General features: G+C 60.6%; 111 protein-coding genes. 42 read left to right on the top strand and 69 right to left on the bottom strand.

Going from position 1 to position 112808, the window contains the following annotated elements; genetic code table 11:
* Positions 1-13: 13 nt before the first annotated feature.
* The 8 genes from ACIQJ2_RS16035 to ACIQJ2_RS16000 form a co-directional block, all read right to left on the bottom strand.
* Positions 14-1960 (bottom strand): DUF2207 domain-containing protein, encoded by a 1947-nt coding sequence (locus ACIQJ2_RS16035; RefSeq protein ID WP_400667577.1) that lies wholly within the window; start codon positions 1958-1960, stop codon positions 14-16.
* Positions 1961-2053: 93 nt separating this feature from the next.
* Entirely contained in the window at positions 2054-3310 is a 1257-nt protein-coding gene (locus ACIQJ2_RS16030; protein ID WP_199145571.1) for a 3-phosphoshikimate 1-carboxyvinyltransferase, read from the bottom strand.
* A gap of 189 nt (positions 3311-3499) precedes the next feature.
* Positions 3500-4051 carry a LemA family protein gene (locus ACIQJ2_RS16025; protein WP_400667579.1) on the bottom strand — a complete coding sequence of 184 codons (552 nt, stop codon included), beginning with the start codon at positions 4049-4051 and terminating at the stop codon, positions 3500-3502.
* A 163-nt stretch (positions 4052-4214) separates the two neighbouring features.
* Positions 4215-5174, bottom strand: a complete 960-nt coding sequence (locus tag ACIQJ2_RS16020) for a glycine--tRNA ligase subunit alpha (RefSeq protein ID WP_106996775.1) — start codon at positions 5172-5174, stop codon at positions 4215-4217.
* A 119-nt stretch (positions 5175-5293) separates the two neighbouring features.
* Positions 5294-5485, bottom strand: coding sequence for a hypothetical protein (locus ACIQJ2_RS16015; RefSeq protein WP_199145529.1), 192 nt, complete (start codon positions 5483-5485; stop codon positions 5294-5296).
* Positions 5486-5501: 16 nt separating this feature from the next.
* A complete protein-coding gene (locus tag ACIQJ2_RS16010; RefSeq protein ID WP_199145530.1) occupies positions 5502-6362 on the bottom strand; it encodes a S49 family peptidase in 861 nt (286 codons plus the stop codon).
* A gap of 107 nt (positions 6363-6469) precedes the next feature.
* Positions 6470-7246: a tRNA1(Val) (adenine(37)-N6)-methyltransferase gene (locus ACIQJ2_RS16005; RefSeq protein ID WP_400667582.1), complete on the bottom strand. Its 777-nt coding sequence runs from the start codon at positions 7244-7246 to the stop codon at positions 6470-6472.
* Between the two features lie 8 nt (positions 7247-7254).
* Complete coding sequence (locus ACIQJ2_RS16000; RefSeq protein WP_199097047.1) at positions 7255-7485, bottom strand: DUF2007 domain-containing protein; 231 nt, start codon at positions 7483-7485, stop codon at positions 7255-7257.
* A gap of 108 nt (positions 7486-7593) precedes the next feature.
* On the opposite strand from ACIQJ2_RS16000, the gene ACIQJ2_RS15995 reads away from it, so the two are divergent.
* From ACIQJ2_RS15995 to moaB, 4 genes are all read left to right on the top strand, one after another.
* A complete protein-coding gene (locus ACIQJ2_RS15995; protein ID WP_199145534.1) occupies positions 7594-8610 on the top strand; it encodes a polyprenyl synthetase family protein in 1017 nt (338 codons plus the stop codon).
* Between the two features lie 123 nt (positions 8611-8733).
* Entirely contained in the window at positions 8734-10587 is a 1854-nt protein-coding gene (locus ACIQJ2_RS15990; protein WP_199145573.1) for a tetratricopeptide repeat protein, read from the top strand.
* An 11-nt stretch (positions 10588-10598) separates the two neighbouring features.
* Positions 10599-11513 carry a 4-(cytidine 5'-diphospho)-2-C-methyl-D-erythritol kinase gene (locus ACIQJ2_RS15985; protein WP_199145536.1) on the top strand — a complete coding sequence of 305 codons (915 nt, stop codon included), beginning with the start codon at positions 10599-10601 and terminating at the stop codon, positions 11511-11513.
* A complete protein-coding gene (gene moaB / locus ACIQJ2_RS15980; protein WP_199145537.1) occupies positions 11513-12067 on the top strand; it encodes a molybdenum cofactor biosynthesis protein B in 555 nt (184 codons plus the stop codon). The genes ACIQJ2_RS15985 and moaB overlap by 1 nt, the downstream gene beginning before the upstream one ends.
* 31 nt (positions 12068-12098) lie before the next feature.
* Here the strand turns inward: moaB and ACIQJ2_RS15975 are convergent, their stop codons facing one another.
* Both ACIQJ2_RS15975 and ACIQJ2_RS15970 read right to left on the bottom strand, forming a co-directional pair.
* Positions 12099-12413: a hypothetical protein gene (locus ACIQJ2_RS15975; protein ID WP_199145538.1), complete on the bottom strand. Its 315-nt coding sequence runs from the start codon at positions 12411-12413 to the stop codon at positions 12099-12101.
* A gap of 175 nt (positions 12414-12588) precedes the next feature.
* The gene (locus ACIQJ2_RS15970; RefSeq protein ID WP_400667586.1) at positions 12589-13107 is read right to left on the bottom strand and encodes a glycosyltransferase family 2 protein; all 519 of its coding nucleotides are present in this window, start codon (positions 13105-13107) and stop codon (positions 12589-12591) included.
* A gap of 241 nt (positions 13108-13348) precedes the next feature.
* On the opposite strand from ACIQJ2_RS15970, the gene ACIQJ2_RS15965 reads away from it, so the two are divergent.
* Together ACIQJ2_RS15965 and ACIQJ2_RS15960 are read left to right on the top strand one after the other, a co-directional pair.
* Complete coding sequence (locus tag ACIQJ2_RS15965) at positions 13349-14506, top strand: PA0069 family radical SAM protein (RefSeq protein WP_400667588.1); 1158 nt, start codon at positions 13349-13351, stop codon at positions 14504-14506.
* A 167-nt stretch (positions 14507-14673) separates the two neighbouring features.
* On the top strand, positions 14674-15333 hold the full coding sequence (locus tag ACIQJ2_RS15960; RefSeq protein ID WP_400667752.1) for a ribonuclease HII: 660 nt from the start codon (positions 14674-14676) through the stop codon (positions 15331-15333).
* 21 nt (positions 15334-15354) lie between these two features.
* On the opposite strand, the gene ACIQJ2_RS15955 is transcribed toward ACIQJ2_RS15960, so the two are convergent.
* From ACIQJ2_RS15955 to ACIQJ2_RS15900, 12 genes are all read right to left on the bottom strand, one after another.
* A complete protein-coding gene (locus tag ACIQJ2_RS15955; RefSeq protein ID WP_400667590.1) occupies positions 15355-16119 on the bottom strand; it encodes an aminoglycoside phosphotransferase family protein in 765 nt (254 codons plus the stop codon).
* Between the two features lie 223 nt (positions 16120-16342).
* A complete protein-coding gene (locus tag ACIQJ2_RS15950; protein ID WP_199145542.1) occupies positions 16343-16831 on the bottom strand; it encodes a F0F1 ATP synthase subunit B in 489 nt (162 codons plus the stop codon).
* 3 nt (positions 16832-16834) lie between these two features.
* Entirely contained in the window at positions 16835-17428 is a 594-nt protein-coding gene (locus tag ACIQJ2_RS15945; protein WP_199095097.1) for a F0F1 ATP synthase subunit B, read from the bottom strand.
* Positions 17429-17506: 78 nt separating this feature from the next.
* Positions 17507-17734, bottom strand: a complete 228-nt coding sequence (locus ACIQJ2_RS15940; RefSeq protein WP_015338972.1) for a F0F1 ATP synthase subunit C — start codon at positions 17732-17734, stop codon at positions 17507-17509.
* Positions 17735-17800: 66 nt separating this feature from the next.
* Positions 17801-18553 (bottom strand): F0F1 ATP synthase subunit A, encoded by a 753-nt coding sequence (locus tag ACIQJ2_RS15935; protein WP_199145544.1) that lies wholly within the window; start codon positions 18551-18553, stop codon positions 17801-17803.
* A 79-nt stretch (positions 18554-18632) separates the two neighbouring features.
* A complete protein-coding gene (locus tag ACIQJ2_RS15930; protein ID WP_199145546.1) occupies positions 18633-18977 on the bottom strand; it encodes an AtpZ/AtpI family protein in 345 nt (114 codons plus the stop codon).
* Positions 18978-19288: 311 nt separating this feature from the next.
* Positions 19289-20437 carry a cell wall hydrolase gene (locus ACIQJ2_RS15925; RefSeq protein WP_400667754.1) on the bottom strand — a complete coding sequence of 383 codons (1149 nt, stop codon included), beginning with the start codon at positions 20435-20437 and terminating at the stop codon, positions 19289-19291.
* 200 nt (positions 20438-20637) lie between these two features.
* Positions 20638-22503 (bottom strand): potassium transporter Kup, encoded by a 1866-nt coding sequence (locus tag ACIQJ2_RS15920; RefSeq protein ID WP_400667756.1) that lies wholly within the window; start codon positions 22501-22503, stop codon positions 20638-20640.
* Positions 22504-22556: 53 nt separating this feature from the next.
* The gene (locus ACIQJ2_RS15915) at positions 22557-23534 is read right to left on the bottom strand and encodes a magnesium transporter CorA family protein (protein ID WP_400667594.1); all 978 of its coding nucleotides are present in this window, start codon (positions 23532-23534) and stop codon (positions 22557-22559) included.
* A 413-nt stretch (positions 23535-23947) separates the two neighbouring features.
* Positions 23948-25105 (bottom strand): Mrp/NBP35 family ATP-binding protein, encoded by a 1158-nt coding sequence (locus ACIQJ2_RS15910; protein ID WP_400667596.1) that lies wholly within the window; start codon positions 25103-25105, stop codon positions 23948-23950.
* A gap of 624 nt (positions 25106-25729) precedes the next feature.
* On the bottom strand, positions 25730-26467 hold the full coding sequence (locus tag ACIQJ2_RS15905; protein ID WP_199145554.1) for a LuxR family transcriptional regulator: 738 nt from the start codon (positions 26465-26467) through the stop codon (positions 25730-25732).
* 326 nt (positions 26468-26793) lie between these two features.
* Positions 26794-27597, bottom strand: a complete 804-nt coding sequence (locus tag ACIQJ2_RS15900) for an IclR family transcriptional regulator (protein ID WP_400667758.1) — start codon at positions 27595-27597, stop codon at positions 26794-26796.
* Between the two features lie 133 nt (positions 27598-27730).
* On the opposite strand from ACIQJ2_RS15900, the gene ACIQJ2_RS15895 reads away from it, so the two are divergent.
* The 5 genes from ACIQJ2_RS15895 to ACIQJ2_RS15875 all read left to right on the top strand — a co-directional run bounded on the left by ACIQJ2_RS15895 (position 27731) and on the right by ACIQJ2_RS15875 (position 31953).
* The gene (locus tag ACIQJ2_RS15895) at positions 27731-28501 is read left to right on the top strand and encodes an SDR family NAD(P)-dependent oxidoreductase (protein ID WP_400667598.1); all 771 of its coding nucleotides are present in this window, start codon (positions 27731-27733) and stop codon (positions 28499-28501) included.
* A 22-nt stretch (positions 28502-28523) separates the two neighbouring features.
* Positions 28524-29456: a 2-dehydro-3-deoxygalactonokinase gene (locus ACIQJ2_RS15890; RefSeq protein ID WP_400667600.1), complete on the top strand. Its 933-nt coding sequence runs from the start codon at positions 28524-28526 to the stop codon at positions 29454-29456.
* Positions 29456-30091, top strand: a complete 636-nt coding sequence (locus ACIQJ2_RS15885; RefSeq protein WP_400667602.1) for a 2-dehydro-3-deoxy-6-phosphogalactonate aldolase — start codon at positions 29456-29458, stop codon at positions 30089-30091. The genes ACIQJ2_RS15890 and ACIQJ2_RS15885 overlap by 1 nt, the downstream gene beginning before the upstream one ends.
* Positions 30092-30094: 3 nt before the next feature.
* A complete protein-coding gene (locus ACIQJ2_RS15880; RefSeq protein WP_199145562.1) occupies positions 30095-30985 on the top strand; it encodes an SMP-30/gluconolactonase/LRE family protein in 891 nt (296 codons plus the stop codon).
* A 350-nt stretch (positions 30986-31335) separates the two neighbouring features.
* Positions 31336-31953 carry a PRC-barrel domain-containing protein gene (locus ACIQJ2_RS15875; protein ID WP_400667604.1) on the top strand — a complete coding sequence of 206 codons (618 nt, stop codon included), beginning with the start codon at positions 31336-31338 and terminating at the stop codon, positions 31951-31953.
* A 70-nt stretch (positions 31954-32023) separates the two neighbouring features.
* Here the strand turns inward: ACIQJ2_RS15875 and ACIQJ2_RS15870 are convergent, their stop codons facing one another.
* On the bottom strand, positions 32024-33379 hold the full coding sequence (locus ACIQJ2_RS15870; protein ID WP_400667606.1) for a putative bifunctional diguanylate cyclase/phosphodiesterase: 1356 nt from the start codon (positions 33377-33379) through the stop codon (positions 32024-32026).
* A 126-nt stretch (positions 33380-33505) separates the two neighbouring features.
* On the bottom strand, positions 33506-35245 hold the full coding sequence (locus tag ACIQJ2_RS15865; RefSeq protein WP_400667608.1) for a response regulator: 1740 nt from the start codon (positions 35243-35245) through the stop codon (positions 33506-33508).
* A gap of 345 nt (positions 35246-35590) precedes the next feature.
* Here ACIQJ2_RS15865 and mutL point away from each other — a divergent pair, with 345 nt between their 5' ends.
* Complete coding sequence (mutL, locus tag ACIQJ2_RS15860; protein WP_400667610.1) at positions 35591-37423, top strand: DNA mismatch repair endonuclease MutL; 1833 nt, start codon at positions 35591-35593, stop codon at positions 37421-37423.
* A gap of 142 nt (positions 37424-37565) precedes the next feature.
* Entirely contained in the window at positions 37566-37796 is a 231-nt protein-coding gene (locus ACIQJ2_RS15855; protein WP_184700792.1) for a DUF2093 domain-containing protein, read from the top strand.
* 44 nt (positions 37797-37840) lie between these two features.
* Here ACIQJ2_RS15855 and lpxK read toward each other — a convergent pair whose 3' ends face one another.
* The 6 genes from lpxK to ACIQJ2_RS15825 all read right to left on the bottom strand — a co-directional run bounded on the left by lpxK (position 37841) and on the right by ACIQJ2_RS15825 (position 43826).
* On the bottom strand, positions 37841-38890 hold the full coding sequence (lpxK, locus tag ACIQJ2_RS15850; RefSeq protein WP_400667612.1) for a tetraacyldisaccharide 4'-kinase: 1050 nt from the start codon (positions 38888-38890) through the stop codon (positions 37841-37843).
* 196 nt (positions 38891-39086) lie between these two features.
* Positions 39087-39818 (bottom strand): HAD family hydrolase, encoded by a 732-nt coding sequence (locus ACIQJ2_RS15845; RefSeq protein ID WP_199151100.1) that lies wholly within the window; start codon positions 39816-39818, stop codon positions 39087-39089.
* A 12-nt stretch (positions 39819-39830) separates the two neighbouring features.
* Entirely contained in the window at positions 39831-41150 is a 1320-nt protein-coding gene (waaA, locus tag ACIQJ2_RS15840) for a lipid IV(A) 3-deoxy-D-manno-octulosonic acid transferase (RefSeq protein WP_400667615.1), read from the bottom strand.
* 179 nt (positions 41151-41329) lie between these two features.
* Positions 41330-41575 (bottom strand): DUF4170 domain-containing protein, encoded by a 246-nt coding sequence (locus ACIQJ2_RS15835; protein WP_034508466.1) that lies wholly within the window; start codon positions 41573-41575, stop codon positions 41330-41332.
* 61 nt (positions 41576-41636) lie between these two features.
* Positions 41637-42446, bottom strand: coding sequence for a 3'(2'),5'-bisphosphate nucleotidase CysQ (locus tag ACIQJ2_RS15830; protein WP_400667617.1), 810 nt, complete (start codon positions 42444-42446; stop codon positions 41637-41639).
* A 27-nt stretch (positions 42447-42473) separates the two neighbouring features.
* The gene (locus tag ACIQJ2_RS15825; protein WP_400667619.1) at positions 42474-43826 is read right to left on the bottom strand and encodes a TldD/PmbA family protein; all 1353 of its coding nucleotides are present in this window, start codon (positions 43824-43826) and stop codon (positions 42474-42476) included.
* 150 nt (positions 43827-43976) lie between these two features.
* On the opposite strand from ACIQJ2_RS15825, the gene ACIQJ2_RS15820 reads away from it, so the two are divergent.
* Positions 43977-45797 carry a monovalent cation:proton antiporter-2 (CPA2) family protein gene (locus ACIQJ2_RS15820; protein ID WP_400667621.1) on the top strand — a complete coding sequence of 607 codons (1821 nt, stop codon included), beginning with the start codon at positions 43977-43979 and terminating at the stop codon, positions 45795-45797.
* On the opposite strand, the gene ACIQJ2_RS15815 is transcribed toward ACIQJ2_RS15820, so the two are convergent.
* From ACIQJ2_RS15815 to ACIQJ2_RS15805, 3 genes are read right to left on the bottom strand one after another with little or no spacing between them, the layout of a single operon-like run.
* A complete protein-coding gene (locus ACIQJ2_RS15815) occupies positions 45794-46660 on the bottom strand; it encodes a patatin-like phospholipase family protein (protein ID WP_400667623.1) in 867 nt (288 codons plus the stop codon). The two genes, ACIQJ2_RS15820 and ACIQJ2_RS15815, sit on opposite strands and share 4 nt — an antisense overlap.
* Positions 46661-46678: 18 nt before the next feature.
* Entirely contained in the window at positions 46679-47245 is a 567-nt protein-coding gene (gene rsmD / locus ACIQJ2_RS15810) for a 16S rRNA (guanine(966)-N(2))-methyltransferase RsmD (protein ID WP_400667625.1), read from the bottom strand.
* 6 nt (positions 47246-47251) lie between these two features.
* Positions 47252-49246 carry a pseudouridine synthase gene (locus ACIQJ2_RS15805; protein WP_400667627.1) on the bottom strand — a complete coding sequence of 665 codons (1995 nt, stop codon included), beginning with the start codon at positions 49244-49246 and terminating at the stop codon, positions 47252-47254.
* Between the two features lie 93 nt (positions 49247-49339).
* Between ACIQJ2_RS15805 and ACIQJ2_RS15800 the strand changes: the two genes are divergently transcribed.
* Positions 49340-49777, top strand: coding sequence for a nucleoside deaminase (locus ACIQJ2_RS15800; RefSeq protein ID WP_199149250.1), 438 nt, complete (start codon positions 49340-49342; stop codon positions 49775-49777).
* Between the two features lie 38 nt (positions 49778-49815).
* Here ACIQJ2_RS15800 and ACIQJ2_RS15795 read toward each other — a convergent pair whose 3' ends face one another.
* The 6 genes from ACIQJ2_RS15795 to ACIQJ2_RS15770 form a co-directional block, all read right to left on the bottom strand.
* Complete coding sequence (locus ACIQJ2_RS15795; protein ID WP_199149243.1) at positions 49816-50445, bottom strand: hypothetical protein; 630 nt, start codon at positions 50443-50445, stop codon at positions 49816-49818.
* A gap of 233 nt (positions 50446-50678) precedes the next feature.
* Positions 50679-53564, bottom strand: coding sequence for an isoleucine--tRNA ligase (ileS, locus tag ACIQJ2_RS15790; RefSeq protein ID WP_400667629.1), 2886 nt, complete (start codon positions 53562-53564; stop codon positions 50679-50681).
* Positions 53565-53860: 296 nt separating this feature from the next.
* Positions 53861-55336, bottom strand: coding sequence for a monocarboxylate uptake permease MctP (gene mctP, locus ACIQJ2_RS15785; protein WP_199149241.1), 1476 nt, complete (start codon positions 55334-55336; stop codon positions 53861-53863).
* Complete coding sequence (locus ACIQJ2_RS15780; protein ID WP_199149240.1) at positions 55326-55523, bottom strand: DUF3311 domain-containing protein; 198 nt, start codon at positions 55521-55523, stop codon at positions 55326-55328. The genes mctP and ACIQJ2_RS15780 overlap by 11 nt, the downstream gene beginning before the upstream one ends.
* A 132-nt stretch (positions 55524-55655) precedes the next feature.
* A complete protein-coding gene (locus ACIQJ2_RS15775) occupies positions 55656-56639 on the bottom strand; it encodes a bifunctional riboflavin kinase/FAD synthetase (protein WP_400667632.1) in 984 nt (327 codons plus the stop codon).
* Positions 56640-56654: 15 nt separating this feature from the next.
* The gene (locus ACIQJ2_RS15770) at positions 56655-57503 is read right to left on the bottom strand and encodes a TIGR01459 family HAD-type hydrolase (RefSeq protein WP_400667633.1); all 849 of its coding nucleotides are present in this window, start codon (positions 57501-57503) and stop codon (positions 56655-56657) included.
* A gap of 424 nt (positions 57504-57927) precedes the next feature.
* Here ACIQJ2_RS15770 and groES point away from each other — a divergent pair, with 424 nt between their 5' ends.
* The 3 genes from groES to ACIQJ2_RS15755 all read left to right on the top strand — a co-directional run bounded on the left by groES (position 57928) and on the right by ACIQJ2_RS15755 (position 60973).
* A complete protein-coding gene (gene groES, locus ACIQJ2_RS15765) occupies positions 57928-58221 on the top strand; it encodes a co-chaperone GroES (protein ID WP_034488329.1) in 294 nt (97 codons plus the stop codon).
* Between the two features lie 76 nt (positions 58222-58297).
* The gene (gene groL / locus ACIQJ2_RS15760) at positions 58298-59938 is read left to right on the top strand and encodes a chaperonin GroEL (RefSeq protein WP_199088024.1); all 1641 of its coding nucleotides are present in this window, start codon (positions 58298-58300) and stop codon (positions 59936-59938) included.
* A gap of 588 nt (positions 59939-60526) precedes the next feature.
* Positions 60527-60973 carry a hypothetical protein gene (locus ACIQJ2_RS15755; protein WP_400667636.1) on the top strand — a complete coding sequence of 149 codons (447 nt, stop codon included), beginning with the start codon at positions 60527-60529 and terminating at the stop codon, positions 60971-60973.
* Between the two features lie 39 nt (positions 60974-61012).
* Here the strand turns inward: ACIQJ2_RS15755 and ACIQJ2_RS15750 are convergent, their stop codons facing one another.
* Positions 61013-61720: a glutathione binding-like protein gene (locus ACIQJ2_RS15750; protein ID WP_199149237.1), complete on the bottom strand. Its 708-nt coding sequence runs from the start codon at positions 61718-61720 to the stop codon at positions 61013-61015.
* A gap of 212 nt (positions 61721-61932) precedes the next feature.
* Between ACIQJ2_RS15750 and ACIQJ2_RS15745 the strand changes: the two genes are divergently transcribed.
* Positions 61933-62376, top strand: coding sequence for a DoxX family protein (locus tag ACIQJ2_RS15745; RefSeq protein ID WP_199149236.1), 444 nt, complete (start codon positions 61933-61935; stop codon positions 62374-62376).
* Between the two features lie 80 nt (positions 62377-62456).
* On the opposite strand, the gene hisG is transcribed toward ACIQJ2_RS15745, so the two are convergent.
* The 3 genes from hisG to hisS are packed head-to-tail and all read right to left on the bottom strand — an operon-like array spanning position 62457 to position 65784.
* Positions 62457-63152, bottom strand: coding sequence for an ATP phosphoribosyltransferase (gene hisG / locus ACIQJ2_RS15740; protein ID WP_400667639.1), 696 nt, complete (start codon positions 63150-63152; stop codon positions 62457-62459).
* Positions 63152-64270, bottom strand: coding sequence for an ATP phosphoribosyltransferase regulatory subunit (locus tag ACIQJ2_RS15735; protein ID WP_400667641.1), 1119 nt, complete (start codon positions 64268-64270; stop codon positions 63152-63154). The genes hisG and ACIQJ2_RS15735 overlap by 1 nt, the downstream gene beginning before the upstream one ends.
* Complete coding sequence (gene hisS, locus ACIQJ2_RS15730) at positions 64270-65784, bottom strand: histidine--tRNA ligase (RefSeq protein ID WP_400667643.1); 1515 nt, start codon at positions 65782-65784, stop codon at positions 64270-64272. The genes ACIQJ2_RS15735 and hisS overlap by 1 nt, the downstream gene beginning before the upstream one ends.
* A 125-nt stretch (positions 65785-65909) precedes the next feature.
* Between hisS and ACIQJ2_RS15725 the strand changes: the two genes are divergently transcribed.
* The 3 genes from ACIQJ2_RS15725 to ACIQJ2_RS15715 all read left to right on the top strand — a co-directional run bounded on the left by ACIQJ2_RS15725 (position 65910) and on the right by ACIQJ2_RS15715 (position 67326).
* Positions 65910-66437, top strand: coding sequence for a 2'-5' RNA ligase family protein (locus tag ACIQJ2_RS15725; protein WP_400667645.1), 528 nt, complete (start codon positions 65910-65912; stop codon positions 66435-66437).
* Positions 66438-66458: 21 nt separating this feature from the next.
* Entirely contained in the window at positions 66459-66884 is a 426-nt protein-coding gene (locus ACIQJ2_RS15720) for a hypothetical protein (RefSeq protein WP_400667647.1), read from the top strand.
* 73 nt (positions 66885-66957) lie between these two features.
* Positions 66958-67326: a DUF305 domain-containing protein gene (locus ACIQJ2_RS15715; RefSeq protein WP_400667649.1), complete on the top strand. Its 369-nt coding sequence runs from the start codon at positions 66958-66960 to the stop codon at positions 67324-67326.
* A 152-nt stretch (positions 67327-67478) separates the two neighbouring features.
* Here ACIQJ2_RS15715 and ACIQJ2_RS15710 read toward each other — a convergent pair whose 3' ends face one another.
* Positions 67479-68378 carry a LysR family transcriptional regulator gene (locus tag ACIQJ2_RS15710; RefSeq protein ID WP_199149230.1) on the bottom strand — a complete coding sequence of 300 codons (900 nt, stop codon included), beginning with the start codon at positions 68376-68378 and terminating at the stop codon, positions 67479-67481.
* Positions 68379-68488: 110 nt separating this feature from the next.
* Here ACIQJ2_RS15710 and ACIQJ2_RS15705 point away from each other — a divergent pair, with 110 nt between their 5' ends.
* Positions 68489-69514 (top strand): NAD(P)-dependent alcohol dehydrogenase, encoded by a 1026-nt coding sequence (locus ACIQJ2_RS15705; RefSeq protein WP_400667651.1) that lies wholly within the window; start codon positions 68489-68491, stop codon positions 69512-69514.
* A gap of 48 nt (positions 69515-69562) precedes the next feature.
* Here ACIQJ2_RS15705 and ACIQJ2_RS15700 read toward each other — a convergent pair whose 3' ends face one another.
* Positions 69563-70612 (bottom strand): aldo/keto reductase, encoded by a 1050-nt coding sequence (locus ACIQJ2_RS15700; RefSeq protein WP_400667653.1) that lies wholly within the window; start codon positions 70610-70612, stop codon positions 69563-69565.
* 306 nt (positions 70613-70918) lie between these two features.
* On the opposite strand from ACIQJ2_RS15700, the gene ACIQJ2_RS15695 reads away from it, so the two are divergent.
* Complete coding sequence (locus tag ACIQJ2_RS15695; protein WP_199149227.1) at positions 70919-71623, top strand: HAD family hydrolase; 705 nt, start codon at positions 70919-70921, stop codon at positions 71621-71623.
* A gap of 65 nt (positions 71624-71688) precedes the next feature.
* Here ACIQJ2_RS15695 and ACIQJ2_RS15690 read toward each other — a convergent pair whose 3' ends face one another.
* Together ACIQJ2_RS15690 and ACIQJ2_RS15685 are read right to left on the bottom strand one after the other, a co-directional pair.
* The gene (locus ACIQJ2_RS15690; protein WP_199149226.1) at positions 71689-72213 is read right to left on the bottom strand and encodes a hypothetical protein; all 525 of its coding nucleotides are present in this window, start codon (positions 72211-72213) and stop codon (positions 71689-71691) included.
* Positions 72210-72839: a DNA-3-methyladenine glycosylase I gene (locus ACIQJ2_RS15685; RefSeq protein ID WP_400667656.1), complete on the bottom strand. Its 630-nt coding sequence runs from the start codon at positions 72837-72839 to the stop codon at positions 72210-72212. Before ACIQJ2_RS15685 ends, ACIQJ2_RS15690 begins: the two co-directional genes overlap by 4 nt.
* 301 nt (positions 72840-73140) lie before the next feature.
* Between ACIQJ2_RS15685 and ACIQJ2_RS15680 the strand changes: the two genes are divergently transcribed.
* The 4 genes from ACIQJ2_RS15680 to ACIQJ2_RS15665 all read left to right on the top strand — a co-directional run bounded on the left by ACIQJ2_RS15680 (position 73141) and on the right by ACIQJ2_RS15665 (position 76249).
* A complete protein-coding gene (locus ACIQJ2_RS15680; RefSeq protein WP_400667658.1) occupies positions 73141-73926 on the top strand; it encodes a L,D-transpeptidase in 786 nt (261 codons plus the stop codon).
* A gap of 223 nt (positions 73927-74149) precedes the next feature.
* Positions 74150-74848, top strand: coding sequence for a L,D-transpeptidase family protein (locus ACIQJ2_RS15675; protein ID WP_400667660.1), 699 nt, complete (start codon positions 74150-74152; stop codon positions 74846-74848).
* 306 nt (positions 74849-75154) lie between these two features.
* Positions 75155-75826, top strand: a complete 672-nt coding sequence (locus tag ACIQJ2_RS15670) for an outer membrane beta-barrel protein (RefSeq protein WP_199149222.1) — start codon at positions 75155-75157, stop codon at positions 75824-75826.
* 75 nt (positions 75827-75901) lie between these two features.
* On the top strand, positions 75902-76249 hold the full coding sequence (locus tag ACIQJ2_RS15665; protein ID WP_400667662.1) for a DUF6881 domain-containing protein: 348 nt from the start codon (positions 75902-75904) through the stop codon (positions 76247-76249).
* A gap of 147 nt (positions 76250-76396) precedes the next feature.
* Here ACIQJ2_RS15665 and glcF read toward each other — a convergent pair whose 3' ends face one another.
* The 3 genes from glcF to ACIQJ2_RS15650 are packed head-to-tail and all read right to left on the bottom strand — an operon-like array spanning position 76397 to position 80368.
* Positions 76397-77716, bottom strand: coding sequence for a glycolate oxidase subunit GlcF (gene glcF / locus ACIQJ2_RS15660; protein WP_400667664.1), 1320 nt, complete (start codon positions 77714-77716; stop codon positions 76397-76399).
* Positions 77717-77732: 16 nt separating this feature from the next.
* The gene (locus tag ACIQJ2_RS15655) at positions 77733-78932 is read right to left on the bottom strand and encodes an FAD-binding protein (protein ID WP_400667666.1); all 1200 of its coding nucleotides are present in this window, start codon (positions 78930-78932) and stop codon (positions 77733-77735) included.
* Positions 78929-80368: an FAD-linked oxidase C-terminal domain-containing protein gene (locus ACIQJ2_RS15650; RefSeq protein WP_400667668.1), complete on the bottom strand. Its 1440-nt coding sequence runs from the start codon at positions 80366-80368 to the stop codon at positions 78929-78931. Before ACIQJ2_RS15650 ends, ACIQJ2_RS15655 begins: the two co-directional genes overlap by 4 nt.
* 121 nt (positions 80369-80489) lie before the next feature.
* On the opposite strand from ACIQJ2_RS15650, the gene ACIQJ2_RS15645 reads away from it, so the two are divergent.
* The 3 genes from ACIQJ2_RS15645 to ACIQJ2_RS15635 all read left to right on the top strand — a co-directional run bounded on the left by ACIQJ2_RS15645 (position 80490) and on the right by ACIQJ2_RS15635 (position 82905).
* Entirely contained in the window at positions 80490-81386 is an 897-nt protein-coding gene (locus ACIQJ2_RS15645; RefSeq protein WP_400667670.1) for a LysR family transcriptional regulator, read from the top strand.
* 169 nt (positions 81387-81555) lie between these two features.
* Positions 81556-82053, top strand: a complete 498-nt coding sequence (locus ACIQJ2_RS15640) for a hypothetical protein (protein WP_400667672.1) — start codon at positions 81556-81558, stop codon at positions 82051-82053.
* Between the two features lie 114 nt (positions 82054-82167).
* Positions 82168-82905: a hypothetical protein gene (locus tag ACIQJ2_RS15635; protein ID WP_400667674.1), complete on the top strand. Its 738-nt coding sequence runs from the start codon at positions 82168-82170 to the stop codon at positions 82903-82905.
* A 69-nt stretch (positions 82906-82974) separates the two neighbouring features.
* Here ACIQJ2_RS15635 and ACIQJ2_RS15630 read toward each other — a convergent pair whose 3' ends face one another.
* The 3 genes from ACIQJ2_RS15630 to ACIQJ2_RS15620 form a co-directional block, all read right to left on the bottom strand.
* Positions 82975-83334 carry a hypothetical protein gene (locus ACIQJ2_RS15630; protein ID WP_400667676.1) on the bottom strand — a complete coding sequence of 120 codons (360 nt, stop codon included), beginning with the start codon at positions 83332-83334 and terminating at the stop codon, positions 82975-82977.
* 257 nt (positions 83335-83591) lie between these two features.
* Entirely contained in the window at positions 83592-84755 is a 1164-nt protein-coding gene (locus ACIQJ2_RS15625; protein ID WP_400667678.1) for an adenosylhomocysteinase, read from the bottom strand.
* 135 nt (positions 84756-84890) lie between these two features.
* On the bottom strand, positions 84891-85799 hold the full coding sequence (locus tag ACIQJ2_RS15620) for a LysR substrate-binding domain-containing protein (protein WP_400667680.1): 909 nt from the start codon (positions 85797-85799) through the stop codon (positions 84891-84893).
* A 302-nt stretch (positions 85800-86101) separates the two neighbouring features.
* Here ACIQJ2_RS15620 and ACIQJ2_RS15615 point away from each other — a divergent pair, with 302 nt between their 5' ends.
* The 3 genes from ACIQJ2_RS15615 (at position 86102) to ACIQJ2_RS15605 (ending at position 89032) form a co-directional block, all read left to right on the top strand.
* The gene (locus tag ACIQJ2_RS15615; protein ID WP_400667682.1) at positions 86102-86560 is read left to right on the top strand and encodes an NUDIX hydrolase; all 459 of its coding nucleotides are present in this window, start codon (positions 86102-86104) and stop codon (positions 86558-86560) included.
* A gap of 96 nt (positions 86561-86656) precedes the next feature.
* Positions 86657-88192: an inorganic phosphate transporter gene (locus tag ACIQJ2_RS15610; protein ID WP_199151409.1), complete on the top strand. Its 1536-nt coding sequence runs from the start codon at positions 86657-86659 to the stop codon at positions 88190-88192.
* A 102-nt stretch (positions 88193-88294) separates the two neighbouring features.
* On the top strand, positions 88295-89032 hold the full coding sequence (locus tag ACIQJ2_RS15605; RefSeq protein ID WP_400667684.1) for a 16S rRNA (uracil(1498)-N(3))-methyltransferase: 738 nt from the start codon (positions 88295-88297) through the stop codon (positions 89030-89032).
* A gap of 4 nt (positions 89033-89036) precedes the next feature.
* On the opposite strand, the gene ACIQJ2_RS15600 is transcribed toward ACIQJ2_RS15605, so the two are convergent.
* A complete protein-coding gene (locus ACIQJ2_RS15600) occupies positions 89037-89651 on the bottom strand; it encodes a LysE family translocator (protein WP_400667686.1) in 615 nt (204 codons plus the stop codon).
* 243 nt (positions 89652-89894) lie between these two features.
* Here ACIQJ2_RS15600 and ACIQJ2_RS15595 point away from each other — a divergent pair, with 243 nt between their 5' ends.
* From ACIQJ2_RS15595 to ACIQJ2_RS15585, 3 genes are all read left to right on the top strand, one after another.
* Entirely contained in the window at positions 89895-91268 is a 1374-nt protein-coding gene (locus tag ACIQJ2_RS15595) for a glutamate--cysteine ligase (protein ID WP_400667688.1), read from the top strand.
* Positions 91269-91607: 339 nt separating this feature from the next.
* Positions 91608-92477: a DUF937 domain-containing protein gene (locus tag ACIQJ2_RS15590; protein ID WP_199148666.1), complete on the top strand. Its 870-nt coding sequence runs from the start codon at positions 91608-91610 to the stop codon at positions 92475-92477.
* 104 nt (positions 92478-92581) lie between these two features.
* On the top strand, positions 92582-93466 hold the full coding sequence (locus ACIQJ2_RS15585) for an aldo/keto reductase family oxidoreductase (RefSeq protein WP_400667690.1): 885 nt from the start codon (positions 92582-92584) through the stop codon (positions 93464-93466).
* A 108-nt stretch (positions 93467-93574) separates the two neighbouring features.
* Here ACIQJ2_RS15585 and ACIQJ2_RS15580 read toward each other — a convergent pair whose 3' ends face one another.
* The 3 genes from ACIQJ2_RS15580 to ACIQJ2_RS15570 all read right to left on the bottom strand — a co-directional run bounded on the left by ACIQJ2_RS15580 (position 93575) and on the right by ACIQJ2_RS15570 (position 96660).
* Positions 93575-95182 (bottom strand): ABC-F family ATP-binding cassette domain-containing protein, encoded by a 1608-nt coding sequence (locus tag ACIQJ2_RS15580; protein ID WP_400667692.1) that lies wholly within the window; start codon positions 95180-95182, stop codon positions 93575-93577.
* Between the two features lie 287 nt (positions 95183-95469).
* Entirely contained in the window at positions 95470-96051 is a 582-nt protein-coding gene (locus ACIQJ2_RS15575) for a dienelactone hydrolase family protein (RefSeq protein ID WP_400667693.1), read from the bottom strand.
* A gap of 315 nt (positions 96052-96366) precedes the next feature.
* Positions 96367-96660, bottom strand: a complete 294-nt coding sequence (locus tag ACIQJ2_RS15570) for a DUF1127 domain-containing protein (RefSeq protein WP_199148662.1) — start codon at positions 96658-96660, stop codon at positions 96367-96369.
* 200 nt (positions 96661-96860) lie between these two features.
* Here ACIQJ2_RS15570 and ACIQJ2_RS15565 point away from each other — a divergent pair, with 200 nt between their 5' ends.
* Complete coding sequence (locus tag ACIQJ2_RS15565) at positions 96861-97811, top strand: LysR substrate-binding domain-containing protein (RefSeq protein ID WP_199148661.1); 951 nt, start codon at positions 96861-96863, stop codon at positions 97809-97811.
* Positions 97812-97948: 137 nt separating this feature from the next.
* Here the strand turns inward: ACIQJ2_RS15565 and ACIQJ2_RS15560 are convergent, their stop codons facing one another.
* The 5 genes from ACIQJ2_RS15560 to guaB all read right to left on the bottom strand — a co-directional run bounded on the left by ACIQJ2_RS15560 (position 97949) and on the right by guaB (position 102361).
* Entirely contained in the window at positions 97949-98581 is a 633-nt protein-coding gene (locus ACIQJ2_RS15560) for a TetR/AcrR family transcriptional regulator (RefSeq protein ID WP_199148660.1), read from the bottom strand.
* Positions 98582-98790: 209 nt separating this feature from the next.
* Positions 98791-99672: a dienelactone hydrolase family protein gene (locus ACIQJ2_RS15555; protein ID WP_400667707.1), complete on the bottom strand. Its 882-nt coding sequence runs from the start codon at positions 99670-99672 to the stop codon at positions 98791-98793.
* Positions 99673-99817: 145 nt separating this feature from the next.
* The gene (locus ACIQJ2_RS15550) at positions 99818-100240 is read right to left on the bottom strand and encodes an MAPEG family protein (RefSeq protein WP_199148658.1); all 423 of its coding nucleotides are present in this window, start codon (positions 100238-100240) and stop codon (positions 99818-99820) included.
* Between the two features lie 42 nt (positions 100241-100282).
* Positions 100283-100873: a hypothetical protein gene (locus ACIQJ2_RS15545; protein WP_400667710.1), complete on the bottom strand. Its 591-nt coding sequence runs from the start codon at positions 100871-100873 to the stop codon at positions 100283-100285.
* 3 nt (positions 100874-100876) lie between these two features.
* A complete protein-coding gene (gene guaB / locus ACIQJ2_RS15540; protein ID WP_400667712.1) occupies positions 100877-102361 on the bottom strand; it encodes an IMP dehydrogenase in 1485 nt (494 codons plus the stop codon).
* 371 nt (positions 102362-102732) lie between these two features.
* Between guaB and nudI the strand changes: the two genes are divergently transcribed.
* A complete protein-coding gene (nudI, locus tag ACIQJ2_RS15535; RefSeq protein WP_400667714.1) occupies positions 102733-103164 on the top strand; it encodes a nucleoside triphosphatase NudI in 432 nt (143 codons plus the stop codon).
* Positions 103165-103250: 86 nt separating this feature from the next.
* Here the strand turns inward: nudI and ACIQJ2_RS15530 are convergent, their stop codons facing one another.
* Positions 103251-104123, bottom strand: coding sequence for an MBL fold metallo-hydrolase (locus ACIQJ2_RS15530; RefSeq protein WP_400667716.1), 873 nt, complete (start codon positions 104121-104123; stop codon positions 103251-103253).
* 346 nt (positions 104124-104469) lie between these two features.
* Here ACIQJ2_RS15530 and ACIQJ2_RS15525 point away from each other — a divergent pair, with 346 nt between their 5' ends.
* Positions 104470-105900 carry an MFS transporter gene (locus ACIQJ2_RS15525; protein ID WP_400667718.1) on the top strand — a complete coding sequence of 477 codons (1431 nt, stop codon included), beginning with the start codon at positions 104470-104472 and terminating at the stop codon, positions 105898-105900.
* A 112-nt stretch (positions 105901-106012) separates the two neighbouring features.
* On the opposite strand, the gene ACIQJ2_RS15520 is transcribed toward ACIQJ2_RS15525, so the two are convergent.
* The 6 genes from ACIQJ2_RS15520 to ACIQJ2_RS15495 form a co-directional block, all read right to left on the bottom strand.
* Positions 106013-106396: a VOC family protein gene (locus ACIQJ2_RS15520; RefSeq protein ID WP_400667720.1), complete on the bottom strand. Its 384-nt coding sequence runs from the start codon at positions 106394-106396 to the stop codon at positions 106013-106015.
* A gap of 65 nt (positions 106397-106461) precedes the next feature.
* Positions 106462-107181, bottom strand: coding sequence for an RlmE family RNA methyltransferase (locus ACIQJ2_RS15515; protein WP_199148652.1), 720 nt, complete (start codon positions 107179-107181; stop codon positions 106462-106464).
* The gene (locus ACIQJ2_RS15510) at positions 107178-108746 is read right to left on the bottom strand and encodes a Ppx/GppA phosphatase family protein (RefSeq protein WP_400667722.1); all 1569 of its coding nucleotides are present in this window, start codon (positions 108744-108746) and stop codon (positions 107178-107180) included. Before ACIQJ2_RS15510 ends, ACIQJ2_RS15515 begins: the two co-directional genes overlap by 4 nt.
* 144 nt (positions 108747-108890) lie before the next feature.
* Positions 108891-109697, bottom strand: coding sequence for an anti-sigma factor family protein (locus ACIQJ2_RS15505; protein ID WP_400667724.1), 807 nt, complete (start codon positions 109695-109697; stop codon positions 108891-108893).
* Entirely contained in the window at positions 109690-110334 is a 645-nt protein-coding gene (locus tag ACIQJ2_RS15500; RefSeq protein WP_400667760.1) for an RNA polymerase sigma factor, read from the bottom strand. The genes ACIQJ2_RS15505 and ACIQJ2_RS15500 overlap by 8 nt, the downstream gene beginning before the upstream one ends.
* 59 nt (positions 110335-110393) lie before the next feature.
* Complete coding sequence (locus ACIQJ2_RS15495) at positions 110394-110936, bottom strand: tetratricopeptide repeat protein (RefSeq protein WP_400667726.1); 543 nt, start codon at positions 110934-110936, stop codon at positions 110394-110396.
* 197 nt (positions 110937-111133) lie between these two features.
* Between ACIQJ2_RS15495 and ACIQJ2_RS15490 the strand changes: the two genes are divergently transcribed.
* Both ACIQJ2_RS15490 and ACIQJ2_RS15485 read left to right on the top strand, forming a co-directional pair.
* Positions 111134-112186, top strand: a complete 1053-nt coding sequence (locus ACIQJ2_RS15490; RefSeq protein WP_400667728.1) for a type III polyketide synthase — start codon at positions 111134-111136, stop codon at positions 112184-112186.
* Complete coding sequence (locus ACIQJ2_RS15485) at positions 112186-112683, top strand: isoprenylcysteine carboxyl methyltransferase family protein (RefSeq protein WP_400667762.1); 498 nt, start codon at positions 112186-112188, stop codon at positions 112681-112683. Before ACIQJ2_RS15490 ends, ACIQJ2_RS15485 begins: the two co-directional genes overlap by 1 nt.
* Positions 112684-112808 lie beyond the last annotated feature (125 nt).

The following is a 112808-nucleotide window of genomic DNA, read 5'->3' as shown; positions in this document are numbered from 1 at the left end:
GCAAACGGCGAATTTACCACCCTCCACCGCCTCCACCGCCGCCACCGCCTCCGGAGAAGCCACCGCTACCGCTGCCGCTTCCTCCATTACCGAAAGCGGAGGAAGAGCTGGAGGCAGGCGCAGGAATGGTCGAGGCGATGGTGGAAGCCATCGAGGAGGAGAAGTCGCCGATCGTTCCGCCAATGTTGCCCGGACGGAAGTCGCCGGAATACCAGAGCGGCGCATAGGCTGCTGCCGCTGTTGCCCCCGCTGCCGTGGCAAGCCATGTCTCGAAGGCGCTGGACCATGGTTTTTCAACGCCGAGTGCTACCGCATAGGGTAGCAGCGTTTCGAAATGCCCTGGCGACATCTGTGGTGCGCCCTGCATGTTCATCCGGTCGCGCTCCGCCAGCGTCAGATATTGTCTGAGACCGGCAATGCCATCCATCATCTTACGCCCGAGCGGCGTCGGCGCGCCCATCAGGAAATAGAAGACGACGTTGAGCGCGAAAATGCCGACGATGCCTGCGACCAGCGGCAACAGACCTGCCTCCCAGAGCGGCACGACCGCGGCGGCAAAACCGCTAACGGCAATCGAGACGAAGACGAAGCCGAAGAAGGCGAAGATCAGAACCGAAACAATGCGCTGGGCGAGGCTCGCATTATGCCTGCGGAACCTGCGGCCGATCGAGCTCGCAAAGATCGTCACGAAAATCGACAGGAAACCGGGCACGACGATCAGCGGCAACGCATTCTCGTGCAGACGGCCGAAGATGACGATCGCAGCCAGAACCAGAACAGAAAGGGCAATACCGGCAATCACATAGAGCGAATTCGCCTTGTAGTATTCGCCGCGATGATCGCGCTCGATGGCGCTGCGGAATTTCGAGCCGAGCCGCTGCACCGCCTCGCCGTTCGCCTTGTCGATGACAAGTGGAGAGAATGGCCCGACGGCCTGCATCAGCACCTTGTCGCCACCGCCCAGATCAGTGCCAGCCTTACCCGTGGGGCGGATGACCACCTTTCCCGAGAGATCGTCGAGAATGACATAGCCGCGCACCGCAAGATCGATCGCCGTTGCCGAGAATGCCGTCCAGCTGGAGCTGGCAAAACCTTTGTTGTCGATATAATTGACCAGCGCCGGTGAAATGCCTCCAGGCGGATCCCAGCGCGGGACCATCACGCCGGCCGGCGGGTCGCGGCCAACCGCAATCCAGCTGCGCATGTAATAGACAAACAGCAGGATCAGGCCGCCGATAGCGATCGTCGTGTCGAGATGATCCCTGAGGAACCAGCCCCATTGCTGGCTGCTGCTTGGCGGCGCAATCGCCCCTTTTGCAAGCTTGATGGCGATTGTCAGACCTTCGGCGCTTGCGAGCGGCCGGGTTGTCGTAAAGGTAGCTACATTGCCGTCCGCGCTGGCGCTGGCACTCTTGCCGTTGGCACCGAGCGGCCCGGTGAAGAAAGCAAGCTGTTGCGGGCGCACGCCGTCAGGCAATGTGACGGTTGCCCTGGCGTTGATGATCGGGAACAGCCAGCCATTGCCGGTCACGTTCCAATAGAGCTCGTCGTGATCGTCGAAATAGCGCATCTGACGATTGGTGTCGTAGGTGATGCGAAAGCTATGCGGGCCGGGTTTCAAGACCCGCTCGGCATTGCCGATATATATGCGCTCGCCGCCCCTGATGCGCTCAGTGCGCCAATCCTCCGGCTGGTCGTCGCGTTCGACGGACACGACCTTGAAATCCACCTGGATCTCCCGGCCGCCGGCATCGGTCATAACAAGCGGAAAATCGCGGAAAATACCGCGTCTGATGTCTTGGCCTTCCGAATTGACAGCAATGGTCTCGACCACCCGCATGGAGCCGTCGCGATGCAGGGTAATCGCCTGATCGAATTTGGTGATGAGTTCGGCCGCGGTGACAGCCGTTGCGCAAAGCAGCAGGCAGAGAGCCAGGAAGAACCCGCAAAGCCGTGTCATCACTCCCCCAAAGAATGGCCGCGGCGCCGTTGCCGGCGCCGCCTTGCATCAACAATGCTTCCGCACCCCACCATCCCTCGGAATGGCGGAGCGTCAATCTTCGTAAGAGACCCCGAGCGAAGCCAGCACGTTCCAATAGGACGGGAAGGTCTTGGCGACGCAATCGGGATCGAGAATGGTGATGCCACCGATCTTCAGGCCGGCGAGCGCAAAGCTCATGGCAATGCGGTGATCGGCGAAACTATCGATCTCCGCAGGCAGCACCTTGCCGGCGAGGCTCGGATCGGATGCGACGATCAGATCGTCGCCCTCTTCCGTGCCGAGGTTCGGAACGATGCGCGACAGGCCGCTCGACAGTGCGCGGATACGGTCGCATTCCTTGACGCGCAGGTTCTCGATGCCGACGAAGCGCACCGGCGTTTCGTTGAAGGCGGCAAGGACGGCAAGCGTCGGGATAGCATCCTGCATCTGCGAGCCGTCGATGACGGCCGGAAGATGCGGGAACTTGGAAATCAGATCATAAGCTTTCGCATCCGGCTGAGAGAACTGTTCGGCCGGGGTGCCAAGATCGATCTTGCCGCCACCAAGCACTTCAGCTGCCCAGAGATAGGTCGCGGCAGAGGCATCCGGCTCGATCAGGAAATCGGCGGCATGATAGCCGGTGGGCTCGACGCGCCAGGCGACGGGGCTCACGCGCTCGACCTTGGCGCCGAAAGCACGCATGGCCGCAACCGTCAGATCGATATAGCCGAGGGCGCCGATATGCTCGCCGAGCAGCTCGACATCGACAGCACGGTCGCCGCCGGCCGCCATCATCAACAGCGCCGAGACATACTGGCTGGAAAGGCCGCCATCGATCTGCACGCGGTTTGCCTCGAAACGACCGGTGCCATTGACGGTCACGGGCGGGCAGCCGGTTTCGGCCGAAGCGTCGATGCCTAGCGAACGCAGCGCGTCGACGAGCGGGCCGATCGGCCGCTTGCGCATATGCTCGTCGCCATCGACGATGACCTTGCCTTCGACCAGGGCGGCAGCAGCCGTCAGGAAGCGTGTCGCCGTTCCGGCATTGCCGAGAAAGAGAGGAGCTGCGGGCGCCTTCAGCTTGCCGCTGCCTGTCACGATGAAGGTGGTATCGTCAGGCTCATCGATCGTCACGCCCATGGCGCGCAGCGCTTCGGCCATATAGCGGGTATCGTCGCTCTTCAGCGCGCCTGTCAGCCGGCTCGTGCCCTTGGCAAGGCCTGCCAGCAGCAGTGCGCGGTTGGTGATCGACTTCGATCCCGGCGGCATGGCGCGCCCGGTCAGAGGCTTGCCCGGCGGGATAATCGTGAGTTTGGCTCTACCCATCATCATTCTCTTTGGTCAGAGCCTTTCCGTGCTTCTTCGAATCGCGAAAAGGCTCAATCTTTTTGTTTTTACGCAATTCCATAGGGAAAACCGCGACGCACTTTTCCTGGAATTGCTCAGGTCGGGAAAACGGCCGATGGCCGTCGGTCGGCATCCTTTACCGCCTCGCATGAAAAACCGATAGCAAAAATCTCAGAACTTTACCGTGGGAACGGCACGATCCGCTTCGTTGGTGATTTCGAAATAGGCTTTCTTCACGAAGCCGAAGGGGCCGGCAATGAGGTTGTTCGGGAAGGTCTCGACCTTGACGTTCAGATCGCGTGCGGCGCCGTTGTAATAGCGACGCGACATCTGGATCTCGTTTTCCGTCTTCTCCAGCGATTGTTGGAGCTCGACGAAGCCCGTATTCGCCTTCAGGTCCGGATAGGCTTCGGAAACGACCATCAGACGGCCGAGCGCCTGGCTGAGAATGCCTTCGGCCGCAGCACGGCCCGCTACATCGCCCGCCGGCACGGCCTGTGCCGCATTGCGCGCCTGGGTGACTTCGACCAGCGTCTTGTTCTCATGGCCGGCATAACCTTTGACCGTCTCGACCAGATTGGGAATGAGATCGGCGCGTCGCTTCAACTGCACGTCGATGCCGGACCATGCCTCCTCAGCAACCTGGCGGGCGCGAACGAGCCCGTTGTAGATGAAGACGACATAGAGCGCGGCCAGCACTATGACTGCGAGAAGAATGAGCATCTGATATCCCCGTGGCGACTGCAACCATGGGGACACTACAGCATCGGCCCGAAAATCGGAATCGATTTTCGGAAGGCCTAATGCGCAGATTCAAAGACATTGAGCGCCGACCGAAATTTGTTCTGGGAGCACGCCTCTCACGCGCTCCAACCCAAATTCAGGCTCAGGCGGCCTGCTGGTTCCAGTTGGCGCCGCCTGCATCGGTCAGCAGGAAGGCCTCGCCACAAGCCTTGGCCAGCGTGCGTACGCGCAGAATATAGCTCTGGCGTTCCGTCACCGAAATGACGCCGCGGGCATCGAGCAGGTTGAAGACATGGCTCGCCTTGATGCACTGGTCGTAGGCCGGGAAGACGCATTTGTGCAGGCGGTGGTTTTCGCTGTCGCCGGGGGCGCCGGCTGCCAGCAATGCCTGGCATTCCTTCTCCGCATCGATGAAGTGACGATGCAGCATCTCGGTATTGGCATATTCGAAATTATGCCGGGAATATTCCTGCTCGGCCTGCAGGAAGACATCGCCATAGGTGATCTTGTCTTCGCCTTCGAGGCCGTTGAAATTCAGGTCATAGACGCTATCGACGCCCTGCACATAGGTCGCAAGACGCTCCAGGCCGTAGGTCAGCTCGCCGGCAACCGGCGCGCATTCAATGCCGCAGACCTGCTGGAAATAAGTGAACTGCGAGACTTCCATGCCGTCGCACCAGCATTCCCAGCCGAGGCCCCATGCGCCGAGCGTCGGGCTTTCCCAGTCGTCCTCGACGAAACGGATATCATGCAGAAGCGGATCGAGGCCGATCGCCTTCAGCGAGCCGAGATATAGCTCCTGCAGGTTCGGAGGATTGGGCTTCAGGATGACCTGGTACTGATAGTAGTGCTGCAAGCGGTTCGGGTTTTCGCCATAGCGGCCGTCGGACGGGCGGCGCGACGGCTGGACATAGGCGGCCCGCCACGGCTTGGGGCCGAGAGAGCGCAGCGTGGTGGCCGGATGGAACGTGCCGGCGCCGACTTCCATGTCGTAGGGCTGCAGAACCGCGCAACCCTTGTCGGCCCAGTAATTGTGCAGCGTCAGGATCAGCGCCTGAAAGGAGCGCTTCGGGTTCATGTGGTCGGGCACGTTGGCAGTCATGGGAGCTGATTTCTTCTGCTGGCGAATTGTTTGGCGGACAGGTGCCACGGCGAGGCGAACGGGTCAAGGCTTTGCAGCGTAAACCGCTATCCGGCTTGCCTCACCGAGACACGCGGATGCTATTCGTCGTCGCGCTTCACCCGGTATTCTCCGGTCTTCGGATCCTTGATCAGCGTTCCCATCGCGCCGGTGCGCCGCTCCGTTTCGGCGCGGCGGGATTTTTCGGCGAGCCGTTGGGCATCGCGAACGAAGCGCCGATACAAGAACCAGATGCCGCCGATGACGACGATGAAGAAGATGATCCGGGACATTACCCAGCGCTCCCGATTACAATCCGTACCGGCCCCACAATGCCTTTTCCTCTGCCGCTTCGGCAAGCCCGGCTGCAAGGCCAGCGCCAAGGCCGTCCATGCTGCCCAGCGAAATGCCCGGAGCCTTGCGACCGAAAAGGCTGCGAGGCGTGGTGACCAGCGCAAGCTTGACCTTGTCGCCGAAGCGTTTCCTCAGCTCCTGGCGCATGTCGCCGAGACCATCGATGAGGCCAAGCTCCAGCCCGCGGCTGCCCGTCCAGAACAGGCCGGAGAACACCGTTCCGTCCGCCGAGAGCTTTCCGGTGCGCCGCTCCAGCACCATATCGATGAAGACCTTGTGGATCTCGAGCTGTAGGCTTTTCAGATACTCGATGTCCTTTTCCTTCTCCGGCTGGAAAGGATCGAGGATCGCCTTGTTCTCGCCGGCGGTATAGACGCGGCGCTCGACCCCGATCTTCTTCAGCAGTTCGGGAAAGCCGAAGCCGCCGGAGACGACGCCGATCGAACCGACGATGGAGGTGGCGTCGGCGATGATCTCATCGCCGGCAAGCGCGATCATGTAGCCGCCTGAGGCAGCAACATCCTCGACGAACACCAGAACTCTCTTGTTTTTCTCGGACGCCAGATCGCGAATGCGATTGTAGATCATGCGCGATTGCACCGGAGAGCCGCCCGGCGAATTGACGACGATGGCGACAGCCGGAGCCGCCTTCATCTCGAAGGCTTTTTCCAAGGCCTGCGCCACACCCGCCAGATTAAGCGATTGCCGCAGCGGGCCGCCGCCGGACGAGATGACGCCGCTCAGCCGGACCACGGGTATGATCACCCGTTCCTTGCGGAAGCGCTTCGGAAGCATGCGTCTCAAGAACTCAACCATTCGTCATCCCTGAATCATGATGTTTGCTGCCCGGTGATGTATGCATGGAAACGGCAAACGCAACATTGCGGGTCTTATTTCCTTGGCCGATCAATACGAACGAGGGTCTATCGACGCGGATATGGGGCGCGGCCATTGTTCATATCGTCGACGAAATCGGTGAATTTATGCGTACCCTCGCCGTGCATGGTCAGGGGCGTTCGCAGCGCCAACCTAGCCCTTGATCCCTTGATTGCCGTTACCAGGATGCGCACGGCATTTTCGCCTTCGCGCGGATGGATCGGCGTGATCTCGATGCCGCCGAAGCGACGGCCGCAGGCAGCAATGATCTCGCCGACGGATTCGGGCCGCGCGATCAGCGACAGCTGGCCACCTGATATCATGATGGCGCCTGCCGTGCGTATCCAACGCTCGAACAGCCCTTCCGTCATGGCATGCGCCTCTGCTTTCAGCGCATCGGGTGTCAGACGGTCGCTGGCATCGTTGAAGGGCGGATTCATGATGACATGATGGAAGCTGTCGTCGGCGAGACCCGCTTCGTTACGGGCCTTGCCGATGAGCGTCACGTCGGCCTCGATCACCGAGACGCGAGCCGCAAAACGTGCATTTTCCGGCAGCAGCAGGCTCTTACGGGCGAATTCGGCCATATCGGGCGAGCGCTCGAACAGCACCACCTCGGCCCGGTCGAGCCGCGAAGCGACGGCCATTCCGGCCGCACCGGCACCAGCGCCGAGATCGGCGACCCGGATCATGCGATCGTCGGCGACGAGCGCGGCCAACAGCATGGCATCCATGCCTGAGCGATGCCCCCTGCCCTTTGGCTGGACAATATGAAATGCGCCGCGATGGAAGGCATCGATGGTTTCGGAAGGACTTTCGGCCATGGCGAACCTCAGCCGCGCGCCGGGCGAAGCTCGTCGCCGAGGCCGGCATCGACGAGGATCCGCCGGGCCTGATCGGCACGCTCCTCCTCCACCAGAAAACGGCGCGGCAGCATGCCGAGCGAGCCTTCCAGGATGCTCATGGCCTGATCCGCAACGAAGCAATGAATCCCGGCGTCCTTCATCAGACTCTGCGCAAACGAGAGCAGGACGGGATCGTTGGTACGGATCAGTTCGTGCATAAGCCCTAGAATTCCTGTCAAATTTACGCGACGAGACAATTCGCCTCTTGCCGCTTGTTTCGCCCCTTCTTATTGTGCTTTGCAGAAAATGAACAGGAGTCCGGATCGTTGGGCGTCGTGATACCGCTGGAAGAAAGCAAGAATAAACTGGCATCCATCAAGCCTTTGGTGGATCTGACCAAGGCGGATATGGAACGCGTCAATCAGCTCATCCTGTCCAAGGCCGGCTCGGATGTGCAGATGATCCCCGAGGTTGCGGAGCATCTCATCTCCTCCGGCGGCAAGCGCTTGCGGCCGATGCTGACGATCGCATCGGCAGCGCTCTACAACTATCAGGGCGACAATCACATCAAGCTCGCGACCTCGGTCGAATTCCTGCATACGGCCACCTTGCTGCATGACGATGTGGTGGACGAAAGCGACCTGCGTCGCGGCAGATCCACCGCCCGCATGATCTGGGGCAACCAGGCAAGCGTGCTCGTCGGCGACTTCCTGCTTGGCCAGGCCTTCCGCATGATGGTGGAAGTCGGCTCGCTCGAAGCACTCGACGTCTTGTCGTCGGCCGCCTGCGTCATTGCCGAAGGCGAAGTGCTGCAGCTCTCCGTTTCCAAGAACATGGAAACGACCGAAGACGATTATCTTTCGGTCATCCGCGCCAAGACGGCCGCGCTTTTCGCAGCTGCAGCAGAAGTCGGCCCGATCGTCGCCAATGCCGGCAAGGCCGAGCGCAATGCGCTGAAATCTTACGGCACCAATCTCGGCCTCGCTTTCCAGCTCGTCGACGATGCGCTCGACTACGGCGGCAAGGCTGCCGATCTCGGCAAGAATGTCGGCGATGATTTCCGCGAGGGCAAGATCACGCTTCCGGTCATCCTCGCATATCGCCGCGGCACCGAGAAGGAGCGCGCCTTCTGGCGTGACGCCATCGAGACCGGCAACAACAGCGACGAAAATCTCGAAAAGGCCCTGGGCCTGATCACGAAATATGGCGCGCTTGCCGACACGATTGCCCGTGCCATCCACTACGGCACCATCGCCCGCGACGCTCTGGCGCCGCTCCCCGAAACGCCCTGGAAATCGGCACTTCTGGAAGTGATCGATTTCTGCATCGAACGCGTTAATTGATAGCGGCGGACCGAATTTGTTGCAGGGCCGCTTCAAAAAAGCCATCCTGTTGTGAATCAGTTGACACGAACGCTTTATGCCGCCGGCGACTTCGCTGGCCGTCCCTCGATGAAAGGCTTTCTAATGCGGCAGAGACTTGCCATCCGTTTCCTCTCGAGCGTAGCCTTGGCGGCGGTCCTTTCGGTGTCCGCCCTGAGTGTCGCGCGGGCTGAGGACAAGCCGGCAAAGGCGGAAGTCACCGCCCCGGTCGCCTTCGATCCGGATAATGTCGATACCTTCGCCGGCGCCTTCCTTGCCGCCCGCACCGCTGATGTCGATCACGACTATGACACCGCCATCGCGCTTTACAAGAAGGCGCTGATGATCGACCCGGGCAATCCGGAAATCCGCCAGCGTTTGATGATTTCGCTGCTGCTCAACGGCAATCTCGAAGAAGGCGTGAAATACGCCAACGAGCTGAAGAACGACCCCTCCGTCGAGCGCGTCACCACGATCGTTCGCGGCATGGATGCCATCCGCCGCCACGAATACCGGTCCGCGCAGGAAATCCTCAAGTATAACGGTCCGAACGATCTCGACCGGATGATGACCAACCTGCTCTCCGCCTGGGCGCGCGCCGGCTCCGGCCGCGGCAAGGAAGCGATCTCGATGGTCGACAAGATGAAGGGACCGGACTGGTTCAACATCTTCAAGAACTATCATGCCGGCGCCATCGCCCTGTCGATCGGCGATATCAAGTCCGCTCGCTCGCACCTCAACGACGCCATCCTCGACAAGACGGGCGGCGCGACGGCCCCGGACACCTTCATGCGCGCCGTCATGGCGCTTGCACGTCTTGAAGCCAAGGCTGGCGACAAACAGAAGGCGCTCGATGCGATTTCGGTCGGCGACAACCTCGTCAGCAACTATGCCCCGCTCAACGCTCTGCGCGACAGCATCAGCAAGGGCGATACGCCCGAGCAGCAGGTGACCAATGCCGGCGAAGGCGCGGCCGCCGTGCTCTTCACCGTCGGCGCTGCACTGAACCGCGACGGCGCCGAAGATGTCGTCTCGCTCTATCTGCAGATTGCCAACTCGCTCGATCCCAAGGCTGCCGATACGCTGGTGCTTCTCGGCGGGCTCGCTGAAAAGCAGGATCAGACCGACCGCGCTATCGCCTTCTACAAGAAGGTGCCTGACAATTCGCCGATGTCCCGCATCTCCGAGCTGCAGCTTGGCCTCGCGCTTGCCCAGGCCGGCAAGGTCGACGATGCGCGCAAGCACTTGAAGGCGCTGATCGATTCCGATCCCAACGATATCCGCAGCTACCTTGCCTATGGCAGCGTCCTTTCCGATGCGAAGGACTTCCAGGCCATGGCCGACACATACGACAAGGCCGTGCAGATCATCGGGCCGGTGCCGAAGCGCAGCGACTGGGCGGTGTTCTTCCAGCGCGGTATTGCCTATGAGCGGCTGAAGAAGTGGCCGGAAGCCGAACCGAACTTCAAAAAGGCTCTGGAGCTGAACCCGGACCAGCCGCAGGTGCTGAATTATCTCGGCTACTCCTGGGTCGACATGAACATGAACCTCGACCAGGGTCTCGACATGATCCGGAAGGCTGTCGATCTGAAGCCGGATGACGGCTACATCGTCGACTCCCTCGGCTGGGCCTATTTCCGCCTCAACCGCTTCGACGATGCCGTGAACGAACTCGAGCGGGCCGCGCAGCTCAAGGCCGGGGACCCGACGATCAACGATCACCTCGGCGACGCCTACTGGCGCGTCAACCGCAAGCTGGAAGCTGTCTACCAGTGGAATCGTGCGCTCGCGTCGAAGCCGGAAGAAGCCGATATTCCGAAGATCAAGGAAAAGGTCGAGAAGGGTCTGCCTGCTCTCGACACCGATCCGAAGACCGTCGACAAGAGCAAGCAGCCCGATCCGGCACCGGCGCCAACTCCGGATTCGGGCGCCCCGGCTCCAGTCGATAAGAAGTCCTAAGAAGACTTCCCATGAACGCGATCTTGGCAGCGGGCGATTTCGACCTCACGGAGGAAGCGCCCGCAAAGATCAATCTTGCGCTGCATGTCACCGGCCGTCGCGCCGACGGTTATCATCTCCTCGATATGCTGGTGAGCTTCGCTCGTCATGGCGATCAGCTTGGCTTCCGGGCGAGCGAGCATGACGAATTCAGCCTGTCAGGGCGCTTTGGTCCGCTGCTTTCAGCGGATGCCGAGGCCGGCGACAACCTTGTGCTCAAGGCGCGCGACCTGCTGCGACAGGCGGCGGAGTCTGTCGGCCGCGAAGCCCCCGCAGTTCACATCCATCTGGAAAAGAACCTGCCGATCGCCTCGGGTATCGGCGGCGGCTCGGCAGATGCGGCAGCAACCTTACGCGGGCTGATGCGATTATGGCATCTCACCCTGCCGCAGGAAACCATCAAAGCCATCGCCTTGAAGCTCGGCGCCGATGTGCCGATGTGCCTTGCCAGCCGGCCACTGGTGGCGCGCGGCATCGGCGAGGCGATTGAATTGTTACCGGCCTTTCCGGCCTTTCCCATGGTTCTCGGCAATCCACTTGTCGGGGTGTCGACGCCGGAGGTATTCCGCCAGCTCTCCCGCAAGGATAATCCCCCGCTTCTGTTTCCATCGCAAATGCCGCAGGGACAGAGCGAATGGATCGACACGATCAAGACCCTGCGCAATGATCTCGAACCGCCGGCGCGCACCATATGCGGTGAGATCGCGGCGCTATCCGGCCTGATCGAGAGCCAGTCTGCGATCGTGACGCGCATGTCCGGCTCCGGTGCGACATGTTTCGGCATCTTTGCCGATGTCGACCAGGCGAAGACTGCAGCCGCCACGCTTCACAGACTAAGGCCCGACTGGTATTTCCAGGCGACCGAGACGATCGCAGGAGGGGTGTAATGGCAGGCGCAGTCAACGAGAGATCCTTCATCCCTGTCGGTATCGCCGTGCTGACCGTGTCCGATACGCGGACGCTCGCCGACGACAAGTCAGGCGATACGCTGGTCGCCCGCATCGCGGACGCCGGCCACAGGCTTGCCGCTCGCGCCATCGTTCCCGATGACAAGGAACGCATCCGCGCGCAGGTGGAGACCTGGACAAAGGACGACGCAGTGGATGTCGTGATTACCACGGGCGGCACCGGCTTTACCGGCCGCGACGTGACGCCGGAGGCGCTCGAACCATTGTTCGAAAAGCGGATGGACGGCTTTTCCGAGGTCTTCCACCGTATTTCCTACGACAAGATCGGTACGGCGACGATCCAGTCACGCGCAACCGGCGGCGTTGCCAACGCAACCTTCATCTTCGTGTTGCCCGGCTCTCCCGGTGCCTGCAAGGATGCCTGGGACGGCATCCTGAAAGCCCAGCTCGACTATCGCCACATGCCCTGTAACTTCGTTGAGATCATGCCGCGCCTAGACGAGCATCTGAGGCGCGGTGCCGGTTCCAAATAGGCTTTGCCTGTTCGCATTGCCTGTTTGGGCGTCAGGTTTTCTGCCCCGGCAAAACAGGAATTGATTCCCAGCTTTCGCCACTGAGAATAATGCAGCTGCGACCGGAAACGTCGCTGAGCATGAGCGTCCAGTTGCCACTGTCAGCGCTGTAAACTTCAACGATCGTGCTCGGGTCGAGCTTGCCGACGGCTGAAAGCTTTTCGGAGAGGTGGTCACTGAGGAAGCCGACGAGGTCGACTCGCTTGGCACATGCCAGCATCGCCTGGGAAGCAGCTACGCCGGGATAAAAGATTGCGGTTGCCACGAGGGCTATTACCGAGAGGCGTGTGAGCAATGTGCGTTTCATAACGCACCTCCTTTCGCCGGTATCCCGGCGGAAAAGGAGAGTTCCGCTAGCCTGTTCCGCCGTATATCGGCATCATTATGGTCGGCCGCCCAACGCGACACGCGAAAGGTGCCGCCATACAACGAATTATCGCAGCTATTTTCAGGTTTACAAATGGAATCTCGAATGGCGAGCTTTATCGTGCCGCCCGCGCAACCCATGATGGAATAAGCTCGCTCGAAAGCTTGCGGCCCTTCTGGCCTTTGGCGAATTCCGCCAGCCGCATGCCCGTTCTGGCGGCCGCAATCGCCTGTGGCTTAGACAGGAGCCATCCCAGCTCAAGGGGAGGCATGCTGCGGCCTACGCGCTGCAGGAACGGCCGGCGATAACCGCGCGAGGCGGTAAAGCGCGCCGGAACTTTGTTCAGTGAGACATATTCCGCGATCTCATCAATCCAGCCCGCCTGCGGGCGCGCGCCGGGTTCGATCAGCAACAGCCATTCACCCCGCGCCGCGCGCAATATGTCCTTGATATCCCACTGCGAATGGAAGCGGCAACCGGCGGCGTCCGCCACCCGCGAGGTACCGTCCTGCGAGCCGTGGTCGAGCACGACGACATCGCAGACGAGGCCTTCGATCGCCCCCTGCACCAACGCCGCCAATGTCTGCGCCAGCTCGGGTTCCTGATCCTGGCATTCGATAATCACCGTCAACATTGCCCATTTATAGAGCGGCGCTCAATTTATTGCCAGCGCCTAACCTTCACGCTTGAACGTTTAAGAAAAGCACGATGCAGGGGCTTCCGAATGTTGCAGCCGCTGTCGCCGCTCACCGGGAACGGCGGGGATGAAGATAGCGGCTCGCGATTTTTGTTCTTGCAATGTTCTCATTTGTCGGATAGGAATTTAATCATCTTAGACGCGGCATGCGGCGCCATGAACCGCCCTGGAGCTACCGATGAACGAGCAGTCCCTTGCAGGGCAGGCCGCTTTTGCGCCTGCCAATACGCCAGACATTGCCAATGCCCTGATCGCCGACGCCGGTCTCAGGGTTGACGTCGAGCGCCGGCGTGGGCGCGGCGCGGGTCTGAACCCGAGCGGACGCTTCGAGAAGCAGCAGCGCGAGAGTTTCGACGACGGCTGGCAGACCCTGGAAGAGCTTCCACCCTTCAAGACCGAAGTGCAGGTGGAAAAGCCGCGCACGGCCATCACCCGCAACGAATCCCCCGATATTCCCTTCGATCGCTCCATCAATCCCTATCGCGGCTGCGAACATGGCTGCATCTACTGCTTTGCACGTCCTACACATGCCTATATGGGCCTCTCTGCGGGGCTGGATTTCGAAGCGAAGCTGTTTGCCAAACCGGATGCGGCGAAACTGTTGGAGCGGGAACTGGCAAAGCCAAGCTACAAGCCGCGCGTCATCGCCATCGGCACCAATACCGATCCCTACCAGCCTATCGAGAAGGAATGGCGGATCATGCGCCAGATCCTAGAAGTGCTGAACAAGGCCAACCATCCGGTCGCCATCGTCACCAAATCAGCGCTGATCATGCGCGATATCGACATTCTGAAGGAAATGGCTGCCAAGAACCTGGTTCGCGTCAGCCTTTCCGTGACGACGCTCGACCGGAAGCTGGCGCGTACCATGGAACCGCGTGCAGCCACGCCGACGAGGCGGCTGGAGGCGATCCAGGCGCTGAGCCAAGCCGGCATCCGTACATCTGTCATGGTGGCGCCGATCATCCCCGCCATCAACGATCATGAGATCGAGCGTATTCTCGATGCCGGCAAGGCGGCCGGCGCGCTGGAGGCAAGCTATGTCATCCTGCGGCTGCCGCTGGAGGTAAGCCCGCTGTTTCGCGACTGGCTGCTGCAGCATTATCCGGACCGTTATCGGCATGTCATGTCGCTGATCCGCTCGATGCGCGGCGGCAAGGATTACGACGCCGATTTCGGCAAGCGCATGAAGGGTGCCGGTCCCTATGCCTGGCAGATCAGCCGGCGCTTCGAAATGGCGACGCGGCGGCTTGAGCTGACCCGGCGCAACATCGCATTGCGCGACGACCTGTTCGTGCCCCCTGACGGCAGCGGCGTTCAACTGTCGTTGCTATAGCCGTTTGTTTTTCCGCATTGTCCGACGCCGAAGCGATCCCGCTTCGACTGGAAATGCTCTGATATTTCCTCGCGGGTTGTCCCTGTACCCGCCGGAAGGCCCCCTGGTTCGCCGCTCTGATCCACCGGGGGCTTGCAGGAGATCGGGTGGTGTGCGAGCTTCGCCGCATGCCACGCAGCACATCACCCGATTCTCCCATGCTTTTCGACGATAGGCCGATTGTTCCGTCCTTCGAGCTGGAACTGATCGCCCGGCGCGCCGGTCATTGGCCGGTTGCCGGCGCCGATGAAGTTGGCCGAGGTCCCCTTGCGGGGCCGGTCGTCGCAGCGGCCGTCATTCTCGATCCCGAGCGCATCCCGCAAGGGCTGAACGATTCCAAGCAGCTGACCGCCGCCAGAAGGGAAGCGCTATTTGTCGAGATCCTCGCGACGGCGACGGTTTCCATCGCTTCTTCAAGCGCGACACGTATCGACACGACGGATATCCGCAAGGCAAGCCTCGATGCAATGCGGCGTGCCATTTGCGGGCTGGCGATGCCGGCAAGCTACGTGTTGACCGATGGCCTCGACGTCCCGGCGGGCCTTGCCTGCCCTGGAAAGGCCGTGGTCAAAGGCGATGCGCGCTCCTTTTCGATCGCAGCAGCTTCGATCGTCGCCAAAGTCACACGCGACCGGATGATGGCGCGTGCTGGCAGCGTCTTTCCCGCTTATGGTTTTGCCGCCCATGCCGGCTACGGCACCGCGCAGCATCGCGCCGGTATCGAGCAGCATGGCCCCTGCCCCCTGCACCGCATGAGCTTTCGCCCTCTCAGGAAAGATGCAGGCTAAGGCGACCGAGATAATTACCTCTCATTCAACGAGCCCAGCCACGATCTCCAGTGACGATTTCAGCAGATAGGTTATGTCCCTGCGATAGATGCGGTCGTGCCCATCCCGCAAGTTCTGGCGATATCGCTCAAGGCCGAGTGAAGCCTGCTGTTCCATAAAGGCAAGCAGTGCTTCCAGCCTTACGACGATGGTTTCCGGCACGAGGCGTCGGTCGGCAGTCGCCATTCCGTACGCGTCGACAAAGATGCGTGCGCGCCGGATCTGATCCTCCAACCTACTTAGACCTTCCACGCCAGTATCCGAAGACAGCGGCGCCCATCGATAGATGGCATAGGCGATATCCCAGGAGCGCGAGCCTGGATGAGCAGCCTCGAAGTCGATGATACCTGTCACCTCGCCATCGTTCAAAACGACGTTGTAGGGAGCGAAATCCCCATGACAGATAACTTCTGCGGGCCCCATGGGTGATAGCTGCCATACGCGCTCCTTCTCGAGACGAGGCAGGAGCAGCGCGGAGCAATCGTGATAATGGCGAAGAAGAATGGCTGCGGATCGCAGGGCCTTTTCGGTGCGCATTTCGTCACTGCTATCGAGATCACCCGTTGCGCCGGGCAGATAGCTTACCCTCTCCCGGGTGGCATCAAAGCTGATCGGCGCGGGCGCTGCGGTGAAGCCATGTTCACGCAAAGCCGCCAACAAGGCGTGAACGCTCGGCGTCCACGGGAAAGCCTGCCTAATGACAGTGTCGCCGTCGCGATGCGGTCCTTGCTCGTGTGTTGTTTGCATCCCCCCTCCGCATGAAACGATCTAAAGCACGTCGCGATCTTTCAGATTCGCTTCACGCGCTTTAGCTCTTTGATTTCACGCATGTCGTAGTCGCAAAACCGCTGCACACTTTTGCGCGACATGCTCTAGGCGTATATGGTCACGCCAGTCGAACAACGGAAAGTGGGATGAAAACAAAAAACCCCGCCGAAGCGGGGCTTTCGAAGTGTAATTTCTCACACGCTTAGTTCAGCTTGGTCTTCACTTCATTGACAGCGTCATTGAAGAGACCGGTCTGAACGCTTCCACCGGCCTTTTTTGCGAGCACGGTTTCGGCGGCAGCGATTGCCAGATCAACGGCAGCGGAGCGAACCGCCTTCATCGCATCGGCTTCAGCCTGCTTGATCTTCTGCTCGGACAGGGCCGTACGGTTGGCGACGAATTCCTCGGTCTTCTTCCGGGCTTCCGTCGTCAGCATCTCGGCCTCGCGCTCGGCAGCAGCAACGATATTCGCTGCATCTGCTTCCGCTTCCTTACGCTTTCGCTGATATTCGGCCAGCAGATGCTGAGCCTCTTCGCGCAGGCGCTTGGCTTCCGCCAATTCGTTGCGGATCTGATCGGCGCGGTCGTCCAGCGACTTTGCCATCATGCCCGGAACCTTCAGGTAAACGATCAGAGCGAGGAAGATGATCAGACCGACAAACGCGAAGAAAGTGTTATCTAAAGCGAACATCGATCATCCCTCCTGCTTGGCGGATGCGGCGGCCACGGCAGACGCGACGTCGGCCTTGCCGGCGACATTGCCAACCAGCTGCTCGACGACGGCACCGGCGGTTTCCTCAGCGATAGCACCGACATCGCCGAAGGCCTTCGCCTTGATCTCGGCAATACGAGCTTCCGCAGCCTTGAGCTTTTCAGCCAGGCTTGCCTCGATCGTCTTGCGATCTGCTTCGGCTTTCACCTTGGCGGCATCGCGGGCGCTGGCACCAATGGTGTTCGCCTTGGCGCGGGCAGCAGCCAGATCGGCCTCATAGGTCGCGACGGCAGCGTCGGCTTCCGCCTTCAGACGCGAAGCTTCCTCGATATCCTGGGCAATCCGGTCATGCCGGCTTTCCAGAATGCCGCCAACACGCGGGATGACGATCTTCTGCATGGCCACGTAGAAGATGACGAATGTGATCACCAGCCAAAGCAGCTGTGACGGATAGGTCGTGTGGTCGAACGGCGGGAATACGCCGCCGTGATGGCCTTCATTCGGCGCACCCGTTTCCGTGTGCACCGCTCCGGCGGCCGGCGGTGCTTCGTCAGCATATGCCGGGGTCACAAACATGCTCACCTCCAGGTGGTCTGCAAATACAAAGAATCACGGCTCGCTACCCGCGAACCGTGATCTATGACGCCGCTGATATCAGACGGCGAAGAGCAGGAGGAGAGCGACGAGCAGCGAGAAGATGCCCAAAGCTTCCGTAACGGCGAAGCCGAATACCAGACGGCCGAACTGGCTGTCAGCGGCAGACGGATTGCGCAGTGCGCCGGACAGGTAGCTGCCGAAGATATTGCCGAGGCCAAGAGCCGTGCCGGCCATACCAAAGCAAGCCAAACCTGCGCCGATGAACTTTGCTGCTTCCGCGTCCATGTTGAACTCCTTTGAAATGGTTGTGCGGTGAATGACTGACGCCTTTAGACGCCAATGTCTTTATCCTTAGTGGCCGCCCGGATGGATTGCGTCGTTGAGGTACATGCAAGTCAGTACCGCGAAGACGTAAGCCTGAAGGAAGGCGACAAGGAACTCGAGACCGGTGATGGCGACGGTCATGATGAGAGGAAGAATAGCGCCACCGATACCGACTGCGCCGAGGGCTCCAAGCGAGGCGACGAAGCCTGCGAACACCTTGAGCGTGATATGGCCAGCCAGCATGTTGGCGAAGAGACGAACGGAGAGCGAAATCGGGCGGGAGAGGAACGAGATGATCTCGATCACCACCACCAGCGGTAGAAGAATGCCGGGAACGCCGTGCGGTACGAAGAGCTTCAGGAAGCCGAAACCGTGCTTGATGAAACCGTAGAGAATGACCGTGAGGATAACCAGCAACGCCAGCGCGAAGGTGACGATGATCTGGCTGGTCACGGTATAGAAGTAAGGAACGAGGCCGAGAAGGTTCGCCGTGAGGACGAACATGAAGAGCGAGAAGACCAGCGGGAAGAACTTCATTCCCTTTGTCCCCGCCCCCTCTTTCAACATCGAGGCGATGAACTCATAAGCCATTTCCGCGACCGACTGCGAGCGGCTCGGGATGACGCCGCGCGGTGCAGCAGCGAAATACAGGAAGCCGGCAGAAAGCACTGCGGAGGCAACCATGAACAGCGAAGCGTTGGTGAACGAAAAATCAATTCCGCCGATATCAATCGGGATAATCTTGAAGATCAGGAACTGATGGGTAGGATCGTTTGCCACCGCTTGTTCTCTTTCATTTTCCCGCTCGACCGAGCGGATGCCTCTTAAACTGGAAGCAGCGACATAGCGCCGCCTCCGCTCATTTCTTGTCTGGCCGACCTTCGTCAAGCATGGGTGTCGCCACCTTGCCTGCAGAACGCAGCACATTCAGTACACCAGCGCAAAATCCGAGAAGCAGCAAGATAATCATGCCCCACGGCGCCGTGCCAATAAAACGGTCGAAGACGTAGCCCAGAACGGCGCCAACGATGATTGCGGCTATGAACTCGCTGGAAAGCTTCATCGCCTGAGCGTAGCCCTTACGGCTCACCTCGGCGCGAACCTCCCCGTGTTCACCCTCTCTCATCTCCGAGCGCTTGTTTGCCAGTTCGGCTCCCAGTTGCGCCCGTCGCTGCTCCAGACCTTCGTCGCGGTCATCCGTCATGGTGGTATCCTCCCTGTTCTCGTTGCGCGTTATCCCATTGCCCCGGTCAACGCGTAAACGAACAGCAGGTTTCGCCACCTTTCGGCCCGTTTTGAAGTCGCGCGCAACATAGTTTTAGGAAAAAGCATAGTCAAGGCGTAGACGTCATCTGTCCAGCCATAAATTAGCCCAATTAAATCATGACCTTAAACAGAAAAAGCCGCACCGGATGAAAACTGAGCCGAAGAATCCTCTTCAGCCCAAGCTTTCTGGCGGTCTTTTTGCAGGCAATCGTGCCCTTTCGCACGGCAAGAACACCCGAACCGGGCGCCTCAGCTCCAGCCGCCGCCATAGGTCCTGTAGAAGATGTGCATTCCGATGCGGCCAACCTTCACCATTTCGGCGGCCCAACTCGGCCGGACGTAGACAGCATGATAATGAGTGGCGGAACCGACTTCGGGCAACCAGATCTTGCCGGCGGTAACCGCCATGGCGACCTGACGGGCAATGCGCCAGTGTTCCGGCGAGTTCACCCGCTCCTTGACGTTGTCGCAGGCGAAGGAAAACTGGCAGGCGTTGTGCCAATCCTCATTCTGGTAGACGACGCCGCAGATGGTCTTGGGATAGGCAGGATTGCGAACCCGATTGAGAATGACCTGTGCGACGGCCGCCTGCCCTTTCACCGATTCCCCGCGCGCTTCGAAATAGATGCCGGTTGCCAGGCACTGCTGTTCATCGGAAGAAAATACTGAGGGCGGCAGGACATTTGCCGCCCATGAATGATCCTTCGGTCCGATCTGCGGCACGAAACGTCCTTCGCCGTCCTGATCCTTGGCAAGAATGGTATCGAAGGGAGACGTGCGGGCGTAATCCGGCGCCGGCGAAGCATAGGCCGCCGCCAGAACATCGGCATTCTGATTGGTAACGAGGTTTGCGAGATAGGTCGGCACGCCGTCATCCGGCTTCACCGGCTGCTTCTTGTAGAAGGCAGTGGCGATCTGGATTTCCTTGCCGCCGAGTTTCGGCTTCAGGAAGGCAGTGCGCTCACCGGTATCGGATTGCGGGCGGAGCAGCATGCTTTCACGCTGCAGCACGGAACCCGCCGAAAAATCCTTCGGCGGCAACATGGGCGCGACGGCAACCACACGGTTCTTCTTTGCCTGTCGGTTGACGCGATCTTCATCCGGGCGCGGGTCGCTGCCCTTCTGCTCGGACTGGAATGCCACACGACGTCCATCGGGCAATACCAGGCCGCCATCGCCGATGGCCGCAGCGGCTTTCATGTCTCCAAAGGCAAGTTCAGCCTGATGTGTGGAGCCGGCCGGTGAATCGGTCATCACCATGCGCCAGTTGGCACCTTCACGGTCGATGCCGGCCAGCAGACCGGCGAGATCGCCATAGGCGGCCGGTGACGGAAAGATGAGCCAGGCGCAAAGCCCGAAGACGGCTGGAGAGACCCAATTGTCGGGCAGAAACCGCATTTTTCTGCTGAGATAACGCGAACGAGACAACACCGGACTCCAAACGGCACTCGAAACCAGGAGCCGGAATAATCTCCCATTAACCTTGATGGATGGTTAATTCGGGCGAATGCGTGTTCACGAATGCGATCGGCATAAACATGGAAGGCCCGGTGGACATCCACCGGGCCTTCGAACAAACGGCGCTCATCGCGTCCGCATCAGATAATGACGTGCGACCCGAGTTCCACAACACGGTTGGCCGGCAGGCGGAAGTAGTCGGAGGGGTCGGTCGCGGCGTTGGCAAGCGCGATATAGAGCCGGTCCTGCCAATGCGGCATGCCCGATTTCGCATCCGGCACCAGTTTGCGGCGGCCGAGATAGAAGGAAGTCGACATGATGTCGAACTTCAGGCCCGTCTTGCGCAAGGTCGCCAGCGCCTGCGAGACGTTTTGCGATTCCATGAAGCCGAAACGCAGTTCGACGCGCGAGAAGCGCTCGGAAACCTTTTCGACCGAATAACGCTCTTCCTGGGCAACGCGCGGCTTGTTGGTGGTGCGGATCGTCAGGATCACATTCTTGTCGTGCAGAACGTGGTTGTGCTTCAGATTGTGCAGCAACGCAGCGGGTGCCGATTCCGGATCGCTGGTCAGGAAGATCGCGGTGCCCGGCACATGCGCGGGCGAATGATCGCTCTTGCGCTCGATCGAGCTGACGAAGGATGACAGCGGGATATCGGTGTGACGTGTCTTTTCCATCAGGATCGCCGTGCCGCGGCGCCAGGTCCACATAATGACGGTGAAGGCCGTGGCAATCAGGACCGGCACATAGCCGCCGTCATGGATCTTCAGCAGGTTGGCGCCGAGGAAGACGAATTCCAGCAATAGCAGCGGCGTCAACACGGCGGCAGCCATCGGCAGCGACCAGTTCCAGCGAACCCGGACGAACTCGAAAGCCATGATCGACGTGACAACCATCGCGCCGGTGACCGAAATGCCATAGGCCGTCGCCAGGGCGTCGGAGGTCTTGAAGCTCAGCACCAGGAAGATGACGCCGAAGAACAGGATCGTATTAACCGACGGCAGGAAGATCTGTCCGGTATTGGTCTCGGACGTGAACAGAATTTCCATGCGCGGCAGGAAGCCGAGATGAATGGCCTGCCGCGTAAGCGAAAAGGCGCCTGTTATGACGGCCTGGCTGGCGATGATCGTCGCCAGCGTGGCGAGAATGACGACAGGCAGGATCGCCCAATGCGGATACATGAGGAAGAACGGATCCGACATGGCTTCCGGATTGCGCAGCACCAACGCGCCTTGGCCGAAATAGTTCAGCGTCAGCGATGGGAACACCAGAGCAAACCAGGCCCACTGGATCGGGCGGCGGCCGAAATGACCGAGGTCGGCATAGAGCGCTTCGGCACCGGTTACGGTCAGGAAGACCGCACCGAGCACGACGACGCCGAGAAAGCCTTCGCGCAGCAGGAAGCTGATCGCGTACCAGGGATTGAGTGCTGCCAGAATGCTGTAATCATCGGAGATGTGCATGATGCCGGCAAGGCCCATGACGATGAACCAGATGGCGGTGATCGGGCCGAAGAAGCGGGCAACAGCGCCCGTGCCATGCGACTGGATCGCAAAGAGCAGCGCCATGATCGCGACCGATATGGGCACGATATAGTCGGACAGTTGCGGCGTGACGAGCTTCAGACCTTCAACCGCCGAGAGAACGGAGAGCGCCGGTGTGATCATGGCGTCGCCGAGGAACAGCGCCGCACCGAGCAGACCGAGCAGCATCAGAATTGCCGTGTGACCATTCGCCGTCTTCATCAACAAGGCGAGCAGCGACAGTGTGCCGCCTTCGCCGTCATTGTCTGCGCGGAGCAGAAAAAGGACATATTTGATCGTAACGATGATGGTCAGCGTCCAGAACATCAGCGAGATGACGCTGATGACTTCTCCACGCGTCAGCCCATCGGCAGCGACGGGTTTCAAGGCTTCGCGAAAAGCGTAGAGCGGGCTCGTACCGATATCGCCATAGACCACGCCGATCGAACCGAGCGCGAGATAGGCAAGCTTACGAGCGTCCATTTTCCCGTCGGGAGAATGATGGGTTTCGTTAGACATTCAGGATCACTAGACTCTCAGAGCCAGCCTTTCCAGCGAAAAAAGAAAAACGGGACGATGGCGGATACGACCATCAGCATCAGCGACGCCGGGTAGCCGTAGGCGAAATGCAGTTCGGGCATACGCTCGAAATTCATGCCATAGACGGACGCCACAAGCGTTGGCGGCAGGAACACCACGGACGCGATCGAGAAGATCTTGATGATGGCGTTCTGCTCTATATTGATCAGTCCAAGCGATGCATCGAGCAGGAAAGTGATGTTGCCTGCGACGAAAGAGGCATGCTCGGACAGGGATTGAACATCCCGCGAGACGTTGCGGCAGAGCTCCTTGGCCTCGGTGTCCTGCTGCATGGCGGGGATGGTATGAAGGAAGGTGAGCAGCCGGGACAGTGAACTCAGGCTGTCACGTACCTTGCTGATCGTACGATGATAGCCAGCGATGCCCTTGAGCTTTTCTTCCAGAAAATTCGACGGACGGCGGATCTTCTTCAACCGATCGCCGAATACGTGCACCGACAATATATCGATACCGGCAACCGTCTGTTCAAGGACCTCGGCCGTGCGGTCGACAATCGTTTCCAGCAACTTGACGAGCAGCGCCATACCCGTGCGCCTCTCCTGCGGAATTCGCTGCAGAGCTGCGATGAAGAGCGCAAAGGATTTCGGCTGCGCGTAGCGAATGGTGACCAGCTGCTGCTCCGTCAGGATGAAGGCGACATCGGTCAGCATCGGCAGATTGGTATCGGCCTTCCAGAGCAAGGATGCGGTCAGATAGACCGAACCATCCTCAATATAGAGGCGGCTAGATGGCTCGATATCCTTCATATCCTCGCGCGTCGGCACTTCAAGCCCGAGCAGGCGCTCGATATTGGCTTCCTCTTCGCGCGTCGGTTCGACCATGTCGATCCAGACGGCATTGTCGGGCAATCGTGCGACAGCCGAGAGATCGGAGAGTTCAAGCGGCTTGGAATCTGAGCAATAGGCAGTGATCAACTGCGCGCTCCCGCAGCGGCGGAGACGAATCTACAGTCAAAGCGCGTTGCGCACGCCCGCCGTGATCCCACCAATGGCCAATGAAAAAAGCTCATAAAACCCCGGTCGCATCCCGCCGGGTCGGCTGGGAATCGGTGTCCACGTTCCATTGCGCTGCTGTACCAATCCTTCGTCCATCCTGGCGAGGACGCCTGTTCGGACGAAACAGAACCACCATTCGGCGGAGGGCGATCATCGGAAAAAACCGACCAGCTCCACGCCGGCGGCGCATATGCAGCAAAGCTCGCAAAGAATCAAGTCCAACCCCTTCATTACGCGCTTTCACCGCAGATTCCGCAATCCCGCGAAGTCATAGCACAGGATACAGGCAAGACAATCCGTCGCTATACAGAAAGCAGGCAAGGTACTGTGAATTATTCAAACACGATCGAGGGGGCAGAACGTTGCGGCGTATCCGCGACTTGCTTCCAGACCTTGGCGGCAATCTCACGATAGATGCGGGCGATCACCCCGTTCGGCTCGGCGGCAACTAGCGGCGTTCCGGCATCGGAGCTCTCGCGAATGCCCATGGTCAAAGGCACCTCGCCAAGGAACGGTACGCCGATCCGCTCGGCTTCCTTGCGCGCCCCGCCATGGCCGAAAATGTCGTAGCGGGCGCCGGTATCCGGAGCGATGAAGTAGCTCATATTCTCGATGATACCGAGGACGGGAACCTCGACCTTGCGGAACATGTTCAGCCCCTTGCGCGCGTCAATGAGCGCAAGATCCTGCGGGGTAGAGACGATCACCGCGCCGGCCAGCGGCACCTGTTGCGCCATGGTCAACTGCACGTCGCCGGTGCCCGGCGGCATGTCGACGACGAGCACATCGAGTTCGCCCCAGGCAACTTCGCGCAACATCTGCAGCAACGCGGACTGAACCATCGGTCCACGCCAGATCATCGCGGTTTCCTCTTCGACGAGGAAGCCCATCGACATGACCTTGAGGCCGTAATTCTGCATCGGATTGATGATGCGGCCATCGATCTGGGTCGGGCGCCCGGAGATCTTCAAAAGGCGCGGCATCGAAGGACCATAGATATCGGCGTCGAGAATACCGACGCGCAGCCCATTGGCTACAAGGCCAAGCGCCAGATTGGCCGCCGTCGTCGACTTGCCGACGCCGCCCTTGCCCGAAGCGACGGCGATGATGGCGCCGACTCCGGGAACCCCAATCTTTCCGGCACGGGGTTGTTGCTGCGGCGCATGCGGATGGGCATGGCCGTGACCATGCGGGGCGGCTTGCGGCTGAGCCGGACGAGGTGCCGCACTGCTTCCGGCCTTCTTATCGGCGGTCAGCGCTACCATCGCGCCTTTGACGCCACGCATATCCTTGATGACACGCTCGGCTGCAAGCCGCATCGGCTCGAGATCCTTGGCCCGCTCGGCGGGAACGGTGATCGAGAAATAGACCTTGCCATCCGAAATGAAGACATCCGACACCATGCCAAGCTCAACGATATTGTGCTCCAGGTCTGGGCCGCGAACCGTCTTCAACGTTTCCAGCACCTGTTCCTTGGTGATGTCTGCCATGCCATCCTCACTACGCGCTGCATCGAAAGCCCGGCATCCGCCGCGATCTCTCGAAATCCCTCTGGCTTAGATAGTGGAGTGGCAGGAGTTCGCCAAACGAAATTCGGCGCCGTCGTTAAAAAGCGTCCTGGTTGCGGCCGGCAGGTCCGCCGGGTCTATGACCCTACCAGCCGCAACACTCTCCCAACCGGGGAAGACGTTCGCGGGCCGACATAGAGCAACTGGCCGAGAGGAATAGGGCCGACACGCGAAAAACGCCCTGTACATGCAGCCGATCTTGCTAAGCGTGTTAAATAAGCAACAACCGCCGCCGACACCTTCGCCCGGAGAAGCAGTGGCGATGGCATCGGCAGCGGTCATCTGATCCGCGCCGTTATTCGGCGCTGTTATCAAAGTCCCCTCCGGACTTCCATCGTCTAAGAAGCAGGAAGCGTGCCAGTTTTGAAAAACCGGCGAAAATCCACGAATATCAATTCGCTGGCGACAGATCGACCGGATCCCGCCGTTCAGTCGCTGCACGAAGCTTCCGCATAATTTATGCGCAACGTATAAAATTCGGGCAGAAAGCCGTTCAAATATCGATCACCAGGCCGGGGACCGCCAGGCTGGCTTCGCAGCCGCCGATTACTTGATCAATCCCACCCGCAAAGCCTTGGCGACAGCCTGCGTGCGGTTGACGGTATCGAGCTTCTTTGTTGCCCGGTTGAGGTAATGATTGACCGTATGTTCCGAGAGCGTCAGGATTTCGGCTATCTCGGCGCTGGTCTTGCCCGCCGCAGTCCAGTTCAGACAATCGATTTCGCGGTCCGTGAGGGCATCGACGACCCGCACATCCATGCTGCGGATTTCCGCGAGACGATCGAAAACATGAATTGCAATGTAGTAGAGATCCTTGATCTCCTCCGGCGTAAAGGGCTCTCGATCGCCCGCCAGCGATACCGCCCCGCGAATACCGGAGACGTCATGCGTCGGCAAATAGACAAAGCGCGTCATGCGGAATCGCTCGAACAAGGCGACGACGAGCTGGGATTTGCTCTCCTCGCGGTTCGGCGTGGCGGCAACGTCATAGACGAAGGGTAAGGTCGTACGGCGCATGCGCTGCAACACGGGGCTAGTCGGCATCAGCCCCTCTTGATCGTAGATCGAAAGAAGTTCGGCCGGCCAATTGTTGATCACCGAATTGCTCTGCAGGTCAAAGGAGGTAATGGGCGGCATGTTGACGATCATGAAGGCCCTGCAACGATAGGCTTCCGTCAATCCCTTCATGAAGCGAAACACATCGAACTGTGTCTTCAGCCTGCCGATTTCCTCAATGAAATCCTCGCCACGAGGAGATGCGCCCGCCTGCATCAATGCTGCCATTATTAGTCTTCTTTATGTAAAAGAGGGAAAAATGGGCAACTTCCGTTGCTCTCTCCCTCGGCGTCATCGTACCAGCCCCGGATAACCGGCGCTTGTGCAAATATATATTTTATAGAATTTCAACCACTTCAAGGTTCATTACTACGATATCCACCCGCCATCTCGCCAAATCCTCTATGACTCGCCAATCATTAGAGGATAATGGCAGTTCTTACGCACATCTCAACAATCAAATTCAAGTTCAAGACGCAATTTAGCTAAGATCTTGCACGAATAACGATAAATTAACGAACTTTAGATGACGGCCGTGTCAAATAGGCACAATACTAACGTTTCGGCCCCATCCGGTTATGCATGTCCATCATGATCGAATCGGCTGTCGCCACCACCAGCGGCGCCCATTCCTGCAGCTTGGCTGATGTAACGCGATAGGCGGGGCCGGTTACCGAGACACCCGCAAGCATGGCATCCCCCTTCGGGCAGACCGGCGCGGCAACGCAACATATGCCGCTTTCGTGTTCTTCCCGATCGAATGCATATCCCCTCGCCCGGATATCGCTGATATCGGCAAGCAACTCGGCGGCGCTGCGCAAGGTATGTTCGGTATAGGGTCGAAATTCCAGGCCGGCGATCCGCTCGGCAAGTTCGGCATCGTCGAGCGCGGAGAGGGCTGCCTTGCCGACGCCAGTGCAATAGGCCGGGGAGGCATTGCCGATCTGCGAATACATGCGCACGGACTGCCGGCCCTCGACCTTGTCGAGATAGATGACGTCTGGACCGCGCAGAACGCCGAGATGCACGGTTTCGCCGGTTGCCTCCTGCAGACGGCGCAGATGCGGCTCGGCGACAGCGCGAAACTCGTTGCGTGCCCAGCTGCGGGAGGCAAGCGTCAACAGCCTGATACCGATGAGGTAGCGGCCATCACGATCGATCTCCAGGAGGCCCTCCTCCACGAGGTGCGACAATTGGCGATGCAGCGTGCCGCGCGGCTGATCGGACAGAGAAAGAATATCCGTGAAACGCATCGGCCCTTCGGCAAGCGCAACGAGATCGAGCAGCCCGACGAGCTTTCCAAGCGTGCCGGTTTCCCGGTCACGGCCATGATATGCCTTTTCGTTATCGCAACTCAGCTCCGCGTCCCTTCATTTATCGCTCGCACAGCGACGGTATCCTTGACACGATGAAAGGGTAATCCGATAATTCCACATAGTCAAATTTTGTTCCAAATAATGGAACTGAAGCGACAATCCGGGAGGAAAAACCTTGGCTGAAACACTGGCACAATTTCCCGATCTGAAAGATCGCACCGTGTTGATCACGGGTGGCGGCTCCGGTATCGGTGCGGCACTCGTGGAAGGCTTCGCGCGACAAGGCGCGAAAGTCGCCTTCGTCGACATTGCGGAAGAACCGAGCAAAGCGCTCGCCGCGAAACTTTCCGCGCAGTCGGCATATCCTGTTTCCTTCTACCACGCCGATCTGCTCGATGTCGGCCAGATCAGGAATACGGTCGCCGCAATCGAGTCCGATCTCGGAGCGATCCGCGTGCTCGTCAACAATGCCGCCTGGGACGACCGGCACGACATAGACACGACGACCGAGGAATATTGGGACAATAGTCAGTCGATCAATCTCAAGCAGGTCTTCTTCGTATCGCAGGCTGCAGCCCCCGGCATGCGGGCGGCCGGCGGCGGCGCGATCATCAATTTCTCTTCGATTGTCTTCAAGATGAACCCGCCGGCGCTTTCCTCCTATGCGGCGGCGAAATCGGGCATCATCGGGTTGACCAAGAGTTTTGCCGGTCGCCTCGGGCCGGAAAACATCCGCGTCAACGCCGTCCTGCCCGGAATGATCGTGACCGAGCGGCAACTCGAACTCTGGCTGACGGAGGATGGCATGGCCAAGACCATCGACCGTCAATGCCTAAAGCGCGTGTTGAAGGCAGAGGATCTCGTGGGGCCTGTGCTTTTCCTTGCATCCGGCTGCTCGGGCGCGATGACGGGACAATCCGTCATTGTCGATGGCGGCATTTTCTAGTGAAAGATTTGGAGCATTATCGATGACAAAGCCCGCATTTATCGCGGTGGATTGGGGCACCAGCAGTTTTCGGCTGTGGCTGATCGGCGAAGACGGCAGCATTCTGGCGGAACGCCGCAGCGGCGAAGGCATGACGACAGCGGCTCAGGCCGGCTTCGCCAAGATCCTGCAGACGCATCTCGACGCCATTTCGGCGCCGTCGGATATTCCGGTCATCGTCTGCGGCATGGCCGGCGCGCGCCAGGGCTGGGTTGAAGCCGGCTATATCGACACTCCGACGTCGCTGACCGCGATTTTAACAGGGGCGGTTGCCGTTCCGGGCCAGTCGCGCGACGTGCGTATTCTGCCGGGCTTGGCGCAGCGCGCCAAGGATGCCCCCGATGTGATGCGCGGTGAAGAAACGCAATTGCTCGGCGCGATCGCCGCCGATGCGAAGGGTGAGCAGATCGTCTGCATGCCGGGAACGCATTCGAAATGGGTACGCGTCGTCGACGGCCGCGTGACGGGCTTTTCCACCTTCATGACGGGTGAACTTTTCGACGTCATCACCAAGCACAGCATTCTCTCGCATGCCGTGTCCGGCGCCGCCGACATGCCCGCCGACGCCGCAGCCTTCGAAGCAGCGCTCAAGGCTGCATTCGAGAAGCCGCAGTTGGCCACCAACCTGCTGTTTACCGCCCGCTCCGGCCAATTGCTCCACGGGACGACGGCGGCTGGCGCACAGGCGCTGATCTCGGGCACACTGATCGGCGCCGAGATTGCCGGTGCTTTGTCTTCCGCCGGGCAAGGTGCTGCCATCACGCTCGTTGCCTCCGGCCGCCTGCAGGCGCTCTATGAAGAAGCGTTCCGCAGCCTGTCCCTCCCCTTCCAGACCATCGACGCAGACGCTGCCGTTCGCCGCGGGCTTTCCGCCGCGGCGGAAGCGATCTGGCTCAGACAAGAAAGCAAGAACTGATGACCACCCGTACCCCCTTCCCGCCCATGAAGCGCCCGCTGATTGCCATTCTTCGCGGCATCAAGCCGGAGGAAACGGCCGATATCGTCGGCGCCCTGATCGAGACCGGCTTCACGGCCATCGAAATCCCGCTGAACTCGCCGGAGCCATTCCGCTCGATCGAGATCGCGGCGAAAATGGCACCTGCCGAGTGCCTGATCGGGGCCGGCACGGTGCTGACGGTAGAAGATGTCGACAGACTGGATGGCGCCGGCGGCAGATTGCTGGTGACGCCGAATGTCGAGCCTGCGGTGATCAGCCGCGCGCGCGACAAGGGTATGGTGACGATGCCCGGCGTCTTCACAGCAACGGAAGCGCTATTGGCAGCAAAAGCAGGGGCTACCGGCCTTAAATTCTTCCCCGCCGGCGTGCTCGGCGCTTCCGGCATTACGGCCATCCGCGCCGTACTGCCGCCGGAGCTTGTTATTGCCGCGGTCGGCGGTGTTTCGGACAAGAATTTCGCCGATTACACCAAGGCCGGCATCCTTGCATTCGGGTTGGGAACCAGCCTCTACAAGCCAGGGATGACGGCAACAGAGGTTGCCGAACGCGCCAAGACCACCATCTATGCCTATGACGCCGCCATAGGAGCATGATCCGTGACCGACATCCATGATTTTGAAGGCAGTATTCTCTGCAACACATCCTCCGTCCTTGGAGAAGGCCCAACATACGACCCCGATACGGACACCGTCTGGTGGTTCAATATCCTTGGCAAGGAGCTCCATGAACTGCACCTGCCCACCGGCAAGAAGAAGGTCCACGAGCTGCCGATGATGGCAAGCGTGCTTGCTCGCGTCGATGCCAAGCGGCAGATGATCGCCACCGAGGAGGGCCTGTTCCTTCGTGATATCGCCAGCGGCGAATTGAGCTTCTATGCGGCGATCGAGGCCGACAAGCCGGAAAACCGTTCCAACGACGGCCGCACGCATATCTCCGGATCGCTATGGATCGGCACCATGGGCAAGCGGGCCGAGATGCAGGCGGGCGCCATCTATCACGTCGCAGCCGGCGGCAAGGTCACCAAGATCTTCGACCAGATCAGCATTCCCAATTCGATCTGCTTTTCGCCGGATGGCACTATCGGCTACTTCACCGATACGCGCGTCAGCCAGCTTATGCGGGTTCTTGTCGACCCAGAAACCGGGCTTCCGGCAGGCGAGCCGATCGTCATGGTCGACAGCATGGAAGATCCGGGCGGTCTCGACGGCTCGGTCTGCGACGCCGACGGCTATATCTGGAACGCCCGTTGGGGTTCCGGCTTCGTCGACAAATACAGCCCGGACGGCCTGCGTATCGAGCGCTATCGCGTGCCTGCCATGCAGCCGTCGTGCCCGGCCTTTATCGGCAAGAATGGCGACCGGCTGGCGGTGACGACTGCCTGGGAAGGCCTCGATGACGAGGCTCGATCCATGCAGCCGCAGGCCGGTGCCCTTCTGGAGCTCGGTCCGACAGTCCGTGGCGTTTTCGACCCGCCCTACAAGCTTTGATTGAGTTTCACCTTCGCGCCAACAGGCGCGAAGGTGATGCCCGTGATGCGTATCGCATTTCATCGATCAGATCTTTCTTCGCAAGAAACAAGCGTGGCCGTATTTCGCCACAGCTAAAGCGTTCAATCTTCCGGGCTGCATTTTATTTTTAAGCTATTGTTTTTAATTGCCATTATACAAGCGACCACACTCGCCGAGTGGCTTTTCTGCAACTTTTGACGGAACCAAAGCTTCCCTGAGCCATTTGCCTTATGACCGGTACGATGATGGTCACCAATCAAAAACTCCACTCGCACTGGTATGCATGCGTTTCAACAGGCATGCCCATCAGAATGAAAGGTAGGTTCACGATGACTGGGAAACTTTTCACTTCCGTCGCTGCAGGCACGCTCTTTGCGGCCGCATCCGTCTTGTCGCCGATGGCGTTCGCGCAATCGCAGCAGCCGTCGACCGGTGGCAGCAATGCGCCCTTGACACAATCGGCTCCAGCCACGCCCGGCGCTGCAAAGCCGGATAGCTCGATGCCGCAGACCAAGGCGCAGGCTCCCGCTGCCATGACCGGTACTGAACAGGCCGGAGGTTATCTGACCACGCAGTCTGCAGATCAGATCAGCGCCAAGACCTATATGGGCCAATCGGTCTATAACGGTCAGAACGAGAGCATCGGCAGCATCAACGACCTGATCCTGCAGAAGCAGGGCGGTGTCGTCGCCGCAGTGGTCGGCGTCGGCGGCTTCCTGGGCATGGGTCAGAAGAACGTCGCTGTTCCGTTCAGCAAGATCAACACCACCCAGAATGCACAGGATGGCACGATCAAGCTGACGACGACGGAAACGGCCGAAGCGCTGAAATCGGCGCCCGAGTTCAAAACGCTTGCGATGCAGGCTTCGGACAAGGCGGCAAGTTCGGCGGGAACGTCGACCATGCCGACAACCGACAGCACGACGACATCTTCGACCAGCAAGTAACGGATCATTCCGATCCAAAACAGAAGCGGCGGCCCTCACCGGCCGCCGCTTTCGTTTGAACCGTATAGCGTCAGGCGCTCTCGCGTTCGCCGCCGATCTCGAAATAATGCGCTTGCAGATAGCGAAGCGTCGCGGCGCTGTCGGCGGGCTTGCCGAAATAGTAGCCTTGGCCCATGGCGCAACCGAGCGCCCTCAGCTTCGCGGCCTCAGCATTTTCTTCGATGCCTTCGGCAACCACGCGCAGATCCAGCCCTTCGCACATGGCAAGGACCGCCTTGATGATATGTTCCGAAGCCCGGTCGGAATTCATGCGGGAGACGAAGGCGCGATCGATCTTCACCTTGTCGAAGATGAATTCGCGCAGACGGCCAAGGCTCGATTGACCCGTGCCGAAATCATCGAGAGAAATGCGAACGCCTACGGCGCGAAGATCGGCGATAATGCGATGCGCAGTCTCTGCCGAGCTCATCACAGCGGTCTCAGTGATTTCGAGCTCAAGGCGGTGCGGATCCAGTCCGACGCGGGCGAGAATCGCAAGGACGCTGCTGCTGGTGCCTGGATCCATCAGCTGCGCCGAGGAGAGATTGAAGGACAGGAAGAGATCACGCGGCCAGGAAAGTGCCGCTTCCGCAGCCTTCCGCAGGAGGGTTTCGGACAGGGCGTCGATAAACCCGCGCTCTTCGGCCAGCGGCACGAAGACGGCCGGAGAAACGAAGCCGAGGTCGGGATCGTTCCAGCGGGCAAGCGCCTCGAAGCCGAGAACCATATTGTTCGCAAGCGAGACGATCGGCTGGAAATGCACGTCGATGGCATCGGAAATGATGGCATTTCGCAACGCCTGCTCAAGCTGCGTCGCACGCTTCATTTCCTGCGCGATCTCACGGGAATAGACAGTGATCTGGCCGCGGCCGCGGCGCTTGGAGCGATAGAGCGCCGTTTCCGCGTTCTTCAGCAGATCTTCGAACTCCTCACCTCCGAAGGGGTGAATGGCGAAGCCGAAAGACGCGGACAACCGGACATTGCGGTCGCCGAGATCGTAGGGCGCCGACAGCACTTCGCGGATCATCTGACCGAACTTCTCGGCACCGACGCGTTCGAAGACCAAGGGCAGGACAAAGGCGAATTCATCCCCATCGTGACGGGTGACGGCCGCGCCGTCCGGAATGCATGCCCTGAGGCGATGCGCGACCTGGCAGAGGATTTCGTCGCCGGCTTCGACGCCGAACAGATCGTTGATCGGCTTGAAGGAATCCAGATTGACGATGCCGATGGTGAAGGGCGCGGGATCGCTGGCGCGCTCGAGCGAAAGCTGGCGCGTGCGTTCACGCATGCGATAGCGGTTGCCCAAGCCCGTCAACGGGTCGGTATATCCCTTGGCCTGCAATTCTTGACTGACTGGCCCAGACAGCATTTCAGCCGATTTCATATTCGGTTCCGATGTTTTCTCCACCCTGGTCAAAGCATGAAGGTGAAGTCTTAACAAAGGATAGCGAGACGACAACCAATCGATACCAGCAATAACTTGCCGTCAGATGTGGTATCACCGTAACATTTACCTGCTTTGCGCCTTGCGAGCCGGGCGCATATACTTCTGGAATACCGTCTCGATAATGTCTGGGCTGACAGGCTTCAGAATGACATCATCCATGCCGGCGGCCGCGCACTCGGTGCGATCGCGCTCGAAGGCCTGTGTCAGCACGCCGATGATCGGCGTATGCGAGCCGCTGCCCTTTTCCGCTCCGCGGATCAGCCTTGCGGCCTCGAAACCATTCAAGCCCGGAAGCGTGATATCCATCAGGATCAGCTCCGGGCGGTGTTCCTGCCACTGCCGCACGGCATCATCGCCGCTGGCGGCGATGGCGTGGCTGTATCCAAGACCTTCGAGGATCTGCGCGAAGACGATCTGATTTATATCGTTGTCCTCGGCGACCACAACCTGCACCCGGCGCTCTTCGCCGGCCTCCCCTCGCCGCCATCCCGGCGCGAGCCCGGATTGCTTGGCGTCTTCCGCAAGCGCGCCGCGAATATTGCGGTTGAAGTGGCGAGCAATGAGAAATGTCAGTTCGGTTGCAAGCTGCGATCCATCGAGCGAAAGAGCGGCCACGTTCTGCCGCTCCGCCAGCTCGATGCCGCGCTTGCCCAGCTGATTGTCGACGATGACGAGATCGATCTTGACGCCATGCGCGCTCGCCACATCCAGAAATGCCGCCTCCTCGTTCTCATCGTGCACGACGCAGGCTTCGAAACCATAGGCCCCGAGCGTCTTCAGCGCTGCCGTTTCCGCGGCAAAATCGGCCGTCACGACAAGAATCTTGCGGCCGCTGAAGCTTTCCGGAGCGAAGGTTTCCATGGCAGCCGGTCGGCGCGAAATCGTCTGCAAAGCAGCCATCGGAACATAGGCGCGGCGATAGGATCGGTCGCTGTTCTCCCTGATCTGCGAGGCAAGCGCGAACTCGTCGAAATCGCTTCCGTCCTTCGGCAGATCCTGCATGGTGCCGACCAGGAAATAGCGGCCGGGCTTGCCGATGCGCTGCTTGCGGGTCACGATATCGCGCTCGGCGCCGTCGCGGGCGATCTGACGCTGGCGCGAAATCGACAACTCGCCCGTCTCGATGACATGCCGGTCGCTCTCGTCAAAGCGATTGGCAAGGTCGGTTGAGAAAAGATCGATACCCTTGCGGCCGCGAATCTCGTCCGTCGTCGTCTGGTATTTTTCGCAGAACGCTCTGTTGACGGCGACGTAGACCATGTTCTGGTCCTTGACGAAGAGCGGAAACGGCAGGCCGTCGAGAATATCCTCGGTAAGCTGCACGCGCTCCATGTCGATACGCCACTGCTCTTCTCGCTTCTTCATCTCCGAGACGTCGGAGAGAATGCAGAAGCCAACTCCAGACGGCAGCCGCCGATTGATAATGCGGACCCGGCGGTCGTCGACGAAATGTTCGGTTGTTTCGGAGCGTTCGCGCCAGTGCGAGGCTATGCGTTGCGAGATCCAGCCGTCACGATTGGTCGAAGACCTGCCGGGATTTCCCTGACATAAGGCGCCCGTGTCGTAGACGGCGCCAAGGAAATCACGCAACCGCGTCGAGGATTGCAGGAATTCAGGCTGGATCGGAAAGAAGTTCAGCACCTGTCGACTGGCGAACAGCAGGAGGTCATTCCGGTCATAGGCGAAAAAGGCGCTGGAAAGTCCGTCACACAGAGCGTCAAAGAACAGCGAGTAGAGGTTGCTGCCGGAAGGCGCATCCTCGTTCATCATTGCCAAAGCTGCCTTCTCAATCTCGGCAGTCATTACGTTCAATTCCTACGCTCAACCAGTTTCACAGCATGGCAAATCGACAGGGCGGCGCTCGCTCTGCAGGGTAAATTTATGGAAGTATCATGCTGGCCTGGGCACTTGAAGCAGATGGAACCTGGCTCATGGAAGTTGACGGCCACCAACCTGCCGTCAAGAGCCCTCAGCGTGCACGAGGCGCGCCATCTGCGGTCATTTCAAGTTCTTGCTGCGCAACCTGTCATCATTCCCTTAAACATTGATTAAACCCCTCGGCAGGCCAAGTCACGGAAACGGGTGGAAGAGACCGGGCAGAGCGCCTTTCCTCTTTCCTCACCGCCGCGAATCCACGAGAATGAAAAGATGGCCATCAAGCAACTTTCCGAAACCCTGATCAACCAGATTGCCGCCGGCGAAGTCATCGAACGTCCGGCGAGCGCCGCCAAGGAATTGATCGAGAATGCGCTGGACGCCGGCGCAACGCGCATCGAAATCGCGACGGCCGGCGGCGGCAAGGCATTGCTGCGGGTGAGCGACAACGGCTCCGGCATGGAAGAAGCGGATCTGGAGCTTGCGGTTCGTCGCCATTGCACCTCGAAAATCTCCGACACGCTGGAGGATATCCGCACGCTCGGCTTCCGTGGCGAGGCCCTGCCCTCCATCGCTTCCGTGGCCAAGTTGTCGATCGCCAGCCGCCGGACAGGGGCGGACGGCGGCGCCGAGATCGCCGTTGCCGGCGGCAAGGTGCTGCATCTGCGTCCAGCGGCGGCCAATCCCGGCACCATCGTCGAGGTGCGCGACCTCTTCTTCGCGACGCCGGCGCGCCTGAAATTCCTGAAAACAGAAAGGGCGGAAGCGGCGGCCATCACCGAAATCGTCAAGCGCATGGCAATCGCCTTTCCGCGGGTGCGCTTCGTTCTGTCGGGCAGCGACCGCTCGACCCTCGAATTTCCCGCGACCGGCGACGATCATCTAGCCCGCATGGCGCAGATCCTCGGGGCCGAGTTCAAGGACAATGCCATCGCGCTCGATGCCGTGCGCGAGGATGTGAGCCTCAGCGGGTTTGCCGGCGTGCCGACGTTCAATCGCGGCAACTCGGCGCATCAATATGCTTTCGTCAATGGCAGACCGGTGCAGGACAAGCTGATCCTTTCGGCGATCCGCGGCGCCTATGCAGAAACCATTCCTTCCGGTCGCTATCCCGTCGCGGTCCTCTCGCTGACGCTCGACCCGGCCCTGGTCGACGTCAATGTGCATCCGGCAAAATCCGACGTGCGCTTCCGCGATCCCGGCCTCGTGCGCGGCCTGATCGTCGGAGCAGTGCGCGAAGCCCTGTCTCGGGAGGGCGATCGTGCCGCCACGACCGGAGCCGATGGCATGCTGCGCGCCTTCAGCGCCGGCCGCTCCGGCTTTCAGTCGGGCTGGCGGCCATCGCCGTCACCGGCACCCTGGACGCCCGAGACCTCGCCGTCCCGCCCCTATGAGAGGACGGCCGCTTCTGGAGGGTACGGTTTCGCGGAAAGGCCGCAGGCCAGTTTTGACGGACTTGTGACGCCCACGGCACGCGCGGAAGCCGCTCCTCCGGTGGATCCGGTACGGGCGGAAGAGCCCTCTCGCTTTCCGCTTGGCGCCGCTCGCGCGCAGCTGCACGAAAACTATATCGTCGCCCAGACGGACAACGGCCTTGTGATCGTCGACCAGCACGCCGCGCATGAGCGGCTGGTCTTCGAAGCCATGCGCAAGGCACTGCATTCGAAACGGCTGTCTTCGCAGGTCCTCCTGATCCCCGAGATCGTCGATCTTCCCGAAGAGGACTGCGACCGGCTGATGGTGTTTGCGGAAGAGCTTGGCGAACTGGGTCTCGCGGTTGAGCGCTTTGGTCCCGGAGCGGTTGCCGTGCGGGAGACGCCGGCCATGCTCGGAGAGGTCGACGCGCAAGGGTTGATCCGGCAGCTGGCCGACGAGATCGCCGAATGGGATACGGCCTCGGGGCTTGCAGCCAAGCTGGAATATGTCGCAGCGACCATGGCGTGTCATGGTTCTGTGCGTTCGGGACGGCGGTTGCGACCGGAGGAGATGAACGCATTGCTGCGCCAGATGGAGGCGACGCCGGGCTCCGGACAGTGCAATCACGGACGGCCGACCTATATAGAGCTGAAGCTTTCGGACATCGAGCGGCTGTTCGGACGCAGCTGAGAAAGCGTCGTTTCGAAAGCAGCCGGTGTATTCGGCCCCTTCAAGACAGAAAACCACTCGGCACTTTTCCTGTAAATGCTCTGGAAAAGAGCCGCCCATCGCGGTATGGCAAACAGGTGACAGAGATTAAGGACGGCTGCATATGAATCTTTTCGAGGGACATGGAAACCGCGAGGCGAAAATTCGCTATCTCGACGGCGATTTCCAGATCCTGATGCCGGGCTCCCATGTCATCTGCGCCATGACCGGCCAGCGGATTGCGCTCGATGAGTTGCGCTATTGGAGCGTCGCGCGCCAGGAGCCCTATGCCGACGTGATTTCCTCGCTCGAAGCCGAAAAGCGGGCTGGCGCACTTCCCAATCAGAAGCGCTGATTTTCCTTTCCGCATCGCGCGTTTGCGCTTCGCAGTCATGACACTCAGCCGTTTTTTCCGCTGCGCCCTTCCCGCAAGCGCCGCTCGCGAGCGGCTGCAATCGCCCTGTTGATGATCAGGCCCGGCGCCTGTGGATCCTCGAAGACCATATCGATCTCGACAACCCTGCAACGCTGGAGCAACTCGTCGGTGCGGCCATGATGGCCGATCAGGCGAACATAGTCCTTTGATGTTGTAACGATCTCCAGATTTTCGCGGGATGCGATATCGAGAATATCAGATACCTCATCCTCTCCCGGGTGCTCGTGATCTCCGAAGCTACGGGCAACCGCAATGTGTGCCCCAAGCGTCTCGACGGTGCGGAAGAACTTGGCGGGATCGGCGATGCCGGCAAAGGCCAGGACATTTCGGCCGCGCAAATCCTCCTGGCCACGCACCTTGACCGCGGCTGTGAAGAAAGGCTTGCCCGCGCGAGCCGCCAGCCGGACGACCCGGTCGGCTGCGCTGCCCTCGCCGACCTTCAATATGCCAGATGCATAAAGAAGCTGCGTACGCAGAGGCGCTCGGACCGGACCGGCGGGAACGAGATAGCCATTGCCGATGCCGCGTCCGGCGTCGATCACCACCAGAGCATAGTCGATGGCCAGATGCGCGCTCTGGAAACCATCATCCATGATGACGAGATCGGCACCTTCGCGCACGAGCCGTTCAGCGCCTTCGGCACGACGGCGCGCAATGACCGTCAAAGCCTCGCGCGCGAGCAGCAACGGTTCATCGCCGACGGCTGTGGCATGATGATGCTGGGGATCGACGATGGTCGTGACATCGAGCGAGCCGCCATAGCCGCGGCTCAAAAAACCCGGCGTCAGACCTCTGGCTTTCGCTGCCTGGGCGAGCGCCAGTGCCGTCGGCGTCTTGCCTGCCCCGCCGACAGTGAAGTTACCGATGCAGATGACAGGCACGGGCACAGAGGCGCGGCGGGCATGCACCATTCGATGCCCGGCAATGCGGCCATAGAGGAAAGAAAAGGGCGAGAGGCCCCAGGCACGCCAATCCGGTTTTCGCCACCAGAAGGGTGGTGCTTCCGATACCATATTCTAATTCAGCCTCGCACCTGCGACTTCAGCCGGAGCGTGATACCGAAAAGTACAGACGGTTTTCGGACGACATCACGCTCCATCTTCTCGTTGTTACGCATTCCGGACGGAAAACCGCTTTGCACTTTCCCCGGGAATTGCTCCAAGCGGCAAAAAAGGCCAGATCGGATGAAAAAGCAAGCCTTTACCGAAATCACGCCAGCTGGGCGACCGGCATGAGCAGGTTTTCGAGTTCGGTAATGTCGTTGAGGCAATAGTCGGAGGCAGCCGTCAGCGTCTCGCGCGAGCCGGTTCCCGTCAGCACACCGACGGTCAGACCCACGCCGGCATTGCGACCCATATGAAGATCGTGATTGTTGTCACCGACAACGGCGACCTGGGCCGGAGAGAGACCGGTTGCCGCATAAAAGCCGAGCACCATGCCCGGCTCCGGTTTGGTGCCGAACCCGCTGTCGTAACCGGCGATGTAATCGAGATAATCGATGAAGCCGAAACGGCGCGCGGTTTGGCGGATGGAGCGTTCGTTGTCGCTTGACGCGACGCCGAGCTTATAGCCTCGCTGGTGAAGCCTCTGAAAGAAGGCGGCAAGATCGGTGACAGGCGAGGAAAAATCCGCAGCATGCGAAAAGAGCGCATCCAGCTTTTCGACCAGCTCCGAAACAGCCACCTTCGAGCCGGCGGCAACGAGGCCCTCGGAAATCTGCCGGGTGTTGCCCGCCGCCAGCAGACTGTCGGGAACGATGTGACCGGTGATGGGATCCATGCCGCATGCGGAAAGCAGATGATCCGCAAGAATGGGATCGCCCTCGGCGGCAATTCTGGCTAGCTCGCGATTAACCGGCAACCAGCTCGCATCATAATCAAGCAGCGTGCCGTCCTTGTCGAAAAGAATTCCCGCAATCGCTCCCAGCTTGACCGCCGCCATGCTCTTCCCTTCTTAACCGTTCACCGTCGTCTTCGGCAGCAACCGCGCCTTGACCGACAGCGGATTGATGTAGGGCTCCAGCCCCTTGACGGTTGCCGCCAATGCGCCGCGCATCTCGTGCACCGCGACAAAGCCGGCATCGATCATCGCGCGCCGCGCCGGCTCGTTGGTCAGCAGATAATGGACGCCGCGGGCCAGCATCTCGGTATCGCGCACCATGCGGGCGCTGCCGCGACGGGCAAGCACCTGATAGGCATCGCGGAAATTCTGGACATGACCGCCGGTCAGGATCGCACAGCCTAGCATGGCCGGCTCCAGCGGGTTCTGACCGCCCTCGTTGAACAGCGATTTGCCCATGAAGGCCACTTCAGTCATGCGCAGATAAAGTCCCATCTCGCCGATCGTATCGCCGAGGAAGACATCCACATCCGCCGACAGGATATCGTTGCGGGTACGGCGCGCCACCTTCAGCCCCTGCTCCGCCAGCATGGCCTCGATCGCGTCGCAACGCTCAGGGTGGCGCGGCACGATAATGGTGAGCTGGCCGTTATGCTCCTTGAGCATGGTGTGGACGGAGGCTGCAGCAGCCTCCTCGCCCTCGAAAGTCGAGACTGCGACCCAGGTCTTCCGGTTGCCGATCTGCTTCATATAGCTGGCAAGCGTCGGAGCGTCGTAGGACGGCGCGTCGGTATCCACCTTGAGATTGCCCGATTTGAGCACCTGCACCGCGCCGAGATCGCGATAGCGCTCGGCATCGAGATCGGACTGGGCAACGACCAAAGCGAGGTTCTCGAAGAGCGCCTCGGCGAGCGACGGGTGCTTGCTCCAGCGCGCGAAGGAGCGGTCCGACATGCGCGCATTGACGAGAATCTGCGGGATACGGCGGCGGCCAAGCTCGGTGATGGTCGTCGGCCAAATCTCGGATTCAGCAAAGATGGCGCAATCGGGCTGCCAGTAGTCGAGGAAACGGCGAACGGCGGGCCTAAGATCGAGGGGCACGTATTGATGAATGACCTCCTCGCCGAGACGCTCATGCGCCACCTTGGCCGAGGTGATCGTGCCCGTCGTCAGGATGACATGAATGTCGCGACGGCGGATTTCCCGGATCAGCGGAATGACCGCCGATGTCTCGCCCACGCTTGCGGCATGGAACCAGATCAACGGTCCTTGCGGCCGGTTGGCGCTCGCATAGCCGGAACGCTCCAGCTTGCGGGTGCCGTCTTCCTTGCCCTTCGCGGCACGGACCGCGAGATACGGCCCGAGAAACGGATAGACAGCGATGCCGCCAAGACGATAGGCGCTCAAGGCAAGACGCGCCCTGAGGCTGCTCATCTCGATCGACTCCTATCCAAGCTGATCATCATCGATGCCAAATCCTGATTATCAAACGGCCGGATAAACGGCCGATTTTTCGTTCTTATTGTGACAAAGATACTGCTTCGGTGCCGGATTTAAAGCGATAACGCCTCTCCGGACGAAAATATCAAATGCAAACTTTGGTATCAGGCGGCTTAAGAGGCCGCCTTTTCCTGCGGATCGAGCAGGCGATGCAGATGGACGATGAAATAACGCATGTGAGCGTTGTCGACAGTCTGCTGTGCCTTGGACTTCCAAGCCGTCAGCGCGCTCGCATAGTCGGGATACATGCCGACGATATCGAGTTCGTTGAGGTTACGGAATTGGACTTCTTCGAGGTTTTCCAGTTCACCACCGAAGACGAGGTGCAGGAGCTGCTTTTTGCCGCTGGTATCAGTCATTTTCGTCTCTTTCTACTGTCGTCCCCCTCCGCCCTTCATCTGAGGGATTTTGACGGAAAGGTCAACCGTCTCGTCGGTGCGAAAGCTGGTGGAGAAACTCTGGCAATTGCGCAGCCGATGCTCCGCAAAGTTCCTCATGAGATACCTCGGCGCGGTTGTAGCGCAGAGCACTGCCCGAGAGATCCACGAGCGCACCGCCCGCCCGCTCCAGGATGAGATCGGCGGCAGCCAGATCCCAGTCGTGCGAGTTGCGTTTGACGATGGTCCCTTCCAGGCGACCGTCCGCGACCATGGCAAGCCGATAGGCAAGCGAGGGAACGTGCTTTACGCGCTCGACCGTCTTGCGAAAGTCCGGATCGAAGCTTTTCAGCATGTCTTCGCCGGTCGCCAGCCGGTGTGGGTCGTCGCCCAGTCTTTGCGAAACGCTGATCGGCTGGCCGTTCTTCAGCGCCTGGCCACCTGCGGCGGCCACGAACAGCTCATCCAGCGCGGGCGCGTAGAGCACCCCCGCAACCGGCCGCCCATCCGTTACCACGGCAACGCTGACGCACCACAGATCAGAGCCTGCGAGGAAGCCCCTGGTGCCGTCGATCGGATCGACGACGAAGACGGTCGCATGCGACAGCCGTTCGGCATCGTCGTCGGTTTCTTCGGAAAGCCAGCCATAGTCGGGCCGGGCCGACCGCAGCGTGGCGGCCAGGCTCTCATTGGCGGCGAAATCGGCCGCACTGACGGGTGACTGGCCATTGTTCTTCCACCAGACCTCCGGCGATTGCCGGAAGAAACCGAGAGCGATCCTGCCCGCCTCGAGCGCGGCCTCGACAATCAGGTCCACATCGCTCGGCCGGCCGGCCTTCTGGCTATCGCTCATTCACAGTGTCCAATTTCCGCCTGCTCCTTAAAGTCCGGCCAGCGTCATGCCTTCGATAGCGAGCGTCGGAGCGGCCACACCGAAATCGCGGTCGATATCGTTGGCCGGCGTCACGCGCATGAACATGTCCTTCAGATTGGAGGCGATCGTCACCTCCGAAACCGCGAAGGTCAACTCGCCGTTTTCGATCCAGAATCCGGTGGCGCCGCGGCTGTACTCACCGGTGATCATGTTGACGCCCTGGCCGATGAGTTCGGTGACGTAAAAGCCGGTTCCGACGCTGCGGATCAACTCCTCGGGCGAAATGTCGCCCGGCTCCAGCGCCAGGTTGGTCGAAGCGGGAGAAACCGCCGTGCCGCCGCGGACGCCGCGGCCATTGGTCTTGAGGCCACTGCCGATTTCCCTCGCGGTCGCTGTGGAGAGGAACCAGGATTGCAACACCCCGTCCTCGATCATGACCAGCCGCTTGCCGGACACGCCTTCACCATCGAAGGGACGCGAGGACGGGCCGCGCACGATCAGCGGATCATCCGTGATCGAAAGGCCTGATTTCAGCACCTGCTGTCCCATCTTGTCGCGCAGGAAGCTGGTCTTGCGAGCGACGGATGCACCGTTGATCGCGCCGGCAATATGGCCGACGAAGCCGCGCGCAACGCGCGGGTCGAAGACGACGGTGACGTTCTTGTTGGTGGGAACCTGACGCGGGTTGATGCGCTTGACCACACGCTCGCCGGCACGACGACCGATCTCCTCGGCTGCGTCGAGATCTGCGAAATAGAGGCGGCTGTCGAAATCATAGTCGCGCTCCATGCCGGTGCCCTCGCCGGCAATTACGCTGACGGAGCGTCCGAAACGCGACCCCTTGTAGCGTCCGGCAAAACCATGCGACGTCACAAGGACAAGGCCGCCCATGCCAGCCGAAGCGCCCGCTCCGGAAGAATTGGTAACACCCGAAACGGCAAGGGCCGCCGCTTCGGTCGCTAGGGCCGCTTCGCGAAGCTGCTCCGTGGAAACCTCGGTCGCGTCGAACAATTCGAGATCGGGGTAGCTCTTGGCGAGATCCGCTTCATCGGCGAGGCAAGCAAAGGGATCCTCGGGCGAAACCTTGGCCATGGCCACGGCGCGCTCGGCAAGGGCGTTCAGGTCGAAGCCGGGATTGGCCGAAACGCTGGCGACGCGATTGCCGACGAAGACCCTGAGCGAGAAATCGTCGCTTTCGGAGGATTCGGTGCCTTCGACCTTACCGAGGCGAACGCTGACCGATTGGGCCCGCGAACGCACGACCACGGCATCGGCCGCATCCGCACCGGCTTTCCGGGCGAGGTCGATCAGCTGGCTGGCACGGGAAAGCAGAGTGGCGGAATCGATTTCTGAGGTCATGATTTGGCCTTTCCTTCGCGTTCCATTTATTGTGCACTACATAAAGCATCAAGGGCGGCAAAGCCGATTCTTGTTCTAATCCCTTCACGCCTGGTTGTTTATGATGGCCACGCGTTGCAAGACCGCCTGCCCCACGGAAAGAAAAAGACGATGTCCGCCCCCAATACGCTTTTCACCGAGACCCTGCTGCTGCTCGGAGGTGCCGTCGTCACGGCGCCCATCTTCAAGAAACTGGGGCTCGGCACAGTGCTCGGCTATCTGGCTGCCGGCGTGGTGATCGGCCCAATCCTCCATAGCATCGGGGACAGCGAGGCGGTGCTTGCCGTCGCCGAACTCGGCGTGGTCTTCCTGCTGTTCATCATCGGGCTGGAACTGAAGCCGTCCCGCCTCTGGCAGATGCGCCGCGATATTTTCGGCCTCGGAACGGCACAGGTCGTGTTCAGCGGATTGGCGCTGATGGTCGCATCCTATCTCGGCGGCATTGCCGGCTGGAAGGGCAGCATCATCATCGGCTTCGGCCTGGCGCTCTCCTCGACCGCCTTTGCCATGCAGATCCTTGAGCAGCAGGGCGACGTCAATACGAAGTACGGACAACGCTCCTTCTCCATGCTGCTGCTGCAGGATCTGGCCATTGTGCCGTTGCTGGCGCTGATTACCGTCCTCGACGGAGCGAAGGAAACCGCCAATCCACTGCCGAGCCTTGCGATCGCAGTCGGCGCGGTGGCAGCGATGATCATCGCCGGCCGCTATCTCCTGACGCCGCTGTTCCAGGTCATTGCCCGCACCGGCGCCCGCGAAGCGATGATTGCCGCTGCTCTCTTCGTCGTCATGGGATCGGCAACGCTGATGCAGCTTGCCGGCCTGTCCATGGCGATGGGCGCCTTTCTCTCCGGCGTGATGCTGGCCGAATCCTCCTATCGGCACGAGCTGGAAGCCGATATCGAGCCCTTCCGCGGCGTGCTGCTCGCCATTTTCTTCATTGCCGTGGGCCTGTCGCTGAAGCTTGACGTCATCCTCGACAACTGGCTGCTGATCGTCCTCGCCGTCCCGGTGATGATGCTCATCAAGGCCGCCGTCATCTATGCGCTGAGCCGCGTCGCGGGCTCAGCGCACAATGATGCCGTCCGCATCGCCGGGCTATTGCCGCAGGGCGGCGAATTCGGCTTCGTGCTGTTCAGCGCCGCCAGCGCCAGCGGCGGCCTCTTCTCCGCCAACACAGCATCGATGCTGATCGCCATCGTGACACTCTCGATGGCGCTGACGCCGCTCAGTTCCGCACTTGCGAAACGGCTGATGAAGGGCGACACACAGGAGGAGCTGGATGAGGATTTCGAGGGTGCAGGCTCCGATGTGCTGATGATCGGCTTTTCGCGTTTCGGCCAGATCGCCGCGCAGATCCTGCTCGCCAGTGGTCGCGACGTGACCGTCATCGATTTCTCCGCCGATCGCATCCGGCAGGCATCGAGCTTCGGTTTCCGAATCTATTTCGGCGACGGTACCCGCAAGGACGTGCTGCGCTCCGCCGGGATCGATCGCGCCAAGATCGTCGTGGTCAGCACGCATCAGCGTGAGATCACCGACAAGATCGTCGAGCTCGTTCAGACCGACTATCCGCACGCGCGCATCTTCGTCCGCTCCTACGACCGTGTCCATTCGATCGACCTGCGCCGCAAGGGCGTCGATTATGAACTGCGTGAAACGTTGGAATCCGGTCTCCTCTTCGGCCGCCGCACGCTGGAAGAGCTGGGGGTCAGCGAAGCCGAGGCCTATGAGATTGGCGAGGACATCCGCAAGCGCGACGAGCAGCGACTGGTGCTGCAGGTGAGCGAGGGGCTGCAAGCCGGCGCCGACATGCTTTACTCCAGGCCGGTCAAGCCGGAGCCGCTGGTCAAGCCGAAGCGCGCCGCCGAGACCTACAGCGATGCCGACGATCTCGTGGCATTGCCGCAGGAGGAGCCGGAGCGGGCTTAGTTCTTTGCGGTGATTACCCTGTCGAGGGCGAATTTCAGTTCGTCCTTGACGCCGGCCGACATGGCGAGAATATCGCGCGCCTTCAGGAAATCGAGAACGCCGGTGCGGCCGACGGTTGGCCGCAGGAAGATCTGCGGCGCTTGCAGCCGCAGCTTCAGTGCGATGTTGGACTGCATGGTCAGCTGACCGGCACCGAACAGGCTTTCAATGCGGTTCGGAATGTGTCGGCCGCCGCCTTCCGGGCCGCCGACGACGTCGACGCCGATGATGATATCGGCGAGCCCGGCCAGATGCTCGTAGGGAACGGGGTTCATGATGCCGCCATCGATCATCACGCAATCACCAAGCTTGACCGGCATGAAAACGGCGGGGATGGCGGCGGAGGCTGCAAGAACCGGAAACAGTTCTCCCTTTTCGATCACCACCTCGGCCTGGCCGTAATAGTCAGTTGTCACCACCTTCAGCGGGATATGCAGGCCCGAGAAATCCTCAGGAAAAGCAGGCGGCAGGAATGCGCGCAGGATGCGCTCGAGATTGAACTGACCGAAGCGGATGCTGCGCATGCTGACCGGCCGCAAGCTCCAGATCTTGTTGAGCACGGCGGGGCGGTTGCCGACCGTTGCCAGCGTGTAATCGCGGATTTCGGCGCCGGTCATGCCGGCCGCCATGGCCGCGCCCATGATCGAACCGATGGACGCGCCCGCAATCGCAACCGGGCGAATGCCGAGTTCGTCGAGAGCTTCGATGATGTGGATATGGGCGAGACCCCGCGCGCCGCCGCAGCCGAAGGCGACCGCGACGTTCGGCGTACCGGAGGCAGCAAGCGGATAATCGCTGCCGACGAAATCAGCGTAATCGCCCATTTCCTTCTCCTTCCACCGTTATGCCGATCGCGGCTGGTAACGGAAGAAATGCATCTTGCTGTCGCCGAAGGTGCGCACCTCCAGAAACAGGAAATCCGACGGTGCTGAAACCGTCACGTCGGCGCGCTCTTCGAGGATCGCCAAGGCGCCAGGCACCAGCCAGCCGCCCGCTGCGGCAGCTGCGAAGGCCTTCTCGCCGAACCCTTTGCCATAAGGTGGATCGGCAAAGAGAAAATCGAAAGGCTCGAGATTGCCGACGCTGCCGAGATCCGTTGCGTCCCGTCGCAGCATGCGCGTGCGCCCATGCAGCCCGAGGGCGTCGATATTCTCCCAGAGAAGCCCCCGGCCCTCGACGCTGCTCTCGACGAACAGCACATGGCGGCAACCGCGCGAGGCGGCTTCAAGTCCGACCGCACCGGTACCGGCAAACACATCCATCATCCGGGTGCCGTCGATGGCCTCCGGATAGGCATGGCTCAGAATGTTGAACAGGCTCTCGCGCGTGCGATCCGCCGTCGGACGAATATCATTCGACTTCGGCGTCGCAAGCGAGCGACCGCGAAATTCACCGCCGACGATCCTCACAGCGCGTCAGCCCCTTCCGCCCTTGGGGCCGCCCCTACCGGCGCCACCGCGGCCAGGACCACCACGACCCGGTCCGCCGGACGGACGGCCAGCGCCACCGGGCTTGCCGCCAAAACCGCGCGAGCCGCCTGGCTTGCCACCCGGCTTGCCGCCAAAGGATTTGCCGCCGCCCGGCTTTTTGCCGAAGGGCTTGCCGGCCGGCCGATCACCGAAGGAACGTTCGCCTTGCGGACGGTCGCCGAAGGGCCGATCGCCACGGGGCGGGCGGTCCCCAAACGGCCGATCACCCTGAGGGCGATCGCCGCGAGGACGCTGGGAGCGCTGTTCGCCATCGAAGGATCTGGCGCGCGGACGCTCGTCTCCTTCAGCACGCGGACGCCGATCACCAAATGGGCGATCACGCGGCGGACGATCACCTTGAGGGCGATCGCCGCGAGGGCGGTCGGAACGGACGTCGCCGCCGAAGGACTTCGCACGAGGGCGGTCGCCACCCTCCGGTCGCGAGCCGCGGGGCTTGTCACCATAGGAACGATCGCCTCGGGGCTTATCGCCAAAGGATCGGTCCCCGCGCGGAGGACGGTCGCCGAACGGACGATCACCCTGAGGGCGATCGCCGCGGGGGCGGTCGGAGGAGCGCTTGCGATCGAAACCTTCATCATCGCCGCGCGACCTGCGCGGGGCTTCCTCGCTCGAACGGATCCATTCGCCATCGCCCTCGTCGACGCGATTGATGCGAACGCGGGGTCCTTCGTCCGGGCGGTCGAAGCCGCCGCGCTGGGGACGCTCGGGTTCGCCGCGCCTGGTGGCGGTCTTCACATTCTTGGCGGCTTTTGCCGCTGCCTTTTCGCCGAGGGGCCGGGCGCCGGGCGCCATCCAGACATTGGCATTGCGACGCGAACCGAGCGGCTGGCGCTGCGGCCGGTCGTCATCCTTGCGACCGCCTTCACGGCGCCCTTCGTCCCGACGATCATCGCGCTTGGTGTCGAGACGGCTCAAAGCCCGCTCGCGCTTGTCTTCCGGGCGTTCACGATCGCGTCTCGGGCGTTCGTCCTTCGCAGCCCGGACCGGCTTGGCTTCCGCCTCTTCGGCATCGGCAACGGCCGGAGCATTGTAGAGCGGCGCGTCGAAATTCGCCTTGGCGTCCTCGACCAGACGCGGGCCGAGCTGGTCGCGCAGCATGCGCCCGCGCACTTCAAGCACGCGACCTTCCGGCAGGTCGCCCAACTGGAACGGACCATAGGAAATGCGAATGAGGCGGTTAACCTCAAGGCCGAGCGCGCCGAGGACGTTCTTGATTTCGCGGTTCTTGCCTTCGCGCAGACCCATGGTGATCCAGACGTTGGATCCCTGCGTGCGGTCGAGCGTCGCTTCGATCGAGCCGTAGAGCACGCCGTCGACGGCGATGCCTTCCTTGAGCTTGTCAAGCGCTTCCTGATCGATCTCGCCATGGGCGCGGACGCGGTAGCGGCGCAGCCAGCCGGTGGTCGGCAGCTCGAGAACGCGCGCGAGGCCACCATCGTTGGTCAGCAGCAGCAGACCTTCGGTATTGATATCGAGGCGGCCGATCGACATGACGCGCGGCAGCTCTTCCGGCAGATTGTCGAAAACGGTCGGACGGCCCTCAGGATCGGCATTGGTCGTCACCAGACCGGCCGGCTTGTGGTAGAGCCACATGCGCGTGCGCTCGATGCCGCGGATCGGCACGCCATCGACCTCGATCTTATCGGAAAGGGTCACGTTGACCACCGGCGTTTCCAGCCGCACGCCATTCAGCGTGACGCGACCGTCCATGATCATACGCTCGATGTCGCGGCGCGAAGCCACGCCGGCGCGCGCCATGACCTTGGAAATGCGCTCCGCCTTTCCATCTCCGACCGCCGCCTCGGCTGCAACGCCTACAGTGGAAGCCTTTGCAGGCTTCGCGCCATCGCGCTTTATCGTCTTCTTGTCGCCAGTAAAGGGTTTCGACCCAGGCCGCTTGGGCTTGTCATTCATTGTCATTTGTTGTTTGCCTGAATTTTTAAGGCGTGTTCCTATCAGGTCGCGCCCCTGCGGTTAAGTGGAAAATCTTGAATGGCGGCTACAAATCAATTCATGGAGCTTGCGCTGGCCGAAGCGCGCAACGCCGGAGAGCGTGGCGAAGTGCCGATCGGCGCCGTCGTCGTGCTCGACAACAAGGTCATCGCCAGGGCCGGCAATCGCACTCGCGAACTCAATGACGTCACCGCCCATGCCGAAATCGTCGCCATCCGCCTGGCCTGCGAGGAGCTGGGCCAGGAGCGGCTTGCAGGCGCCGATCTCTATGTCACGTTGGAGCCCTGCACCATGTGCGCCGCGGCCATTTCGTTCGCGCGCATCCGACGTCTTTATTTTGGTGCCGAGGATCCGAAAGGTGGCGGTGTCGACAATGGCGTGCGTTTTTATCAGCAACCAACCTGCCATCATGCGCCGGAAGTCTATTCCGGCCTCGGCGAAACCAGTTCCGCCGAAATTCTGAGACGCTTCTTTCAAGCGAAACGCTCCGAAGACTGAAAAGCGGCGGAGCTAGCACCGCCGCTTTTTCAAATTGCTTATTGGAAGGGCTTCCACCAGCTGCTGTTGTTGGACTGCTGCGCCGCTTCGGCATCCTTCTTGCGCTTCTTTTCCTTCTTCGACTCGGGCGTGCCGACATCGTTGAGAGCTGCCGGATCGGAAACCTGGCGATATTCCTGCGGCGGGTCGATGAGGTAGCGCCGCTGATCGATATAGGTACCCGCCTGATCCTGGCGCGCGGCGCGGTAAGCGGCCGTCTGCTGCGCTTCGGTCATGCGGTTCTTGGTGGTGTCGGCCTGAGCCAGCGGCGAACGATAATTGACGTCGTTCTTCTTCGCGTCGGCTTCCGCTGCAAGGCGCTTACGCGCATCTTCGGGCGATTCCAGCCAGGCCGGATTGTCCTTGCTTGCCAGCGACTGCTGCGGCGCGGTGAGCGTGTCCTTGTCTCCACCCACAACAAGGCCGGGACGGTTCGGATACTTCACGCCCTTGTCCTTCGGCGTCGCCGCCGAGACGGAAGCAATATCCCCAAGATCGTCCAGAAGCTGCACGCCAGCCGTCTTGCCGGTGCCGTAAGTCGGGCTGCTGAGGCAGCCGGACATCACGCCACAGCCAATCACAAGTGCCGCCAAGCTGACGCCGACACGAACGCTATGCATCGCTCTCATGAAAACCCTTCCCAGCTATGCCGGAATAAACGTAACAGGACCCCATTTCACGGCAACTGCCGTAAAAATCAGGCCAATTTCAGGCAGCTTTTACCGGATGAACACCGCAAAGGCAATTCACCCGGTAATATTCTTCAGTTGACAGTAGAGCGCCGTGCTTCCCTTTGGAAGCACAAAGGAGGCTCTACCGCTTTTATGCACGCATCAGGCTTTCCGAAAATCGATTCCGATTTTCAGACCGATGCTGTCGCAAGTTCACGTAGCGCCAACGCGTCGCGCGCCGAGACATCCGGGTATTCCGGGTCCGAGCCGACATCGGTGGTGATACGCCAGGAACGGGCGCACTTGCGGCCTTCGGCGAGCTTAGGAACCACGCTGACCTTGGCGGCATCGTCAAGACGGAACGCATCCGAAGGGCCTTCACCGCCCTCGATGGTGATGCCCGAGGTGATGCAGATTTCCGAGAAATCCTGACCTTCGAGCACCTTCAGCAGTTCCGGATCGGCGATATAGACGACCGGAGCGGCTTCCAGCGAGGAGCCGATGCGCTTATCCTTGCGCTCGATTTCCAGGGCGCCGGTGACGACGCTGCGCACGGCGCGGATCTTCTTCCACTTTTCGGCCAGCGCCTCGTTCTTCCATTCGCCCGATACGGCAGCGAACTGTTCGAGGTGAACCGAGACCGCCTGCGGATTGCGCGACAGCCACGCCTCTTCTGTCGTGAAGGGCAGCATCGGCGCAAGCCAGGTCACCATGCAATCGAAGATCGTGCGGATGACGGCGAGCGAAGCGCGGCGGCGCAAGCTCGACGGGGCATCGCAATAAAGCGCATCCTTGCGGACGTCGAAATAGAAGGCCGACAGCTCGACATTGGCGAAATCGATCAAGGCACGGGCAATGCGCTTGAAGTCGAAGGCGTCGTAGCTTTCGCGCACCAGCTCGTCGAGTTCGGCGAGGCGATGCAACATCAGCCGCTCCAGCTCCGGCATGTCGGCATAGGCGATGACTTCGCCCTTGTCGTGCGCCAGCGTGCCCAGCATCCAGCGGATGGTGTTGCGCAGCTTGCGATAGGCGTCGACATTGGTCTGGATGATGGCCTTGCCCAGGCGCTGGTCTTCCCAATAGTCCGTGGTCATGACCCACAGGCGCAGGATGTCGGCGCCGGCGTCCTTCATCACGTCCTGCGGGGCAACGACGTTGCCGAGCGACTTCGACTGCTTGCGGCCCTGCTCGTCCATGGTGAAGCCGTGCGTGACGACCGTATCGTACGGCGCGCGGCCACGGGTCGCGGCACTTTCGAGCAGCGACGAATGGAACCAGCCGCGATGCTGGTCGGAGCCTTCAAGATAGACGTCGGCCGGCCACTTCAGGTCCGGACGGTCTTCCAGCGTGAAGGTGTGGGTCGAGCCCGAGTCGAACCAGACGTCGAGAATGTCCATGACCTGCGTCCAAGCCTCATTGGCCTTTTCACCGAGGAAGCGCTCACGCGCACCTTCCGCGAACCAGGCATCGGCACCTTCCTGCTCGAAAGCCTCGATGATGCGGGCATTCACCGCGTCATCCTGCAGGATGTTGCCCTGCTCGTCGACGAAGATGCAGATCGGCACGCCCCAGGCGCGCTGACGCGACAGGACCCAATCTGGGCGCTGTTCGATCATGGCGCGCAGGCGATTCTGCCCGGCTGATGGCACGAAGCGCGTGTCGTCGATCGCCTTCAGGGCGCGGCTACGCAGCGTCGAACCATCCGCAAAGTCCTTGTCCATATAGACGAACCATTGCGGCGTGTTGCGGAAGATGACTGGCTTCTTCGAGCGCCAGGAATGCGGATAGGAATGCTTCAGCCTGCCGCGCGCAAAGAGCGTGTTCGTCTCGATCAGCGCCTTGATGACGATGTCGTTGGCGTTGCCCTTCTTGCCGTTGTCGTCCATGACGCGTCCACCCTCGAAGCCGGGGGCGTCGGCGGTATAGAAGCCGGCATCGTCGACCGGGAACGGAATGGTGGACGAGATCCCGCGCTTTTCGAGGTCACGAGCGTGCGAGGTCCAGGCGTCAAAGTCCTCGCGGCCGTGGCTGGGAGCCGTGTGCACGAAACCGGTGCCGGCATCGTCGGTCACATGCTCGCCATCGAGCAGCGGCACCTTGAAGCCGTAGCCGAGCGAAGCCAGCGGATGCGCGCAGATGAGCACAGCCAGATCGGCGGCAGTCACGTCGCCGAGGCGCTTGTACTGCAGCTTTGCCTTGGCGAAGGATTCCTCGGCCAGTTTGTCTGCAAAGACGAGCTTCTCGCCGGGGCGCGGTCCGAAGTCATTGGCGGCTTCCGTCACTTCGTAGAGGCCATAGGCAACGCGCGAGGAATAGGCGATCGCGCGGTTGCCGGGGATCGTCCAAGGGGTCGTCGTCCAGATGACGACAAAGGCGCCGGCAAGCTCCGCCGGGCCTTCGGCCACCGGGAACTTGACCCAGATCATGTCGCTCTCGACGTCGGCATATTCGACCTCGGCTTCGGCCAGAGCCGTGCGCTCGACAACCGACCACATGACCGGCTTGGAGCCACGATAAAGCTGACCGGTGCGGGCGATCTTCAGAAGCTCGCCGGCGATGCGGGATTCCGCATGGAAATTCATGGTCAGATAAGGGTTGTCGAAATCGCCGACGATGCCCAGGCGCTTGAACTCCTCGGACTGGATCTTGATCCAGCCGGCGGCAAAGTCACGGCATTCCTGGCGAAACTCGTTCACCGGAACCTCGTCCTTGTTCTTGCCCTTCTCGCGGTATTTTTCCTCGATCTTCCACTCGATCGGCAGGCCGTGGCAGTCCCAACCCGGAACGTAGTTGCTGTCATAGCCGCGCATTTGGAACGAGCGGGTGATGACGTCCTTCAGGATCTTGTTGAGGGCATGGCCGATATGGATGTGACCGTTGGCGTAGGGAGGGCCGTCATGCAGCACGAACTTCTCACGGCCGGCGGCGGAGGCGCGCAGCTTCTTGTAGAGGTCCATCTGCTGCCAGCGGCCCACCAGCTCCGGTTCCTTCTGCGGCAAGCCAGCGCGCATCGGAAAGTCGGTTTCCGGCAGATAAAGGGTCTTGGAATAGTCCATCTTTTCAGGGGTATCGGTCATAGTAGTGACAATTGCCTCGGTGTCTCGGGCGTCTTGCGCTTGAAAAGCGCAGCCATATGGGGATTTTTCGGCGGCGGAAAGCGCCCTGGGAGCGGGCGCCAAAAACCCGGACCTTCCGGCAGCTTACAGCGCGCGGAAGGCCGGGCCAATAATTCGTATCGATAGGCTCAGCCGAAATTGGGTCATAGCCGCCGGTTCATAGGCGTTTTTTCCAAGGAAAGGAAGAGGAAACAACGCAGGCGGCACATAGAAAGGCCGCGGACGTTTCCGCCCGCGGCCAATAGGCATTGTTCGTATCAGGCATGCGCCGTGGCGCGGGCCGGCATGACTGCATTGAGGATGACAGACACAACGATGTTTGCCGCCAGCGCCAGCAGGCCGGTATAGGCCGTGAAACCGGCGTCACCTAGGGGAACCATATGCAGGGGTTTCCAGCCGGCATCCCAGACGAGATAGGTGCCGCCGAAGAAGCCGACGAACCAGCCGGCCAGCAGCGCAGGCGCCCGGAACCATTTGGTATAGAGGCCGAAAACCAAAGCCGGCAGCGTCTGCAATATCCAGATGCCGCCGAGCAGCTGGAGATCGAGCGCGAACTGCGTCGGCAGGAAGATGATGACGAGAAGCGCGCCCACCTTGACGACGAGCGAGGTCATCTTGGCGACCTTCGCCTCGCCGGCATCGGAAACCTGCGGGTCGATATAGGCCTTCCAGAAATTGCGGGTGAAGAGGTTGGCAGCGCCGATGCTCATCACGGCCGCAGGGACAAGCGCGCCGATGGCGATGGCCGCGAAGGCAAAGCCCGCAAACCAGCTTGAGAACAAGTTCTGGAACAGCGCCGGAACAACATCATTCGCGCTGTCCAGCTTCAGGTTTGCCGCGTGGCCCATATAGCCGAGCAGGGCCAGCAGACCGAGCAGCAGCGTATAGGCCGGCAGCAGCACGGCATTCTTGCGGATAGTGTTGCCGCTGTTGGAGGCGAAGATGCCGGTCAGCGTATGCGGATACATGAAGGCCGCAAGCGCCGAGCCGAGCGCCAGCGTCGCATAGGCGACGTACTGGTTGCCGCCAAGCAGCAGGCTGCCGGCCCCCTTGGCTTTGAAATCCGCATCGGCCGCGGCAAAGACATTGGCGTAGCCGCCAAGCTTAGCCGGGATGAGCGCAATGGCGGCAATGACAACGATGTAGATCATGATGTCTTTGACGAAGGCGATCAGCGCCGGCGCGCGAAGGCCTGCCGAATAGGTATAAAGCGCCAGGATGATGAAGGCGACGGCGAGCGGCAGTTCGCCGTGAAGACCCAGAGCCTTGAACACAGCCGTCATGCCGACGAGCTGCAAGGCAATATAAGGCATGGTGGCGATGACGCCGGTGAGCGCAACCGCCAGTTCGAGAGCGCGAGAGCCGTATTGGCCGTGCACGACATCGCCCGCCGTGACGTAGCCATGATCCTTTGCGCGCTTCCACAGAAGCGGCATGACCATGAAGACGAAGGGATAGACAACGATCGTGTAGGGCAGCGCGAAAAAGCCGTAGGCACCGACCGTATAGACCAGGGCCGGAACGGCGATCACGGTATAAGCCGTATAGAAGTCGCCACCGACGAGGAACCAGGTGATCCAGGTGCCGAAGGTGCGGCCGCCAAGGCCCCACTCATCGATATGGGCAAGGGTCTTCGGCCTGCGCCAGCGGGCGGCCACGAAGCCCATGACGGTCACGAGCGCCAGGAAGAAGATGAAGACGGCAAGTGCTGTCGGATCAATATCAGTCGTCATGACGCATGCTCCGATAAGCGATCCACGTCAGCAGAGCGGTGATCGGCACCCAGGCCAGTTGATACCAGTAGAAGAAGGGGAAGCCGAGCAGAACCGGATCGTGAGCGTTATAAAAGGGGACCCAAAGCAAGCCTATATAGGGGATGACGAGCAGCCAGCAGGCCGCCGTTCCGAAACGTTTGTCCATTACGTGCGCCTTTCGGAAAAGGGGCGCGGCGACTCGCGCCCTGCAATATGAGCATTGCAGCATCTTCCCACCCGCTCAAGGCAAAAAGATACCGCACTGCCGCAATCCTTGCGCGCAGTCTTTACGGCTAGGTCAGGAGAAGGCGATGCAACGATCGGTATCGCTGAGCGGCTGGACGCCGGCGAGGAGTGCCCTTGCTTCCTCTTCGTCCTTGCGGATCTGCGCGACGAGCGGCTCGAGACCGTCGAATTTCAGCTCCGGGCGGAGATAGCCGAAGAAGGAAACCGAACAGATCTGGCCGTAGAGATCGCCGCTGAAATCGAAGACGAAGGTTTCGAGCAACGGCGCGCCATTGTCCGTCACCGTCGGGCGGCGGCCGTAACTGGCGACGGCATCGCGGATGACGCCGTCCTCCGCACGGAATCTTACCGCATAAATACCGGCTTTCAGCGAGACTTCCGGGGGAAGCTGCATGTTTGCCGTCGGAAAGCCGAGCGTGCGGCCGAGCTTCTCGCCGCCGATGACCGGCGCTTCGACGGTATAGCGATAACCGAGCATTCCGGCGACCTCAGCCACCTCTCCGCCAGCGAGCAACGTGCGGATGCGACTCGAGGAGACAACCTCGGCATTTTCGTCGCGGAAAGCGTCGATGAGCGTCACGCCGAAACCGTTGCGACTGCCGGCGTTCATCAGGAAGGCCGGACCACCCTGGCGATCATGGCCAAAATGGAAATCGAAGCCGGTGACGACTTCTGAAGCGTGGAGCCAATCGATCAGGATCGAATGGACGAACTCATCGGCCGATCGTTGCGAAAAACCACGGTCGAATGGATATTCGATGACGGCATTGAAGCCGAGTGCTTCCAGCAAGCGCGCCTTGAGCGGCGCCGGCGTCAGGCGGAATACGGGATGATCCGGGCGAAACACGGTGCGCGGATGCGGCTCGAACGTCAGAACGAGAGCCGGAACGCCGCGCTCCCTGGCAATCTCCAGCGCGCGATCGAGCACCGACTGATGACCGCGATGCACGCCGTCGAAATTGCCGATGGCCACGACCCCGCCCTTGAGGGCTTCAGGAAGCGGCTCGCGCGTCTCGTTGCGGTGGAAAACGGTCATCGGCTACCACTCCGGTCAGACTAGGCGCGGCATCCACCACTTCGGCGAAGCCTGCTCGCGTGCCAGAAAAGCGCCGAGAGCAGCCTCATCCGTATGCCCGTCGACCATATATTCGCGAGCGTGGATGCCATGGCTGATATAAAGAAGATCGAGACCGTAATCGAGCGCGCCGCGCACGTCGGTCGGCATGCCGTCGCCGATGGCAACCACGCGCGACATCGGGAATTCGCTCTTGACCTCGCGGGCTGCCGCAATCGCCGCATCGTAGATCGGCTGGTGCGGCTTGCCGGCGATGCGCGTCTGGCCGCCGAGGCGCTCATAATAGGCGGCCATGGCGCCGGCGCAGGGGATCATGCGGTGGCCGCGCTCGACGACCAGATCGGGGTTGGCGCAGATCAGCGGCACGTTGCGGGTGGACCAGGCCGTCAGCATATCCGTGTAATCGTCGGGCGTTTCCGTCTCGTCATCGAAGAAGCCGGTGCAGACGATGCTTTCGGCCTTGTCGGCGTCGACGCGCTCTACATCAAGCCCTTCAAGGATGCCGGTGTCGCGCTCCGGTCCGAGCAGAAACACTTTCTGCGGGCCTTCGGCAATGAGCTTGCGGGTGACGTCGCCCGAGGTAATGATGCGGTCGTAGACGCTGTCGGGCACCCCGATCGCCCGCAACTGCTCGACCACCCTCGGGGCCACGCGCGGAGAATTGGTGATGAGGACGACGGTCAGCCCTTGCTTGCGAGCCGCCTCCAGCGCGACCGAGGCTTCCTTATAGGCTGAAACACCATTGTGAAGCACGCCCCAGACATCGCAGAGCGCAACATCATAAAGTCCGCCAATCTCGCGAAAGCTTTCGATCCGTTTGCCCATGCCGTCCTCGCATTACATAAATCACGGGCTGACATCGCAAACCGGCCGGCAAATTACAAGAGCGGCATGCAAGGTTTTTGCGGCGCACAAGGCCGGGAGGCCAAGCGTTGGCAGCGTCGGCGCGTGCGCATATGATCAGCGGGAGGCATCGGCTTCAAAGCCGAGAGAAGACACTAACCCACCCTTCCGAACCAGATTGGATTGGGGTATCGCTTGCAACGGCATGCTACGCAGGACCGCCATGGGCGTTAATCATCCTCGAAACAAGCCAGACAGCGCCGTAAAAATTTCACAGTGTTGTTCTTGACTCGCCCGGTAGCCACACCTAAATCACGGTCGCTAGCACTCGCCGATGCTGAGTGCTAACAAAGCCCATACGGATCCCCCGCTGATCCGTGAAGTCATTTGATCGAGGGATTAGACAATGGCAACCAATTTCCGCCCCCTTCATGACCGCGTCGTTGTTCGTCGCGTTGAGTCCGAAGCAAAGACCAAGGGTGGTATCATCATTCCCGATACCGCCAAGGAAAAGCCGCAGGAAGGCGAAATCGTCGCTGTAGGCTCTGGCGTTCGTGATGAATCCGGCAAGGTCATCCCGCTCGACGTCAAGGCCGGCGACCGCATCCTGTTCGGCAAGTGGTCGGGCACCGAAGTCAAGCTTGATGGCGAAGACCTTCTCATCATGAAGGAAGCCGACATCATGGGCATCATCGGCTAATCCAGCCGGTTTCCCCTTTTCCGATACAGCTGACGGGCCATAAACCCGTTCAATGCGAATTCAGGAGTTTTTAGACATGGCAGCTAAAGAAGTAAAATTCGGCCGCAGCGCCCGCGAAAAGATGCTTCGTGGCGTTGATATCCTCGCTGACGCAGTGAAGGTAACGCTCGGCCCGAAGGGTCGTAACGTCGTTATCGACAAGTCCTTCGGCGCTCCGCGCATCACCAAGGACGGCGTCACCGTCGCCAAGGAAATCGAACTCGAAGACAAGTTCGAAAACATGGGCGCCCAGATGGTCCGCGAAGTTGCTTCGAAGACCAACGACATCGCCGGCGACGGCACGACCACTGCAACCGTTCTCGCCCAGGCCATCGTTCGCGAAGGCGCCAAGGCTGTTGCAGCCGGCATGAACCCGATGGACCTGAAGCGCGGCATCGACCTCGCTGTTGCTGAAGTCGTCAAGGATCTCCAGGCCAAGGCCAAGAAGATCAACACTTCGGAAGAAGTCGCACAGGTCGGCACGATCTCCGCAAACGGCGAAAAGCAGATCGGTCTCGATATTGCTGAAGCCATGCAGAAGGTCGGCAATGAAGGCGTCATCACGGTTGAAGAAGCCAAGACCGCCGAAACCGAACTCGAAGTCGTCGAAGGCATGCAGTTCGACCGTGGCTACCTCAGCCCCTACTTCGTCACCAACCCGGAAAAGATGGTCGCCGATCTCGAAGACGCGTTCATCCTGCTCCACGAGAAGAAGCTCTCGAACCTGCAGGCAATGCTTCCGGTTCTCGAAGCTGTCGTTCAGACCGGCAAGCCGCTCCTCATCATCGCTGAAGACGTCGAAGGCGAAGCTCTTGCTACGCTCGTCGTCAACAAGCTGCGCGGTGGCCTGAAGATCGCTGCCGTCAAGGCTCCTGGCTTCGGCGACCGCCGCAAGGCCATGCTGGAAGACATCGCCATCCTGACGGGCGGCACTGTCATCTCCGAAGACCTCGGCATCAAGCTCGAGTCGGTTACGCTCGACATGCTCGGCCGTTCCAAGAAGGTTTCGATCTCCAAGGAAAACACCACGATCGTCGACGGCGCTGGCGCCAAGTCCGACATCGAAGGCCGCGTTGCCCAGATCAAGGCTCAGATCGAAGAAACCACCTCTGACTACGACCGCGAAAAGCTGCAGGAACGTCTTGCCAAGCTCGCTGGCGGCGTTGCCGTTATCCGCGTTGGCGGCTCGACGGAAGTTGAAGTCAAGGAAAAGAAGGACCGCATCGACGACGCTCTCAACGCGACGCGCGCTGCTGTTCAGGAAGGCATCGTACCGGGCGGCGGCACGGCTCTGCTGCGCTCCTCCGTCAAGATCACCGTAAAGGGTGAAAACGACGATCAGGAGGCCGGCGTCAACATCGTTCGCCGCGCTCTGCAGGCTCCTTGCCGCCAGATCGCTGAAAACGCTGGTGATGAAGCCTCCATCGTTGTCGGCAAGATCCTCGACAAGAACGAAGACAACTTCGGCTACAACGCTCAGACGGGCGTCTACGGCGACATGATCGCCATGGGCATCGTCGACCCGGTCAAGGTCGTTCGCACGGCTCTGCAGGACGCAGCTTCGGTTGCTTCGCTGCTGATCACCACCGAAGCCATGATCGCTGAGCTGCCGAAGAAGGATGCCCCTGCTGGCATGCCGGGCGGCATGGGCGGCATGGGCGGCATGGACATGATGTGATAAGGCCAACGGCCTAATCACAGGAATGTTCATAAAGCTTCGCCCATGCACTTTTAGTGCTTCAGGCCGCCAAGCGGCCTGAAGTGGCGGCATGGACATGATGTGATAAGGTCTTAGCCTTATTGCGACTGTTCAATCCGACATCCGGAATTGACGAAGGGCGGCTCTCGGGCCGCCCTTTTTGCTGTGTCAAAGCGACACGCTCCCAAGCCCGGGAGCCCCTCCGGCAATGCAATTTTATGCAACCTGCCCATTGCCGTTCTAGAAAAAGCCCCTATAACTCGCGGCGCAGCGATTTTGGAGAGTAAGCTGCGATGCACGAAAATTTTACTGATTTTGGACAGGATTAACCCGAGACTTGGCTTGGCCATGACCTTCGAGGTTGGATTCGTCCAAATTTATTACTTGAAAACGACTTCGCAGGTCGGTTCGCCATCCGGAAACATTGTTGAAAGACGACAATAGCGGGGGTGCGGCTCTGTTTTCTTCATAGCGGATGCAGCAGGCGGTCAGACCGTCCATCCGGCCGCATATGGAAATTCAAACGAAGTGCGCAGGGGCCTATGCGCCCAAGTGGTGGGGATCAGCTTGTTCAAAATTGCCAAAGCAAATTTTGCCGCGCCGTTCGCGCCCGGTTCGCTGGCGTTTGACAGCCAAGATCCCAATCTCCTCGCGCAGTTCTGCGTTTCCGAAGGCTGGACGGGTGACCTGTCGAGCGGCCTCATCAAGCTCGGGCAATGGAGCACCATGCTGCACGGGCTGAGCTCCTCGGAATGCGGCCTCCTGAGCCTGATGCATTGCTATGACGGGCAGGATCGCGTTCGCATCCTCGATCTTTTCGAACAGGCCGCAACCGCTACATCTTCCTTTTGCTATTCCACCACGGCCCTCGGCACCAACGGTCACCGCCAGCCGATCTTCTGCGTTGGCGAGTCCATTGCCGCAGACGAACATCATGCCGGCAGCATGGTCGGCATCTTTCTGTTTCCGCGCTTCAAGCTGGAGCCGGGCAGCCAATTGGCAACCCGGCAATAAGTTTGAGCGCAAGGGCACCCGCCCCAGCGCCAGATATCATCAATCGCGTTTCGGAACGTTCAGGCCGCGCTGGCTTGCGGGACGCGCAAGCGCGCGCTCCAGCCAGGCCATGACTGCGGGGAAGCTTTCAAGTTCGAGCACCTCGCGGCCGCCATAGAAAACGTCGACGCCGCGCACCCATGGAAATGTCGTGATATCGGCGATGGTATATTCATCGCCCATGATCCATTCACGTCCCTGCAGGCGAGCTTCGAGAACGCCGAGGAGTCGTTTTGCCTCGTCACGATAGCGCTCGACGGGATAGGAGTTGTTGGCGACCTTGTCGGCGGCGAATTTGAAGAAGTGACCGAACTGGCCGAACATCGGGCCGACGCCGGCCATCTGGAAAAAGACCCATTCCAGCATCTCATAGCGCGCGGCGGCATCGCCCGGAATGAGCTTGCCGGTCTTTTCAGCGAGATAGACCAGGATAGCGCCGGATTCGAAAAGGCCGATCGGCTTGCCGTCCGGGCCATTGGGATCAATGATCGCCGGGATTCGGCCGTTCGGATTGAGCGACAGGAACTCCGGCGACTTCTGGTCATTGGTGCCAAAGGAAATCAGATGCGGCTCGTAGGGCAGCTCCAGTTCCTCGAGGGCGATGGAAACCTTGACGCCGTTCGGCGTCGGTAACGAGTAGAGCTGAATAATATCCGGATTGCTGGCGGGCCAGCGCTTCGTAATTGGAAATGACGAGAGATCAGCCATGAGATCTTGCTCCTTAAGACTATGATTTAGCGATGAATCGACGCCAACATAGCCGATACCGCGCGTATGGAAAGGGGCTGCGAGCAGCCATTGTTCAATGATTGTGAACTAATTGTCCGCAGTTGTTTATCTTTCCAGCCTCCAAAAAATCACGGATATCTGTGGCCCGAAATTGTCGCCATCGAACTGAAACGCTTTTACCGGAGACTGTCATGTCCAATACCAACAACGTCATCATTCTCGTGGCGCGCATCCTGCTCGCCTTCATGTTCATCTTCGCCGGCTTCGGCAAGCTGACCGATCCGGCAGGCACGGCCGGCATGATCGCCGGCGCCGGAATGCCCTACGCAACCCTTCTCACCTACCTCGCCGGCGCTTTTGAATTCGTCACCGGCGTATGCGTACTGATCGGCTTCCAGATCCGCATCGTCGGCTGGCTGCTCGCCGCATTCTGCGTTTTCACCGGCATCGTCTTCCATCTGGGCACGGTCAACGTTCCGGATTTCCCGGCTGCCGCCAACGGCTGGATCAACGGCCTGAACTTCGTGAACTTCCTGAAGAACATCACGCTGGCAGGCGCCTACATCATGCTCGCCACCAATGGCGCCGGCGTCTACTCGGTCGATGCCCGCCGCGGTGCCTACGCAGCCGCCTGATTGCCGCATACTTCCCAAGACACAAAAGCCCGCCTGGAATATCCAGGCGGGCTTTTTTGCGTGAACAGGAAATGGGGAAACTAGAGCGCGCTGCGTACGGCCGCGATGATGCGCTGAACCATCGGATCGCCCTCGTGGCTTTCCTTGCGGGCGCGAACGAGGCAGGCTTCCGAGCGCAGGATGATGCCATCGGACAGGATCTTCAGGTGATTGGCCCGCAGGGTCGAGCCGGTCGAAGTAATGTCGACGATGATATCGGCAGAGCCAGCGGCCGGCGCACCCTCCGTTGCGCCGAGGCTTTCGACGATGCGGTAAAGCTGGATGCCATGCTGGCTCGAAAAGAACTGCTGCGTCAGCCGCCAGTATTTCGTCGCGACCGTCAGCCTGTGGCCGTGACGAGTACGGAAATCGGCGGCAACATCGCCGAGATCGGCCATGGTATCGACATCGAGCCAGATCTCCGGCACCGCGACCACGACATCGGCGTGACCGAAACCAAGCCTCGCACAGAACTCGACGCGGCGATCGGCTTCCGCCATACCCTCACGAACGAGATCCTCACCGGTAATCCCGAAATCGACGCTGCCATTGCCAATCTCACGGGAGATTTCCGAAGCAGACAAGAAGGCGATTTCAACACCATCCCAGCCATCGACCCGGCCGCGATAGGAGCGGTCGTTGCCGACGGCGACGATGGGCATGCCGGCGCGCTCGAAAACAGCCGAGCAATCGTCCTTCATGCGGCCCTTGGAGGGAAGCGCAATGGTAATGGTCATCAGGCTGCCCTCGCGGTTTCGATGCGATCGAGCCAAAGCGCGAAGCCGACCGCCGGAATATGATCCCTGGCGCCGAGAAGGGTCATCAGCCGATCGAAACGGCCACCACCAGCCAGCACCGCGCTCGATCCCTGCACCGTCACTTCGAAGACGAGGCCGGTATAGTAGTCGAGGGGGCGGCCGAAGGCGGCGCGGTAGTCTATCTTCGCGGCATCGACGCCGGTCTTGGCCAATGCAGCGACGCGGGCATCGAAGCTTTCCAACGCCTTGCCCAGCTTCAGGCCTGCTGCATCGGCAAAGCCTGCCAGTGCGGCAGAGGCGTCCGCCAGCGGCACGCTCAGGGACAGGAACTCTTCCAGGACGAGGAATGCGGCATCGTCGAGCCGGGTTTCCGACAACACCAGCTTCTCGCGAAGCCGGCGAGCGATTTCCAGCGGCGAGCGGCTGGCATTGGTAGAATAGCCGGTCGCCTGCATGGTGGCATCGATATGCTTGACCAGCCCCTGCTCGTCGCCGCGATTAAGGAAATCGAGCACATGCGCATCGAGCCCGGTAACAGGCTGCGGACTTGCCAGACGCGCCAGCAGCGTTTCGAGCTGCATCATGTTGCCGAAGGCATGAATCAGACGCTTCTGCCAGCCCGTGGGCAGGCCGAGCGCCTGCACCACGGCCTCGAACACAGCCTGATCGCCAAGCGTTACCGAGAGCGGCTTGCCGGGAACCAGACGGCTTAGAATGCCGATGGCATCGCCAATGGCACGGGCATCGGCGCTGGCCGTATCGCCGTCACCCAGATCCTCGATGCCGGCCTGATAGAACTCATGGCCGCCTTCGCGGCGCTGGCGAAAGATCTCTCCGAGGTAGGAATACCGCTTAGGCGTGCCGGTCGCGGTTTCGATATGGCGCAGGCAGACCGGAATGGTGAACTCCGGGCGCAGGCAAAGGCTGACGCCGGTTTCGCTCTCTGTCATGAAGATGCGCCGGCGAAGATCTTCGCCCGCCATGTCTAGAAAGGGCTCGGCCGGCTGGATGATCGGCGTATCCACCCGCTCCGTCCCGCGAACGGTGAATTCATCCAGCAGATCGCCGGCAAAATCCGGGAGGTTGATCAGGGGCATCAGCCCGCCCTCTTCCTGTCTTCCGCGTGCGCCGCCAATATTTCCTGCACCTTGGCGATAAGCTCGGCTTCCGGCACGGTTTCCTGTGCCACGCGAGCCTCGCGCCAGCTGGCATTGTCCTCGATCTCGCCGGAGAGGCGCTTACCTTCGATCAGATCCTTGATCTGGACGACGCCTTGAGCGCGCTCGTCCCCACCCTGGATGATGGCGATCGGGCAGCCGCGACGATCGGCATATTTCAGCTGGTTGCCGAACTTCTTCCAGTTGCCCTGGAACATCTCGGCGCGGATGCCGGCGGCACGCAGCTGCTGCGTGAAGCGCTGATAGCGTCCCATGGCATCGACATCGCCATCCATGACCGTGACAAGCACAGGCTCGATCACTTCTTCGGTGCCAAGCTTGCCGAGGTTCTTCAGCGCGGTCATCAAGCGAGAAACACCGATGGAGAAGCCTGTCGCCGGAACCGGCTGCCCCATGAAGCGCGAGACAAGTCCGTCATAACGGCCGCCGCCGCCGACCGAACCGAAAACGACCTTTTCGCCCTTCTCGTTGGTGACGTCGAACAGCAGTTCGGCTTCGTAGACCGGACCGGTGTAATATTCGAGGCCGCGAACGACGGATGGATCGATCTTGATGCGATCGGACTGATAGCCGGCGCTGGTGACGAGGCTGCCGATGAAATTCAGCTCGTCGACGCCCTCGACGCCGTTGGACGTGCCGGCAACAAGCTCGGCAAGCTGAACAGCGCTTTCGGCATAGTCCTTGATGCCGACGAAGAAGAGCACCTTCTCGATCTGATCGGCATTGAGGCCGGCACCCTTGGTGAAGTCGCCGGACTCGTCCCTGCGGCCGGGGCCGAGAAGCAGCGCCACGCCTTCGGGGCCGAATTTATCGAGCTTATCGATGGCGCGCAGTACGTTCAGGCGCTGGCCGGCCTTGTCGTCGCCGCCGAGACCGATCGCTTCCAGCACGCCGTCGAGAACCTTGCGGTTGTTGACGCGGATCACGTAGTCGCCGCGCTTGATGCCGAGCGCTTCCAGCGTATCTGCCATCATCATGCACATCTCGGCATCCGCCTGCACGCCCGGCGCGCCGACAGTATCGGCATCGAACTGCATGAACTGACGGAAGCGACCCGGGCCCGGCTTCTCGTTGCGGAAGACATAGCCGGCGCGATAGGTACGGTAGGGAAGCTGGATCTCGTTGAAATTCTCGGCGACATGACGGGCGAGAGGCGCCGTCAGGTCGTAGCGCAGCGACATCCACTGCTCATCGTCATCCTGGAGCGAGAACACGCCTTCGTTCGGCCGGTCGCTGTCTGGCAGGAACTTGCCGAGCGCATCGGTATATTCAAACAGCGGTGTTTCAACGGGATCGAAGCCATAATGCTCATAAACCGCCCGGATCTTGGAGGTCATCTCGTTGACGGCGCGAATGTCGCTGGCCGAACGATCGACAAAGCCACGCGGCAGGCGGGCCTTGAGCTTCTGCGGTTTCTTCTGTTTGTCGCTCATATCTAAGGTAATCCGGTACGGGAACAGTGGCGGTTAACTAGCGGATTGGGCTGAATGCGGCAAGGATTGTTATATGTTAGCGCCGTACAAACTGGCAAAAAACCAGAGAAGGCGACATAGATACCATGCCACATGCGATCGTCCTGAAATGCGCCAATGACAGCGCCGCCCCGGTTTTGGATCTCTGGCGCGAGGCAAGCCGGTTCGAAACCACCCCGTCGATGGAGGCGCTGAACTATCCGTCGCATCTGACGCTTGCCGTTTATCAGGACATCGAGATGTCGTCGCTTGTTGCAGCCGTTCAGAAAATCTTCGGCAGCATGCCGCCCGTGTCGATCGAATTCTCCGGTATCGGCCATTTTCCGAACGAGATGCTGGTGCTTTGGGCGCGCCCTGCCGATGACCGGGCCTTGAGGAAAATACATGCCGCCATTCATGAGGAGATCGATCCCGCCCTTTGCCACGAGCATTCCCGCCCGGATCGTTGGCAGCCGCATTGCACCATTGCGATGAAAATTCCCGCAAGCGCGGCTGACCAGGCGCTGGCATGGGCGACGTCGACTTCAGCTCGATTTACGCTCACCTTCGACGTGGTCGACTGCATAAGCTTTCCGCCCGTCGAAATCCTGAGAGAAGTCAAACTGCTGCCTTGATCCGCTTTCAATGTTTGGACGATGCAATTTGCGCTTGCCTTCGCGGCGACCGCGGCTAGGTTCATGGGCATGCGGTTCTTTGCGATCCTGACGATGGTAATTGCCTGGCTGTTCTATGGTGCCATGCCGGCGCTGGCGAACTGTCCTGTTTGCGATTCCGTCACGGCCATGCCCGTCGCGTCGACCATGAGCATGCATGGCGGAATGGCCGACATGTCTGGCATGACGGGCCATGGCGACATGATGCAGCATCAAGAGAAGAAGCCGGAAAACCCTTGCGCGGGCGGCATGGCGCATGTGGCGTCCTGTGCCGCCTGTCTTGCCCTGACGCCAGCCCTTGCGGCTCAAGGCGGCAAGCATGTGTTCTCCTATCCGGTACCGCCGCTTGGCCGGCGGCTGGTCGGTTCCCGCCCGGAGCCGATGGCGCCGCCTCCCCGTTTCGTCTGACGATCCTCTGTTTTATCGCAGGAGCGGCTTTCCGCTCACATTCAGACACCGTCCAGAAACGGAAAGAACACCTATGTCTATCTCAAGAACTCTTATCCTCGCCGGTGCGTTTGCCTTCGCGCTCAGCCTCACTGTCTTCGCCGACGATATGTCGGGCATGGATATGAGCAAGCCGATGGGCGACCAGGGCGCATCCAGCAAGGCCTATAACGACGCGATGGGCAAGATGCACAAGGACATGATGATCACCTATAGCGGCGATGCCGATGCGGATTTCGTCCGCGGCATGATCCCGCATCATCAGGGCGCGATCGACATGGCGAAGATCGAGCTGAAATACGGAAAGGATCCCGAGCTGCGCAAGCTGGCGGAAACGGTCGTCACCGCGCAGGAAGCCGAGATCAAGGAAATGAAAGCCTGGCTGAAGAAGCACGGCAAGTAACTCATCGAAGACGGGAGGCGGCGGACACGTGCCGCCGCCTTCTTGCCCCCTAGAGCGCTTCCGCTTTTCTTAGAATCGCGGAAGCGCTCTAGCTTCTTGTTTTCTCTCGCATTCCGAACGGAAAACCGCTGCGCACTTTTCCTGGAAATGCTCTAATCCATGACGGCGGGCAGCCGTGCAGCGAGCAGATCGATGATCGCGCGCATCTTCAGCGGCAGCTGCGGCACCTGTGGCCAGACAGCGTAGATGTTGACCGGCCGGCTCGTGACAGGCAGAACCTGCGCCAGCCTCCCGGAATGCACGTAGTCCCGTACAAGCCAGCAGGGTAGCCACGTGATCCCCATCCCCGACGCAGCCGCATCCGCAATCACCTCCAAATCATCGAGACGCAGCCGTGTCTGCGGAAAGTAGTCGATGGCCGTGCCGTCACTCTGAAGAAGGGTCCATTTCTTCGTCTCCCCGGCTCTGGCGTAGACGGCCAGGTCATGATCCCCGAGATCGGCAACCGACTGCGGCATACCTCTTGCGGCAAGATAGTCCGGCGATGCGCAGAGCGTCATGCCATGAAAGGCGATCTTGCGGGCAGCAAGGCCGGCTTCATCGCGCAGAACGCCGTTGCGGATGGCAAGGTCAAATCCCTCATCGAAAAGATCGACCACGCGATCGCTGAAAGAAAGATCGAGTTCCAGCTTGGGATGCATGCGAGCAAGCTCAAGCAGCAATGGCGCAAGGCAGCGGCGACCGAAAAGCACCGGCATGGAAATGCGCACGCGCCCCGTGACCTCGCGCCTGCCTGATTCCAGCATGGCCTCACCCGACTGTATCTCGTCCATCGCCCGGCGGCAGCGCTCGTAGAAGGCCTGGCCTTCATCGGTCAGGCTCTGCATGCGGGTGGTGCGATGAAACAGCCGCGTGTTCAAGCGCCTTTCGAGCCTTGCAATGGTCTTGCCGATCGCCGAGCGCGACAAATTCATGCGTGTCGCTGCCGCCGAAAAGCCACCGGCTTCGACCGCCTCCACAAATTCCGGAATGCCGTTGAGCATGTCGTTCATGATGATTGCTTCCTATGAGGAACCAGTAAGCGGAAATAATATCGCCACTGGCGACTAACAAGCAACGATATAGTCACGTCATTGCTTTCAATTCCTCTCAGGAGAACGTGATGACGCAGACCATGAAGCGCTGGACCCTCGACACGATTGCCGTCGGCGCGCCCTTGAATCTCACGGAAACGGCTGTCCCCAAGCCTGCGCGCGGCGAAGTGCTCGTGCGGGTGAAGGCCGTTTCGCTGAACTATCGCGACAAGCTCGTTCGCGAGACCGGCATGGGCCTGCCGATCCAGTTTCCCTTCGTACCCGCCTCCGACATGTCGGGGGTGGTCGAGGCGGTTGGAGACGATGTCACGAGATTCTCAGCCGGCGACCGGGTCATTTCGACCTTCCATCCAGGCTGGATCGACGGCAAGCCGCTCGGCGATGCCCGCAATCCTCCCTACAAGACGCTTGGCGGCTTTTATGCCGGCGTGCTCTCCGAATATATATCCGTGTCGCAGGACTGGCTCGTATCGGCGCCAAAGAGCCTCGATCATGCCGAGGCGAGCACCTTGCCCTGTGCAGGCCTGACGGCATGGTTTGCCCTGGTGGAGCGCGGCAAGATCAAGCCCGGCGATCGTGTCCTGGCGCAGGGAACGGGCGGCGTGGCGCTGTTCGGCCTGCAGATCGCCGCCGCGCAAGGGGCCGAGGTCTTCGTAACCTCATCAGGGCCTGAAAAGCTCGCACGGGCAAAGGCGCTTGGAGCCCATCACGGCATCGACCGCAACACGAGCGATTGGGTGGAAGAGGTCTATCGCCTCACCGACGATCAGGGCATCGATCACATCATCGAAATTGCCGGCGGCCCGAACTTCGCGCAATCGCTGAAGGCGGTGGCGCCGCATGGCCGGATTTCCGTCATCGGTGTTCTCGAGGGGTTTGATATCACCGGGCCGGTAGCACCGCTGCTGTTGAAATCTCCTGTCGTGCAGGGCATCGGCGTCGGCCACCGACGCGCGCTGGAAGACTTCGTGTATGCAGTCGACAGCATTGGCCTGAAGCCGGTCATCGACCATCGCTATGCGCTTGGCGAAGTTCCGGCAGCCTTCGACCATCTCGATCGTGGCCCATTCGGCAAGATCGTCATCGAGCTGTAATCGCCACCGGGCCGCCACGAAAAATGGCGGCCCGGTTTCTTCATGACATCAGGCCTTCGGCTCGAAGGGCTGCGGCACGCGCAGCGCGCCCTGACGGGCGAGCATCCAGGCTGGATATTCGGGCGCAAGCGCACTGACTGCGTCGAGCTTTGTCATATCGTCGGCGTCGAGCTTCAGCTTGACGGCAGCGAGATTCTGATCGAGCTGGTCGAGACGCTTGGCGCCGATGATAATGCTGGTGACGAAGGGCTTCGCCAGGATCCAGGCAAGCGCCACCGTGGCGACGCTGGAACCGTGCTTATCCGCCACTTCGCGCATGGCGGCGACGCAGGCCCAGGCTCGGTCCTTGTCGACAGGCGGAAAGTCGAAATTCGCGCGGCGCCCCTCGCCATTGCCCGGAGCACCCGGACCGTATTTGCCCGAGAGCAAGCCTCCGGCGAGCGGCGACCAGACCATCAGCCCCAGCTTTTCCTCCGCCATCAGCGGCACAATCTCGCGCTCCAGATCGCGGCCGGCGATGGAGTAATAGGCCTGCACGGTTTCAAAACGGGCGAAGCCGCGGCGCTCCGAAATGCCGAGCGCCTTGGCGATGCGCCAGGCCTGCCAGTTGGACACGCCGACATAGCGAACCAGACCGCGGGATACGAGATCATCCAACGCGCGGAGCGTCTCGTCGATGGGAGTGACCGAATCCGTGGCGTGGATCTGATAGAGGTCGATGTGATCGGTCTGCAAACGGTCGAGGCTGGCCTGCACGGAATCCATGATATGGCCGCGCGAGGCACCGCGATCGTTCGGCTTGTCGCCCATGACGCCATAGACCTTGGTGGCGATGACGACGTCCTTGCGGGGAACATTGAGGTTCTTCAGTGCCTGCCCGAGCAGTTTTTCCGAATTGCCGAACGAATAGACGTCGGCCGTGTCGATGAAGTTGATGCCGGCGGCGAGCGAGTTTTCGACGATCTTGTCGGCCAGTCCCTGGTCGACATCGGCGATCGAACCCCAGCTGCTGTTGGGATTGGCTTCGCCGAAGGTCATCGTGCCCAAGCAAAGTTCGGAGACGAACAGGCCGGTATTGCCGAGTTGATTGTAACGCATAGGAGAAAATTCCCTTGTGGTCAGCCGGAAGATGCTTCCGGCCGGTGGACTCTTATTCTCTTGGCTATGATTTGGCCTCGGCATTGCAGCAGCCCTTATGGTGCTGCCCTGGAGAGGTCAGAAGACGGTCGTCGATGCACGGCTCTGGCTCCGCGGCGATCGAGACAACAACGACATAATGCACCGAAATCCGATTTCAACGCGAGACCTGCGCACGATCACGATGCGGTTACCGCCACTTACTCTTGCTTCCCCGCCAACGGAGGATAGACTCCAGCCCTCACCCTTATGCGGAACGCAAGTACCATGACGCAACGTCCACTGACCACGATCGGCTTCGATGCCGACGACACGCTCTGGCAGAACGAACAGTTCTATCGGCTGACGGAAGTGCAGTTCACCGACCTGCTGGCCGATCATGCCGATAGCGGCCATATCTCGGCGCGGCTGCTCGAAGCGGAAAAACGCAATCTGCGGCACTATGGGTTCGGCATCAAAGGTTTCACGCTGTCGATGATCGAAACGGCCATCGAGATTACTGAAGGCGATGTGCCGGCCTCCGTCATCGCGCGGATCCTCGATATCGGCCGCGACCTTCTCGCGCATCCCGTCGAGACGCTGCCGCATGTGCGCCAAACGCTGGAGGCCTTGTCGGGCAGCTATCTGCTTGTCTTGATTACCAAGGGCGACCTGTTCGACCAGGAGCGCAAGCTTGCCCAATCCGGGCTCGGCGAGCTCTTCGATGCGATTGAAATCGTCTCCGACAAGAACGCCTCGACCTATCGCCGCATCTTTTCCAAGGTCGGCGACGGCCCGGAGCGGGCGATGATGATCGGCAACTCGCTGAAATCGGACATCGTGCCTGCGCTTGCAGCCGGCAGCTACGGCGTCTTCGTGCCACACGAACTCACCTGGGCCTTCGAACATGTCGAGGAGCCAACGGAAGCACCGCGCTTTCGCAAGATCGGCCATCTAGGGGAACTGCCCGAGATCATTCAGGGGCTGTCCTGAGCTTCCGAGCCGCTGCCATAAACAAATCCGAACGGCAAGTCGGGACGGGCTTTCTCTGAAGCGGCTTACTGTCCCTGCTTGGAGCGTGGCGGGAACAGCATCGGTCCCTGATCCTTCTGCTGGTCTGCGGGCGTCTGCTGCGCGGCCGGCGGATTGGGATCGATCAGGATTTCATAGGGTGCGCCGAGACCACGACGACGGGTGACACGCGAATAGTATGGTTTGATCAACCAGGTCGTGTCCTGATTGACGGTCACGTCGGCGGTGTTTCCATCCTCATCCGTGCCGAAGAAGGACTCGTCATCATTCGAGGATAGGTCGAAGATTGCCATGAAGGTATATTTGCTCTTCGAGCTGAAGGTGACCCGCACGTGCTGGCCTTTCTTCAGCGGTAGCGTGTAGACCTTGCCCTTGCCGAACTTCGTCCAGCCCGTCAACTTTTCCAGCACGGCCGGAAAGCCGAGCTTTTCGATCTTCTCACCGCGATCGAGCTGCGGCAGCTGTTGTTGAGTGTCGCTTTGAGCCCGGGCGGCAGTACCGCCGAAGAATGCGAGCACCGCCAGGGACATGCCGAGAAATGCGCCCCTCATGGCCGCACCAATTCGCAGCGCATCGCCTCGACCTCTTTCCGGCAATAGCAGCCTTCAATGTGATCATTGACGAGGCCCATCGCTTGCATGAAGGCATAGACGGTGGTCGGGCCGACGAAGGTCCAGCCGCGCTTCTTCAAATCCTTCGAAATTCGAACGGAGGCAGGCGTCGTCGGATTGGCGCGAAGATGCGCAAGGTCGAAGACTTCGGGACGCTCGACGGCACCCGGCTCATGGCTCCAGAAATAGCGCGCCAGCGATCCGAATTCCGAACGCAGCTCAATGGCGCGATTGGCATTGTTGATGGTGGAGACGATCTTGCCGCGGTGGCGGATGATGCCGGCATCTGTGACGCAGCGCTCGATATCGGCATCATCGAATTTCGCAACCTTGTCGAAATCGAAGCCTGCGAAAGCGGCGCGGAAATTCTCTCGCTTGCGCAGGATCGTCAGCCAGGAGAGACCGGACTGGAAGCCTTCCAGGCAGATCTTTTCGAAGAGCCTGATGTCGTTGACAACGGGGCGTCCCCATTCCTCATCGTGATATCGCTGATATTCCGGCAGGTTGCCGTGCCAGAAGCAACGGTCCTTGCCGTCTTCGCCGGTGATGATGCCCGTTTCGGCCATTTTCGCGATTCGTCCCCTATTTCAGCGTGCGCTACCGGAAACCGGTATGCCAGTATCGGATAAAACCAGATCAATCAAACGCTTAAAATCATAGCGCATTTCAACGATCGCGCATTCCGATTCCAGATTTACCACTTGCAAACCATATTTCCAAACCAGCCGGTAACCCTGATAAAGCTTTATCGGCTTCTCGGCATTTTGATGAACAGATGTTTACCATTCGCTCGCGCGCAAGTGGCACCATGGCTTCGACCGGGTGCTTTCGCGCCCATCCTCGGCCCATGTGTAGAGAGTTTGTCCGATGATGAAACATGCCGTTCTGTGCGCTGCCGGCGCTCTGAGCCTGCTCGCCTCTTCCGCCCTTGCAAATGATCGCTATCAGTCGCGCCCGCCCGTTATCGTCAGCCCCGACCTGACCGCTCCCTGGGTGACGCAGCTTGGCGGCGGCAACGTGCAGCCGGTCGTCTACCCCGTTCGTCCGGGCGCGCGCCGCGCCGCCGATCCCCGCATGGAACAGCAGGGCAATCCGCAGGTTCGCCAGGTCGTGCAGCCCCGTGGCCTGTTCTCGCGCCCGGTCGTACAGCAGGTCGCCATGGCCCGTCCGCAATATCCGGCAATCCGCGGCCAGATCGACCCGCAATTCCTGCCGCAGATCGTCGACTACCAGACGAAGGAAAAGCCGGGCAGCATCGTCATCGATACCAATAATCGCTTCCTCTATCTCGTCATGGAAGGCGGCAAGGCACGCCGCTACGGCGTCGGCGTCGGAAAGCCCGGCTTCGAGTGGGCCGGCGCCCATACCGTCACCCGCAAGCAGGAATGGCCGGATTGGACGCCGCCGTCCGAAATGGTCGCACGAGAGGCTGCAAAAGGGCACTATCTGCCGGCTCGTATGGAAGGCGGCGAAGCCAACCCGCTCGGCGCGCGCGCCATGTATCTCGGCTCCACACTCTATCGCATCCATGGCACCAATGCGCCGTGGACGATCGGCAGCGCCGTTTCCTCCGGCTGCATTCGCCTGCGCAACGAAGATGTCACCGACCTCTACAACCGCGTGAAGGTCGGCACCCGCGTCGTGGTCATGTAATCAAGGGGGCACGAACGAAAGGCGTGGCGAGCTTGGCCGAAAGAGGCCTGGAAATGCGCCACGCCAATACCGCTTCCCTCTATAATATTGGCGCGACTATTCCTCGCGCACTGATAGAAGAAAGTCCTGCTTGGTCGGGCGATTCTTTGCATCGGCCATTTTGATCTTGATCCCCCCGTTGCTTCCGGTAGTTTCCTGCTGAAATCAGTGAGGGGAATGACATATGAAAACAGGACTATCCGTCGTTGCGGCAAGCGTCGTTGCGACGTTTCTTCTTGCGGCTTCGAATGCCGCAGCTTTCACCGCTTCTGCTCCCGGCGTCACGCCTGCCACCCGCAGCGATGTAGTCCGGGTTGCCGTGCAGCCTCAGGGCCAGGTCAAGCCTCAGTTCCAGCGGCGGCTGGTTCGGCTGTCGACGAACGAAGCGCCGGGCACGATCATCATCGACACCAACAACAAGTACCTCTATCTCGTCGAAGGCAACAACCGCGCGAGACGCTACGGCATCGGCGTCGGGCGCGAAGGCTTCGGATGGTCCGGCGTGGTCAAGGTCGGCCGCAAGGCTGAATGGCCGGGTTGGACGCCGCCGCCGGAAATGCGCATCCGCGAGGCCAAGAAGGGCCACAAGCTACCGGCCTATCAGGAAGGCGGCGAGGACAACCCGCTCGGCGCGCGCGCCATGTACCTCTATCGCAACGGCAACGACACCGCCTTCCGCATCCATGGCACCAATCAGCCCTGGAGCATCGGCCTGAACATGTCTTCCGGCTGCATCCGCATGATGAACAAGGATGTGACGGATCTCTACGATCGTGTTCCGATCGGCACGAAGGTCATCGTCGTCGGCCCCGGCAACAAGCAAGGCGAAGTCAGCTATCAGGATCGCGGCGTTGACGTGTTGAGAACCATGTTCGGCGGCTGATCGGCCTGTTGATCCGACGCGACCTCCAAGCTTCCACCGTCAAGAGCGCCCCGGGTGATTCGGCAATCGTCGGCACCGGGGCGTTTCCATGTGAATATCGCGCATCCCTTGTCGCCTGCAAGAAACACACTGTTGCGCCGCCGCTACAGCTGCAAGCCTATAGGGCTACCCTACCCGCAAGACCCATTTACATTCAGTTTCATGTCAGTTCTTCTGCCTATGCGGCTCTAGTCACTAGTGACTGTAATGGAAGCATAATTGTAGCGTGCTTGGATAAGTAACACTTTCGCCATCCGGGGATTCTTCATGCATCGTGCATTTCGTATCAAGCAACCGGCCATGACCGCAGTTGCGATTTCGGCATTTCTATTCGCCGCCGGCTCGGCTTCGGCGGAAATGCAGTTCTCGGCCTATGGCGGCTTTCAGGGTGCGACCGGCAGCAACGTGACGACGTCCGACGGGGCGGATTTCGACCCCAATTGGTCGGGCAAATCCTTCAAGATGCCGCCCTATTTCGGTTTCCGCGGAATCTGGTGGCTCGATCAGTTCGACAAGCCGAACTGGGGTGTCTCGCTCGACTATACCCATGCGAAGGTCTATGGCGATCTCGGCAACACGCCCGGCTGGTCGCATTTCGAATTTACCGATGGCCTGAACATGCTGACGCTGAACGCGCTCTATCGCTTTCAGGATTCAAGCCGCAACTGGACGCCCTATGTCGGCCTCGGCGCCGGTATCAACGTCCCACATGTCGAAGTTACCCGCGCCTCCGGCACGACCTTCAACTATCAGTTTGGCGGCGCATCGCTGCAGGCCCAGGCTGGCGTCAGCTATCAGTTCGCCCAGCACTGGTCGACCTTCGTCGAATACAAGGGCAACTACAACTTCATAAACGACGTCTCCATCGACAGCGGCGATACGCTGAAGACCCGCGTCTTCACCCACGCCATCAACTTCGGCGTCTCGTTCAACTTCTAAAATCATATCGCTCGAGGCTTGATCGATCCCCCGGACCATTTCTGGCTTGGGGGATTATGTGATACTTAATAGCCCATGAGCCTTTCCTATTATCGGTGTGACTGGATTCACCCCGCGAGCGAGGAACCTGTCATCGTCTATTACGAGGTCGATGCCTCGGGCGATGTCCCGCGACTTATCGACGTGTTCGCCGACGGCAGACGGCAATGCATGGCTGTTGTCGATTTTGCCCTGCTGGGGCGCGACCGGCGGCGCATAACCAGCTTGGTCGAAGGCTCGTTCTACGATGGTATCGCAGGGCTGGTCGACGGCCTCTTCTTCGAGGAGGGCCAGGAGCGCATCAGCATGACGCGCATCGTCGCCGACAAATTCGAGATCGAATGGCAGGCTCATCGCGCCGGGGCTGGAGAAGAGCTGAACTGACACGGCTCAAGCCTTTCCGCCTTTGTTCGAAACGCGAAAACGCTCTCTGTCCTTTTGTATTTACGCAATCCCGGACGGAAAACCGCTTCGCACTTTTCCTGGAATTGCGCTCGCCGGAGCAACGAAAGCAGCTTTTCCGGACGCCGTTCAGACGACAGACGGCTGCAATCCCTTCAGCTTGGTCGGCATTTCGCCGCCATAGGCCCAGTCCAGCAACTCTACCGTATGCAGGATGGGGATACCCGTTCCTGTGGCGATCTGCGTGATGCAGCCGATATTCCCCGTCGCGATGACATCGGCTTTCGTCGCCTCGATATTCCTGACCTTGCGGGCCTTCAACTCGGCCGAAATCTCCGGCTGCATGATGTTGTAGGTGCCCGCCGAGCCACAGCAAAGATGCCCTTCCGCCGGGTCGCGCACCGTAAAGCCGGCGGACTTGAGCAGAAGCTTCGGCGCCATGGTGATTTTCTGGCCGTGCTGCATGGAGCAGGCGGAATGATAGGCGACGATGATGCCCCGCGGCATATGCGAGGGCAGATCGAGGCTCGCGAGATACTCGGTAATATCCTTGGCAAGTGCCGAAACCCTTGCTGCCTTTTCGGCATAGTTCGGATCGAGACGGAGCATATGGCCATAGTCCTTGATCGTCGTGCCGCAACCCGATGCGGTGATGATGATCGCATCCAGGCCGCCCGTTTCGATCTCACGCGTCCAAACGTCGACATTGGCGCGGGCGGCGGCGAGCGCCTGCTCTTCCCGCCCCATATGATGGACCAGCGAGCCGCAGCAGACTTCGCCCTCCGGCGCCACGACCTCGACACCGAGGCGCGTCAGCAGACGGATGGTCGCTTCGTTGATGCCGGGATCGAGCACCGGCTGGGCGCATCCGGTCAGAATGGCTACGCGACCACGCCGCTCCGCTTGCGGCTCATGCCGGCCAGGCCTGGCAAAGGGGGACGGAGCCGGCACGCTGAGAGGCGCAAGATCAAGCATCGCGGCAAAGGACTTCAGTGCCGCAACACGCCTGAACACTCCCTTGAATGGCCGACCGAGGCGCGCAAGCTGCAGCGCCAGCCGGAAGCGTCCGGGGTAAGGCAGGACGGCGGCCAGCACGTTGCGCGTGATACGGTCCATCAACGGCCGCTTGTATGTATTTTCGATATGGGCGCGGGCGTGGTCGATCAGATGCATGTAATCGACGCCGGAAGGACAGGTGGTCGTGCAGGCGAGACAGGAAAGACAGCGATCTATATGCGTCGTCACCTCGGCATCGGCCGCCCTGCCGTTTTCCAGCATATCCTTGATGAGATAGATGCGGCCGCGCGGGCTGTCGAGTTCGTTGCCCAGCGTCACATAGGTGGGACAGGTGGCGGTGCAGAAGCCGCAATGCACGCATTTGCGCAGGATCGCCTCGGATTCGGCCACATGCGGATCGGCAAGCTGCTCGGGAGTGAAATTGGTTTGCATCGAACAGTATCCCCCGTCACGCCATCTTGCCGGGGTTAAAAATCCCGGCCGGGTCGAACTTTTCCTTAACCCGCGCCGAGAGCAGTGCGACGGCTTCCGGCAGCGGCTGGAACCCTGGTGTCATCGCTCGATGCGCGGGCGTGGCGCGCAGCAAGGTCGCGTGACCGCCACCCAACAGCTGGATATAGCGGCGCAGCAGGTCGCCTTCCGGCTCGGCCTCCATCCGCATCCAGACGAGGCCGCCTTGCCAATCATAATAGGCGTCGACGCCTGCTTCGAGGCGAAGAGCGGCCACGAGCTGATGGCCCGCACCAGGCGCCACCGACACGCGCCAAACCGGCCGCATGGTTCCATCCGAATAGGGTTTGACGTCGCGGATCTCCAGCCAAAGCCTGCGGCTGTCTTCCTCAGCAAGCCGTGTCGCCGAACCAAAGCGGCCCATCGCGGCAGTCAGCTTCTCGGCCCGTACGGAGACCGAGCCGGCAAGCCCCTCGACACGCAATACCGTCGCCTCCCCTCTCGGCAGCTTTCCGTCGAGAAAACACCAGCCGACGGTGAGCGGCAGATGGGCGGCTCCTGAGGCTTCAAATGGCAAGGCCATGGCGGCGGCCATGGCACTGGCGGCTTCGGCGTCGTTGAGGCCGGAAACGACGATCGTTTCCTCCGTTTTCGGCCTTGGCGGCACGCGGAAGGTCACCTCGGTCAACAGACCCAGCGTCCCATGCGAACCGGCCATGAGCTTGACGAGGTCAAGGCCCGTGACGTTCTTCATCACGCGCCCGCCGGCCTTGACGATTTCGCCCCTGCCATTGACGAAGCGAACGCCGAGCAGGCTGTCGCGTGCGGCGCCGCTGACGAAGCGACGCGGGCCGGAAATATTGGCCGCGAAAATCCCGCCAATCGTCGGCTCGCCCTCCGTCGCCATCAGCGCGCGATGATCCATGGGCTCGAACGTCATCATCTGGCCGCCTTCGGCCAGTGCCGCTTCGATCTCGGCAACCGGCGTGCCCGCACGCGCGGTCATCACCATCTCACCCGGATTGTAGGCCACGATGCCGGTGAGGCCTCGAGAAGACAGCACCGCCTCAGCGGCAACCCTATTGCCGAAGCCGGATCGCGTGTTGCCGCCGACAACGGCAAGGGCCGCACCACGTACGGCATGATCGCTGATAAGAGAGGCCGCATCCTCTTCAGTTCTTGGATGAAACTCGTTCATGCAGCGCTACGTCCGTCGAGCGGAAATACCTTGGAAGGATTGAGGATCCAGCCGGGATCGAAGGCTGATCGTACCGCCATCATCTGATCGAGATCGACCTTGGCATATTGGTGCCGCATCAGATCGCGCTTCTCGATGCCGACCCCATGCTCGCCGGTGAGACAGCCGCCGGCGTCGACGCAAAGCCGCAGAATGTCGTTGCCGGCTGCCTCGGCCTTGGCGGCATCTTCGGGATCATTGGCGTTGAAGAGGATCAGCGGATGCATATTGCCGTCGCCTGCGTGAAAGACGTTGGCGACACGCAGACCGTAACCGTCGACGATCTCAGCCGTCTTCTTCAACACGTAAGACAGCTGGCTGAGCGGCACCGTACCATCCATGCAGATGTAATCAGCGATGCGGCCGGTGGCGCCGAAGGCGGATTTCCGTCCCTTCCAGATCAACGCCGCTTCCGTTGCCGACTGGCATTCCCGCACCGTCTTGACGCCGTGGGTGCGGGCAATGGTGACGATACTGGCAAGCATATCATCCATTTCCGCCTCCGAGCCTTCCACTTCGACGATCAGCAACGCGCCAACATCGAGCGGATAGCCCGCTTTTGCAAAGGCCTCGCAGATCTCGATGGCGGGCTTGTCCATGAATTCGATCGCGACCGGAACGATGCCGGCCGCAATGACATCGGCGACACAGGCGCCTGCTTCTTCCGAGGTATCGAAACCGAAGAGCACCGGCCGGGCGCCTTCGGGCTTGGCGATCAGCCGCACCGTTGCTTCGGTGACGATCCCCAACTGGCCTTCCGAGCCGCAGACGAGGCCAAGCAGATCATATCCCGCCGCATCCAGCGCCTTGCCGCCAAGATCGACGATCGTGCCATCGGTCAGGACGAGCTTCACACCCAGCAGGTTGTTGGTGGTGACGCCATATTTCAGACAGTGCGCCCCGCCGGAATTCATGCCGATATTGCCGCCGATGGTGCAGGCCAGCTGCGAGCTTGGATCCGGTGCATAGAAGAAGCCATCGGCCGAGACGTTTTCGGAAACATTCAGGTTCGTAACTCCCGCCTGCACCGTCGCCGTGCGGTTGGGATAGTCGATATCGAGGATGCGGTTCATCTTGGAGAGGCCGAGAACAACGGCATCTTCCTGCGGTATTGCGCCGCCGGAAAGCGAGGTGCCGGCGCCCCGCGGCACAATGGGAATGCCGTAGCGGTGGCAATATTTCATGACAGCCGCCACTTCCGCGGTCGAACGCGGCAATGCCACCGCAAGCGGCACGCGCCGATAGGACACGAAAGCATCGGTTTCGAACGGAACAAGTTCGCGCGCCTCATGAATGAGACATTCCGGCGCAAGAAGATCGGCAAGGTCGGCTACGATCGTGCTGCGGCGGGCGAGAACATCCGCGCGCGGCTCCAGAAATGAAATAGCCTCGGCCATGCCGTCCTCCTCCTGCGTCCGATTTGGGGCGTCGGCTCATTTTAACGCATTACAGGCTTAGCGCTTTCCCAAATTTGGCGCAAATGATAAGCATTTATTCCAAAACAGGAAATAATCGTGCATGACCAATCTTGGGGACCTTGAAATCTTCGCCAGCGTCGTCGCCACGGGCAGCATGTCGCTGGCCGGTCGCGCGCTCGGTTTTTCTCCCGCAGTCATATCAAAACGCATCAAGCGCCTGGAAGACAGGCTCGGCACACGGCTTCTGCAACGGACGACGCGGCAGATTTCGCTGACCGAAGCCGGTCAGGGCTTCTATGACCGGGTGCTTGCCATCCTGGCCGGGCTGGAAGAGGCGGAAGCCTATATCGCCGGCCGCTCGGCGCAGATGCAGGGCACTTTAAAAATCTCCGCGCCGACCTCCTTCGGCCGATTACACATCGCCCCACATCTGAAGTCCTTTATGCAGGCGCATCCGGATCTGGCGATCAATCTGGTGCTCAGCGACGAGTTCGTCGATATCGTCGGCGGCGGCTTCGATATCGCCATCCGTATCGCCGAACTCACCGATTCGAGCCTAGTCGCTCGCAGGCTTGCGCCCGTGCGCCGGGTGCTCTGCGCCGCCCCCTCCTACATCAAGACCCATGGCATGCCCGAGGATATCGAGGATTTGCGCCGGCATATCTGCCTACCCGCGCACAACCACGATCCCTGGCGACTGGACGGCCCGCGTGGAGGCCTGACCTTCCGGCCGGAGGGCAAACTCATTACCAATTCGAGTGAAGTCATTCGGGAAGCCGTCATCGCCGGCTTCGGCATTGCGTTGCGCTCCACCTGGGACGTCGGTCCCGAATTGCGCGATGGCCGCCTCGTTCAGGTGTTGCCTGCCTATGAGGGGTCACACAATGTCACGCTGTCGGCCGTTTATCCGACCAGGCAGTTCCTGCCGGCGAAAGTGCGCGTGTTCATCGACTTCCTGACGGAACTTTATGGGCCCGTGCCCTATTGGGAGCGATAGGCGGCTGGGACCAGGGGTTTAAGGCGCAAGAAACGAACTTTGAAGATCGCCATGCACTTCGAATGGATCTCATGATAGGTTGAGGCAGTCGCATGTGCCAGCCATCATGATCGTTGGCAACGCTTAACCGCCGATCCCGACGGTCCAAACTCAAGGTGACTTCTTGGGCATGCTCGCGCACGCATTGCTGATCATCTACGCGGTCATCTCGGTGCCTGTGGTGCAGTCGGGGTCGCGGTTGCTGCTTCCTGCGGTGCTGTTCGGGTTACTTTGCGGCTGCAGCGCCCCGCAGCCGCCAGCAACAAAGCCGCAGCCCTTGTCAGGCGTGGCGCAGCTGCGGGAAGACCTCGGTTGTGGTCCCGCAATCGATTCCGCGGCGCTCGATCTCGTCACAGTGCTGAAACCGGCATTCAAGCATGTCAGCATCGAGCGGCTCAAAGTGCCCGAGACGATCGACTGGGAAAAGCTCACCGCCGGTTACCGCGAACAATTGCCGGCGGATTGGCAAGCCTCGCCCTATTCGACGGAGCACGCCCTTTATCGGCTCGCATCATGGGGCAGCGACGGCTGGTCGCCTCGCTATCTCGCCCTCGCGCTCCTGAATGAAAATGGCTGTCCGGAGCGACTGCCGTTCAAGATTGCCTTGATCGCGGTTCCGGAAAACTGAGGCTCCACTGCGCCAGCACGAGATTCATGATAATCCCTGTGCCTGACGAGCGACGACCAGGCTTGGCACAAAACCCGCTCTCCGATTGGTTCGTTCTATTCAGAGGATTGGATCATGATCACGTTACGACGGTTATCCGCATTCCTTCTGCTCCCCTTCCTTGCCATGGCGGTCGCTCCGCCGGCCAAGGCGCAGACGACCTTCCCCAACAGCTTCAACAACATGGTCATGACGGGGCAACTCATCGACCAGCAGCGGATGTTCGAACAAAGGGCCGGGCAAGGAAAGACAAGCCGTATGGGTGAGCGCCATCGTCTCGGCCCGCAGGCGTCGTCCAACCCAGCGGATTTTCAGATTGGCAGCGATCCCGCCATATCGAGCAAGGTGCACAATCTCGTCATCGGACAATTGACCAAGGACAAAGGAAGGGCAGTGGCGGAGCAAGCCGACCGTCTTTTCGGCAACGTCCGCACCACCTTTGCGAAGATGGTGCAGCCCTATGGTCTGCGCGACGACAACTTTGCCGACGTGATGGCGGCCTATATGGTCGTCATGTGGATGTCCGCAAATCAGCGAACCACGTTACCTCCCGTCGCCCAAGTGCAGGCGGTCCGCGACCAGATCGTTTCGACATGGAGGTCTCAGAGAGAAGACGCCTCGCAGCGTCAAACCAAGGCCGAAGTCGCAATGTATCAAATTTGTTCGGCCGTGGTCACGCGCGAGCAGGCGGTCACGCAGAACAGGCCCGAAATGTTGGCGACACTGGCGCAAGAGGTGAGGCAGAGCCTGTCACAACAGGGGATCGACATGAGCCGGCTCACTCTAACCGCAAACGGTTTCCAGCCGCGCTAAGCAGCGCGGACGCCGTTTGAGGCGAGGCGCAAGCTCCTCGCCGGCTTTTCGCTCGAAGCAAAGACGGCGTCAGCAGGATCCATCCGACGATTGCTTGTCGCACCACTCGAAGGTCGTCTTGAGGTCCCGGGTGGAGAATACGGTGTGACCGCGCCATGGCTCATAGCCCATCGCCGGCCGGCCATCCAGCTCGCCCGACCACCAGGGGCCGCTGCTCCTGCCGAGAAAGCCGGCAGATTTGCCCCCAAACGAAAATTGAAGATGGTGCTGACCGTCTGCGGAAACACGATCGCTGATGCTGCAAGGTTTCACCCCTTGCTGATCGACTTGGCAAAACCCCTTCCACATCGTCGGCTGGTCGTCTTGCCCCATAGCGGGGCCTGCCAGAAGCAGCACGCCGCCTATCAACCCTATCGCACGACGCCACATGACTGTCCTCCAGGAGCAGGTTGGATCCGCGTTGACAAGATAGCGTGTGCTGCGCCTGCGACCAGTCAGTCTAGCCTGGATTTCGTGTGAATCTTGCACTCGATCCGCAAGGGACCGGGTGCTCTCTTGCGAGGCCCGGAGTTCGGCTCCAAGGCGCGGCGTCGTGGGGCATTGCCGTGAAGAATACTTCCCTCAATGCATTTTCTTCCTGATCAATCCAGGTCGATGCCGCGCCTGCACACTCACGAGCCAAGCACCTACTGCGCCAGATCCAGGTAGGCGGAGGCGACCACAGCATCGATATCGGCGGGAACCGGGATGACGCAGGCCTCCTTGCCGAGCCCGCCTTTGGCGACACGCTCCAGGCAGCGAGCCTGCAGGGTGAAACCGAGATCCATGGATTCGACGGTGTTGCCGAGCGGGCGCGGCCCGGCGAGATTGGCCATATGGCCACCGCCGAGAATGTGGAAGGTACGGCCATCGCGCATACGCACGGTCTCGATATATTCGGCCTCGTAGCGATCGATATCGGCGACCTCCGGGCTGGCGCGGAATGCCTCGACGTCGATCTCATGCGGGAAGTGGCCGCCATTCATCAGAATCGCGCCATCCTTGATAAGCGACAGATCGGCTGCAGTAATGATGTTCGGATAGCCGGTAACGGTCACGAGAACATCGGCAGAGCGGATCGCCGCTTCGCGCAATGGCGTCGTGAAGCCATCGAGATGCGCTTCGAGCGTGGTGACCGGATCGATGTCGACGACGCTGACCGCGGAAAAGGCGTTGCGGAAACAGGCCGCCGTCCCCTTACCACAGGCGCCGTAGCCGAAAACTGTGACGCGCTTGCCGTTGGTGGAGCGATTGGTAAAGCGCAGATAGCTCTCGAACATGCTCTGCCCAACGGCGTGGCGGTTTTCGGCGAATTGCTTGATCGGGCTGTCATTGATGACAAGGATCGGCATGTTGAGCTTGTCGCGCATCGGCATGAGGCGGGTACGGCCGGAGGTGGTTTCTTCCGTGCCGCCGAGGAGATTGGCATAGGACCGATCGGCCGCGCGTGCAAAGAGGTCGCCGCCATTGTCGAGCAGCAGGTCCGGCTTTTCCGCCAGGATCGCATCAAGGCTTGCGCCATGCTCATCGGCATCGCGCGTCTGTGTCGCAAACATCTTGATGCCTTGGGCGCGCAGATAATCCACGGTTTCAGGCTGGGTGCTGTTGAGATTGCCGGTGCAGACGAGACCGGCGCCGCCAGCGCGCAAGGTCATCAGCAATGCCACCGTCTTCGGCTCCAGATGAATGCCGGTGCCGATGGTCAGACCGGCAAAGGGCTTTGTTTCGCGAAATTCACTGGTCGTTGCGGCGAGCAAACGGCAGCTTTGGGCAACCCAATCGATACGAGACAAAGAAGAAGGCTGATGCATGACGTGCTCCTGGCGACTGGTTCGTTGGGCCGATCTGGCACGACGGGCAACGGCCTGTCGATGGACATTGGAATAGGCTGCGTGGCAGAAAATCTGCCATGCCTGTCCGCGGCCGCTATCAGGCCGAATGTCTTGCTAGGATTGCGCAGCCCCTGCGCTGCTCAGCCAATCGGCCAACCGGACGAGCGCCGGATCCTTCGTGTCGCTGCTGCGGATGCTGAGGCTGTAGCCGGCCGGTCGCCGAATGAAGCCATAGGGCGCGACCAGCGTCCCGCGTTCCAGATCCTCGCCAACGGCCGTCCGAGGCGCAATGGCAACGCCGAGGCCCGAACGGGCCGCACCGATGGCGAGCAGCAGATCCTCGAATTCGCTTTTGCGGGCGAACCGGACAGGTGCTTGACCACTTTCGGCAAACCAGTCATCCCAGAGGCTCGGAGCGGAACGGCTGCCAAGCGCGACCGCACCGCTCAAGGCAGCGACGCCGGCATCAAGACCCAAGCGAGCCGAGACGTCCGGCGTGGCGACGGGTGCAAACTCATCCTCCATGAAGCGAATGGCCGTGATATCCCGCGTCGGCCTGTATTCACCGCCCATGATGACCGCCTCGAGATCGGCGCGCCTCGCCAGAGGTTCGACCGTCGCCATCGGCACGATGTCTATATCGACGCCGTCGAGAGCCGCCTGCAGGTCGGCCACGCGCGGCATCAGCCACCAGATGGCGAAGGCCGAGGGAACCCCGAGGCGGAGCATACGGCGATTTCCCTCCGACATCTCGGCGGACGCCCGTGCAAGAATCCCGAAGGCAACGCCGACGGAATCGGCGAATGCCCTGCCCTTTGCCGTCAGCACGAGCCGGCCGTTTTCCCGATCGAACAAAGGCACGCCGAAATGGGTTTCGAGCAGGGTCAACTGCTGCCTGACGGCGCCGCGTACGACGCCGAGTTCCTCCGCCGCCTTTAAGATGCTGCCGCGACGCGCCACGGCATCAAAGGCGCGCAATGCGTTCAGGGGTGGCAAATATCGGGACACAATGCGGTCTGGCATGACAAGGTTTTATCTTTCTTTCCAAGGCAATGGTGGCATGCCCAAGCAACTGCGCCATCTGCGGCATGAAAATGCTGCCGAATGTCGCTTTCTGCACAATCCCTGGCGAATATCAGGGGACAAACCGCTTCACTTTTATCTACTCACCACTCAATAAATTTGTGGGGAAATACCATATATCCGCATATGCGACGCAATTTTTTTCCACATAATGTTATGATTAAGCCGAAGCAGCATCCCAAACCCCAAAGGTGAACCGACAATTGGCCATACTCAGCCGTATAGCAAATGATGTGCAACTCATGTTTCGGCGTCCGCCGCGACAGCAGTATGCCGCGCTCTGTTATCGGGTGAAGAAAAAGACGGGCGATCTCGAGATGCTGCTGCTCACCAGCCGCGACACCGGCCGGTGGGTCATTCCGAAGGGATGGCCGATGCCCGGCAAATTGTCCCACGAAGTGGCGGCACGCGAGGCCTATGAAGAGGCCGGCGTGCGCGGCACTGTGGAGACAGCACCGCTCGGCTCGTTCGGTTACGACAAGGTGCTGAAGGACGGCATTCAGGTGCCTTGCCGCGTGCAGGTCTATGCGCTCGAGGTCAGCGAACTCGTCAAGAACTTCAAGGAGAAGGGCGAGCGCTCGATGGAATGGGTTTCCTGCGACGAAGCTGTCAAGCGCGTTCGCGAGCCGGAATTGCGGGACCTGATCCTCGCCTTCTCACAGCGGATGACCCAAACCGGCGCGATCGCGCAGACGAAGTAAGCCACAATACTCACAAGAAATTGTGTCAGTATCCATCGTGGATATTGCGCGGCCCCTCATGCGGCGCAATACGAGAGTTTTGTTTCAGAGAATTGCATGCCCGACCGACCGGCCACACCAGTAAAACGGACGCTCGACAAGGACCTCGACAAATTCACCTATGTCGAGGATGCGACCCACCATGTCACCAAGCGCCTGGTGGCGCCGGGCCTGGGGTTGATCTTCCTCGGCCTTGCCATGGTCTTCGCCGGCATCTACGTGTTCGACAAGCCGCGCGCCACGCTTATCTTCGCCGCAGTCGCACTTGCCGGCTACATGGCCATGAACATCGGCGCGAAGGACGTGGCCAACAACGTCGGCGCTGCGGTGGGTGCGCGTGCGATCACCATGACGCAGGCGCTGGTCATGGCCGCCATCTTCGAAATCCTGGGCGCGACCATCGCTGGCGGCCCGGTCATCAACACCATTTCCACCCATATCGTCGATACCGACCGGATCATCAGCATTGGCAAGCTGGCCTGGCTGATGATGGCCGCGCTGCTGGCCGCAGCCCTCTGGATCAATTTCGCGACCTGGCTGAAGGCACCGGTCTCGACCACGCACACGATCGTCGGAGCGGTCGTCGGTGCCGGTGCGGCGGCGGTCGGCCCGGAACTGGTGAACTGGCATGTCTTGGCGGCAATCTCCGCGGGGTGGGTGATAACCCCCTTCCTCGGCGGCACCATCGCCGCCAGCATCCTCTACTTCATCGAAACCTTCATCATCTACCGCGATGACAAAATCGCCGCCGCGCGACATTGGATTCCAATCCTGATCGGGCTCATGGCGGGCGCGTTTAGCGGCTATCTCGTCGTTCAGCTGGAGCCGAAGGGTACGATTCCCAACATCCTGAACCTCGCCATCGGCGTTGGCGTCGGCATTGGCGTCTGGCTTGTTGCGCGGCCTCTGGTCGCGGCACAATCCGTTGGGCTCGAAAACAAAAACAGCTCGCTGCGCAAGCTCTTTCGTCTGCCGCTGATCTGCTCTGCGGCACTGATGTCCTTTGCCCATGGCGCCAACGACATCGCCAACGCCATCGGGCCGCTGGCGGCGATCGTGCGTGACATCGGCATCGGCGGCTCGCTCAACGTGGTGGCCGAAACGACTGTGCATAAAGCGCCTTTCTGGGTTGTCATGATCGGCGGCTGCGGCATCTCCGTGGGCGTGCTGCTCTATGGACCGCGCCTGATCCGCCTTCTCGGCGAGCAGATTACCAAGCTTAGCCCGGTGCGCGCCTATTGCGTGGCCGTGTCTGCAGCGCTCACCGTCATCGTCGCTGCATGGTTCGGCTTTCCGGTGAGTTCGACGCATATTGCCGTCGGCGCGGTTTTCGGGGTCGGCTTCTTCCGCGAATGGTCGACCGTCCGCTCGAAGCGGCGTCTTGCCTATATGCGCAAGAGAGCGGAGGCTGCGGGCATTCCGTGGAACGAGCCGGAGACCACGGACGAGCGCAATCCCGACGAAATCCATCGCCGCCGGCTGGTGCGCCGGTCGCACTTCATGACCATCATCGCCGCCTGGGCGATTACCGTTCCGGTCGCAGCCCTGCTTGCCGCCGGCGTATATTGGGTTATGGTCGCGCTCTTCATTTAGGGCGGTTCATGCAAGATCGGAACGGCTCAATCTTTTGCTGTACGCAATTTCGTCCGGAAAGCCGCTGCGAACTTTTCCCGGAATTGCTTTAGGGGGTAATTCATGCGCGCCAATTTCCGCATGCAGCGGCTGTTCGTGACATCAGACATCAAGGCGGGTCTCGCCATCGAGGCCGATCAGGAGCAATTCAACTACCTCGCCAACGTTCTGCGCATGGAAGACGGCGCCGAGCTGCTAGTCTTCAACGGCCGCGACGGCGAATGGAAGGTCAGCGTTTCCTTTCCTTCCCGCAAACGCATTCTGCTGACGCCCATCGCGGAAACGCGGCCGCAGCCCGCTCCATCGGATCTGCATTACCTTTTCGCGCCGCTGAAGATGGGACGGCTCGATTATCTCGTGCAAAAGGCCGTCGAAATGGGCGCAGGCCTGCTGCAGCCGGTCATGACGCAGCATGTGCAGGGCAAGATCACCAACCTCGACAAGGTCAAGGCCAATGTCATCGAGGCAGCGGAACAATGCGGCATTCTCGGCATACCCGATGTGGCCGAACCGGCGAAGCTTGCCGATCTGCTCGCCGGCTGGCCGCGCGAGCGCCGCATCATCTATTGCGACGAAGGCGATGCCGGCCAGAATCCGCTGCCGCTGCTGTCGCAGGTTAAGGAGAAGCATCTCGCCCTGTTGGTCGGGCCCGAAGGCGGCTTTTCCGAAGAGGAGCGCGCTTTGCTGCGCAGCCTCGACTTCGTCACGGCCATTCCGCTCGGACCGCGCATCCTGCGCGCCGACACGGCGGCCGTTGCCGCCATGGCGGTGATACAGGCGGCGATCGGCGACTGGAACTAAGGCCTTACCCCAATATTGCGACGATGGTCGCAACGATCAGCAGGATCGCCAGCGCGACGTTGACGATCCGCGAGACCGCCGGATCTTGAAGGAAGCGCGAAAGCGAAACGCCGACGAAAAGCCATATCATGTGAATGGCGACGATCATCCCGGCCAGAAGCGTAATCTTGACGGCGACGTCGAGTAGCCTCTGGTCGTGAAACAGGCTGACGCCGGCAAAAACGGCCGCGATCGCGAGATAGGCCTTTGGATTGGCGACAGCCAACAGGAAGCCGCCGGAGAAGGCGGGAGCCGATGCCTGATCTTCCCGGCGAGACAGCGGCGGGGCAGTCGCGATCTTGAAGGCGAGATAAAGAATATAGACGGCCGAGAGCACCGTCAGCACAAAAGCTCCGTGCGGCACGGAGAGCAGGATCGCAACCACACCGGCCGCAACAGCCAACAATACCGCAACAGTGCCCGCGATAAGGCCGCAGACGTAGCGGAGCGACCGCTGGAAGCCATAGGCCGCGCCCATCGCCGTCGCGCTGATCGTCGAGGGGCCGGGACTTCCCATGATGACCAGCGAGGTCAAAAGCAACGTCAAGATAGGGTAATAGAGCCCGTTTGGACCGTTCATCGATATGCTCCGCCTGATGTCAGTGGAGGCAAAACTATCGATGCGAGTAGCGAGATGTCTTGTACGCTTGTGCAAATATGCCGCCGTCTGTCACGGGTGTGATGCAGTTGCGAGACATAAAATCCTATTTTTTTGAACGACCCTTGAAAGAAATTCACTTGCACCGTACCTCAATCCGCGTCAATCACCCTCCAATTGACCTGCGACTGGCGCGGGTTCTCCTCCGAGATCTAAGGTAATACCATGGCGCGCGATACTACCGACCAGACTCCGCTCTCCTCGGTCTCGGAAATGACGGCCTATCTGGCCGCCGGTAACAAGCCGAAAGAGAAGTTCCGCATCGGCACCGAGCACGAAAAGTTCGTGTTCTTCCGCGCCGACAACAGCCCCGTGCCCTACTTCGGCGATGCCAGCATTTCCGCGCTTCTTAAGGGGCTGCAGAAGAAGAGCGGCTGGGATCCGATCATGGACGGCGAAAACATCATCGGCCTTGGCGAACCCACAGGCATGGGCGCCATCTCTATCGAGCCGGGTGGCCAGTTCGAACTTTCCGGCGCGCCGCTCGAAACCATTCACGAGACCTGCAAGGAATCGAACAACCATCTGGCGGCCGTGCGCGAAATTGCCGAGCCCATGGGCATCCGCTTCCTCGGCGTCGGCGGCAGCCCGAAATGGACGCTGGCCGAAACGCCGCGCATGCCGAAATCGCGCTATGAGATCATGACCCGCTATATGCCAAAGGTCGGCACCATGGGTCTCGATATGATGTATCGCACCTGCACGATCCAGGTGAATCTCGACTTCTCGTCGGAAGCCGACATGCGCAACAAGATGCGCGTATCGATGAAGCTGCAGTCGCTGGCAACAGCGCTCTTCGCCTCCTCGCCCTTCACCGAAGGGAAACCGAACGGGCTTTCATCCTGGCGCGGCGAAATCTGGAAGGACACCGACAATCGCCGTGGCGGCCTGCTCGATTTTACCTTCCGCGACGATTTCGGTTTTGAAGATTATGTAAAGTGGGCGCTCGACGTTCCCATGTATTTCGTCGTGCGCGACGGTCGTTACCACGACTGTACGCATGTCACCTTCCGCCAGTTCATGGACGGCACGCTGAAGGGCGAAATCACCGATTGGGAACCGACGATGGGCGACTGGACGAACCATCTCTCAACGCTCTTCCCCGATGTGCGCCTGAAGCGCTTCCTCGAAATGCGTGGCGCGGACGGCGGCCCCTGGCGCCGCATCTGTGCGCTGCCGGCCTTCTGGGTCGGCCTGCTCTATGATGACGAAGCACTGGCAGCAGCCGACGAGCTGACCAAGAACTGGAGCTTCGACGACGTCAATGCGCTGCGGAACGTGGTGCCGGCAGAAGGCCTGAAGGCCTCGATCAAGGGCCATAGCCTGCTGGATGTAGCGCGCGAAGTCGTCGGCATTTCCCGCCTCGGCCTCAAGAACCGCGGTCGGTTGAACGGCGATGGGCAGGACGAAACCGTGTTCCTCGCACCGCTCGAGGAAGTGCTCGCCAAGAAGGGCACGCTCGCCGACGATCTCTTGATGCTTTACAACGGGCGCTGGAACCAGTCCGTCGAGCCGATCTTCGAGGAATATCAATACTGATCATACGCTTGTCTGCCTTCCTGCTCCTAGAGCGTCGTGCTTCCTTTTGGACGCACAAAGACGCTCTATCTCCTTGAATCTACGCATCAGGCTTTCCGAAAAGCGTGTCAGATTTTCGGGCCGATGCTGTAGCGGCACGAAGGCAGAAACGGTATGCGCCCCCTTTTTTCCCGCCAGAGCGTCGTGCGTTCTTTCGGAAGCGCGAAGACGCTCTATCTCTTTGTTTTCCCGCATTCCGGACCGAAAACCGCTACGCACTTTTCCCGGAAGTGCTCTATAGTATCGGAATCAAGCGCCGCCTGATTCCGAAGCGGCCTCACTGCGGGGAAAGGGACTTCGATGCTGCCACTCTTCGACATGATGATGCAGGCACAGAACGGCGCCGCCACCGAGGCCATGGCCAAGCAGTTCAATCTCGCGCAGGAACAGGCCACGAAGGCGATGGCCGCCTTGATGCCCGCCTTTTCCACCGGCTTCAAGCGCAGTGCGACGGACCCCTATAATTTCATGGGTGTGATGCAGGACATTACGTCAGGCAGCTATGCCAAATATTTCGAGGACATGAGCAAGGCCTTTACCCCCGAAGGCATCACCGACGGCAACAATGTGCTGGCACGGCTGTTCGGCTCCAAGGACGTCTCACGCGCGATCGCCGCCCAGGCCGCGCAGATGACCGGCATCGGCCAGGAAGTCTACAAACGCATGCTGCCCGCCATGGCCGACACGCTGATGGGCGGGCTCTTCAAGGAGACCAGCGGCCAGATTCCGCCGATGTCCAACCCCTTCCTCAACACCGCCATGGGCGAGATGATGCAAGGCTGGCTGCAGACCATTGGCTTCGCGCCAAAGCAGCGACCGACCCCGCAGGCGAGCATCTTCGACAATCCTTTCACCCAGGCGATGGAACTGATGTTCGGGGCCGATCCGACCAAGCGCGAGAAGGCCGCAACTGCCAATCCCTTCCTCGACAATCCTTTCGCCAAGGCGTTTCAGGACATGATGAAGAACTTTCCGATGCCGGCTGCCCCGGCAAAGGAAGAGCCGAAGGCACAGCCCACCGCCGGCGTCGACATGGCCGCCTATACCGACATGTTCAACGCCATGTTCGACAGCGGCCTGGAAGTGCAGAAGAACTATCAAAAGAACATGGAAGCAATCTTCGACAGCTATCTGCAGGCTGACGGCAAGGCGACGCCGAAACAAAGCTAAATTTAGTCACTGTTCGAAATTCTGCACAGCCCGTGCAGATTGCACCCGGTTATCATACACTGAGACTTAGCCTATCTCTGCTTCATCTTGAAAGGGAGACAGCCATGTCCAGCATCAATCAATCCGGCAGCTTCACTCTTGGCGACCGCCGCGTCAAACGGCTAGGCTACGGTGCCATGCAGCTCGCAGGGCCCGGCGTCTTCGGCCCGCCGAAGGACCACGACACAGCCATTGCCGTTCTGCGCGAGGCCGTGGTTTCCGGCGTCGACCATATCGACACCAGCGATTTCTACGGGCCGCATGTTACCAATCGACTGATCCGCGAGGCGCTCCATCCCTATCGCGACGATCTGGTCATAGTCACCAAGATCGGCGCGCGGCGCGGCACCGATGCATCCTGGCTGCCGGCATTTGCAGCGGACGAGCTGAAGCAGGCGGTGCACGACAATCTGCGCAACCTCCAGCTCGACGTGCTCGATGTCGTCAATCTCCGCATCATGTTCAGCCCGCATCACCCGATCGAAGGCTCCATCGAAGCGCCGTTGACTGCCCTTGCGGAACTGCAGCGTGAGGGGCTCGTGCGCCATATTGGGCTCAGCAACGTCACACGCAACCAGATCGCAGAGGGCCGCAAGATCGCGCAAATCGTCTGCGTGCAGAACCTCTACAATCTCGCACAGCGTACGGATGATGCGTTGATCGACGAGCTGGGACGAGACGGGATCGCCTATGTGCCGTTCTTCCCCCTCGGCGGTTTCACGCCGCTGCAATCCTCCATCCTCTCCGATGTCGCCACACGCCTCGGCGCGACGCCGATGCAGGTGGCGCTTGCATGGCTTCTGCATCGTGCGCCGAATATTCTCCTCATTCCGGGCACGTCGTCGCTCGCCCACCTGCAGCAGAATATCGCCGCAGCCGGCCTGGCGCTGCCCGGCGATGCGATCACGGAACTCGATCGCATCCGCTACAGCGCCGCGCGTCATACGTGACGCGCAAAGGTCGCTATAGCATTTTAGATCTGCTGCATAATTTTATCCTCAAATCGATCCCGATTTAAGAAATTATGCAGTAGTCCGAGTCACGCCTGACAACGCCGATCAAGCATTCGGCGATGCCGAGACGGTTCGCGCAGGAAGCTCGAGCCGTCTTTCTATGCCGATATTGTCGAGAAACACCTCGTCGTGGCTGACGACCAGCAGCGCGCCATCAAAGGCACGCAACCCAGCTTCGACGGCTGCGATCGAATCGATATCCAGATGGTTTGTGGGCTCGTCCAGGATCAGCAGCGACGGCGGCACCGAGCCGCCGAGCACGCAGGCAAGCCCGGCGCGCAGAAGCTGCCCGCCACTCAGGCTCGACACGATCTGCAACGCGGCATCGGCGCGGAACATGAACCGTGCCAGGGCAGCGCGGCAGGCGTTCTCGTCTGCATCAGGATTGATCCTGCGGAAATTGTCGCGGATCGACAGTGACGGATCGAGAAAACTCACCCTCTGATCCAACAGAGCGAATGGAAGAACACGCACCGTCCCCTTCCACGGTTCCAGCGCGCCGGAAATCAACGACAGGAGCGTTGTCTTGCCCGACCCGTTCGGCCCAGTGATCGCGACGCGTTCCGGCCCCGTCATGACGATATCGAGGTTGCGAAAGATCGGCCACTCGGGATCATAGCCTGCGGTAATGCCTCCCAGCCTGAGCACGGTCCGATTTGCCGGCAGGCCTGATGTCGGAACCTTGACCGTCAGGGGCTGCAGGACCTCGATCTTTTCGCGGGCGGCCGCGGCATCCTGCAAGGCCTGTCCGCGCCGCCGCTCGGCAAGCCGCGTGTTCTCGGCGCCGGTCATTTCGGCTCGCTCTTTCATCCCGCCGAGCAGGATGCGCGGTATGCCGCCTTTGGCCGCCGTTTTCCGGCCGGCCTTGTCTCGTCTGGCCTGACGCTCGACCGCCGCCTGAGCGCTTTTCTCCACTTCGGCGACGCGCTTCTCGGCTTCGGCGAAATCATGCTCGGCTGCAGAGAGCTCCAATGCCTTCCGCTCTCGATACTCTGTCCAGCTGCCACCATAGCGCGAGGCACCGAGCGACGTCAGCTCGACGATCGCATCCATGGTATCGAGCAGCTCCCGATCATGGCTGATGACGATGGCACCTGCCCTCCAGCCCGCGAGCAGATCGATCACTGCCTTACGTCCGTCGCGATCCAGGTTGTTGGTGGGTTCATCGAGGATCAGGAAATCTGGATCGTCGACGATGAGGGCGGCAAGGCCGCAGCGCGTGCGCTGCCCCCCCGACAAAGTCACGAGGCGCGTTTCCGCCGTGACCTCAAGCCCGACGCGATCGAGCGCCGAGGCGATGCGCTGTTCAAGCGTCCAGTCGGCCGCGGCAAGGTCTTCGTTCGTCGCCTCGCCCGCCTCCGCACGCTTCAAAATGGCCAGAGCCTCGCGCGCACCGAAAAGATCGGCAACGGTTTCTTCGGCCTGCACCTGCACGCTCTGGCGCAGGATTCCCAATTTGCCGTTGAAGGAAATCGTGCCGGATTGCGGCTGCAGTTCCCCGGCGACGAGTTTGATCAATGTCGTCTTGCCGACGCCATTGCGACCGACAAGGCCGGTGCGCTCGGCGCCGAAGCTCAGATCGAGATTGGAAAGAAGCGGCCGGCCGTCAGGCGTGGACCACGAAAGATTGGATAGAACGATGGATATGGGCATGAGCACGAATTTCCCCGATGGCAAGGCTGAAAGACATTGCGGTCGAGGTAGAATCCATTGCGGCACACATCCTGTTGGTATCAACGATGCCTATAAACTAAGCGACAAGTTGCGCCGTTTCAAGTCCGGTTGGCTTGCGCCTGCAGCGCCGCGCGCCATATGTGACGCGCGAAGGGCGCTGTAGCACTTTAAATTTGCTGCAAAATTTCATCCGCAAATCGATTCCGATCTAAGGAATTATGCAGCCAAGCGAGGCGTCGAGCGGAAACCGTTCACACGTCCCGGCATCATGCTTTGGCATCGATCGCGTCAAGGAAATTCAGGACACGCGTCCATGTGAGATTGGCGTCCCCAGCATTGTAGTCCGGCAGGCCGGCATCGGTGTAGAGATGGCCGCCGCCGCCCGGATACCTGAAAATCTCTGCGTCGACACCGGACCGATCGACAGCCTGTCGCCAACCGGCAACGTCTTCCTCGGATTCGAATGGATCCGGCTCGGCCAGATGAAGCTGTAGCGGCACGCCCTTGCGCGCGTTGTCGGCGATGGAAGCAATTCCGTGGAGGAACAGGATGCCGGCGGTGTTCTGACGCTTGGGCCAAAGGCTTGCGGCTACGGCGGCGCCCATGGAAAATCCGGCAAGCACGGTGGATGCCGGCAGCCCCGCCAACGCCCATTCCGCGCGCTCGCAAATCGTCGGCCAGCCGATTTCATCCTTGAATGCGAAGCCTTCCTCAATCGTCCGAGCAATCAGCCCGTCGTAGAGATCGGGTGCGAAAGCCCTATGCCCCGCCGCCTGCACACGCTCGACGGCTTCGTGTTCGAGCGAACGCAAGCCGTAGACGGAGTGGAAGAAGATCACCGTTGCCATTGTCGCATTCCTACTTTTCAATCGGATCTGATAATCGGGCTGTAAGATAAGACAGTTGCGGTCGGAAGCAACTTGCCCGCGCATGATCTCGGGGTATTTCCATGAGAAGCGCCCGGCGAGTTTCCGTCGAGAATGCAATCCGCCACTACGGCATCGGCCCGAAAATCGGAATCGATTTTCGGAAAGCCTGATGCGTAGATTCAATGAGATAAAGCATCTGCAAAAGAAAAAACCCGGTGTTGGCCGTTGGGCCGAACACCGGGAAAGAAGCAGGGCTTATTGGCTATCACCCTGCGGGGAAACTGTTGTCGGGTATCAGCGGCCAGCGCTGCTGAAAACCGAAGATCGCGCGCAGCGGCGCGCGGACTGGGTCAAGTAGCTGGACGGATCCTCGAAGAAGGTCGACGTGGTCAGCGCCGCATTGAGATCCTGGCGGGTGAGCCCGATATCGCGCAGCTGGCCGTCGTCCAGTTCGTTCAGGTAATCGATCTCGCGGCGATTGCGGAGCGCGCGCCAGACGAATGCCACATTGCCGAAAGCAAGCATCATGCGCGCCGTCAGGGACAGCGATGGCGTTGCGAGGCCGAGGGTCTGATCTGTCGTGCGCATTTCCGTAATCCTTTCCCTGGGGCACGCGCCAGCCGAGCCCCTCCCCAGGGATCGGGAGAGGGGCGCAGGCCGGGAGGAGTTCAACAGGAATGTCTGTTCGATTGGTATGCTGAATTGCATTTAGAAGATGCCAAAGGCCTATTGATCAGTCCAACGAATGTTTCTAATGATAACTATCAAACTCCTTTATAGGTAAGCCCATGTCCGCGCCGCTTGATATCGATCAGTTGCAGACCTTCATCGCAATCGTGGATTCCGGCAGCTTCACCAAGGCGGCCGACCGCGTGTTCAAGACGCAATCGGCCGTTTCCATGCAGATGCGCCGGCTGGAAGAGCGTGTCGGCAAGCAGCTTTTCATCAAGGATGGCCGCGGCAACAGGCTGACGGCGGAAGGCGAAAAGCTGCTGAACTATGCCCGCCGCATCATTCGGCTCAACAATGAAGCCATCGCCGCTTTCGACGACAACCGTCTCGAAGGCACGCTGCGCATCGGCACGCCGGACGATTATGCCGACCGATACATGCCCGAAATCATCGGCCGTTTTGCCAAGACGCATCCGAATGTCGAGCTCTATATCGTTTGCGAGCCCTCGGTCGATCTCGCCGAGCGCATGCATCGCGGCGAGCTGGATATCGCGCTCGTTACTCACAATCCGCGCGAGCGGATGTCTGATGTGGTGCGGACGGAGCCGCTCTGCTGGGTCGGGTCGGCCAATCACCCGCTGCGCGACGACGCGCCCATTCCGCTCGCCGTCGGACGGCGGGACTGTCAGTGGCGCCAGCTCGCCTGCTCGGCGCTCGATGCCGGCGGCCGCGAATATCAGATCCTGTTCACCAGTTGGTCCTGCACCGTCGTTGCCGCCGCCGTGCTGGCGGGCATGGCGGTTTCGGTCATGCCGGAATCGGCGCTGCGCACGGGTATGAAGGTATTGACCCAGGCAGACGGCTTCCCATCCCTGCCGCCGGTGCAGATCGGCATCATGAAGCGGCCCGGGCTTTCGGTGTCGCTGATGAACGCCATTACCGCCCACATCTCCGCCTGTCTGGACAACATCACGCCGACAGTCGTGGACGATGATCTCGATGGCGACGTGAAGACATACGCACGCATTTATCCACGGCGCGCCGGGCAGATTTTGCCGGGTTGGTGAGCTAGAGCCTTTCCACTTTTCTTCGAAACGCGAAAACGCTCTATCAGTTTGCGTTGAGCAATTCCGGACGGAAAACCGCTGCGCACTTTTCCTGGAATTGCTCTGGCAGCCCACCAACCGATCTTCCTAGGTTGTCGCTACAATGCCGGCTCCGCCAGCAGCGTGGCGCGGATAACTCGCTTCCATTCGCCGAGCATGCGCTTTGCCATTTCATCGTCGCTCATGATCGCGAAACGCACCGACGCGCCGATCAGATGGCTGAAGAGCTGGGTGCGCGCTTTCAGGTCGATACGGTTTTCGGCTGGCAGCAAGGGCTGGATACTATCCAGGAAGATTTCAGCGACGCGATTGCTGTGCAGGATGTTGAGCTGCAGGATATCCCTGTCGATGTCCGTCCCGAGCCAGACGCCCAGATAGGCCGGATCGCCGCGGAACTCGCTGTAGTACCAATCGATCATACCGCAGACCAAATCGACGGCATGATCGAGCGAGGCAACCGTGGAAAAGGCCTCTTCGACTTTCTGCTGGATGAGGCTGGCATGGCGATCGAGCAAGGCCCTGACAATCGCCCCCTTGTCCGGAAAGTACTGATAGACGGAACCGATCGGAATAGCGGCGACCGCGGCCAGTTCCGTCATCTTCGTGGCGCTGACGCCTTTCTCGGCGATCAATGCGGCTGCGGCCGACAGGATGGCATCGACACGTTGGATGCTGCGCTCCTGCTGTGGCCTCTTTCGGAACGTGATGCGGTCTGGGTTATCCGGAGTCATTCTTTACCCGTTTCATTATCATACTGAACGACGCTCAAGCGCGGCAGACGCTATGACACCAGACGCGTTCAATGCGCGTAAACGGGAAAAGTCCAATTTTAATCATCACTTAGGAGCTGCGGGCAAACCCCGGAAACCCGGCCGAAACATGGTTTCGGCCGGGTAATCAGTGTGCTGAAGGCACGCTGATAGAGACCAGCCGTATCATTCTAGGACACATATTTCTTCAGAAATTCGATGGTCCTTCCCCACGCCAGATCGGCGGCTTTCTTGTCGTAGCGGGCAGCGGAAGTGTCATTGTTAAAGGCGTGATTGACGCCGTCGTAAACGAAGATCTCGAAGGTTTTGCCGCCGGCCTGTAGCTCCTTGCGATAGGCGTCGATACCGGCGTTGATACGATCATCCAAGCCGGCATAATGCAGCAATAGCGCCGCCTTGATCTTCGGCACCTCGCTCGCCGCCGGTTGAGCTCCATAATAGGCGACGCCCGCTTTCAGCTCCGGCGAGATGGTCGCAAAACGGTTGACGACGCCACCACCCCAGCAGAAGCCGATGGCACCGATCTTGCCGTTGGCTCCATCTAACTTCGCAAGATAGGTCAGGCTCGCCTCGGCATTGGCAGCGGTCAATGCCGGATCGAGATTTGTGAACATATCCCGTGCCTTGTCCTCATCGTCAGGCGTGCCGCCGAGCGGCGAGAGGAAATCCGGCGCCAGCGCCACGAAACCTTCCAAAGCCACGCGACGGGCGATATCGCGGATATGCCCATTGAGGCCGCGGTTCTCGTGGATGACGATGACACTGCCGAGCTTGCCGGCCGCATCCTTGGGCCGGGCGAGATAGCCCTTCATGTCACCCTTGCTGCCGGTGAACGTCATGTCCTTTGTCGCAAGCCTGTTGTCGTCGGCAGCGATGACTTCGGCGCTCGCCTTGTTGGCGGCAAGCAGCGGCGCGATGGCGGCGGCGGCACCGGCCGAGCCTGCGAGCTTGGTCAGCTTTTCCATGAAGCTCCGACGATCGAGCGTCAGATGCGTGTATTCGTCATAGGCGTTGATCATCGCCTGCGTCACAACAGGCTTTTCCGTGCTCATAGTTCCGTTCTCCCTGTTTTCTTGGCAGCAAGCTGAAAACGACCGGCCACCCGCTGACAAGATAGGTCAGCAGGCGGCGGCGTAACGGTAAAGGAAAAACACAAAGACGTGACCGCCGGTTGCGCCCGCAGTCACGCCGACGGCGTCAGGAGAAGGCGAGCCAGATGCCGAGCCAGACCCACATGCCGACAAGCGCCACGAAGCCAAGCGCAAAGAGCGGGCTGCGATAGCGCAAATCGTTGCTGGTTACATGCACGAAAGCGTGCGCATAGCGCGTGGCGACGAAGATCCAGGCGAGGATCACGGAAGGCAGATTATCCGCCTGCGCAGTGTAGAGCAGGATGCAGCATACGTGAAAGAGCAAGGGAAGTTCGAACTGGTTGGCAAGGCTGTTGCGCACCACCAGGCTCTCGGCAGGCTCGTTCGCCGCGTGGTTCTCGCGAAACTGCGCGGGCTGGATGCGGCCAGCCTTGACCAGAATACGGCGACGCCATCCAAGAAGCGCGTAGAGGCCAAAGACAAGCACCGCATGCGCCACCATGGGCCAAAACATTTCATAGCCTGTCACGCCGCCAACTCCTTTGGAATTTCAGAAAGCCAAAATGGTCGATCAGGACGGTCTGGAGCCGTCCCGCGAGAGGTAGCGAAAAATTGCAAAGCGGGCCAGCAGAATAACCGTCACCACCAGGGTCAGGAACTTCAACCTGACGATAATGGGCAGCGCGCTCGAAAGAAGCGCTACCGTCGCATCCGATGGCGCGGCCGGCGGATACAGCATGAGGCCGGCGATATTCTCGGCATAATCGACAACGGCATAGACGATCGGCAGGCAGAAAATAAAGACCCTTGCGCCCGGCGGGATCGCGCGGCCGAAGAAAAAGCCGGTTGGGCCGATGAGCTGCAACAGGCAGAACAACAGACCACCAAGCACGAGCGGAAAGATCAGCTCCGGCCCGAGATACATGGAATGCAGGATGGCCGCCGGATCCGGATGATCCTTGAGGTAGCGCAGCATGGCAAGCACGTCTTCGCGCTCATAGCCGCCGATGCGCGCATCCAGCATTTGTTGGCCGGCTGCCGCCTCGCTGAAGGCGCGCACGAAGCCGGCGTAGATCCACGCGAAAAGTGCCAGGGAAAGAGCTGCTAGGATCGCTGCCAGGCCCTGCAAGGACCTGGCATTACCCTGAGCACGATCGTCCATCGATCAGCCGCCTGCGCCCGGATAGTTCGGGCTTTCGCGGGTGATCGTGACGTCATGGGCATGGCTTTCGCGCAAGCCAGCGCCGGAGATGCGCACGAAGGTTGCGCGCTCCTGGAACTGCTTGAGATCAGCGCCGCCAACATAGCCCATGGCAGCCTTGAGGCCGCCTGCGAGCTGATGCAGGACACCCGCAACCGGACCCTTGTAAGGGACCTGGCCTTCAATGCCTTCCGGGACGAGCTTCAACGTGTCGCGAACCTCTGCCTGGAAATAGCGGTCGGCCGAGCCGCGCGCCATGGCGCCGACGGAGCCCATGCCGCGATAGGCCTTGAAGGAGCGGCCCTGGTAAAGAAAGACTTCGCCGGGGCTTTCGTCCGTGCCGGCAAGCAGCGAGCCGATCATGACAGCCGATGCTCCGGCGGCGATCGCCTTGGCAAGGTCGCCAGAGAATTTGATGCCGCCATCGGCGATGACAGGGATATTCTGCTCCCGCGCCGCTTCGACCGCCGACATGATGGCGGCAAGCTGCGGCACGCCAACGCCGGCAACGATGCGGGTGGTGCAAATCGAACCGGGGCCGATACCGACCTTGACCGCATCGGCGCCGGCATCGATCAGTGCGCGCGTGCCGTCATAGGTGGCAACATTGCCTGCCATGATGCGGACGGAATTGGAAAGCTTCTTGACGCGGGCGACGGCGTCGAGAACGCGCTGCGAATGACCGTGGGCAGTGTCGACGACCAGAAGGTCGACGCCGGCCTCGATCAGGCGTTCAGCACGCTCGAAGCCATCGTCGCCGACATTGATGGCCGCGGCAGCGCGCAGGCGGCCCTGCGCATCCTTGGAAGCGTTCGGGTTCAGCTGCGACTTCTCGATGTCCTTGACGGTGATCAGGCCGACCAGACGGCTATCGCCGTCGACGACGAGCAGCTTTTCGATACGATGCGTGTGGAGCAGGCGCTTGGCTTCCTGCTGCTGCACGCCATCCTTGACCGTCACGAGATTTTCGCGAGTCATCAATTCGTAGATTTTCTGCGAGGGGTCGGAAGCGAAACGGACATCGCGATTGGTGAGGATGCCGACGAGGCGATGGCTCTTTTCGACGACCGGAATGCCGGAGATGCCGTGCGCCTTCATCAAGGCGAGTGCTTCGGCAAGCGTAGCGTCCGGACCGATGGTCACCGGATTGACCACCATGCCGCTTTCGAACTTCTTGACCTGGCGAACCTCTTCGGCCTGCTGCACCGGCGTCAGATTGCGGTGGATAACGCCGATACCGCCGGCCTGGGCCATGGCGATCGCCAAACGGCTTTCGGTCACCGTATCCATTGCCGCTGAAATGATCGGCAGGTTGAGATCGATATCCTGGGCGATGCGGGTGGCGACATTCGTCTGGCCGGGCATGACCTCGGAGTGTCCCGGCTGCAGGAGCACGTCGTCGAATGTGAGAGCATCCAACCCGGTCGGCGTTTCAATAATGCGTGCCATGGCCAATTCCTTCGTCTGTGAAAAACAGGAAAGCCCGGAACGAATCGTCTACCGGGCGATCTTGCAAGTGTTGCTTGGAAGTTGGCGAGGGCTGGTAACACGTCTATGACAGGAAGGGAATAGCAAAATACGCCCGGCTGGTATGCCGGGCGCGCAAGCTTTGCCTAGCGCCGTCATTGCGGTGCTTCGAGGTCGTCGGCCAGTGTCTTGTCGACCTCTCCGAGGAGCTTTGCGCCACGTTTCCGCTAAAGTTGCGATTCGTGCTGCCAGGCGCCTTGATCCATGCCTCTTCGGCTGCCAAGAACGCATATCCGACCGGTGGGCACACGCAGCATGGTGCTCGTTCCGCGCGCATGCATTGGGAGAAGCAATTGAGACAGCGAATCATCGTATGCCCGCTTATTCAAAACGAGGGGGCCTACCTGCTCTGCAAAATGCCGCAAAATCGCGGTGTGTTTCCGGGACAATGGGCTCTTTCCGGAGGCGGTCTGGAGCCGGGAGAGCGGATCGAGGAGGGTTTGCGCCGTGAAATTCGCGAGGAGCTTGGCGATAGGCTGCAAATCACAGAGATCGAGCCCTGGACATTTCGCGATGACGTCCGGACGAAATCGTACGCTGACGGATCGACGGAAAAACTTCACATGATCTATCTGATCTTTGACTGCGAGGCGGCCAATCGCGATGTGATCATCAATGAAGAATTCGACGAACATGCCTGGGTCGAGCCGCAGAATCTTAGGGATTACGATCTGAACGAAGCCACAAGATCCACCTTCGCCGCCAAGGGCATTCTTCCGTGTTAGAGCACTACCGGGAAAAGGACGCAGCTGCTTTTCCCGGTATTCTCATCCGTCAATTACGACGCGGGGAGTTGGTCGGCTGAACTGCCTTACAGGTCGAACTGGTAGGTTTTCGGAATGTAGCGGAAGCCTTCCGCCTGCTTCTCGACGAAGCCGACGGCCGGGAAAGGCATGTGGAAGCCGAGGAAGGGGATGCGGTCGGCGGCGATCATGTCGAAGACACGGCGACGGGTCTTGGCGGCCTGCGCCTTGTCCACATCGAAACGCGTTTCCCAATCAGGACGGCCGATCGACAGAATATAGTGATTGGCGGTATCGCCAGTCATGACCAACTGCTTGCCATCCGATTCCAGATGGAAAACGAGATGGCCGGGCGTGTGACCCGGGGCCAGCATGGCCGTCATGCCGCTGACGATCTGGTCGCCATCTTTGAGAAACGTCATCTTCTCGGCGAATGGCACCACATTGGCAAGCACAGCCTTATGGCCGCCTTCCGCCGGCGTACCTTCTCGGGCCTTATCCGTCCAGAAACCGTACTCGATCTCGCCGGTGACGTAGCGCGCGTTCGGAAAGGCCGGAGCGCCCTCCTCCATCAAGCCGCCGATGTGATCGCCATGCAGATGCGTCAGGGCAACGACGGTGACCTGCTCCGGCGTGTAGCCGACAGCCTTCAATCCTTCGCGCAGACGGCCGAGGCCACGGGCGCGGCCAGCGGCGCCAAAACCAGTGTCAACGACGATCACATCCGAACCCGTATCGATGATCGCGGGCGCGTAGCTGTTGACCAGCTTTTCCGTGGGCAGGAAATTTTGCTCCAGCAATTTGCGAACGGTGTCTGCCGTCTGGTTTGAACCGAAGGTCTCCCAGGGGTTCTCCATGACGCTGGCACCATCCTTGACGACGGTGACGGTGCAGGATCCCAGTTTGAATTGGTGCGTATCCGGGGGCAGGACAGCAGTCATGAACTCACTCCTTTGTTGATGTGCAGCGTAAGCTGCACCTATCGCCGCCACCCGGAGCCGCAGCCTGGACGCTCGTCATCATCGACCGAACTTTGGCCATGACAAGCTCATCCAAATCCGCTAATACACCGGGCGACGTTTTATGCGTTTAGCATTTACATGCTCTTAGCATATGTCAAATCCTGCGTTCCGCGCCGCGCGGCGGTGGATATCACGAAGACGTGATCCTCGAGCCTTCATGGAGCAGAATCCGGGATTGGCAGCAGCCTCGCATAGGACTACAGAGCGGCTGACCGCGCCCCAAGCGGCGGCCTTCCCGAAGACAGACCTATCAAGGCAGATGCCTATGAATCGCATCGTTCCATTGATCCTCGCCGTTGCTCTCTTCATGGAACAGATGGATTCCACTGTTATCGCGACAGCGCTGCCGGCCATCGCCAACGATCTCCATGTCGGCCCGATCACACTCAAGCTGGCGCTGACCTCCTACATGGTATCGCTGGCCGTGTTCATCCCGATCAGCGGCTGGATGGCGGATCGCTTCGGCGCGAAGAACATCTTTCGCATCGCCATCTGCGTCTTCGTCATCGGCTCCATCATGTGCGCCTTCTCCGGCGGCCTGTTCGAATTCGTCTTCGCCCGCTTCCTGCAAGGCGTCGGCGGCTCGATGATGACGCCGGTCGGGCGTCTCGTGCTGGTGCGCACGACCCAGAAGAGCGATCTGGTTTCGGCAATGGCCCTGCTTTCCATTCCCGCGCTTGTCGGTCCGCTTGCCGGTCCTCCGCTCGGCGGCTTCATCACCACCTATGCCTCCTGGCACTGGATCTTCCTGATCAACGTGCCCGTCGGCGTCCTCGGCGTTATCCTGTCCTCGATCTTTCTGCCCGAGGTGGAAGCGACCATGCCGCCGAAACTGGACGTCATCGGTTTCCTGCTGACCTCCTTTGCGGCATCCGGCGTGGTCTTCGGCATGTCCGTCATCAGCCTGCCGGCACTGCCACCCTATATCGGCATTTCGGCCGTCGTCGTCGGCGTCATCTGCGGCTTTTTCTATATCGGCCATGCACGCCGTCATCCGGCGCCGATTCTGGACCTGTCGCTATTGAGGAACGCAACCTTCCGCGCTTCCGTCACCGGCGGCACGCTTTTCCGCATCTGCATCGGCGCCATGCCTTTCCTGACGCCGCTGATGCTGCAGCTCGGCTTTGGTCTCAATCCATTCCAGTCCGGCCTCATTACCTTTGCCGGAGCGATCGGCGCGATCACCACAAAGTTCATCGCCCGACGGGTCTTTACCGCCGTCGGCTTCAAGACGGCGTTGCTTTCGGCCGCGGCTGTCACGACGGTCACGACGATCTGCACTGGTCTCTTCCAGCCTTGGACCTCGCATCTCATCATCGTCGCGATATTGTTGGTCGGCGGGTTCTCGCGTTCGTTCTTCTTCACTGGCATCAATGCCCTCGCCTTTGCCGATATCAGTGACAAGCAGGCTAGCCAGGCGACATCGATGAGCTCGGTCATGCAGCAGATCAGCCTCGCGCTCGGCGTGGCCGTGGCCGCCATGATCCTGGAAACCTCGACCTTCTTCAGCGGAGCAGAACTGCAAGTCAGCGATTTCCATATCGCCTTCTTCAGCATTTCGGTGCTGACCGTGCTTGCCACCATTCCCTTCATTCGGATGGATCGCAATGCCGGCGCCATGGTTTCCGGTCACAAGGCCGGTCTGAAGCGCGTCGCCGCCCTGGAGCCGCAGGTCCAGCAGCCGGTCGGAAAATGATCCAGCCCCGATCAAGTGTCGGCGCAATCGGGGGCTACGGCGCGCGCCATATGTGACGCGCAAAGGACGCCATAGCACTTTAGATCTGCTGCACCGCTTTCCCGGAGAGGCGCTATTCCGGCCTCTCGCACACGGCGCTCAGCTTGTTGCCATCGGGGTCACGTACATAGGCAGCATAGAAGTTGGCATGGAAAGAGCGCAGCCCGGGCTTGCCTTCATCGGTGCCGCCATGGGCGAGAGCTGCGGCATGAAAAGCATCTACGGCAGCTCGGCTTTCGGAATGCAACGCGACCATGGAGCCATTGCCGATGGTTGCCGCTTTCTGGTCAAAGGGCCTGACCACCCAGAAGCGGCAGCGCGTATCGCCCTCGCCGGCATAGCCGATTTCCTCATCCGATTCGCGCAGACGCCGGTAGCCCAGCATGGGCAGAACAGCGTCGTAAAAATCCCGAGAGCGCAGGATGTCGTTGGAACCGAGGGTTATGTAGAGGAGCATGATTGAATCTTGATCTTCCGTGATGCCTTGGGAGACGACATCATCGGACGAAGAAGACGCTCAGATCAAGCCTCAGTGGCTTCCTCATCCGTCTTGCGACCCTTGAAACCCTTGGCCAGCAGGAACATTTCCACGGACTCCGCGCGGGATGCGCCCGGCTTCACATGGATGACCTGACGGAAATTCTGCTTCAGGAAAGTCAGAAGATCGCGTTCCGTGCCACCCTGGAAGGTCTTGGCAAGAAAATGACCGCCTTCCGCCAGCACTTCGACCGCGAAATGCGCGGCGACTTCGCAAAGATGCATCGTCCGCAAGTGATCGGTACGGTGATGGCCCGTCGTCGGCGCTGCCATGTCGGAGACGACGAGATCCGGCGTGCCGCCAACCGCATCGATCAGCCGCTGTGGCGCGTCCGGCTCCAGAAAGTCAAGCTGCAGGAAGGCGACGCCGGGGATCGGCGCCATTTCGAGGAAATCGATGGCTGCGACGCGAACATCCTCTTCAGTCGATTCGGTGACCTTGGCCGCGATCTGCGACCAGCTGCCCGGTGCAGCACCCAGGTCGATGATGCGACGCGCCCCCTTCAGGATCTGGTGCTTTTCGTCGATTTCCAGCAGCTTGAAGGCGGCGCGAGCGCGATAGCCTTCGAGCTGAGCGCGCTGCACATACGGGTCGTTGATATGCCGCTGCAGCCACTGCCGCGAGGAGGCCTTGAGCTTCTTTTTCTTGACGCGCTGGCCGAGCTTGCGGCCCGTGCGGTTGCCGGCGATGGTTGGCTTGGTCACGTCTGCGGCCCCTTCGTATCCCTCGGTCGATGACCCCGGCGCGAGCGGCCCCGCCGCCAGACGCCGTCATCCGCCATCATATCAGTCAGCAGTCCCTCGCGCAGGCCGCGATCGGCGACACGCATGCGCGGGCTCGGCCAGCGGCGGCGGATCGCCTCCAGGATCGCGCAACCCGCGAGAACCAGATCGGCGCGATCCGGCCCGATGCAGGGGTTGGCGGCGCGGCCGGCAAAATCCCAGGACAACAGTTTGGCCTGCATGGCACTCACCTCGTCGTCCGACAGCCAGACTCCGTCCACCCGACGCCGGTCGTAGCGCGGCAGATCGAGATGGACGCCTGCAAGCGTCGTCACCGTGCCTGATGTGCCGATGAGATGAAAATCGGCGCTATCACGCGCCGCGCCCTGCACCGGCGGGCAATCGAAGCGCTCGAGCATCCGCTGAACTTCGGAGACCATAGTCTCGAACAGCTCCGGCGTCACGTCGCGCCCGCCATGCCTTTCGGACAGCGTGACAACGCCGACAGGCAGCGAGGTCCAGTGGGTGATGTGGTTGGCAAGGCGGCTGGAACGATTTTCACCGATCCGGATGACTGCGATTTCGGAGGAGCCGCCACCGATATCGAACAGAACGACCGAGCGAGCCTCCGGTCCGACGAGCGACGAGCAGCCGGAAACGGCAAGCCGCGCCTCGGTCTCGCGATCGATGATCTCCAGCTGCAACCCGGTCTCGGCGATGACGCGCTCGAGGAAGGCCTCACCGTTGTCGGCCGCGCGGCAGGCTTCGGTCGCGATCAGCCGCATACGGCGGATTTCCCGTGTCTTCAGCTTGGCCGCGCAGATGCGCAAGGCCTCGACGGCTCGATCCATAGCGTCGCCAGACAGGCGGCCGCTGGCGCCAAGTCCTTCGCCGAGGCGCACAATGCGGGAGAATGCATCGACGACCCGAAACTGGCCCGGGCGCGTCGGCTGCGCAATCAACAGGCGACAATTGTTGGTGCCGAGATCGAGTGCGGCGTAAAGGTCGGCGGGCCGAAAATCGGGCTCCGTCTGATGATGCTGCCCTTGTCCCTCGCGTCGCGGCGACTGGCGGTCATTGCGACGATCGCCATGCACCTGTGCATGGCCCGCTTGAGCGGCATTGGCGGGCGCAACGATCTGCGGCGTTTTCTCATGCGCCAGCGGCCGACCCTGCAGGCCACGCTTGCTGCGGTGCTTGCGCCGGTTCTTGCCGCTCTTGTGTGATGACGCATGACCGTGATCGGCCGCTGCGCGGAGTTCCTGCGTCTGCTGCTGTGTCTGGGAGGAAGGCTGTCCGCCGCCAGTAGCCCCGCCGCGCGAACGACGCCTGCGCTTACGCTTCTTGGCCGGAGATTCGGCTTCGTCCTCTGCTGGGCGCATCGCCACCGGGCTGGACTTACCTGCCTGGCTGGCCTCCGCAGAATGAGCATTCGGGCGACCATGGCCGCGCTTACGCTTCGCGCGCCGGGAGGATTTCGCCTTCCTGCGCTCTGCTGTCGACGCCCCGTCTGCCTGCGGCGCCTTGCCGCTGTCGGGGTCACTCACGTATCTTTTCCACCGCGCCGCGCAAGGCCCTGGGGCATGCTGCTGGCACTCGTTCGATTTTCGTTGGGCAAAGAATACCAGCAGGATGGGTTTTCGCCAAATTCTTTTTGAATCACGCCAATTTAGTCGCGCCCAAAACAGCCATCAGGCGACCAGATGCGCCCTGATATCAGCCGCAAGTTGCTGCATCCGGTCGATCGGCGCGTGACCGATCAGCATGAAGGCGTGGGCGGCGCTCGACCAGTAAACAACGTTCATGCCTCGGCGATTTTCCACGTCCGGGGCTGCCGTACCTCTTGCCGACTGAACGATGCAAAGCGCCATCGGCCCGCTTTCGGGATCGAGATAGGCGATCTGAGCCAGTGGCTTGCTGTCATAATTCAGAATCTGGGCGCGCTTGAAATCGACGCCCGGCATTGCGACATTTTCCGGTGCCAGCGACAGCCCGAGCTTGCTGCCGACATCACCTAGCTGTGCGACCTGTTGTGCATGGTCGCCAGCCGGAGCGCTCAATGTATCCGTCGTATAGAGCGAGAGATATTCGGCAACCACGGCGCGCCATTCCGCATCTTCGTCCGGCTTCGAGAGCCGGCGGCTGATACCGATCGCGGCGCGGTCGATGGCGATGGCAGCAACGAAGCTTGCAGCGATGGCCCCAAGGAGGCCGCGGCGGCTGACGCCAAAGGCACGCGATTTGTGGGTCTCAGTGGCGGCGGGTATGGCGGCAAGCATGGCTTCCAGTTTCGCCGCTGGGGCCTCCGCAAGAATCGGCTCGAATGCCTCCCTGAACGGCAGGGCGCTGCGCGACAGGAATTCGAGACGCTCCGCCACGCGTTCATCGGCGGCGATCAATCGTTCCATATTTTCTCGGTCAGCATCATTAAGTTCGCCGTCGATGAAGGCGGTGAGCTGTTCGTCCGAGGGCATCTTTCCTTTATACAGTTCACTCATTTCCATTCCCCAGTCGCCCACCTCCGGAAGACTTTCCTTCTGTCGCCACCCCCATGCCGTCAGCAAGCTTCATGCGCGCGGCCGCCAGGCGGCTCATCACCGTGCCGATCGGCACGTCGAGGATCTCAGCCACTTCGCGATAGGAAAGCCCTTCGACATAGGCAAGAAATACCGCGGTGCGCTGCGCTTCCGGCAGCGCCTGAATCCGCTGCAATACCTGCCCGGCCAGAATATGCGTTTCAGTCTCCCGCGCACCGTCGAACACAAGGGTTTCGTCCGCATCGACGAAGCCCTGCCCCATGCGAACGCGCCGGGCGCGAACCTCGTTCAGCCATATCGAATGGAGGATGGCGAAAAGCCAGCGATCCAGCCGCGTGCCGGATGTAAACTGCGCGGCCCGCTCCAGGGCTCTGACACAGGTCGCCTGCACGAGATCGTCGGCAACGTCGCGTTGGCGCGACAGCACCACGCCGTAACGCCAAAGCCGCGTCAGGTGCTGGGACAGGCCTGCCCTGATATCCTCTTCGCTCGCTATGACAGCCTCCGCGACATCCGCGTTCTGGGGAGCCGCCGACCTTTTCGGCGGCTCCGATGCTATCCGACTATAAGCAGAAATCGCAGTACGAGCGACCGGCATCATTCCCATAGCCCTCGCAAAGCTCCCTACTGACCGGCATCATCGATCAGAGACCAACCTCAAAGGCTCGACGGGTTCACGATGGCAGCGTGAAGGTCGCGATATTCCTCGCAGCTCGTGTTGCCGCAGAGCGTCCTGATCGTGTTCAGCTGATCCTTGGCGAGATCCATCCGGCCCTTGATGACGTAGGCTTCACCGAGATATTCGCGCACCAGCGTATATTTCGGGTCCATGGCGACGGACTTCGTATAGTAGGAGATGCCCTCGTCCGTGCGACCGAGCTTGCGAGTGGCATACCCGCGATAGTTCAGCGCCTCAGCCGTGTTCGGGTTCTTCATCGTGTCCAGAACCGCAAGAGCCTCCTGGTAACGATGATCCTTCTTGGCCAGCGAATAGGCGTAATCGGCGCGGTTCTCGTCCGTGACGTTGGCACCCTGCTGCTTCACGCATTTCTGGCTCTTCTTGTCGTAGATTTCACCCTTCTTGCAGGTCGGCGTCGTGCTGGAATCGTCACCGGCTGCGAAGGCGGGAATGGCGAAGGCGCCAAGTGCAAGGCCGACACCGATCGTGATAGCAGCGAGGCGGAATGTATTGGTCGTCATGGAATGTCTCCTTGGCAAAATGAACGTTGCGAGAGGAGAACACACCGCCCGCCCTCTTTATTCGGCGCACCACGCAATATTTTTTGCGGGGCCGATCCAGAGGAGGCGTCACTCTTTTGTGACTGCTCGAGTATCGAATAGACCGACGCTATCGCGTGTTTCCGTGAAGGGCCTTCGAAGGGCCACAGGAGAAACTCGTGACCGACACTGTCAAACTTCTAAGCCTCGCCGTCGCAACACCCGACAACATCATTCTCCAGACAGATGCCGCCGAGACTGCGAGCCGCCTGTTCTCGGACCGATTTCAGGACTTCAAATATCTCGCCCGCGTGTTCGAGAGCACCGGCATTCGAAAGCGCCATGTCGCGCGGCCGCTTTCGTGGTTCGAACAGCCGCACGGCTGGCAGGATCGCATGGCCGCCTATACGGAGGTCGCATCGGAGCTTTTTCGCCGCACAGCAACCTTAGCGCTGCAACGGGCCGGTATCGAAGTCGGAGAGGTCGACTGCATCGTCACGGCCTCCTCGACCGGGCTTGCAACGCCGAGCCTCGAAGCACGGTTGGCCGGCGAACTGGGCTTTCGCTGCGACATCGAGCGTGTGCCGATCTTCGGCCTCGGCTGCGCGGCGGGCGTTTCAGGCCTTGCGGTGGCGACGAAAATGGCGAGAAGCCGGCCCGGCGCGACGGTCCTTTTTATCGCGATCGAACTCTGCTCGCTTGCCTTTCGACTGGATGAACTGACCAGACCCAACATCATCGCGACAGCGCTGTTCGGCGACGGCGCGGCAGCCTGTGTATTGCGGACCGGCGAAAGCGGCATCGCGGAAATCGAATCGACCGGCGAACACCTTTTTCCCGACAGCCTCGGCATCATGGGCTGGAAGGTCGATGATACGGGCTTCGGCATCATCTTGGAGCAATCATTGCCGGTCTTTGCAGAGACGCATCTGCGAAGTGCCGTCTCAGGCATTCTCGACCGCGCCGGGCTCTCGCTGTCGGATATCGACCGCTTCATCTGCCATCCCGGCGGCGCAAAGGTGCTTTTGGCGCTGGAGAGCGCACTCGGTCTCGACGTGGGCTCGCTCGACATCGAGCGAAGGGTTATCGGCGACTACGGCAACATGTCCTCGCCCACCGTCATGTTCGTGCTGGAACGAGTGATCGCCGCAGGACTGCCGCGGCGTTCGGCACTGCTTGCCTTGGGGCCGGGCTTCTCTGCCAGCTGCATCACGTTGAAGAGGGTCGGATGATGCTTTGGCCCTCGATCGCGCTTCTGACCTTCGTTTCGTTGCAGCGTCTGGCAGAGTTGGTCCATGCCAGACGCAACACCGCCGCCCTTCTGGCCCGTGGCGGCCGGGAATGTGCGCCGGGGCATTATCCCTTCATGGTGGCGATGCATGCCGCCTGGTTGCTCGGATTGTGGCTGGTGGCGATCGGCAGACCGGTCGAGCTTGGCTGGTTCCTTCTGTTCATGCTGCTGCAAGGATTGCGTCTCTGGGTCCTGGCAACGCTGAAGGAGCGCTGGACGACGCGGATCATCATCCTGCCGGGGGCATCCTTGGTGACGACGGGACCCTACCGTTTTCTCAACCACCCAAACTATGCGATCGTTGCCGGCGAGATCGCCGTGCTGCCACTTTGCTTCGGCTTGCCGCTCTATGCGGCCATCTTCTCGCTGCTGAACGGCATCATTCTTACCGTTCGCATCCGTGCTGAAAACGCCTGCCTGAAACAGACTGCGATCTGACCGCATTTTTCGTTTGCACCGCTGAAATTTGGCAGGCATTTTCGATGCTTAGAGCGCAACCAACGCGATGGTAATCAACCTTCGCTGTGGTCGCGCCGAAAACAGATGACTATGCGGATAGCAGG

This window comes from Rhizobium sp. NPDC092011, assembly GCF_044756305.1.
Taxonomy (GTDB): Bacteria; Pseudomonadota; Alphaproteobacteria; order Rhizobiales; family Rhizobiaceae; genus Rhizobium.
Note: the sequence above shows the minus strand (reverse complement) of the source record. Positions and strands in the feature narration are given on the sequence as shown.

Bases quoted from the DNA above. Each gene is read 5' to 3' on its own strand.
- ACIQJ2_RS16035 (WP_400667577.1), bottom strand. From the start codon at position 1,960: ATGACACGGCTTTGCGGGTTCTTCCTGGCTCTCTGCCTGCTGCTTTGC.
- ACIQJ2_RS16030 (WP_199145571.1), bottom strand. From the start codon at position 3,310: ATGATGGGTAGAGCCAAACTCACGATTATCCCGCCGGGCAAGCCTCTG.
- ACIQJ2_RS16025 (WP_400667579.1), bottom strand. From the start codon at position 4,051: ATGCTCATTCTTCTCGCAGTCATAGTGCTGGCCGCGCTCTATGTCGTC.
- ACIQJ2_RS16020 (WP_106996775.1), bottom strand. From the start codon at position 5,174: ATGACTGCCAACGTGCCCGACCACATGAACCCGAAGCGCTCCTTTCAG.
- ACIQJ2_RS16015 (WP_199145529.1), bottom strand. From the start codon at position 5,485: ATGTCCCGGATCATCTTCTTCATCGTCGTCATCGGCGGCATCTGGTTC.
- ACIQJ2_RS16010 (WP_199145530.1), bottom strand. From the start codon at position 6,362: ATGGTTGAGTTCTTGAGACGCATGCTTCCGAAGCGCTTCCGCAAGGAA.
- ACIQJ2_RS16005 (WP_400667582.1), bottom strand. From the start codon at position 7,246: ATGGCCGAAAGTCCTTCCGAAACCATCGATGCCTTCCATCGCGGCGCA.
- ACIQJ2_RS16000 (WP_199097047.1), bottom strand. From the start codon at position 7,485: ATGCACGAACTGATCCGTACCAACGATCCCGTCCTGCTCTCGTTTGCG.
- ACIQJ2_RS15990 (WP_199145573.1), top strand. From the start codon at position 8,734: ATGCGGCAGAGACTTGCCATCCGTTTCCTCTCGAGCGTAGCCTTGGCG.
- ACIQJ2_RS15985 (WP_199145536.1), top strand. From the start codon at position 10,599: ATGAACGCGATCTTGGCAGCGGGCGATTTCGACCTCACGGAGGAAGCG.
- moaB (WP_199145537.1), top strand. From the start codon at position 11,513: ATGGCAGGCGCAGTCAACGAGAGATCCTTCATCCCTGTCGGTATCGCC.
- ACIQJ2_RS15975 (WP_199145538.1), bottom strand. From the start codon at position 12,413: ATGAAACGCACATTGCTCACACGCCTCTCGGTAATAGCCCTCGTGGCA.
- ACIQJ2_RS15970 (WP_400667586.1), bottom strand. From the start codon at position 13,107: ATGTTGACGGTGATTATCGAATGCCAGGATCAGGAACCCGAGCTGGCG.
- ACIQJ2_RS15965 (WP_400667588.1), top strand. From the start codon at position 13,349: ATGAACGAGCAGTCCCTTGCAGGGCAGGCCGCTTTTGCGCCTGCCAAT.
- ACIQJ2_RS15960 (WP_400667752.1), top strand. From the start codon at position 14,674: ATGCCACGCAGCACATCACCCGATTCTCCCATGCTTTTCGACGATAGG.
- ACIQJ2_RS15955 (WP_400667590.1), bottom strand. From the start codon at position 16,119: ATGCAAACAACACACGAGCAAGGACCGCATCGCGACGGCGACACTGTC.
- ACIQJ2_RS15950 (WP_199145542.1), bottom strand. From the start codon at position 16,831: ATGTTCGCTTTAGATAACACTTTCTTCGCGTTTGTCGGTCTGATCATC.
- ACIQJ2_RS15945 (WP_199095097.1), bottom strand. From the start codon at position 17,428: ATGTTTGTGACCCCGGCATATGCTGACGAAGCACCGCCGGCCGCCGGA.
- ACIQJ2_RS15940 (WP_015338972.1), bottom strand. From the start codon at position 17,734: ATGGACGCGGAAGCAGCAAAGTTCATCGGCGCAGGTTTGGCTTGCTTT.
- ACIQJ2_RS15930 (WP_199145546.1), bottom strand. From the start codon at position 18,977: ATGACGGATGACCGCGACGAAGGTCTGGAGCAGCGACGGGCGCAACTG.
- ACIQJ2_RS15925 (WP_400667754.1), bottom strand. From the start codon at position 20,437: ATGCGGTTTCTGCCCGACAATTGGGTCTCTCCAGCCGTCTTCGGGCTT.
- ACIQJ2_RS15920 (WP_400667756.1), bottom strand. From the start codon at position 22,503: ATGGACGCTCGTAAGCTTGCCTATCTCGCGCTCGGTTCGATCGGCGTG.
- ACIQJ2_RS15910 (WP_400667596.1), bottom strand. From the start codon at position 25,105: ATGGCAGACATCACCAAGGAACAGGTGCTGGAAACGTTGAAGACGGTT.
- ACIQJ2_RS15905 (WP_199145554.1), bottom strand. From the start codon at position 26,467: ATGGCAGCATTGATGCAGGCGGGCGCATCTCCTCGTGGCGAGGATTTC.
- ACIQJ2_RS15890 (WP_400667600.1), top strand. From the start codon at position 28,524: ATGACAAAGCCCGCATTTATCGCGGTGGATTGGGGCACCAGCAGTTTT.
- ACIQJ2_RS15885 (WP_400667602.1), top strand. From the start codon at position 29,456: ATGACCACCCGTACCCCCTTCCCGCCCATGAAGCGCCCGCTGATTGCC.
- ACIQJ2_RS15875 (WP_400667604.1), top strand. From the start codon at position 31,336: ATGACTGGGAAACTTTTCACTTCCGTCGCTGCAGGCACGCTCTTTGCG.
- ACIQJ2_RS15870 (WP_400667606.1), bottom strand. From the start codon at position 33,379: ATGAAATCGGCTGAAATGCTGTCTGGGCCAGTCAGTCAAGAATTGCAG.
- ACIQJ2_RS15865 (WP_400667608.1), bottom strand. From the start codon at position 35,245: ATGACTGCCGAGATTGAGAAGGCAGCTTTGGCAATGATGAACGAGGAT.
- mutL (WP_400667610.1), top strand. From the start codon at position 35,591: ATGGCCATCAAGCAACTTTCCGAAACCCTGATCAACCAGATTGCCGCC.
- ACIQJ2_RS15855 (WP_184700792.1), top strand. From the start codon at position 37,566: ATGAATCTTTTCGAGGGACATGGAAACCGCGAGGCGAAAATTCGCTAT.
- lpxK (WP_400667612.1), bottom strand. From the start codon at position 38,890: ATGGTATCGGAAGCACCACCCTTCTGGTGGCGAAAACCGGATTGGCGT.
- ACIQJ2_RS15845 (WP_199151100.1), bottom strand. From the start codon at position 39,818: ATGGCGGCGGTCAAGCTGGGAGCGATTGCGGGAATTCTTTTCGACAAG.
- waaA (WP_400667615.1), bottom strand. From the start codon at position 41,150: ATGAGCAGCCTCAGGGCGCGTCTTGCCTTGAGCGCCTATCGTCTTGGC.
- ACIQJ2_RS15835 (WP_034508466.1), bottom strand. From the start codon at position 41,575: ATGACTGATACCAGCGGCAAAAAGCAGCTCCTGCACCTCGTCTTCGGT.
- ACIQJ2_RS15830 (WP_400667617.1), bottom strand. From the start codon at position 42,446: ATGAGCGATAGCCAGAAGGCCGGCCGGCCGAGCGATGTGGACCTGATT.
- ACIQJ2_RS15825 (WP_400667619.1), bottom strand. From the start codon at position 43,826: ATGACCTCAGAAATCGATTCCGCCACTCTGCTTTCCCGTGCCAGCCAG.
- ACIQJ2_RS15820 (WP_400667621.1), top strand. From the start codon at position 43,977: ATGTCCGCCCCCAATACGCTTTTCACCGAGACCCTGCTGCTGCTCGGA.
- ACIQJ2_RS15815 (WP_400667623.1), bottom strand. From the start codon at position 46,660: ATGGGCGATTACGCTGATTTCGTCGGCAGCGATTATCCGCTTGCTGCC.
- ACIQJ2_RS15805 (WP_400667627.1), bottom strand. From the start codon at position 49,246: ATGACAATGAATGACAAGCCCAAGCGGCCTGGGTCGAAACCCTTTACT.
- ACIQJ2_RS15800 (WP_199149250.1), top strand. From the start codon at position 49,340: ATGGAGCTTGCGCTGGCCGAAGCGCGCAACGCCGGAGAGCGTGGCGAA.
- ACIQJ2_RS15795 (WP_199149243.1), bottom strand. From the start codon at position 50,445: ATGAGAGCGATGCATAGCGTTCGTGTCGGCGTCAGCTTGGCGGCACTT.
- ileS (WP_400667629.1), bottom strand. From the start codon at position 53,564: ATGACCGATACCCCTGAAAAGATGGACTATTCCAAGACCCTTTATCTG.
- mctP (WP_199149241.1), bottom strand. From the start codon at position 55,336: ATGACGACTGATATTGATCCGACAGCACTTGCCGTCTTCATCTTCTTC.
- ACIQJ2_RS15780 (WP_199149240.1), bottom strand. From the start codon at position 55,523: ATGGACAAACGTTTCGGAACGGCGGCCTGCTGGCTGCTCGTCATCCCC.
- ACIQJ2_RS15775 (WP_400667632.1), bottom strand. From the start codon at position 56,639: ATGACCGTTTTCCACCGCAACGAGACGCGCGAGCCGCTTCCTGAAGCC.
- ACIQJ2_RS15770 (WP_400667633.1), bottom strand. From the start codon at position 57,503: ATGGGCAAACGGATCGAAAGCTTTCGCGAGATTGGCGGACTTTATGAT.
- groES (WP_034488329.1), top strand. From the start codon at position 57,928: ATGGCAACCAATTTCCGCCCCCTTCATGACCGCGTCGTTGTTCGTCGC.
- groL (WP_199088024.1), top strand. From the start codon at position 58,298: ATGGCAGCTAAAGAAGTAAAATTCGGCCGCAGCGCCCGCGAAAAGATG.
- ACIQJ2_RS15750 (WP_199149237.1), bottom strand. From the start codon at position 61,720: ATGGCTGATCTCTCGTCATTTCCAATTACGAAGCGCTGGCCCGCCAGC.
- ACIQJ2_RS15745 (WP_199149236.1), top strand. From the start codon at position 61,933: ATGTCCAATACCAACAACGTCATCATTCTCGTGGCGCGCATCCTGCTC.
- hisG (WP_400667639.1), bottom strand. From the start codon at position 63,152: ATGACCATTACCATTGCGCTTCCCTCCAAGGGCCGCATGAAGGACGAT.
- ACIQJ2_RS15735 (WP_400667641.1), bottom strand. From the start codon at position 64,270: ATGCCCCTGATCAACCTCCCGGATTTTGCCGGCGATCTGCTGGATGAA.
- hisS (WP_400667643.1), bottom strand. From the start codon at position 65,784: ATGAGCGACAAACAGAAGAAACCGCAGAAGCTCAAGGCCCGCCTGCCG.
- ACIQJ2_RS15725 (WP_400667645.1), top strand. From the start codon at position 65,910: ATGCCACATGCGATCGTCCTGAAATGCGCCAATGACAGCGCCGCCCCG.
- ACIQJ2_RS15720 (WP_400667647.1), top strand. From the start codon at position 66,459: ATGCAATTTGCGCTTGCCTTCGCGGCGACCGCGGCTAGGTTCATGGGC.
- ACIQJ2_RS15715 (WP_400667649.1), top strand. From the start codon at position 66,958: ATGTCTATCTCAAGAACTCTTATCCTCGCCGGTGCGTTTGCCTTCGCG.
- ACIQJ2_RS15710 (WP_199149230.1), bottom strand. From the start codon at position 68,378: ATGAACGACATGCTCAACGGCATTCCGGAATTTGTGGAGGCGGTCGAA.
- ACIQJ2_RS15705 (WP_400667651.1), top strand. From the start codon at position 68,489: ATGACGCAGACCATGAAGCGCTGGACCCTCGACACGATTGCCGTCGGC.
- ACIQJ2_RS15700 (WP_400667653.1), bottom strand. From the start codon at position 70,612: ATGCGTTACAATCAACTCGGCAATACCGGCCTGTTCGTCTCCGAACTT.
- ACIQJ2_RS15695 (WP_199149227.1), top strand. From the start codon at position 70,919: ATGACGCAACGTCCACTGACCACGATCGGCTTCGATGCCGACGACACG.
- ACIQJ2_RS15690 (WP_199149226.1), bottom strand. From the start codon at position 72,213: ATGAGGGGCGCATTTCTCGGCATGTCCCTGGCGGTGCTCGCATTCTTC.
- ACIQJ2_RS15685 (WP_400667656.1), bottom strand. From the start codon at position 72,839: ATGGCCGAAACGGGCATCATCACCGGCGAAGACGGCAAGGACCGTTGC.
- ACIQJ2_RS15680 (WP_400667658.1), top strand. From the start codon at position 73,141: ATGATGAAACATGCCGTTCTGTGCGCTGCCGGCGCTCTGAGCCTGCTC.
- ACIQJ2_RS15675 (WP_400667660.1), top strand. From the start codon at position 74,150: ATGAAAACAGGACTATCCGTCGTTGCGGCAAGCGTCGTTGCGACGTTT.
- ACIQJ2_RS15670 (WP_199149222.1), top strand. From the start codon at position 75,155: ATGCATCGTGCATTTCGTATCAAGCAACCGGCCATGACCGCAGTTGCG.
- ACIQJ2_RS15665 (WP_400667662.1), top strand. From the start codon at position 75,902: ATGAGCCTTTCCTATTATCGGTGTGACTGGATTCACCCCGCGAGCGAG.
- glcF (WP_400667664.1), bottom strand. From the start codon at position 77,716: ATGCAAACCAATTTCACTCCCGAGCAGCTTGCCGATCCGCATGTGGCC.
- ACIQJ2_RS15655 (WP_400667666.1), bottom strand. From the start codon at position 78,932: ATGAACGAGTTTCATCCAAGAACTGAAGAGGATGCGGCCTCTCTTATC.
- ACIQJ2_RS15650 (WP_400667668.1), bottom strand. From the start codon at position 80,368: ATGGCCGAGGCTATTTCATTTCTGGAGCCGCGCGCGGATGTTCTCGCC.
- ACIQJ2_RS15645 (WP_400667670.1), top strand. From the start codon at position 80,490: ATGACCAATCTTGGGGACCTTGAAATCTTCGCCAGCGTCGTCGCCACG.
- ACIQJ2_RS15640 (WP_400667672.1), top strand. From the start codon at position 81,556: ATGCTCGCGCACGCATTGCTGATCATCTACGCGGTCATCTCGGTGCCT.
- ACIQJ2_RS15635 (WP_400667674.1), top strand. From the start codon at position 82,168: ATGATCACGTTACGACGGTTATCCGCATTCCTTCTGCTCCCCTTCCTT.
- ACIQJ2_RS15630 (WP_400667676.1), bottom strand. From the start codon at position 83,334: ATGTGGCGTCGTGCGATAGGGTTGATAGGCGGCGTGCTGCTTCTGGCA.
- ACIQJ2_RS15625 (WP_400667678.1), bottom strand. From the start codon at position 84,755: ATGCATCAGCCTTCTTCTTTGTCTCGTATCGATTGGGTTGCCCAAAGC.
- ACIQJ2_RS15620 (WP_400667680.1), bottom strand. From the start codon at position 85,799: ATGCCAGACCGCATTGTGTCCCGATATTTGCCACCCCTGAACGCATTG.
- ACIQJ2_RS15615 (WP_400667682.1), top strand. From the start codon at position 86,102: ATGTTTCGGCGTCCGCCGCGACAGCAGTATGCCGCGCTCTGTTATCGG.
- ACIQJ2_RS15610 (WP_199151409.1), top strand. From the start codon at position 86,657: ATGCCCGACCGACCGGCCACACCAGTAAAACGGACGCTCGACAAGGAC.
- ACIQJ2_RS15605 (WP_400667684.1), top strand. From the start codon at position 88,295: ATGCGCGCCAATTTCCGCATGCAGCGGCTGTTCGTGACATCAGACATC.
- ACIQJ2_RS15600 (WP_400667686.1), bottom strand. From the start codon at position 89,651: ATGAACGGTCCAAACGGGCTCTATTACCCTATCTTGACGTTGCTTTTG.
- ACIQJ2_RS15595 (WP_400667688.1), top strand. From the start codon at position 89,895: ATGGCGCGCGATACTACCGACCAGACTCCGCTCTCCTCGGTCTCGGAA.
- ACIQJ2_RS15590 (WP_199148666.1), top strand. From the start codon at position 91,608: ATGCTGCCACTCTTCGACATGATGATGCAGGCACAGAACGGCGCCGCC.
- ACIQJ2_RS15585 (WP_400667690.1), top strand. From the start codon at position 92,582: ATGTCCAGCATCAATCAATCCGGCAGCTTCACTCTTGGCGACCGCCGC.
- ACIQJ2_RS15580 (WP_400667692.1), bottom strand. From the start codon at position 95,182: ATGCCCATATCCATCGTTCTATCCAATCTTTCGTGGTCCACGCCTGAC.
- ACIQJ2_RS15575 (WP_400667693.1), bottom strand. From the start codon at position 96,051: ATGGCAACGGTGATCTTCTTCCACTCCGTCTACGGCTTGCGTTCGCTC.
- ACIQJ2_RS15570 (WP_199148662.1), bottom strand. From the start codon at position 96,660: ATGCGCACGACAGATCAGACCCTCGGCCTCGCAACGCCATCGCTGTCC.
- ACIQJ2_RS15565 (WP_199148661.1), top strand. From the start codon at position 96,861: ATGTCCGCGCCGCTTGATATCGATCAGTTGCAGACCTTCATCGCAATC.
- ACIQJ2_RS15560 (WP_199148660.1), bottom strand. From the start codon at position 98,581: ATGACTCCGGATAACCCAGACCGCATCACGTTCCGAAAGAGGCCACAG.
- ACIQJ2_RS15555 (WP_400667707.1), bottom strand. From the start codon at position 99,672: ATGAGCACGGAAAAGCCTGTTGTGACGCAGGCGATGATCAACGCCTAT.
- ACIQJ2_RS15545 (WP_400667710.1), bottom strand. From the start codon at position 100,873: ATGGACGATCGTGCTCAGGGTAATGCCAGGTCCTTGCAGGGCCTGGCA.
- guaB (WP_400667712.1), bottom strand. From the start codon at position 102,361: ATGGCACGCATTATTGAAACGCCGACCGGGTTGGATGCTCTCACATTC.
- ACIQJ2_RS15530 (WP_400667716.1), bottom strand. From the start codon at position 104,123: ATGACTGCTGTCCTGCCCCCGGATACGCACCAATTCAAACTGGGATCC.
- ACIQJ2_RS15525 (WP_400667718.1), top strand. From the start codon at position 104,470: ATGAATCGCATCGTTCCATTGATCCTCGCCGTTGCTCTCTTCATGGAA.
- ACIQJ2_RS15520 (WP_400667720.1), bottom strand. From the start codon at position 106,396: ATGCTCCTCTACATAACCCTCGGTTCCAACGACATCCTGCGCTCTCGG.
- ACIQJ2_RS15505 (WP_400667724.1), bottom strand. From the start codon at position 109,697: ATGAGTGAACTGTATAAAGGAAAGATGCCCTCGGACGAACAGCTCACC.
- ACIQJ2_RS15500 (WP_400667760.1), bottom strand. From the start codon at position 110,334: ATGCCGGTCGCTCGTACTGCGATTTCTGCTTATAGTCGGATAGCATCG.
- ACIQJ2_RS15495 (WP_400667726.1), bottom strand. From the start codon at position 110,936: ATGACGACCAATACATTCCGCCTCGCTGCTATCACGATCGGTGTCGGC.
- ACIQJ2_RS15485 (WP_400667762.1), top strand. From the start codon at position 112,186: ATGCTTTGGCCCTCGATCGCGCTTCTGACCTTCGTTTCGTTGCAGCGT.